This is a genomic window from Dactylosporangium sp. NPDC051541 (assembly GCF_044454505.1).
Lineage (GTDB): Bacteria > Actinomycetota > Actinomycetes > Mycobacteriales > Micromonosporaceae > Dactylosporangium.
On record NZ_JBITDU010000001.1, the window covers coordinates 1,666,896 to 1,780,722 of the forward strand.

Genomic DNA, 113,827 nt, shown 5'->3' on the forward strand with positions numbered 1-113,827 from the left:
CGCGGTGGAGGGTGCCCGCGTCCGCGCGCCCCGCGTCCGCGCGGTGGAGGGTGCCCGCGTCCGCGCGCCCCGCGTCCGCGCGGTGGAGGGTGCCCGCGTCCGCGCGCCCCGCGTCCGCGCGGTGGAGGGTGCCCGCGCCCGTGCGCCCCGCGTCCGCGCGGTGGAGGGTGCCCGTGCCCGTGCGCCGTACGGTGTCCGCGTCCGTGGACCGTGCCCGTGTGCCGTACGGGCCCGTGCGTGCGTCCAGGCGGCGGGTCGCGTCCGCGTGTAGGAAGCGGTACGGCGTATGGAGCGGGTGGGAGCGCGGTGGTGAAGGACGGAGGTGGCCGCGCCTGTGGTGGAAAGGGCTGCAGGGTTAGGGCTTGATGGGGGTGTCGTTGACCATGTATTCGCCCTTGACTTTGTAGGCCCAGATCAGGGGGTCTTGGGCGGAGAGGTTGCCGCTGCCGTCGAATTTGATCGTGCGGCCCGTCGCGGCGCCCTTGGCCTCGTAGGTTGTCATGTACTTCAGCATCGCGTCCCTTGTGCCCTGGCCCTTTTGGAAGCCGGCCAGGTAGACGCCCGCGGCGTCGTAGGCCTCCGGGCCGTAGTAGCTCGCCGAGGCGCCGAACGTGCCCTGGTACTTCGACGCGAAGTCGTTGCCGGCGTCCTTCGACGGGACGCACGGGCATGTTACCGTCACGCCCTCGGCCTTGCCTTCGGTCTTGGTCACGAAGTTTTGGGTGAAGAGCTTGTCCGAGCCCACGATCGGGACGTTGGCGTTCGCGCCGCGGAGGGCTTTCACGAAGCCGATGCCCGGGGTCGACTGGCCGGCGAAGTACACCGCGTCCGGCTTCGAGTCGTTGACCTGCTTCGCGGCCGAGGCGAAGTCGGTGTCGGCCTGCTTGATGGCCACCGTCAGGCCCGTCTGCGAGCCCAGGGCCCGGGAGACCTCGGTGCGGCCCGTCGTGCCGAAGTCGGAGTCGTCGTAGACGATCGCGGTCTTGTTGGCCTTCAGGGTGTTCTTGATGTAGGCCGCGCCCGCGCGGGCCTGGTCCACGTCGGAGCCGATGACGCGGTGGAAGGTGGCCCAGCCCTGCGTCGCCAGTTTGTCGTCGGGGGCGAACGGCGTGATCATCGGGAGGCCGGCCTTCTCCAGGATCGGGCCGGCGGCGAGGATCTCGTTGTCGTAGACCGGGCCGACCACGCCGATCACGTCGGTGTCGTCGACGGCCAGCTGGGCCTTGGCCTTGCTGCCCTCGTCGGTGCCGGTGGTGTCGAACTCCTTGAACTCCACCTTGCAGTTGGCGTGCGCGGCGTTGAAGTCGTCGATGGCCAAGCGGACGCTGTTGCGCATCATCACGCCGTCGTCGTCGTTGTCGCCGCTGGACATGCCCAGATAGGCGATCTTCTTCCCGCACACCGGGGGTGCGGCCGAGACGGCGCTGTCGGACGGGGCCGGCGTGGGGACGACCGGGTCGGGGCGGTTGATGGCCCAGATGACGCCCCCGATCAGCAGGAGCAGGACCAGGGTGCCGCCTCCGATGGCCGCGAGCCGTCCACCATTGCCTTTTTTCGGCGGGGGTACTGGTGCATAGCCGCCCTGCCACGGCGGAGCCGGACTGGCCGGGACGGCGGTGACCGGCTGCGGGACGGCCGGCGCCGGCTGCGCGTAGCCCATGGGCGGTGTCGCCGGCGGCGGCTGCATCGGGCGGTGCTGCATCGGCGGGCTCGACACCACCGGGCGGGGCTGCGGCGGGATGACCGGCGGGGGCGGGGTCACCGGCGACGGCGGGTTGTAGACCGGGAAGGAGCTGGTCTGCACCAGGGGCGGCAGGTGCGGGGTGTTCGACGGCATGCTGAAGCCCGGCGACACCGGCTGGCCGGAGACGGGCGCGGCCGACACCGGCGCGGCGGCCACGTCGCCGCTCAGCTCGGCGGCGCGACTGCCCGACGTCGGCGCGGCCGAGGTCGGCGGGCCCGAGATCGGTGCGGCGGAGATGGGGGAGGAGCTGCCGCCGGCGGCCCCGGCGACGTGGGCGCGCCCGGTCGGCGGGGCCAGGTGCAGGGCGCCCTCGGCGACGACCAGCTCCGGCTGCTCGATCGCGGTCGGGGCCAGGCCGAACGCGCGGTGCAGCAGGGTCGCGGCGAGCGGGATGCGGCTGGAACCGCCGACCAGAAAGACCGCGGAGACGGGGCGGTCGCCGAGCGCGGACGCGGTGACGGCGATCTGGGTAGCGGTGACGGTGCGGTCGAGGATCGGGCGGGCCAGCTGCTCCAGCTGCTCGCGGCCGATCGGGACGCTCTCGTCGAACAGCGGCACGTGGACGTAGGTCGTGGCGGCCCGGCTCAGCATCTCCTTGGCCAGCCGGGCGTCCTCCCACAGCTGCCAGGCGGCGCGGCGGTCGGACTCGCTCTCCGGGTTGGTCAGGCGGCGCCACTGCCCGCCCTCGCGGCTGGCGAAGTTGCGGCCGAGGTAGGCCACGACGGCCGCGTCGACGTCGAGGCCGCCCGCGTCCGGGAGGCCCTCGCTGGCCAGGACGTCGAAGCCGCCGCCCTGGTTGCGGCGCACGACGCTGGCGTCGAAGGTGCCGGCGCCGAAGTCGTAGACCACCGCGATGCCGCCGACCGGCACGTGGGTGCCGACGGTGCCGACGAAGTAGGAGGCGGCCGCGATCGGCTCGGCCGACAGCAGCGGGGCCGGGAGCCCGGCGGCGACCGCGGCCTGGGCGAGCGTCTGGCGGCGCTGCGGGGGCCAGGTGGCGGGGTGGGTCATCATCACGTGCGCGGGCTTGGCCCCGGCGACCCGCTCGGCCTCGACCGCGACCCGGCGCAGGACGCTGGAGACGAGCTCGGCGACGGGGACGTCACGCTCGCCGAGCCAGACGGTGCCCTCCTCGACGCGGCGCTTCGGGTAGGGCTCGAACCGGTGCGGCTGCAGTCGGGCGGAGTGCACGGCGTCGCGTCCGGTCAGGATGCTGCCGTCGGCGTTGACGTAGACGGCCGACGGGAGCAGCGGCGAGCCGTCGAAGAGCAGGGGCTTGGTGCGCCCGTCCGGCCAGCGCAGGACGCCGACGGTGTTCGAGGTGCCGAAGTCGATGCCCAACCGGAAGCCAGTGTCCGCCACTCGCGCAGCGTACGCATAGGGCGCAACGTTGCCAATCCGCTCAAAGAACCGGCCCGGCTCCCCTCAACGAGCCGGACCCGGCTCCCCTGAAAAGAGCCGGGTCCGCGCGAAGAAACTACAGAACCGCGCTGGAACCGGCGCCCGTGTCGGCGGGCAGCGGTACCGGAGCCGCCGTTTTTTTGGGCTTTTTGCCACCGATGAGGCGCTTCTGCAGCCAGAAGGCGAACGCCGACAGCAGGCCGCAGGTGCCGATGTAGATCGCCGCGACGATCAGGTAGCTGGGCACGTAGGGCAGGCCGAACGGCAGGCGGCCGCCGATCTGCTTGCCGACGTACAGCAGCTCGGGCAGCTGGATGATGAAGCCCAGCGCGGTGTCCTTGAGCAGCACCACGAGCTGGCTGACGATCGCCGGGAGCATGGCCCGGATCGCCTGCGGCAGCAGGATCGACATCATGACCTGGGTCTTGCGCATGCCCAGCGCGTAGGCGGCCTCGGACTGGCCCTTGGCCACCGACAGGACGCCGGCCCGGAAGATCTCGGCGAGCACAGCCCCGTTGTAGAGCGTGAGCCCGATCACCAGGGGCCAGAACGGGCCGACCTTGTAGCCGAGCTGGATCGGGCCGTAGTAGGCGAAGAAGATGAGGACCAGCAGCGGGATGGCCCGGAACAGCTCGACGATGAACGTCGTCGGGGCCGTGAAGTACCCGTGCTCGCTCAGCCGCCCGGCCGCCAGCACCGCACCGAAGATCAGCGCGAGCACGGCGGCGACTCCGGCCGCGCGCAACGTGGTGAGGTACCCGTCGAGCAGCTGCTGTTGAATCGCGGCGTACTGGAACTGCTGCCACTTGATCGACTCGAACTGCCCGGTGTCGTTGAAGCGCAGCACGATGTACACCAGCAGCGCCACGATCCCGATGGCGCTCACGACACCGAGGACGCGGTTGCGCAGCCGGGCCTTGGGCCCGGGCAGGTCGTAGAGGACGTTGCTCATCGCGAGACCCTCCAGCGCCGCTCCAGGTTCCGCTGCACGAGGATGAGCGGCACCACCAGGATCAGGAATCCGATCGTGACCCACAGCAGGGTGTAGATCTGGTTCTCGCCGCGCTCCGACAGGTAGGCCTGGATCGCGCCCGCCTCGGCGACGGAGAAGCCGGCCGCGATGGTCGTGTTCTTGAGCATCGCGTTGAGGACGCTGACCATCGGCGGTACCACGGTGCGGAACGCCTGCGGCAGCACGACCAGCGTGAGCACCTGACCGAACGACATGCCCAGCGCGCGGGCGGCCTCGGCCTGCCCGACGGGCACCGTGTTGATGCCGGAGCGCAGGGCCTCACAGACGAAGGCGCTGGTGTACGCGGTCAGCGCGACACAGGCGCTGGGAAAGTAGTCGAGGTTGACGTCGAGCTTCGGCACCGCGAACACCAGCAGCGCGAAGACGAGCGTGAGCGGGCAGTTTCGCAACAGCAGCACATAGGTGGTGCCGAAGCCGCGCAGGGCCGGCACCGGCGAGACGCGCATGGCGGTCAGCAGGGTGCCGAGGACCAGGGAGGCGACACCGGAGATCAGGAACAGCTGGATCGTCGTCCAGAAGTGGGACCCGATCACGTCCCAGTTGTCCGTGAGGACGTGAAGAAACTCGTTCATCCGCTGCCCATCGCCAGGGGGTAAAGGGCGGGACGCCGCCCCGCGGTGGGGGCGGCGTCCCGAGGGTCAGATCAGTACTTCTCGAGCGCCGGGATCGTCGCGGCGGAGCCGGACTTGCCGAGCGTGCCGTCGTAGATCTTCTGCCAGGTGCCGTCCTGCTCGGCCTTCTCCAGCGCGGCGTTGACGAAGTCGCGCAGCGCCTTGTCGTCGTGCGGGAGGCCGATGCCGTACTTCTCCGGGTAGGGCTTGCCGGTCGCCGGGTCGGTGAACGGCTTGCCGACCACCTTCAGCATGCTCGGGTTCTGCGCGGCGTAGCCCTTGAGGATCGCGTCGTCGGTGGTGACCGCGTCGACCTTCTTGTCGATCAGCTGCGACACGCACTCGGAGTAGGTCTTGAACTCGACGATCTTGTCGGTGAGCTTCTGGTCGCGCACCCGCTGGATCGGCGTGGAGCCGGTGGCGGAGCAGACCGTCTTGCCCTTGAGCGAGTCCGAGCCCGTGATCGACGTGTCGTCCTTGCGGACCAGCAGGTCCTGCGCGGCGACGAAGTAGGGGCCGGCGAAGGCGACGTCGGCCTTGCGCTTGTCGGTGATCGAGTAGGTGCCGACGTAGTAGTCGACCTCACCACCCTTGATCGACGTCTCGCGGTTCGCGGACGCGACCTCCTTGTACTCGATCTTCGCCGGGTCGATGCCCAGCTTCGACGCGATGAGCTGCGCGATCTCGATGTCGAAGCCGCAGCGCTTGCCCGCCGCGTCCTTGTAGCCGAGGTTGGGCTGGTCGAACTTCACACCGATGACGACCTTGCCGGCCGACTTGATCTTCGTGAAGGTCGGGCTGCCGGGGATGTCGACGCCGCTGGCGGCGGTCAGGGCCACACCCGACGACGTGCAGGCGTCACTCTGCGGGGCGGCGGCGCCGTTGGACCCGGCCGGGGTCTCCGGCGTGGGCGTGCCCTCCTTGCCGCAGGCGGCAAGGGCGAGTGAAAGCGTGGCGACGGCGGCCGCGGCCGCGATTCGCGTGATTCGCATGTGCTTGCGTGCTCCTTCCATTACCTCAGGTGACCGCCGGGTTCGCCGGACGGCCGGGGCGCCCCGGGGATGGTGCGCCCGATCTCCATGGGTCGAGGTGTGGGTGAAAGTCAGTGGGTGAGGATCTTCGACAGGAAGTCCTTGGCCCGGTCGGTGCGCGGGTTGGCGAAGAACTCCGCCGGCGTCGCCTCCTCGACCAGCTGGCCGTCGGCCATGAACACGACCCGGTTGGCCGCGTGCCGGGCGAAGCCCATCTCGTGGGTGACGACGACCATCGTCATGCCCTCGCCGGCCAGGGTCGTCATCACGTCGAGCACCTCGCCGACCATCTCCGGGTCGAGCGCGCTCGTCGGCTCGTCGAAGAGCATGGCCTTGGGCTGCATGGCCAGGGCGCGGGCGATCGCGGCCCGCTGCTGCTGGCCGCCGGAGAGCTGGGCCGGGTACTTCTGCGCCTGCGGCCCGATGCCGACCCGCTCCAGCAGGCCCATCGCCCGCTCGCGGACCGCGGCCGCCTTCTCCTTGCGCACCTTGACCGGCCCGAGCATCACGTTCTCGAGGATCGTCTTGTGCGCGAACAGGTTGAACGACTGGAAGACCATGCCGACCTCGCTGCGCAGCCGGGCGAGCGGCTTGCCCTCCTCGGGCAGGCGCGTGCCGTCGAACACGATCTCGCCGTCGTTGATCGGCTCCAGCCGGTTGATCGCCCGGCAGAGCGTCGACTTGCCCGACCCGGAGGGCCCGATCACGACGACCACTTCGCCACGGCCGATGGACAGGTTGACGTCCTTCAACACGTGCAGCTCGCCGAACCACTTGTTGACGCCACTGAGCACGATCAAAGGCTGGTCCGTCATCATCCGCCCCACTGCATAGCGATGCCCTGTCCCGTCGTCCGGTGCGTTGACGTTAGCGGGGCAAAGGCTTCCGATCCGCGACACAGTGGTCACGGGCCGATAACGACGCCCGTTTTGCGGTACGTGTCCCTGACGGGTTCACTACAGCCTCCGTTTGCTCACACTGAGCAACCCCGCTCCGGTTGATCACACTGGGCAACCCCGCGATGCTGGTGGTCATGCGCATCCTCGTGACCAATGACGACGGTATCGACAGTCCGGGCCTGCTCGCACTCGCCGAACGGGTGATCCGGGCCGGGCACGAGGTCGTGGTGGCCGCGCCGGCCGAGGAGTCCTCCGGGTCCAGCGCCGCGCTGCAGGCGATCGACGACGGCGGGCGCATCCAGATGGCCGAGCGGGCTCTGGGCAGTACCCCCGCCGCCACTGCTTTCGCGGTTTCGGCCACGCCGGCGTTCATCGTGCTGCTGGCCACCCGGGGTGCCTTCGGGCCCGAACCCGATGTCGTCCTGGCCGGCATCAACAAGGGCGCCAACACCGGCGCGGCCGTCCTGCACTCCGGCACCGTCGGCGCCGCCCTCACCGCGGTGGCCAACGGCTGCCCGGCCATCGCGGTCTCCCTCGACGTCGACCCCAACACCGTCGAGGCCAACTGGGACACCGCGGCCGAGGTCGCCGTCGACCTGCTGCCGATGCTCACCGGCGGGTTCGCGCTCAACGTGAACGTGCCCGACGTGGAGGCCGGCGACCTGCGTGGGGTGCGGCGGGCGCACCTGGCCGAGTTCGGGATGGTGCAGATGACGCTGCGCGAGCAGGGCGAGGGATTCGTGCGCATGTCGCTCGAGCAGGTCGGCGAGGTGGCCGAGCCGGGTAGCGACGACGGCTGGCTGCTGGACGGGTACGCGGCCGTGACCCCCCTGTTCCCGCCGGGCGAGGCGGCCGACGTGGAGCTGCCGGGGATCGTCGATACGGCCGGTGAGCACATCGGGGGATAGGATTTGGCTCGCTATGACTGAGACCCGAACGTTCCGCGTGATCACCTACGGCTGCCAGATGAACGCTCATGACTCCGAGCGCATCTCCGGGCTGCTGGAGGAGGCCGGCTACGTGCCGGCGGCCGGCGACGGCGACCCCGACGTGGTCGTGTTCAACACGTGCGCGGTGCGGGAGAACGCGGACAACCGGCTGTACGGCAACCTCGGGCACCTGCGGCCCACGAAGCTCGCGCACCCGGGCATGCAGATCGCCGTCGGCGGCTGCCTGGCCCAGAAGGACCGCGGCGACATCGTGAAGAAGGCGCCCTGGGTCGACGTCGTGTTCGGCACCCACAACATCGGCTCGCTGCCGGTGCTGCTGGAGCGGGCCCGGCACAACGCGGCCGCCGAGGTCGAGATCCTCGAGTCGCTCGAGGTGTTCCCCTCGACGCTGCCGACGCGCCGCGAGTCGACCTACGCCGGCTGGGTGTCGATCTCCGTGGGCTGCAACAACACGTGCACGTTCTGCATCGTGCCCGCGCTGCGCGGGCGGGAGAAGGACCGTCGCCCCGGCGAGATCCTGGCGGAGGTCCAGGCTCTGGCTGCGGAGGGGGTACTGGAGGTCACGCTGCTCGGCCAGAACGTGAACTCCTACGGCGTGGAGTTCGGCGACCGTTTCGCGTTCGGCAAGCTCCTGCGGGCCTGTGGCGACATCGACGGGCTGGAGCGGGTCCGGTTCACCAGCCCCCACCCGAAGGACTTCACCGACGACGTGATCGCGGCGATGGCCGAGACGCCGAACGTCTGCCACTCGCTGCACATGCCGCTGCAGTCCGGCTCGGACGCGGTGCTGCGCTCCATGCGCCGCTCCTACCGGGCCGAGAAGTACCTCGGGATCATCGACAAGGTCCGCGCGGCGATGCCGGACGCGGCCATCACGACCGACATCATCGTCGGCTTCCCGGGCGAGACGGAGGCCGACTTCGCCGCGACCCTGGACGTCGTCCGGGCGGCGCGCTATGCGAGTGCCTTCACGTTTCAGTACTCCAAGCGCCCGGGCACGCCCGCGGCGTCCATGGAGTCGCAGGTGCCGAAGGCCGTCGTCCAGGAGCGCTACGACCGCCTGATCTCGGTGCTGGAGGAGATCTCGTGGGCGGAGAACAAGCGGCTGGTCGGTTCGACGCTTGAAGTCCTGGTCGCCGTTGGCGAGGGGCGCAAGGACAACGCGACCGGGCGGCTGTCGGGGCGGGCGCGGGACGGGCGGCTGGTGCATTTCGCCGCCGATCCGGCCGCCGGGATTCGGCCCGGGGACATCGTGCACACCACTGTCACCTACGCGGCGCCGCATCACCTGAACTCGGACTCGCCGCTGGTCTCGCACCGCCGCACCCGCGCGGGCGACGCCTGGGAGGCCGGGCGCGTGACGAGGACTCCGGGCGTGTCGCTGGGCATGCCTTCGATCGGTGCGCCGCCGGTGCCGGCGGCCGCGACGCACTGCTGAGAGCCGGCCGCGTTGGTGCGGCCGTCGGGCTTGGCAGGGGTGCAGGGGGCGTGGAGCCCCTTGCCCGGGGCGGGAGCGAAGCGGCCCCGGAATCCGGATCCAGCTTTTGCGCTTTGGTCTTGGTTTTGGTTCGGCTTTCGTCTTCGTTTTGGGCTTTTTGGTTTGGTTTTTGGTTTTTGGCTTTGGTTTTTGGTTTTTGGCTTTTGGTTTTTGGTTTTGGCTTTTCGGCTCTTCGGCGTTTTGGGAAATGGGCCTGGAAACGACGTTGACCACTACACGCACGCTGGCGTGTAGTGGCCAACTTTCTATGTCGGACGGGGCTTGCCCGTCACCGGAGAAGTCGTTGGTCAGCCGGTGTGCTCGGCCATGGCCAGGAACTTGCGCTTGGACTCCAGGGCCTTCTCGGCCTCCTTGATGCGGCGCTGGTCGCCGGCGGCCTGGGCGCTGGCCAGCTGCTGTTCGGCCCGCGCCACCTGTTCGCGCATCTGGGCCAGCAGGGGGCTGGCCTCCGGCGGGGTGCGGCGCCACGCGGCGTCCATGGCCTGCTTGACCTTGTCCTCCACCGTGCGGAGGCGGCGGTCCAGGGTGGCCTGCGACTCGCGCGGGACCCGGCCGACCTCGTGCCAGGTGCCCTGGATCTCGCGCAGCCGGTTTTGGGCGCCCTTGGGGTCACCGTCGATGTCGAGGCCCTCGGCCTGGGCCAGGAGCTCCTGCTTGCGGTCCAGGTTGCCCTTGAACTCCGCGTCCCGAGCCGAGAATACCTCGCTCCGCCGCTTGAAGAAGGCGTCCTGAGCGGCCCGGAAGCGCTCCCAGAGCTTCTGCTCCGTGTCCTTGGCGGCGCGGGGGGCGGCCTTCCACTCGGTCATGAGCTCCTTGAGGCGGGCGGCGGTCGCGTTCCACTCGGTGGACTCGGACAGCTGCTCGGCCTCGACGACGAGCTCTTCCTTGCGGCCCTGGGCCTGCTTGCGGGAGGAGTCGAGGGTGGCGAAGTGGGCGCCGCGGCGGCGGGTGAAGGCGTCGCGGGCGGCGGCGTAGCGCTTCCAGAGCTCGCTCTCGGCCTTCTTCTCGACGCCGTGGATCGACTTCCACTCGTCGAGGATCTCCTTGAGCCGGTCGCCGGCGGCCTTCCAGCCGGTGGCCTCGGCGGCGATGCCCTCGGCCTCCTCGACCAGGGCGGTCTTGCGGGCGAGCGACTCGGCGCGGGCGGCGTCGCGGGCGGCCCGGGCGGCGCCGGCCTTCTCCTCGGCGATCGTCGTGAGCTTGTCGAGGCGGGCGGCGAGCCCGTCGATGTCGCCGACGACGTGGGCCTCGTCGAGGCCGCTGCGCAGGCGGCGGATCGTGGACAGCGACTGCCCGGCGTCGGCGGCGCCGCTGCCCAGCCGCGCCTCGATCAGGTCGACCTCGGTCACCAGGTCGGCGAACCGGCGGGCGAAGTGGGCCAGGCCCTCCTCGGGTGTCCCGGCCTGCCAGGACCCGATGGGGCGCTCACCGGCGGCCGTCTTCACGAAGACGTTGCCGTCGGCGTCGATCCGTCCAAACTCCGTAGGCTCGCTCATCTGCCCATCCTCAATCCCGGCGCCCGTAGGATCGGGTATCCCACCGTCACGCCGCCATCGCACAGCAAAGTTCCCCAGGGCATTCTCACAGGTGTGCCCCGGGGCCGGTCGAGGGCCTGCGGCCGAACCGTGACCATTCCGGTGCCATTCACAGGCCCGTGCGGCCTGTCCGGTGCCGGAGGCGCAGCCTCAGCGGAGCCGCAGCGACCGTCCCCGATAACGTTAAGCCGTGTCACTCGTCGCCGCCGCGGTCTGCCCACATCCGCCACTGCTCGTGCCGGAGCTGGCCGCCGGGGCGGCTTCCGAGCTCGACGACCTGCGGGCAGCCTGCCGCGCCGCGGTGGCGCGCCTGGCGAACGCCTCGGTCGACTCGCTCATCGTCGTCGGTTCCGATACCACGACGGTACGCCGTGAGCCGCCGTTCGGGGGGACCCTGTTGCCGTGGGGCGTCGATCTCCCGATCGGTGATCCAACCGGTGATCAGCTGCCCTTGAGCCTGCTGATCGGGGCCTGGTTGCGCCCCGGCGCTGGAAACTTCCAGACAGTCGCCGCCGACGCCGGGCCCGGCGAGTGCGCGCGCCTGGGCCGGAAGCTCGCCGGCGAGGCCGATCGGGTCGGGCTGCTCGTGATGGGCGACGGGTCGGCCTGCCGTACCGAGAAGGCGCCCGGCTTCTTCGACGCCCGCGCGGAATCCTTCGACGCCGCCGTCAGCGCCGCCCTGGCCAGGGCCGATGCCGATGCGCTGGCCGCGATCGATCCCGCCCTCGCGGCCGAGCTCCTCGCGGCCGGGCGCGCGCCGTGGCAGGTGCTGGCCGGGGCGAAGGACCGCGACCTGCGCGGGGAGGTCCTGTACGACTCCGCACCGTACGGGGTCGCTTACTTTGTGGCGACCTGGGCGTGAGCGGGCCGGAGCGCGGCATCGTGGCCGCTCACCACGGGCGCCGGATGGACCTCGCGCCGGCGCCGGAGCGCGCGGAGATGTCGGCGCAGGCGCGTGCGGAGAGGTCGGCGCCGGAGCTTGCTGGAGTGTCGGCGTGAGGGATGTCATCGCGATCGTCGGGCCGACGGCGGCGGGGAAGTCGGCGCTGAGCCTGCGGCTCGCGGAGGAGCTCGGCGGCGAGGTCGTCAATGCCGATTCGATGCAGTTGTACCGCGGCATGGACGTCGGCACCGCGAAGCTCACCGCGTCCGAGCGGGCCGGGGTGCCGCACCACGTGCTCGACATCTGGGACGTCACCGAGCCGGCCAGCGTCGCCGTCTATCAGCGCCTGGCCCGCGCGGCCATCGACGACATCGCCGCGCGCGGACGCGTACCACTGCTGGTCGGAGGCTCCGGTCTGTATGTGCGGGCCGTCCTCGAGGACTTCGACTTCCCGGGCACGGACCCCGACCTGCGGGCTGAGCTGGAACGGGAGCTGGACGAGGCCGGCCCGGCACCGCTGTACGCCCGGCTCCGGGCGGCCGATCCCGTCGCGGCCGCGCGCATCCTGCCCAGCAACGGCCGGCGGATCGTGCGGGCCCTCGAGGTGAACGCGCTGACCGGGACGACGTTCACGGCGGAACTGCCGGCGCCGCGGCCGGTGTACGACGCGCTGCAGCTCGGCGTCGACGTCGACACGGCCGTGCTCGACCCCCGCATCGACGCGCGGGTCGAGCTGATGTGGGCCAACGGCTTCGTCGACGAGGTACGCGGCCTGCTCGGCCGCGGCCTGCGGGAGGGGCGGACGGCGGCGGGCGCGCTGGGGTACCGCCAGATCATGAACATGCTCGACGGACTCTGCGACGCCGCGACCGCGCGCGCCGAGACCGCCCGCGCCACCCGCCGCTTCGTGCGCCGCCAGCGGTCGTGGTTCCGCCGCGACGAGCGGATCGTGTGGCTCGACGGCGCGGCGGCGGACGTTACGGAGGCGGCCCTGCGCGTGGTGCGCTCGGACTGACCCCCGGCCGGCCGCACGACGCGCGGCCACGCGGTGGGCGCCTGTTCGACGCGCGGTCGCCTGTTCGACGCGTGGTCGCGCGATGGACGCCTGCTCGACGCGCGGTCGCGACCGTTTCGTGTGGGCGGCGGACATCACGGAGGCGGGTCCGGGCGTCGTGCGGCAAGATTGACGCCATGCGCTTCGCGAAAGGCCACGGCACGGGCAACGACTTCGTCATCCTGCCCGATCCCGACGGCACCCTGCCCCTGACGCCGGCCCTTGTCGCCGCCCTGTGCGACCGCCGCCGCGGCATCGGTGCCGACGGGGTGCTGCGGGTGGTGCGGAGCGCGGCGCATCCGGACGCGGAGGCGTCTGCGGCCGGGGCCGAGTGGTTCATGGACTACTGGAACGCGGACGGGTCGCAGTCGGAGATGTGCGGCAATGGCGTGCGTGTGTACGCGCGCTACCTGGCTGAGGCCGGTCTGGTCGCGCCCGAAGGCACGTTCGACCTGGTGACGCGGGCTGGTGTCGTGCCGGTCACGATGGGTGAGGAGATCTCGGCGGGGATGCCCGTTCCGCGGGTGTATGTGCAGTCCACCGCTGGGAGTTTTACCGGTACAGCCGTTGATGTCGGCAACCCCCACCTGGTCTGCGCCGTGGACGAGCCGACGCTTGAGGGCCTCGATCTGACCCGCGCCCCCGTCGTCGACCCGCTGATCTTCCCGGCCGGGGTGAACGTCGAGTTCGCGGCGGTCGGGTCGGCTCCGGCGGGCGCCGACCTCTACCGGCGGATGCGCGTGTACGAGCGCGGCTCCGGCGAGACCCAGTCGTGCGGCTCGGGCGCGTGCGCGGTCGCGGCGGTCGCGGTGCACCACGCCGGGCTCGAGTCCGGGGTCGTGGTGGTCGATGTGCTCGGCGGGCGGCTCACGATCTCGATCACGCCGAACGAGTGCGTGCTCCAAGGGCCTGCGGTCATCGTCGCGCACGGCGACGTCGACGCGCAGGCCATCCGGCAGCTCGTGTTCTCGTAGGAGTCGGCTGGGGGTGTGGGGGGCGCGGAGCCCCCTGCCCGGGGCGGGAGCGAAGCGGCCCCGGAACCCTGAATTTCGGTTTGAGTTTTCGGCTTTTGAACTTTCGGCGTTTTTAGTTTTCGGGCTCGCCGTCCGGCATCGAGTCGAGTTGCGGGCCCTTCGCGGCCGCGCGCACGGCCGCGGCCACGGCGGGGGAGACCCGCGCGTCGAACACGCTCGGCACGATGACCGTCGGGTTGAGCTTGTCCTCGCCGACCGTGTCCGCGATCGCCCGCGCGGCCGCGAGCGCCATCGCGTCGGTGAACTCGCGGGCCTGCGCGTCGAGCATCCCCCGGAACACGCCCGGGAACGCGAGCACGTTGTTGATCTGGTTCGGCTGGTCGGAGCGGCCGGTGGCGACGATCGCGGCGTGCTCCCGAGCCTCCCGCGGGTCGACCTCGGGGTCGGGGTTGGCCAGCGCGAACACGATCGAGTCCTTGTTCATGGTGGCGATGTCGTCGCCGGTGAGCAGGTTGGGCGCGCTCACCCCGATGAACACGTCGGCCCCGCGGACGGCGCCGCGCAGGTCACCGGCGTAGTTGGCCTTGTTCGTGTTGTTGACCAGCCACTGCCACGCGGGCGACAGGCCGGTCATCCCGCGGTGCAGGGCACCGGGCCGGTCGGTGGCGATCACGTCGCCGACGCCCTGGCGGAGCAGGAGCTTCATGATGGCGGTACCGGCGGCACCCGCGCCGCTCACGACGACCTTGACCTGGCTGATCTGCTTGCCGACCACGCGCAGCGCGTTGGTCAGCGCGGCCAGCACGCAGATCGCCGTGCCGTGCTGGTCGTCGTGGAAGACCGGGATGTCGAGCTCGGCCCGCAGGCGCTCCTCGATCTCGAAGCAGCGCGGCGCGGCGATGTCCTCGAGGTTGATGCCGCCGTATGCGGGGGCGATCGCCTTCACGATCTGGATGATCTCTTCGGTGTCCTGGGTGTCGAGGACGACCGGCCAGGCGTCGACGCCGCCGAACCGTTTGAACAGCGCGGCCTTGCCCTCCATGACCGGCATGGCCGCATAGGGCCCGATGTTGCCGAGGCCGAGCACGGCCGAGCCGTCGCTGACCACGGCGACCGTGTTGCGCTTGATCGTCAGCCGGCGGGCGTCCTCGGGGTTCTCGGCGATCGCGAGGCACACGCGGGCGACGCCCGGCGTGTAGGCCCGGGAGAGCTCGTCACGGTTGCGGAGCGCGACCTTCGGCGCGACCTCGATCTTGCCACCGAGGTGGAGCAGGAACGTGCGGTCGGAAACCTTGCGCACATCGACGCCGTCGAGCTTCTCCAGGCAGGCCACGACCAGCTCGGCGTGGGAGGAGTCGGCGGTGTCGGTGGTGAGGTCGACGACCACGTTGGTGTTGTCGGAGTCGACGACGTCGACGGCGGTCACGATGCCGCCGGCCTCCCCGACCGCGGTGGTCAGGCGGCCGATGGCGGACGCGTCGGCGACGACGGAGACACGGATGGTGATACTGAACCCGGCGCTGGGCAGTCTGTGTGTGGCAGGACTCACCCGGCCATTCTCACACCCCGGCGATGAGCACCAGATATCAAGTGCCGTCCGCGCCGCTTGGTGTCACGATTGAGCAGTTGGTTGTTGCTTTGCAGAAGGAGAGATTGCTTTGCGCGCACGAACGAGCTTTTCCGCAGACGCCTACGACGCGGACGCTGAGGAGTTCGAGGACTTCGTTGACGACGGCGATCTCGAACTCGAAGAGCGGCACGCCCTGCGGCGCGTCGCCGGGCTGTCCACCGAGCTGGCCGACGTCACCGAGGTCGAATACCGCCAGCTCCGCCTCGAGCGGGTCGTGCTGGTCGGGGTGTGGACCGAGGGCAGCGTCACCGACGCCGAGAACTCCCTGACCGAGCTGGCCGCGCTCGCCGAGACGGCCGGCTCCGAGGTGCTCGAAGGCCTCATCCAGCGCCGCAGCCGCCCGGACTCGGCCACGTTCATCGGCCGGGGCAAGGTCGACGAGGTGCGCTCCGTGGTCCAGAGCAGCGGCGCCGACACCGTCATCTGCGACGGCGAACTGTCCCCGTCGCAGCTGCGCCAGCTGGAGTCGCGGGTCAACGTCAAGGTCATCGACCGCACGGCGCTGATCCTGGACATCTTCGCCCAGCACGCCAAGAGCAAGGAAGGCAAGGCCCAGGTCGAACTGGCCCAGCTGCAGTACTTCCTCCCGCGGCTGCGGGGCTGGGGTGAGGCCCTCAGCCGGCAGGCCGGTGGCTCGGCCAGCGGCAACGGCGGCGTGGGCCTGCGCGGCCCCGGTGAGACCAAGCTGGAGATCGACCGCCGGCGCATCCGGACCCGGATCTCCCGCCTCAAGCGCGAGATCGCCGCGATGTCCACCATCCGCGACACCAAGCGGGCCACCCGGCGCCGCAACCGGGTCCCGGCCGTGGCCATCGCCGGCTACACCAACGCCGGCAAGTCGAGCCTGCTCAACCGGTTGACCGGCGCGGGGGTACTGGTCGAGGACGCCCTGTTCGCAACCCTCGACACCACCACGCGCCGCTCCCGCGCGGCCGACGGTCGGATCTACACGCTCTCGGACACCGTCGGGTTCGTGCGGCACCTGCCCCACCAGCTCGTGGAGGCGTTCCGGTCCACGTTGGAAGAAGTCGCGGAAGCCGATCTGGTACTCCACGTCGTCGACGGTTCCCATCCCGACCCCGAGGCCCAGGTCCGCGCGGTGCGCGAGGTGCTGGCTGAAGTGGGCGCGGATGCGGTACCGGAGCTGTTGGTCATCAACAAGCTCGACGCCGCCGACGAGGAGACCCAGCTGCGGCTCAAGGGCCTGTGGCCGGAGGCGGTCTTCTGCTCGGCCCGCACCGGGGCCGGCCTCGCCGACGTCCGGGCGGCGGTGGAGCAGCACCTGCCGTGGCCGGCCATCGAGCTGACCGCGATCGTGCCCTACGAGCGCGGCGACCTGGTGGCCCGCGTGCACTCGATCGGTGAGGTCCTCGAGACCTCGCACCTGGCCGAGGGCACCCGCATCCGGGCGCGGGTGACGGAGGGGCTGGCGGCGGAGCTGGCGCCGTACGCGAACGTCGGCTGATGCCGCGTGTGGTGACTGAACGTTAGGTCGGTCGTATACCTGGAGTGACAGCCGGACCGGGCAATCCCAAAGCCGGTCCGGCTCTGCCAGACTTGCGGGATGCGACGACGGGTGGTGCTCAGTTCGGCTGCGTTGGTCTGTCTGTCGGGCGGCGTCTCAGCACCGGCCGTGGCCTACGCACCGTCCCCGACCGCGCAGGCCCAGGCCGGCGCCGGCACCCCCGTCTGCACGCCCAACTCGAAGGACGTCACCGAGATCTCCGGCCTGGTGGCCAAGCCCGACGGCGGCTACTACGCGATCCAGGACAGCCAGCCCCGCCCGGCCAAGCCCAAGATCTTCGTCCTCGGCGACGACTGCAAGCTCACCAAGACCATCAACTACGCCAATGGCGCCATCGACCCCGAGGACGCCGCCCTTGGCAAGGACGGCACCCTCTACGTCGCCGACATCGGTGACAACGACGAGTCCTCGGGCGGCTCGGCCAAGGCGCGCGAGACGGTGGCCATCTGGACCGTGGCCCCGGACGCGACGACTCCGGTGGTCAACCGCCTGACGTATCCCGACGGCAAGAAGCACGACGCCGAAGCCTTCCTGCTCGGCGGCGACGGCCTCGTCGTCATCATCACGAAGGTCGCCCCGGTCGAGGTCTACGTCGCCGAGGCCGCCCTCGTCCCCAATACGGCCAAGGGCGTGAAGCTCAAGAAGGCCGGCGACTTCAAGGCCCTGCAGGACACCAAGACGGCCAACCCGCTGGGTCTGCTCGGCTGGAAGATGGTGACCGGTGCCGCCGCCTCGCCGGACGGCTCCAAGGTCGTCGTGCGCACCTATTCCGACGCCTACGAGTTCGACGTGGCCGGCGGCGACGTGGCGAAGGCCCTCACCACCGGCAAGCCGCGGATCACCCCGCTGCCCAACGAGGCCCAGGGCGAGTCCATCACCTACACGCCCGACGGCAAGAACTACGTCACCGCCTCCGACGTCGACGCGTCGAAGAAGGCCCCCCTCCTCAAGTACGCCCCGACGGACATCGCGGTCAACGCCGGCAACAACGGCGGCAACGTCCCCACCCCGAAGGCCAAAGAGGTGTCGTTCCTGCAGTCCCTGACCCTCGAGGACATCACCTATGCGGTGGCCGCGATCGGCATCCTGGGCCTGGCCCTGGTCATCGCCGGCGTCGTGGGCATCCGCCGGTCCCGCGCCGCGAGGCGAGCGGCCGGCCTGACGACCGGCAACGTGCGCGCCGGCGGGGGCCCGGACGGGGACGACGAGTTCGCGGCGGTGGGCGCGCCGGGGGTTTACGGCTCCTCATCCGGTCCTGGTGGCCCCGGCGGTCCTGGTGGTCCGGGGGGTCCCGGTGGTCCGGCGGGTCCGGGCGGTGGGCCAGGTGGTCGCGGCGGTCCGGGCGGCAATGTGTACGGCGGCGGGCCTGGTCGTGATGGCGGCGGCGGTCGTGACGGCTCGGGTCGTGACGGCTCGGGTCGTGACGGCGGCGGGCGGGACGGCGGCGGCAACGTGTACGGCGGAGGCCCCGGTGGTTCTGGCGGCGGTCCGGGCGGTCCCGGCGGTGCTGGTGGTCCTGGTGGACCGGGGGGCGGCTCTGGCGGCCCGGGCGTTTATGGCGGTGGCGGCGACCGGCCGGGCAATCGTCAGGGCGGCGGCGTGTACGGCGGCGGCGGACCCGGGGGCCCAGGCGGTCCCCAGGGCGGCGGACCCAGCGGCGGTGGCGGCTATGGCGGGGGCCAGGGCGGCTCCGGTGGTCATGGTGGCCCCGGTGGCCAGGGCCGTTCGGGCGGCGGTCCCGGCGGCGGCGGTGGCGGCAACGTGTACGGCGGCGGCCCCGGCGACCAGCGCGGCGGCTACGGCGGCGGCGACCAGCAGGGCTTCGCGCAGGGCCCCCCGCCACGCTCCGGGCGCGGCGGCGGCTACGGCCCGGGCGACCAGGGCGGCTACGACCGCGGGTACGCCCCGCACCGCTGACCGCCCGCCGATCGTCCACCTCCACCGCGCAGCACAACTTGCGCACACCAACCGACGCCACCAAGTTCCGGTCCCAGTAGCATTTCCGGTCCCGATAGCGGTCTGCGCTGGCCGGTTCTTTGGCTAGCCGCCCGCCGATCGTCCGCTTCCACCGCGCCGCCCGACTTTGCGCAGACCAATCCGAGCGCAGGTCGCAGTCCTAGGAGCGGTCTGCGTTGCCGGTGCTGTAGCGGGCCGGTCAACAACGGTCCACGGTCGTCGCATCGCACGCGACGTCGCGCAGGCCGATTCGCGACGCCGCGTCGCGTGGTCGTGGTTGGGCTGGCTGCTGTAGCTGGCTTAGCGGCCGGCCAGTCGGCAACGGTCCACCATCGCTGCATTGCATGGGGTCGCGTAGGTCGGCTCGGTCGTGTGCGGCCCGGCGTTGAGCTCGGTGCCGGGGCCTGGGCGCTGATCGTGCGGCAGCTCGCCCGGCATTCGTCAGGACCGAGGCCTCCCCCGGTGCGCTGGGGTTCGGTGTGCGCACCGGGGGAGTGGGCTCGTCGGGTGGGCCGAGCGCTCGAGGGAGTGGCTCGAGGCCGAGGCCCTGTGCCACGCCCTGGTCGCCGAGGGCTGGCCGGGGGCGGGTCTGTGCGGATGGGTTGGGGTGGGCGGTCAGATGCGGCGGACCACGGTGACGACGCGGCCGAGGATGGTGGCGTGGTCGCCGGCGATGGGGTCGAAGGCGGCGTTCTGGGGCATGAGCCAGACGTGGCCGTCGCGGTTGCGGTAGGTCTTCACCGTGGCCTCGCCCTCCAGCATGGCGGCCACGATGTCGCCGTTGTTGGCGTTGGGCTGCTGGCGGACCACGACCCAGTCGCCGTCGCAGATGGCGGCGTCCAGCATCGAGTCGCCCTTGACCTGGAGCATGAAGAGGGTGCCCTCGCCGACCAGCTCGCGGGGGAGGGGGAAGACATCCTCCACGGCCTGCTCGGCCAGGATGGGGCCACCGGCGGCGATCCGGCCGAGGACGGGGACGTAGGCCGGGGCGGGGCGGGCCGCGCGGGCGGCCTCCTCGTCGACGGTCACCAGCTCGCTGGGCGGGCGTACGTCGACCGCGCGGGGGCGGTTGGGGTCGCGGCGCAGGTAGCCTTTGCGCTCCAGTTCCTTCAGCTGATAGGCCACGCTGGAGGGGGAGACCAGGCCCACGGCTTCGCCGATCTCGCGGACGCTCGGCGGGTAGCCGTTGCGCTCGACGGCGGCGCGGATGAACTCCAGGATGCGGCGCTGGCGGACGGTCAGGTCGGCCGCGAACAGGTCGGGGAAGGCGCTGACCACGGCGGTGACCGCGCGCATCTCCGGCTCGCCGCCGCGGCGGCGGGTGGCGCGCTTGGCGGCGGCGCGGCCGCCGATGGCGGTGACCTCGGCGCCGGGGCCGTCGATGAGCTCGTCCGGCTCGCTCGCGGGTGCGTCGGTACGGTCGTCGGCTGACACGTCGTCCTCCCTCGTGTTGGCAGTCGCGGGGCGCTCGCCGCGCCTGCTGACGGGCCGTGGGGTGGCCCGTCACCCGCCTCCCGCGCGGGTGCGGGAAGCGGTTGTCGCATTGGTGGCCCCTGCGGGTGCGGAGGCCGGGTCACGCCTGGATGTCACTTACGTCCGGTAATCCCGATCGAAACCTGATCGTGTGTGGATCACCGTAACGCCGAGGTACGACAGTTTCAAACATCTGTACTACGTGGCGCGCCGATTTTTCGGCGAGTCTTCTCGACACGGGTCTTCTGGCTCTGGTAGACCATCGTACGACTGTTCTATCGAACGGGTGTACGCAAAAGGGGGCCGACATGGGACGGCAGGGCGCAAACGGACATGAAAAGCCGCCGATCCGCCTCACGCGGCGGGGGCGGGTCGTGGTGTTCTGCTTCCTGCTCGCGCTCGCCGGTGGGCTCGTGGCGCTCACGTCGGCGCCGGGTCAGGCCGCCGACCCGCCGGGGCCCGCTCCGACCGTCATCGTGCAGCCGGGCGACACGCTGTGGGACATCGCCTCGCGCACCAAGGGCCGCGAGGGCCGCGACGCGACATTGGAGGAGATCCGCCGGCTCAACAACCTCGCCGGCTACAACATCGACGCCGGCCAGCGTCTCGTCCTCCCGCGCCGCCGCTGACCCGAACCGGCGACGTCGGGACGCTGCGGGCGGCAAGCGCACGGCAACGGCAGGGCTGCTGCGACAAAGACAAAGACAAAGACAAAGACAAGACAACGGCGCGGCGGCAACAGCCCAGGCAAGAGCAAGAGCAAGGTGGCAGCAGCAAGGACAAGGGCCAGGCCAGGGCTGGAACCAAGGCTGCGGCGGTGGCTGCGAACTTCAAAACGGACGGCAGACTCGTGACCTACGAATACCCGAAATTTCGCCCGTCGGGGTATAAGTCCGATAAGTCGCGGCGCGGAGCGCCCGACTTATCGCATAACTCCAGGTGGCAAGCGCTTTCGAGGCGGCGTGAACAATGCTCACCTTGAGACCCCCGACACAAAAGAGGCGGGATCCTCGTTTGACTTGCGTCGGCGTAGGCATCGGCATAGCGTCTACCCCAAGATGTAGTAGTTACAGAGGTGTAAGTCGTCCACAGGTTGTGGAATCGGCAACCTCTGATCACTGGTTGTAGTTGACCGGCGAGTAGCCCCACGAGGGTCGGCTCGCCCGGTTTGGCGTGCGCTTTTGCCGGGATTGTCCGGCGTACTCTGGAGAGAGGTCCATCGACATGCGGTGCCCGTACTGCCGGCACGCCGACTCGCGGGTGGTCGACTCCCGGGAGGCCGAGGATGGGCAGATCATCCGGCGGCGCCGGTCCTGCCCGGAGTGCGGGCGGCGATTCACCACCGTCGAGGAGGCGGTGCTGGCCGTGGTCAAGCGGAGCGGGGTGACGGAGCCCTTCAGCCGGACGAAGATCATCGCCGGGGTGCGCAAGGCCTGCCAGGGGCGGCCCGTGGACGAGGACTCCATCGCGCTGCTCGCGCAGAAGGTCGAGGAGACGGTGCGGGCCAAGGGCGCGGCCGAGCTGCCCAGCCACGAGGTGGGGCTGGCGATTCTCGCGCCGCTGCGGGAGCTCGACGAGGTGGCCTACCTGCGCTTCGCGTCCGTGTATCGGTCGTTCGACTCGCTCGGGGACTTCGAGCGGGAGATCGCGGCGCTGCGCGCGGGGGCGGCGGCGCCGGAGCTGCCGGGGGACGGCTCCGCGGTGCCCGCCGCACGAGTCGGCTAGCGCCGCATCAAGGAACCGCACACAGCGGGGCAATCGGCGCAAAGAACCCGACAAACCACCACAAAAAGACTAAGGCGGCAGTGGTACTGCACATGCAGTACCCCCGAAGCCAAAAATGCAGAACGAGGACACACACGCTGATGAGGGGGCCGCGGATGGCGGGGGAGACGAAGACCAAGGCATCGACACGCAAGGACCAGCGGGAGGGGCTGCGGGTCGAGCGGGTCTGGACGACTGAGGGTGTACACCCGTATGACGAGGTGACGTGGGAGCGTCGCGACATCGTCATGACCAACTGGCGCGACGGCTCGATCAACTTCGAGCAGCGGGGGGTCGAGTTCCCGACGACGTGGAGCGTCAACGCGGCCAACATCGTCACCACCAAGTACTTCCGCGGCGCCGTCGGCACCGCGCAGCGCGAGCAGTCGCTGCGGCAGCTGATCGACCGCGTCGTGAGCACGTACCGCAAGGCCGGGCAGCAGTACGGGTACTTCGCGACCGACCAGGACGCCGAGGTGTTCGCGCACGAGCTGACCTGGATGCTGCTGCACCAGGTGTTCAGCTTCAACTCGCCGGTCTGGTTCAACGTCGGGACCGCGTCGCCGCAGCAGGTCAGCGCGTGTTTCATCCTCTCCGTGGACGACTCGATGGACTCGATCCTCGACTGGTACAAGGAAGAGGGCCTGATCTTCAAGGGCGGCTCCGGCTCCGGGGTCAACCTGTCCCGCATCCGCTCCTCGCGGGAGCTGCTGACCAGCGGCGGCACCGCCAGCGGCCCGGTGTCGTTCATGCGCGGCGCGGACGCGTCGGCCGGGACGATCAAGAGCGGCGGGGCGACCCGGCGCGCGGCCAAGATGGTCATCCTCGACGTGGATCACCCGGACGTCGAGGAGTTCATTGAGACCAAGGCCCGCGAAGAGGACAAGATCCGGGCCCTGCGCGACGCCGGCTTCGACATGGACCTGGGCGGCAAGGACATCGTCAGCGTCCAGTACCAGAACGCCAACAACTCGATCCGGGTCAACGGCGAGTTCATGCGCGCGGTCGAGGACGACACCGAGTTCGCGCTCAAGGCCCGCCTCGACAACGCGCCCATCGCCACGGTCAAGGCCAAGGAGCTGTTCAACAAGCTCGCGCAGGCCGCGTGGGCGTGCGCCGACCCCGGCATCCAGTACGACGACACGATCAACGACTGGCACACCTGCCCCGAGACCGGGCGGATCACGGCGTCGAACCCGTGCAGCGAGTACATGCACCTGGACAACTCCAGCTGCAACCTGGCCTCGCTCAACCTGCTGAAGTACCTGCAGGCCGACGGCGCCTTCGACATCGCCAAGTTCGTCAAGTCGGTCGAGCTGGTCATCACCGCGATGGACATCTCGATCTCCTTCGCCGACTTCCCGACCGAGAAGATCGGTGAGACCAGCCGGGCGTACCGCCAGCTCGGCATCGGCTACGCGAACCTGGGCGCGCTGCTCATGGCCAGCGGCCTGGCCTACGACTCGGACGGCGGCCGCGCGGTCGCGGCGTCGATCAGCAGCCTCATGACGGGCACCGCGTACCGGCGCTCGGCCGAGCTGGCCGGGGTCGTCGGCGCCTACGACGGCTACGCCCGCAACGCGTCCGCGCACGCGAACGTGATGCGCAAGCATGCCGAGGCCAGCACCGCCATCGCGACCGTCGGCGCCGTCGACGTCGCCATCAAGGAGGCCGCCACCGCGCAGTGGCTGCTGGGCAACGAGATCGGCGCCAAGAACGGCTGGCGCAACTCGCAGGCCAGCGTCCTCGCCCCGACCGGCACCATCGGCCTGATGATGGACTGCGACACCACCGGCGTCGAGCCCGACCTGGCCCTGGTCAAGTTCAAGAAGCTCGTCGGCGGCGGCTCGATGCAGATCGTCAACCAGACCGTGCCGCGGGCGCTGCGCACGCTCGGCTACCAGGAGGAGCAGGTCGAGGCCATCGTCGAGCACATCTCGGCGCACGGCCACGTCATCGACGCCCCCGGCCTGAAGCTCGAGCACTACAGCGTCTTCGACTGCGCCATGGGCGAGCGGACCATCGCCCCGATGGGCCACGTGCGCATGATGGCGGCGATCCAGCCGTTCATCTCCGGCGCCATCTCCAAGACGGTCAACATGCCGGAGTCGGCGACCGTCGAGGACGTCGAGGAGATCTACTACCAGGGCTGGAAGCTCGGCCTGAAGGCCCTCGCGATCTACCGCGACAACTGCAAGGTCGGCCAGCCGCTCTCCGCGGTCTCCTCGTCCACCGCGGCCAAGACGGTCGAAGCCGAGAAGCCGGCCGAGGTCGTGGTGAAGACTGAGAAGGTGATCGAGTACCGCCCGGTCCGCAAGCGGCTGCCGAAGAAGCGGCCGAGCTCGACCGTGTCGTTCTCCGTCGCCGGGGCCGAGGGCTACCTGACCGCCTCGTCGTACCCCGACGACGGCCTCGGCGAGGTCTTCCTCAAGATGTCGAAGCAGGGCTCCACCCTGGCCGGCGTCATGGACGCGTTCTCGGTGGCGATCTCCATCGGCCTGCAGTACGGCGTCCCGCTGGAGACCTACGTCTCGAAGTTCGTCAACATGCGCTTCGAGCCGGCCGGCATGACCGACGACCCGGACATCCGCCTCGCCTCCTCGGTGATGGACTACATCTTCCGCCGCCTGGCCCTGGACTTCCTGGACTTCGACACCCGCTCGGAGCTGGGCATCCTGACCTCGGCGGAGCGCGCGGCCCAGCTGCGCGCCGAGGCCGCGGGCACCGCCGGCGAGTCGGCCGAGGTCGTCGACCTCACCGAGATGCGCAACTCGGCCCCGGTCGTCAAGCCCACCGCGGCGGAGAAGCCGGCCGCCACCGACAAGCCGGCCGCCGTGAAGCCGACCGACATCGAATCCCCGCGCCGCATCGGCTCCTCGACCGAGCTCCTGGAGCTCGTCCAGGGCAAGGCCGCCGACGCGCCGCTGTGCTTCACCTGCGGCACCAAGATGCGCCCCGCGGGCAGCTGCTACGTCTGTGAGGGCTGCGGCTCCACCAGCGGCTGCAGCTGACGCGATCCACAGTGAACGGCCCGGCCACCACGGCCGGGCCGTTCGCCGTTTGCGCTACGACCAGGCGGTCGCGAGGCGCGTGAGGTTTGCCCGGTACTCGATCCGCTCGTACCAGCCCGAAGGCCAGGCGGACTCGCCGGCGGCCGCGCCCGCGAAGGCGCCGGCCAGACAGGCGATCGAGTCCGAGTCGCCCGAGGAGGCGGCCGCGCGGGCCACGACGTCGACCGGGGCGTCCGGGAAGAGCAGCAGGCAGTACAGGGCGGTCGCGAGGGCCTCCTCGGCGATCCAGCCCGCGCCCCCGGCCGCGCACGGGTCGGCGTCCGGGCCCAGGTGGCGCACCTGGTCCTCGAGGCCGGTCAGGGCGGCCAGGCATTCGTCCCAGCCGCGGGCGATGAACGTCTCCGGGGTGTCGGTCATCGGCTGGCGCCAGAGGTGGTCGCCGAGCCAGTCGCCGCGGTACACGGCGCGCTGGGACCCGCAGCGGGCGCGCAGGGCCGGGAGGAGTTCCTGGACGGGGAGGCCGTCCAGGAGCCAGCGGACGGTCAGTGCGGTCAGCTCGGAGGCGGCCAGGCCCGTCGGGTGGCCGTGGGTGATGGCGGCCTGCAGCTGGGCCGCGCCCGCGCGGTCGTCCTCGGTGAGGCCGGGGACCAGCGCGATCGGGGCCACCCGCATGTTGGCGCCGCAGCCCTTCGAGCCGGCCACGGTCGCCTGCCACCACGGGACGCCGCGGGCGAGGGCGTCGCAGGCGGCCATGCAGGTGTTGCCCGGCGCGCGGTCGTTCTCGGGGCTGCGGGACCACTCGACGAACAGGCGGGACAGGTGGGGTTCCAGGGTCGCGGCCGAGACGCGCCCGGCCGCCCGGGCCAGCTCCAGGGCGTCGCCCACGGCCAGGGTCATCTGGGTGTCGTCGCTGACCAGCGGGCGTTGGGGCAGGTCGTGAGGGCCGCGGGTCCCGTGGATGGCGACGATCTCCTCGTAGGTGCGGAACTCGATGGGGTAGCCGAGCGCGTCGCCGAACGCCAGACCGAAGAGGGACGCCTTCACCTTGGACATGCCGCAGTTATACCCGGACCACCTCGACCCGGGTGGGGCATGCCCGCGCGACCGCGCGGGCGCGGGCCTCGGCCTGGTCGGAGAGGGCCAGGAGGCGGACGCGTCCGGGCGTCGAGGCGACCGAGGCGCCCAGGCGGTCGGGGGCGGTCACGGGGAGGTGGTTGTAGATGGCGCCCGCGGTCGCGCCCGACGTGCGCTGCATGGTGGAGAGGAAGAGCGTGAGGCGGTACGACTCGTAGCCGGAGTCGTCGCCGACGACCAGGACGGGCGCGTCGCCCGGGAGCGCGGCGTACGCGCGCAGCAGCAGGCCCGCCTGGGCCGTGCGGGCCGCGTCCGGGCCGACGAGCCAGGAGCGGCCCCAGGAACCGCCCAGATGCGGCTGGTACGGCGTGTCACCCCGCCCCGCCCCCGTGAGCGCGACGATGGCAATGAGCGCCGGCACCGCGGCCGGCAGCGAGCGGTGGCGCCGGACCCGGGCCGGGGCGGGCAGGTGCAGCGCGACCGCGCCCGCGCCGACCAGGAGCAGGGCGAAGACCAGGTACAGGGCCTTGTTCGCGTAGTACCCGCTGCCGACCCCGAACAGCCGCTGGCCGATGAGCAGGATGCCGGCGAACGCCGCGACGGGCACGAACGACAGGGAGTACCGCCGCCAGATCCTGCTCTTGCGCCCGCGCCTCGTCAGCAGGCCGGTGGCGACCAGCGCGGCCAGGGCGGCGAGGGCGTCGCGGCTCAGCACCAGGTAGCCGATCGTGAACAGGGCACTGGCCTGGTCGGCGAAGAGCAGGCCGTAGGCCATGGGCGCGGCCGCCGCGACCCCGCACGTCGCGGCCAGGATCAGCGCGACCGGGCGGCGGGCCAGGCGGCGCCACTGGGTGCCGAGCCAGATGAGCGCGGCCAGGCCGACCGGCGGCAGGTACAGGTAGTAGGTGAAGCCGACCGCGGTCAGCAGCGCGGCGACGAGCAGGAGCTGGTCCCGCGTCCGCGCGACCGGGCGGGCCAGCAGCGCCAGCAGCAGCACCGCCGCGGCCAGGCCGGCCACCTGGCTCGGGTAGCCGAAGCTCAGCAGTTCCAGCATCTCCCCGGCCGCGCACACGGCGGTGATGAGCGCGGCGAGCGGCAGGTATCGGGCCGGCGTCAGCGCACCCGCCGCGATCCACTGCGCTGCCCAGACGAGCGTCAGCGCCAGGAGGGTGTACCCCGCGATCGCGCACCAGAGGTAGTGCGTCAACATCGCCGTCCCGCTGCCGAAGTCCGCGGCCGAGGACCGGACGAACCCGTCGAGCAGGCCGGCCAGCAGGTGCGACCCCTGCGGATAGTCGATCATCCCGCCGTAGACGTAGCGCTCGGCCCGGGCGTGGTCGGCGAACAGGTAGCCGCCGGTGCGGCGGATGGCGTCGAAGACCGCGGCGTGCCGGGCCAGGTCCTCGCCGTCGAGCATGATCGCCAGGCGCCGGTCCGCGTCCGCGCGCCACACCGGCCAGGCCGCGACCGCGCCGACGACCGCGGCCCCGGCGACGGCGATCGCGTCGGTCCAGCGCGGGCGCGGCAGCTGGAGGCGGCGGCCGGTGCGGGAGGCGAGGAGGATCAGCGCGGTCGCGGCGGTGCCGGCCACCGGGACCGGGTGCAGGCCCCAGGGCCAGAACGTGAAGAGCAGGCCGGCCGCGCACGTGGCGCCGAGGAGCAGGCCGGTCGCGAGCATCAGGCGGTCGAGCAGGCTGCGGCCGCCGCGCAGCAGGGCCGCGGTCGCGACCAGCAGCAGGGGCGGGACGACGAGGGCGGCGTGGGCCAGATACAGGGCGGTGACCAGCAGCCACGCGGCCGCGACCAGTCCTGGGATGCGTAGTTGTACACGCCGGGGGGAGGGGATCGGCACGTACGAGTAACGATTTGACCGGAAACTTCGTGTCTGTCCGAGTCGTTAGTCTTCATGTGATTACGCTGCGTGATCGGTACGACCCTCAAGCCAACGGGCTCGGGCTGCTCCGGCTCGGCCTCGCCCTGTCGGTGCTGGTGGCGCACGCGTGGCCGCTCGGCCTCGGACGGCCCAACCCCGGCGAGTCGCTGACCCGCGGGCAGGCCGACCTCGGCTCCCTCGCCGTCGACGGGTTCTTCGTGCTGTCCGGGTTCCTGGTCGCCGCGTCCGCGCGCCGGGGCAACGCGGCGCGGTTCGTGTGGCACCGCTTCCTGCGGATCTTCCCCGGGCTGTGGGTGTGCCTGCTGGGCACGGCCCTCGCCGCCACCGCGACCGGGCACGCCGGCGGGGCCGGGTTCGTGCGGGAGAACCTCGCCGGTGCGGTACACCAGTGGGGCATCGGCACGCTGTTCACCGACACGCCCTACGGTCGGCTCGTGCAGGGCAGCGTGGCCAACGGGTCGCTGTGGAGCCTCGTCTACGAGCTGCTGTGCTACTGCGGGCTCACCGTCCTGATCGTGGCCGGGCTCCCGCGCCGCGCGCCGTGGACCGTGCCGGTGCTGGCGGCCGCGGCCTATGTGGTCATCGCCGCCGACGCGGTGCGGGATCCGACGTCGCCGAAGTACCGTGGCGGGCTCGGGCCTTTGCCGATCTGGGGCTATGTCGACTTCCAGCTCGCCTGCTACCTGGGATTTCTGTTCCTGCTCGGCGCATCGATACAGCTCTACGCGCATCGCATCCCCGCGCACCCGGGAATCGCCGTCGTCTGCGCGCTGGTCCTGGTCGCGAGCCTGGTCTACGGGGGCTTCTTCGCGTTCGGATATCCGGCATTCGCGTTTCTTCTGGTGTACTGCGCCGGCGTCGTCCCGCCCCGCCTGCACAGCGTCGGCCGGGAACACGACTACTCCTACGGCATCTACATCTACGCGTTTCCGGTGCAGCAGACCGTCGCCCATTTCGGCGGGGCGTCCTGGGGGCTGCTGCCGTACATCGCGCTGTGCCTGCCCTTCGTGCTCCTTGTCGCCGCGGCGTCCTGGCACCTCGTGGAGCGGCCCGCATTGGCGCTGAAATACCGGCCGCTAATGTTTGCGCGGTGGCGATCGCATATGTCTGGCGCGGGGAGTTCGCTGCGCAGGAGCTGGCCGCGCTGCATGCGGAGGCGTTCGGCGCCGATGGTGGAGGACAAACGCCCGACTGGTGGGCCAAGGTCAACGCCCACAGCCTCGGCTGGGTCGTTGGTCGCGACGGGGCGGCGCTCGCCGGGTTCGTGAACGTCGCCTGGGACGGCGGCGAGCACGCGTTCATCCTCGACACCATGGTCGCCGCCCCCTACCGCCGCGCGGGCGCGGGCGCACGGCTGGTGGCCCGGGCCGCCGAAGCGACCAGGGCCGCCGGATGCCGCTGGCTCCACGTGGACTTCGAGCCCCACCTCGAGCGGTTCTACCTGGAGGCCTGCGGCTTCACCCCCACCCCGGCCGGGGTCATCTCACTTCTTGGTCTTCCGTAGCGCCTTCAGGTCGGTGTGCGCCTGCTTCGCGGCCGCGCGGACCGGCGTCACCGCCGCCTTGATCGCCTCCGCGTCCGGCCCCGGCTTGACCGCGAGCAGCTTGTCGGCCTGGCCGTTCAGGGACTGCTTGACCGCGTCCGCGCCCGCGCCCAGCTTGCCGGCCACGGCCAGCTCGGTGTCGATGGCGGCGGTCAGCCGCACCTTCGGCCCGGTCAGCATGAAGACCCGGTAGTCGTCGACCATGCTCCGCGCGTCCGCCTTGAGCGCCGCGGCCGTCGTCTCGCCCTGCACCTTGGTCTTCAGCGCGGTCAGGCCGCCGCGCTGGTCGGCCACGAGCTTGGTGAGCGTGTCCTTGTGGGCCGCGGTGAGCTGCCCGGCGCGGCCGATGGTGCTGTCGAACTGCTCGAGCGCGGCCAGCCGCTTGTCGATCCGCGCGCTCACGGCCTGCTTGGCCGAGTCGAGCGTGGGCGCGGCGTGCGCGGGCGCGGCCAGCGTGAGGGCGGCGGCGCCGGCAATGGCGACGGCCAGCACGGTGCTGGTGATGCGGTTCATCAGTCTTCGTCCTCCGGGGTCTGGGCGTCCTTCTGCAGCTGCTGATCAACCTGGTCGAGCAGGTCGTCGATGTCGGTGTTCGCCGTTGTGGCGGTCTGTGCCGGCGCGGACCCGGCCGCGGGCGGGGGCGCGGGCGCGGATTGGCGCGCGGACGCGGGTTGGGGCGCGGGCGCGGACGCGGGTTGATGGCGCGGCCGCGCGCAGCCGCCCAGCACGAGCACGCCGACGGCCAGCGCGATGGCGAGCGTTCGTCTCATGCCCGACATGGTGCGGGCCGCGGGTAAGCACCACCTGCGGCCCGATGTAAGGGTTTCGTCAGCTCCCCGCGCGGATCGGCACGGCCGCGGTCACCTCGACCTCCAGCAGCGCGCCCGCGCGGAACAGCTTCGACACCTCGACCGTCGTGCTCGCCGGCGCCGGCTCGGGGAACAGCTCCCGCCGGACCTTCCCGTACTCCGGCAGCCGGCCCAGGTCGGTGACGAACGTGCGGATGTGCGCCACGTGCTCGAAGCCGCCCCCGTGCGCGGCCAGGATGCCGTGAACGACGCGGAAGATGTACCGCGCCTGCCCCTCCATGTCGCCCGCGTGCACGACCTCACCGTCGTCGCCGGCCGCGATCTGCCCGGCGAGGAACAGCAGGGCCACGCCGCCGAGGTCGACCCGCGCCACGTGCGAATAGGGCCCGGCCGGCCGTACCACCCCCGCCGGACTGTCCAGAATCACCATGATCCAGACGCTAGGCCGCCATCCCGGTATGCCACCAGCGAATGTCTGGCATGGCCACCATGCATTGTGCGAATGTCAGTGGATGCAGACGGAGATGCTCGAGGTCTTCTGCGAGGTGGCGCGGCAGCGCTCGATCACCGGCGCGGCCGCGACGCTGCGATACACCCAGTCCGCCGTGTCCCGCCAGATGGCCGCGTTGGAGGCCGAGTTCGGCGCGCCCCTCTTCGACCGCCTCCCGCGCGGCGTGGCCCTGACCGCGGAGGGCCGCTGTCTGCTGGAGCACGCGACCGCCGTCCTGGCCCGCCTGACCACCGCCCGCCGCGAGGTCACCGCGGTCCGCGACGCCTTGACCGGCCGCCTGCGCGTCGGCGCTTTCGCAACGGCGGACGCGGCACTGGTACCGCGAGCGCTGGCCCGCTTCCGCGCCTCCCACCCGGGCGTGGAGATCGCCCTGATCGAAGGCCTGACGACCCGGCTGCTCACGTCCCTGCTGGTAGGTGACGCGGACGTGGTGCTCGTGAACGCCGGCGCGGACCGCCCCTTCGCCGACGATCGCTTCCACCTGCACGCCGTAGCGAACGAGCCCCTGTTGCTGGCCGTAGCCGCCACCCATCCGCTGGCCGTTGCCGCCACCCATCGGCGGGCCGCGCGGGTGCATCCGGGCGCTCCCGCCGCGGTCGGACCCGAAACCGTTGACGCACCCGGATCAACGACAATCGCCGATATGTCGGAAATATCACCCATGCACGGCTGCATCTGGCGCGACGAGCTGGCCGACGAGGCATGGGTAGCCGGCTCGGCGCGACCCGAGGAGACGCTGCTGGCGGCGAGCGCTCGCCTGGGTTTCCGCCCGCGGATCGAGTTCGTTGTCCAGGAGTGGACGGCCAAGTTCGGCTTCGTGGCCGCCGGTCTGGGCATAACCTTGGTGCCCGCCCTGGCCGCCAGAACCGTCCCGTCCGACGTAGTCCTACTCCCGCTCAACCCGGCCCATTTCCCACCCCGCCGCGTCCAGGCCGCCACCTTGGCCGCCCGAACCGTCCCATCGGTGGTCACGGCCTTCCTCGACCTCATCCGCGAGGAAGCGTCAGCCGTCTGCGACACCCAACCCGCCTGAACCGCCCGCCCGCCTTCGTCGTGCGTCCGCGCCGTTTTCGTCGTGCGTCCGCGCCGTTTTCGCTGTGCGTCCGCGCCGTTTTCGCTGTGCGTCGGCGCCGTTTTCGCCCTGCGCCCTCAACGCTCGGATGCGCGCGGACGCGTCAGGCCGGCAGTCGTAGCGCGCGCAGGAGAGGAGGGCACAGGGCGCGCGGAGGCGTCAGGTGCCGCAGAGGCGCCAGGCTGCGCGCGGCGCCGTCAGGATGCGCGCGGACGCGTGAGGGGGCGCGCGGAGGCGTCAGGATGCGCGCGGAGGCGTCAGGATGCGCGCGGAGGCGTCAGGGTGCCGCGGGGGTGTCGGACGGCTGTGCGTGGCGGATCCGGCGGAGGCCCACAGCGGCCGAGACCCCGGCCGCGGCCACGTCGGCGAGGGTGAACAGCAGCCGCGAGACGAGCGTCAGAGCCCAAGCGGTCGGCCACGGCACGCCCAAGCCGGCCAGCCCGATCGCCATCAGGAACTCGCGAGCGCCCAGCCCGGACGGCGCGACGATGACGAACGTGCTGATGCTCATCGCGAGCGCCATGGCGAAGACCGACCCGACGACGCCGTGCAGGCCCGGCAGGTGCGAGCGGACCAGGAACCAGATGTGCAGCCCGGCCGCCAGGTAGCCCACCGCGCACCAGGCGCTGCTGACCAGGACCGGCTTCCACGTGATGGGGCGGTCGAGGGCGGGCCGGCGCAGGATGCGCATCGCGCGGCCCACGAGGTACGTCAGCAGCGGCGGGTAGCAGCAGGCCAGGCCGAACGGCAGCAGGACGACCGCGCACCACACGGCGATCGCGGCGAAGGTCCGGTGCTCGGACGCGTCCGCGCCGTCGAAGGCCACGCTGAAGCCGGGGGCCGTGAGCACCAGGCCGACGGTCACGCCCAGGCCCGTGACGACGGCCGAGCCGATGAACACCTTGGCCCGGGACACGCCGACGCGGCGGCCGAGCTCCATCTGCACGACGTAGGCCCAGACGGTCCCCGGCAGGTACTTCCCGAGGGCGCCAATGAGCTGGATCGGCGCGGCGTCGCGTATGCGCAGCGGGTGGTCGAGGTTGCCGACCATCGCCCGCCAGGCCATCATCGTGGCCCACAGGCACGCGACCGCGCAGGCCAGGGAGGCGCCCAGGGAGGGCCAAGACAGCCGCCGGAACGTCTCCGACACCGACGACCACTGCTGGACCGTGGTCGCGACGATGAAGTAGGCGATGGCGAGCGCCGCGAGGATGCGGACCGCCAGCACCAGCCGGGCGCGCCAGGGGCGGGCCGGTTTCGCCGGTGTCGCCGGGGCCACCGTCCCGTCGTCCATTGCCACCCCACTCACGGTCGGTCACGCTAGCACGCCATGTGCAGACCCTAGGATGGCGCGATAAACCTGAGGGAGTGAGCGTGCGCTACGTCGTCATCGGTGGGGGCATCGTCGGTCTGGCCGTCGCGCATCGGCTGGTCCAGGACCGGCCGGAGGCCCGGGTCACGGTCGTGGAGAAGGAGAGCGGGTGGGGCGCGCACCAGACCGGGCACAACTCGGGGGTGATCCACGCGGGGGTGTACTACAAGCCCGGTAGCCTCAAAGCCACGCTCTGCAAGGCCGGTAGCGCCTCGATGGTCGAGTTCTGCGAGCGGCACGACATCGCGCACAAGGTCACCGGCAAGCTCATCGTCGCCACCGACCCGGCCGAGCTACCGCGACTGCACGCCCTGTTCGAGCGCTCGGTCGCCAACGGGCTGCCGGTGCGGAAGGTGAGCCAGGGCGAGGCGCGGGAGCACGAGCCGCACGTCGCCTGCGTCGAGGGCATCCACGTGGCCTCCACCGGGATCGTGGACTACAAGGCCGTGTGCGTGAAGCTGGCCGAGCTGGCGGCGGAGGCCGGGGCGGTCATGCGGCTCAACACCGCCGTGGTCGGCATCCGCGCGGGCGCGCGCGAGGTCGTGGTCCGGACGACGACCGGCGACATCACCGCGGACGTGCTCGTGAACTGCGCGGGCCTGCACGCCGACCGGGTCGCGCGGATGGCCGGGATCCAGCCGCCGGCCCGCATCATCCCGTTCCGCGGCGAGTACTTCGAGCTCCGCCCCGACCGCCGGCACCTCGTGCACGGCCTGATCTATCCGGTGCCGGACCCACAGTTCCCGTTCCTGGGGGTACACCTGACGAAAATGGTCGATGGCAGCGTCCACGCGGGACCGAACGCGGTGCTGGCCATGGCCCGGGAGGGCTACACGTGGGGCCGCATCCGCCCGCGGGACGTGGCCGAGGTCGCCGCCTACCGGGGGCTGTGGCAGCTGGCCCGCAAGCACCTGCGATACGGGGTCACCGAGGTCCGCCGGTCGCTGTCGAAGCGACGCTTCGCCGAGAGCCTGGCCCGGCTGGTGCCCGACGTGACGGCGGACGACCTGGTGCCGGCGGCGGCGGGGGTACGCGCACAGGCCATCACTCCCGCCGGTGATCTGGTCGACGACTTCCTCATCGTCGCCGAGGGCCCTCAGGTCCACGTGCTCAACGCCCCGTCCCCGGCCGCGACGAGCTCCTTGGAGATAGCCAAGTACATCACTGCCCGCCTGCCGTTGTAGGGTGCGCTGTGCGCAGGGTGCTGCTCGCCGTCGTTGCCCTCTCGGCCATGCTCGTCGCCGCGTGCGACGACGCCGGCGCGAGTCCGTCCGCCCCGGCCTCGACCGCTCCGGCCGCCGCCGCGGGCGGGGCCTGTCAGCTCCTGGACTTCGCGGCGGTCAACGCGAAGCTGGGCCTGCAGCTCTCGGTCGCCATGGGCGCCTCGATGGGCAACTCGTTCAGCTGCGCCCTCGAGCCCGCCGGCGGCGGTTACCCCGACCTGGTGCTGTCGGTGACGAGCACCACCATCGACGCCGACGTCTACAGCGCCAGCATTGCGCCCCAGGGCGCCCAGGCCGTCCCCGACCTGGGGCTGGTGGCCTATCAGCGCCCGCTGCCGCCCGCCGACAAGGCCGGCCCCGGTGCCGAGGTCGGCTGGCTGACGGGCAACAAGCGGATCATCAAGCTCGCGCTGCGGCTGGCGTCGGGCACCCCGGACGACAAGGCCGCGGAGGCGGCACCCAAGCTGGTCGAGCTGGCCAAGCTGATCGATCTCAGCAGCCTGTAGGACGTCGTCGCGCAACCGGCGCTAGAGCCCGGCGGCGGTGCGGGCGGTGGCGAACTGGTCGCCGGGGTCGCCGAAGTAGCGCCACGGCCAGGTCGCCGCGTGCTCGCCGGACAGTTCCAGGTGGGTGCGGGCGCGCCCGGTGTCGCCGGCCTGGTGGTAGAGGGCGGCGAAGGCCTGGTGGGCGGTCATCGTCCACGGGTGGGTGGCGTATTCGTCGTGGCCGCTCAGGAGCAGGTCGGCGGCGGTGTCGGTCTCGCGGCGGACCTTCGAGTCGGCGAAGTAGCGCCAGGCCCGCCAGAACCGGCCGACGACGGTGCCGCGCAGCAGGCCGGCCACGTAGCCCTCGATGTGGGCGAGGGCGATCAGGGCGTGCAGGGGGTGGCCGGCGGGGCGGTCGGCGGTGCGGGTGCGGGCGAACGCGAAGACCTTGTCCTGGCTGCCGTACCAGCGGCGGGTCAGGCCGGTCAGGTGGCGGGTGTGGGCCGCGTACAGGTCGGGGGCGAGGACGCGGGCGCGTTTGAAGACGTCGGCCGGTTCGGTGCGGTGCTGCGGGGCGCAGATCACGGCGCCGGTCAGTTCGCTCCACGGGACCGGGTCGTCGCGGGACAGGGCGGCGGCCTGGCGCAGGGCCGTCCTCGCCTCGGCGACGAGGGCCTGCTGCTGCTGGACGAGGCGTTCGGTGACGACCGGGGTGGCGTGGTTGTCCTCGCGGACGGCCCACGCGGCGGCGGACAGGGCGGCGCCGAGCAGGAGCCAGCGCTCCGGGCGGTACGCCTGCCGGGTCGCGAGCTCGCGCAGCTGCTCGATCCGGGCGACGCCACCGGGGCCGAGGACGGCCACGGCGTGTTCGCGGCGGTCGGCGTCGTCGGTGCCGGCGATCAGGTCGAGGGCGGGGGTCGGGTCGCCGTCGTCGGCCAGGGCCGACAGGGCTTTCTCGAGGTACTCGTCGCGGAAAGCCCGGTCAAAAGCCACCAACTCAGACTAAGCACCGAAATAACCGCTATCCCCGCCCGCCGCCGAAAAACCCGCGAATCACCCGGGGGTGCGGTATCGCCGCCGACTTCAGCGCTCGTCGTAGCGCGCCCGGGCGGCGGCGATGTCGGCCTGGTGGCGCTCGGCCCACGTGGTCAGGGTGAGCAGCGCGCTCTGCAGCTCCACGGCCATCGGCGTGATGGAGTATTCGACCCGCGGCGGGACGGTCGGGTAACTGGTCCGCAGCAGCAGGCCGTCGCGCTCCAGGTTGCGCAGGGTCAGGGTCAGCATCCGGCGGCTGATGCCGGGGATGGCCCGCTCGAGGGCGGAGAAGCGGATCGGCCCGGGCGCGGCGGCGACCAGGATGCTCACGCTCCACTTGTTGCCGATCCGGTCCAGCACGTCCTGGACGGAGCACGCACCGGCGGGCGCCGACCCGCAGGAGGCGCCCGCCGAAAGGAAATCCATGGTGCTATGCCGCGGCGACGAAGACCCGGGATGCGACCTCGCGCGGCAGCCGGATGCGCTCGCCCTCGCGGTCGATGGAGACGCCGTCGCGCTCCTGTGCGACCGTCACCGTGGCGCCGGGGTCGATGCCGGCGGTGTGGAGCTGGCGCAGGACGTCGGCGTCGGTCTGGACGGACTCGCAGATCCGGCTGACGACGACCGAGCCGGCCAGGCCCGGGAACGCGAGGTTGCGCTCCGGGTCGGCGACCTCGTCGGGCTCGCCGCCCTGCAGGGTCTCCAGGCCGGGGATCGGGTTGCCGTATGGCGAGCGCGTCGGGCGGCCCAGCAGCTCGTAGACCCGCTGCTCCACTGAGTCGCTCATCACGTGCTCCCAGCGGCAGGCCTCCTCGTGGGCCTCCTCGTAGGGCAGCCCGATGACGTTGACCAGGAGCAGCTCGGCCAGGCGGTGCTTGCGCATCACCGCGACGGCGTGCTCACGGCCCAGGTCGGTCAGGGCCAGGTGCCGGTCGCCCTCCACGATGAGCAGGCCGTCGCGCTCCATGCGGGCGACGGTCTGGCTGACGGTGGGGCCGCTCTGGTGCAGCCGCTCGGCGATCCGGGCACGCTTGGGGACGACGCCCTCCTCTTCGAGCTCGAGGATCGTCTTCAAGTACATCTCGGTAGTGTCGACCAGGTCATTCACTGCCCATGCCCTCCCGGTACGCGATAGTACTCGCTGCGTACGACAAGATTGGGACGTGACAGCCAACCAGGCGATCTTGAACGTAGCCACTCTCGCCGGACTGGTGCGGTCCGCCCAACCGCCGACTCGCGTCGATGTGCGCCGGATGGTGGACGACGCAGGCGGCACCAATCCTACCGGGGCCGCGTCCGAGGCCTCCGGGACGCTTCGACGGGCGGGAATCGATGCTGACGAAGCGTCGCCGTCCGGCCATCGACCAGTGACGGGAGCGGCATGAACACGCTGGTGGTGTGGGACGAACGGCTCCTGCGGTACAACATGGGCGATCATCCCTTGGACCCGGTGCGCGTCGAGCTGACCATGGATCTCGCGGGCCGCCTCGGCGTCCTCGACCGGCCCGGGGTCGCCATCGAGCCCGCGGAGCCGGCCACCGACGCCATGCTCGAGACCGTCCACGACCCCGACTACATCGCGGTCGTCAAGGCGGCCTCGACCGGCCGGCGGGTCGGCATCATGGGCCTCGGCACCACCGACAACCCCACCTTCACCGGGATGCACGACGCCGGCGCGCTGATCACCGGCGCGACCCGGCGGGCCGCGGAGGCGGTCTGGACCGGCGCGGCCGCGCGGGCGGTCAGCATCTCCGGCGGCCTGCACCACGCGATGCCGGACCGCGCGTCGGGCTTCTGCGTCTACAACGACCCCGCCGTCGCGATCAAGCGCGTCCTCGAGCTCGGGGCGGAGCGGGTGGCGTACGTCGACATCGACGTGCACCACGGCGACGGCGTGCAGGCCGTGTTCTACGACGACCCGCGGGTGCTCACCGTCAGCCTCCACGAGTCGCCGCGCACGCTGTTCCCCGGCACCGGCTTCCCGGACGAGACCGGCGGCGCGGGCGCGCCCGGCTCGGCGGTCAATGTGGCGCTGCCGCCAGGCACCGACGACAGCGGCTGGCTGCGGGCGTTCCACGCGGTGGTGCCGGGCGTGCTGCGAGCCTTCCAGCCGCAGTTCCTCTTCACCCAGTGCGGCGCGGACACGTACCGCCACGACCCCCTCGCCAACCTCCGGCTCACGGTCGACGGGCAGCGCGCGGCCTACCTCGCCCTGCGCGACCTGGCGCAGGAGGTCGCGGGCGGCAAGTGGGTCGCGAGCGGGGGCGGCGGCTACGCGCTGGTCGAGTGCGTGCCGCGGGCCTGGACCCACCTCCTCGCGGTGATGACCGGCGACGAGCTCGACCCGGCCACCGCGACCCCGGCCGAGTGGCGGGACCTGGCCGCGCGCCGGCGCCCGGGCGCGCCGGTGCCGGCGACGATGACCGACGGCGGCGACACCGGCTACATGCCGTGGGTGCCGGGGGAGTCCCCGGACGCGGTCGACCGCACGATCATGGCGACCCGTCGGGCCGTATATCCATTTTTTGGCCTGGACCCCCACGACCCGCGTGACTGAAGAACAGGTTCGACGCCTCCAGCCGCGACAGCCGCTGCTTGATCCGGTCGAGCTCGGCGAGCATCTCCGACTCGGCCGCGGGCGAGGTGCCGTAGGCGGCGTCCGGCGCGGCCCGCAGGGCGGCGATCTCGTCCTGCAGCGCGATCAGCGTCTGCGCGACCACGTCGAGGAACTGGTCGACCTCGTCCTCGTCATACCCGCGCTTGCCGAACGGTGCCTTGGCGAACCGCAGCGCCTGCACCTCCGCCGGGGTGAGCATCATGGCAGACACCGTAACCCAGACGGGTGGAAACTATGACGGTGAACGACGTTTCGGCCACGCGGGCCGCCGATGTGCTGCTCGCGGACGGCACCACCGTCCACTTGCGACCCATCCGGCCCGACGACGCGGCGCGGATCGTGGCGCTGCACTCGCGGTTCTCGGAGCGCACGCGCTACCTGCGCTACTTCTCCGCGTACCCCCGCATCCCGCAGCGCGACCTCGACCGCTTCGTCAACGTCGACCACCACGACCGCGAGGCCTTCGTCGTCGAGCACTCCGGCGAGCTGATCGCCGTGGGCCGCTTCGACCGCCTCGGGCAGGGCTCCCACCAGGCCGAGGTCGCGTTCGTCGTCGAGGACGCGCACCAGGGCCGCGGCATCGGCTCGGTCCTCATCGAGCACCTGGCGGCGGCCGCGAGCACCGAGGGCATCACCGAGTTCGAGGCCGACGTCCTGCCGGTCAACCAGGCCATGCTCCGCGTGTTCATGGCGGCCGGCTTCCACATCGAGCGCGAGTTCGCCGACGGCGTCGTGCACCTGTGGTTCCCGATCAAGGCCACCCCCGACTCGCTGCGCGTCCAGCAGGCGCGGGAGCAGCGCGCGGAGGCCCGCTCGATCGCCCGGCTGCTCAACCCCAAGGTGGTGGCCGTCTACGGCGCGCGGGCGCGGGGCACGGGCGTCGGCGCGGCCATCCTCGCCCATCTCAAAGGCGCCGGCTTTGCCGGAGACCTGATCCCGGTCCATCCGTCCGCCCCGACCGTGGCCGGGCTGCCGGCATTTCCAAGCCTCGGGGGTACTGCCGGTGCCGATCTCGCGGTCATCGCCGTACCCGCCGAATCAGTGCCTGACGTCGTCGCCGACTGCGCCGCGGCGGGCGTGCACGGCCTGGTGATCGTCTCGGCCGGCTTCGCGGAGTCCGGCCCCGCGGGCGCGGACGCACAGGCCGCCCTGCTCCGCGCGGTCCGCGATCATGGGATGCGGCTCGTCGGCCCCAACTGCCTCGGCGTGGCGAACACCGACCCCGGGGTACGCCTCAACGCCACCCTGGCCCCCCTGCTGCCCCGGGCCGGCCGGGTCGGGTTCTTCTCGCAGTCGGCCGCCCTCGGCACGGCGCTGCTGGCCGAGGCCGACCGCCGCGGGCTGGGCCTGTCGACGTTCATCTCGGCCGGCAACCGGGCCGACGTGTCCGGCAACGACGCGCTGCAGTACTGGCGGGAGGACCCGCACACCGACGCCGTCCTGCTCTACCTGGAGACGTTCGGCAACCCGCGGAAGTTCGCCCGGATCGCGCGGGAGCTGGCCCGCCGCAAGCCGGTGGCCGCCGTGGCCAGCCCGGTCCGCCCGCCGGCCCTCGACGCGGTCACCGTGGGCCCGGACGCGCGCGGGGTGGCGGCGCTGTTCGCCAGCTCCGGCGTCATCCGGGTCGACACCGTGGCCGAGCTGTTCGACGTCGGGCTGCTGATCGCCGGGCGCCCGCTGCCGACGGGGGACCGCGTGGCCGTCGTCACGAACGCGGCCGCGCTGGGGGTGCTGACCGTGGCGAAGGCGCCCGCCGCGGGACTGCGGATCGCGGACGGGTACCCCCGCGACCTCGGTCCTGCAGTGAATGACGTCGACTTCGTGCGGGCCGTGCACGCGGCGCTGGACGACGATGCGGTGGACGCGGTCGTCGCGGCGTACGCGCCCGCGCTGGCCGAGGAGGACCAGCTCGGCGTGGCCGAGCTCCTGCGGGTGTCGACGGCCGGCGCCCCGCGCCCCCTCGCGGTCGTCATGCCGGCCGACCCGTCGTTCACCGTCGCCCCGGCCTACAGCGACGACGACCCGGCCGCCCTGCCGATGTTCCCGGCGATCGAGGAGGCCGTCCGCGCGCTCGGACGCGTGGCCCGCTACGCCGCCTGGCGCCGCTCGCCCGTCGGCACGCTGCCCGACCTGCCCGACGTCGACACCGCCCGGGGCCTGGACGTCGCGGCCCGCCTTGCCGGCGCGGGCGCGGGGGACCGCGGGCAGGCCGACGAACTCCTGGCGGCGTACGGAGTTCCGGTCGTGCCGAGTCAGTGGGCGTCGGGGGGCCGGGTCGTGGAGGTGGCCACGCTGGTGGGCCTGCCGGTCGCGCTGAAGGTCGCGACGAAGCCGTGGCGGCACCGCATCGACCTGGGCGCGGTCCGCCTCAACCTGACCACGCCGGCCGCGGTGGCCGAGGCGTACCAGGAGCTGGAGCGCCTGTTCGGCCGCGGCGTCGAGGTCGTCGTCCAGACGATGGTGGCGCCGGGCGTCGCGTGCGTCGTCGAGGTCGTGGACGACCCGTCGTTCGGCCCCGTCGTCGGCTTCGGCCTGGGTGGCGAGGCGGCCGATCTGCTGGGCGACCGCGCGTGGCGCCCCGTGCCGCTGACCGACCGCGACGCGGCCGCGCTCGTGCGGGCACCACGGGCCGCGCCGCTGCTGACCGGCTACCGCGGTGCCGACCCGGTCGACCTGGACGCGCTCGCCGACCTGCTGCTGCGGGTCGGGCGCCTCGTCGACGAGCAGCCGCTGCTGTCGTCGCTCACCCTCAACCCGGTCCTGGCCCGCCCGTCGGGCCTGGCCGTCCTGCACGCGAGCGCCGAGTTCGCTCCCCACCAGCCCCGGCCGGACAGCGGCCCGAGGCGGCTCTGAAGCCATCGGCCGGAGCCACGGATTTTGTCGTACCGCACGACTACGCTTTGGGGCAGATGAGGCGGGAGGTGACATGGCGACGTTCGAGCGACCCCGCATCGAACAACTGACCCCGGAGGACCTGGTTCGTGAGGTCCTGCGTGGTGTGGTGCGGATTCCTCAGTTCCAGCGCGGATTCAAATGGGAGGCCGGCGACGTCGTCAAGCTGTTCGACAGCATCCTGCGCGGCTTCCCGATCGGCAACCTCCTGCTGTGGCGGCGCCCCGCGCCCGCGCAGACGCTCGAAGTCGGTCCACTCATCGTCCAGGCGCCGAACCTCGACTCGGCGTTGTGGGTGGTGGACGGCCAGCAGCGCATCACGTCGATCGTCGGTGCCCTGGTCGCCGCGCCCACCGCAACGGACGTGCGCTTCCGGGTCCACCTGGACCTCGAGTCCGGCGAGTTCCACACTGCGGGCATCCGGCAGCAGCCGCCGGACAGCTGGATCCCAGTGAGCTTCCTGCTCGACACCGCGACCCTGCCGCGGCGGATGCGGCAGAACGGCCAGAACCTCTCGGACGAGCAGATCGAGCGGGTGGATCAGGCGGCGGCAGCCATTCGGGAGTCCCGGATCCCCGCTTACGTGGTGACCACCGACGACGAGAAGACGTTGCTGGAGATCTTCACCCGGTCCAATACCGCTGGGAAGCGGCTCACGAGGTCCGAGATCTTCCAGGCCCTGCATTCGCGGATCGCCGGTGACGCCCCAGCGACCCTGGCGGCGCTCGGCCGCGGGCCGGCCGAGCTCGGCTTCGGCGCGTTCGACGACCGGCTCGTGCTGCGCTGCGTGCTGGCCTACCGCGGGAGCGACGTTTTCGGCACCGATGTCGCGGCCGAGTTCACGTCGGCCGAGGACCGGGCCGAGACGTTCGGCGCGGTCGCCGGCAGTTTGCGTGACGTGGTGACGTTCCTACGGGATGTCGCCGAGATCCCACACGTAAAGCTGATGCCCTATCCCGACGTGATCCCGGTGCTCATCCGTTTCGTCCGGTTGCACGGCGCGCCGGAGGGCCGGGCGGCGACGCTGCTGCGGCGATGGGTCTGGCGCGGAGCCGTGGCGGGCGCCCAGGCGCGGGGCCGTGCCGACACCGACCTGCGCGGGCAGATCGCAGCCGTGGAGCAGGCGGACCCGGTAGCTGCGGCCGCCGCGTTGCTCGCGCGGGCTCCCGCGAACGGCGGCTTCACCGCCGAGCTCGACAAGGCGGACCCGAACCTGGCGATGGCCAAGATCAATATTCTCTGCCTCTGGGCCGCCGAGCCTCGCGAGCCGGCGACCGGCTTGCCGGTCGACATTGCCCGGCTGCTGGACCAGGGCAGCCCGGTACAACCGATCGTCGGCGGGGTCGGCATGATCACCGACCGCGTCATCGCCTCCGGCCCCAGATTTCTCCTGCGGACCCAACTGGCCCAGGCCCCGCCCGAGGTGGCGGAGAGTCACCTGATCGACAGGACGGCCCAACGCCTGCTGGCCGGGTCGTCACCGGTCGCGTTTCTCGATCGGCGTGCCGAAAGGCTGAACGCCGCGATCAAGTGGCACGTCGACCGCATGGCGGAGTGGGGGGCCCGCGACGGCCGGTCGATCGCCGACATGCTGAGGACGGGCTGAGTGACGACGACCGCCGAGGTCCGGCTGCACGGGCGGCGCGTCGGGCTTTTGCACTACAACAAGGGGCGCACCGAGTTCGTCTACGAGGACGACCTCGACACTCCGGAGCACCGGACACTCGGGCAGATCTTCGAGGAGGCCCCGCGGGCGCCGCGCCGCGCGAGGACCGGTGTTCCGGACTGGTTCGCGAACCTCCTGCCGGAGGGCGCGCTCCGCCGCCAGATCGTCCGTGAGCTGGGCGGTGGCAACATCGGAGACTTCACGCTGCTGCTGCTGCGGCTGGGTGGCGACCTGCCCGGCGCGGTCACGGTCCATGCGGGCTCGATGCCCGAGGACGACGTCCGGCCGGAGGCCCGGCACGACGTGCCGGACCAGCCATTGCGACACTCCCTGGCGGGGGTGCAGCTCAAGTAGTTCTCGGTCGCCACCGAGCGGCTGACGTCGCGGGTGAGTGGGGCCGGTGGCTGGTCGATCGTCAAGCTGCCCGACCGGACGTTCCGGGACCTGCCCGCGAACGAGTACCTGACGAGGATTTCGCACAGGTCGCGGACGTCGGGCCCATGTTCAAGTACGGCGAACCGGGTCAGTCCTACGACGGCCTGGGCGCGGTCATCGCCCGACTGTGCGGATCGGCGGGATTCATCGACTTCGTCCGGCGGCTGACCGCGATGGTTGTCATCGGCAACACCGACGCCCACCTCAAGAACTGGGCCCTGCGCTACGCCGACGGGCAGACCCCGGGACTTGCTCCGGTGTACGACTTTCACTCACTGACGATCTACAGCCAGTACCGCTACCAGCCGCTCTCGCTCAGCATCAATGGTCAGAAGGTGCCTGGCGCTGTCACGGTGGACGACTTCCGCCGTATGGCCGAGCGGATCGGGGAAGATCCCGACGCGACCGCCGGCGCTGTCGGCGAGACCGTCGAGCGGATGCGGGTTACCTGGGCCGGTGACCTGTTGGATGAGGCGCGAGGCCGGTTCGCGGCGCTGGCCGGGCACTACGAGGAGCGGCTGCGGTCGTTGCCCATCGGCGGGTGAGATGCCGAAGGGCCGCCCCTGCGGACGGCCCTTCGGTTGCGGCTGCGGTTACGAGGCGTACGCCTCGAGGCGCTTCGCGCGTGACGGGTGGCGCAGCTTCAGCAGCGTCACCTTCTCGATCTGGCGGATGCGCTCGCGGGACAGGCCGAACTCGCGGCCGACCTCGTCGAGGGTGCGCTGGCGGCCGTCGTCCAGGCCGAAGCGGAGGCGGATGACCGCCTGCTCGCGCTGGGACAGCGTGGACAGGACGATCTCGACCTCGGAGCGGAGCATGCCCGCCGAGACGCTGTCGGCCGGCTCCTCGCGCGGGTCGATGCGGGCCACGAAGTCGCCCAGGGCGCTCTCGCCGTCCTCGCCGACGGCCTGGTCCAGGCTGACCGGCTCCCGGTCGTACGAGATAAGCTCGATGACCTGGTACTCCTCGACGCCCAGGGCGGCCGCGATCTCGGCCACCACCGGCTCGCGGCCCAGGGCGGCCGAGAGGTCGCGGCGGGCCCGGACCATGCGGTTGACCTGCTCGACCATGTGCACCGGGATGCGGATGGTGCGGGCCTGGTCGGCCATGGCGCGGGTGATGGCCTGGCGGATCCACCAGGTGGCGTAGGTGGAGAACTTGTAGCCCTTGGTGTAGTCGAACTTCTCGACGGCCCGGATGAGGCCCAGGTTGCCTTCCTGGATGAGGTCCAGGAACGCCATGCCACGGCCCGTGTAGCGCTTCGCGATGCTCACGACCAGGCGCAGGTTGGCCTCGAGGAGGTGGGCCTTCGCGGCCCGGCCCTCGCGGACCACGACCTCGTAGGTGTTCATCCACGCGGGGTGGACCATGCCGGTGGCGAGCTTCTCCTCCGCGTACAGGCCGGCCTCGATCTTCTTGGAGAGGTCGACCTCCTGCTCGGCGGTGAGGAGCTTGGTGCGGCCGATCGTGTTGAGGTAGGCGCGAACCAGATCCGCTGAGACGCCCGTGTTGTCGAGCGCGTGCTCCTGCTCGTGCTGCTCGTCGGCCTCAACGTCGACGGCACTGAATTCCGTGTTCTCACTCAGCGGCTGGGCCACTTCGCTCGCCTCCCGTGTGGATTGACAAGTGGCGCGATCATCCTTGCGAGAAGTAGCTTCGCTGAGCGGGCGTGAAGTGACGGTGAGGCGGCGGAGCCGTGGCACGAATCCGTGAGTCTCAGACCTCCAGCAATACGGTCCGCGGTCCCACGTTCACGCTCTCGACCAGCATGTGCGTGCGGAATCGCCCGGTTTCCACGGTTGCGCCCCGGTTTCGCAGGGCGGAGCAAAAGTGCTCGATCAGCGGCTCCGCCGCCTCCGGGCGGGCCGCCGCGATCCAGGTGGGGCGCCGGCCCTTGCGGGCGTCGCCGTAGAGGGTGAACTGCGAGACAACGAGGAGTGGCGCCCCGATGTCGGCCGCCGACTTCTCGTCGTCGAGGATCCGCAGCTCGTACACCTTCCGGGCCAGCGTTTCGGCAATTTCGGGATTGTCGGAATGGGTCACGCCGACGAGCACCAGCAGGCCGTGCTCCACCGCCCCGACCACGGTGTCATCCACGGTCACCGAAGCCCGCGACACGGTCTGGACTAGGGCTCGCACGGCAGCAGGACCCCGCGCTCGACCAGGTGCGACACCAGCGGGACGGCGACCTCCGCGAGCACGGGCGCCGGGACCTCATGGGCGACGGCCAGCAGATCCACCTGGTCGGCCAGGGTCACCGACCCGTCACAGGCACCCACGAGCGTCAGCGCGACCGGGTCCACCTCCTCCACCCACCGCAGCCCGTCGGGCAGTGCGAGCAGCTGCTGGCCGACCTCCCAGCCCTCCTCGCCCATGGTGGCCTCCTGGCGCAGCGTCAGCCCGGGCGCGGCCCGGAACCGGGTGCGCAGGAGATCGGCGCCGCGCAGGAAGTCCTGCCGGGCGAACCAGTCCGAGATCAGCGGGCCGAGGTCGCCGCCGACGGTGTGCCGGAGGTCCTCGATGCGCACCGTCGGGTCGTCGTGCCCGGCCGCGCGGAGCGTGATCAGCCCGAACCCGACCGCGTCGACCTTCTGCGCGTCGAACCAGTCGAGCCAGGCCGCGGCCAGCTGCGGCTGGTGCGCGGCGTCCTCGGAGGCGTCGGCCAGCCACAGGTTGACGTACGCGAGGGGGTCGGACACCTCCCGCTGGATCACCCACGCGTCGAGGCCGGTGCCGGCCAGCCAGTCGTTGACCCGCTCCCGCCAGTCCCCGCCCGAGACGTGCAGCCAGTTGGCCAGGAACTGCATGTGCCCGCCGTCGGCCAGCAGCGCGGGCGCGGCCGCGACGAGCTCGGCGCAGACGGCGTCGCCGGGGCGGCCGGAGTCGCGGTAGGTGTGCGCGGTGGTGCCGGGGCCGGCCACGAACGGCGGGTTGCTCACGACGAGGTCGAACCGCCGCCCCGCGACCGGGCGGGTGAGGTCGCCCTCGAGCAGCTCCCAGTCGAGGCCGTTGAGCGCGGCGGTGGTGGCGGCGAAGCGCAGGGCCCGGGGCAGGACGTCGGTGGCGGTGGTCCGCCGGGCGTGGGTCGACAGGTGCAGGGCCTGCACGCCGCAGCCGGTGCCGAGGTCGAGCGCGGTCCCGACCGGGTGGCGCACGGTCGCGGCGGCCAGGGTGCTGGAGGCGCCGCCGATGCCGAGCACGTGGTCGCCGGGGAGCGGCCGCCCGGGGCGCATCCCGGCGGAGAGGTCGGCGACGACCCACCAGTCCCCGTAGGGCTCCAGCTCGATCGCCGCGCGGACGCCGTCGCCGTCGGCTTCGAGCAACGGCGAGGCCGACTCCAGGGGCAGTGGGGCGAGCGCGGCCGCGACCCGGTCCAGCGGCTCGGTCTGCCCGCAGATGAAGAGCCGGATCAGGGTGTCGAGCCGACCCCCACCGGCCTGCGTGATCCGCAGCGCGGCCCGGAAGTCGTTGCGCGCGGCGGCGGCCGCGGCGTCCTCGCCGAGATGGTTCTGAATACCGGCGGAGGTGTACTCCGCTGTGCCGAGCGCTTCCCGAAGGCGCGCCAGGGCGGTGCTGTCCAGCAGTGCGTCCACACCGCCCATCCTGGTATGTCAGCGTTGATCGATGCCTATGCAGGCCACCACCCGGGTCGCGTCCGCGGTCAGGAACAGCTGGAAGTGGGTGGGCGGGTTCTCGATCTTCGCCTCGCCGACGCGCAGCGGCCGGTCACCGGAGGTCTGCAGCACGTCGATCGCCTCGGCCGAGCCGAGCATCGGGTTGCCGATCCGGGCCATGTGCTGAGCGCGGCGTAAATAGCTGCGGGCGAGCTGGTCGGCGGGCAGGGTGTGGTCCCACACGACATACTCGGCGCCGGCGCGGATCGCGGCCCGGCACGCTTCGAAGGCCGCTCCCGGCTCCTCAGCGAGGAGCCGGAGCAGTGCTTCACGCTCCATGAGCAATATCACCACAAAGCACGGATTTTGACCAGGTTCCTACGCGCAGTTCTTGAGCTGTTTGCGGACGTCGGGGGGCACGGGGTCGCAGCCGTTCCTGGCCGCGCCGGACACCGCGACCCACATCTTCTTGGCGCCGTCGTAGTGGAACAGGACGGTGGCCCGGTCGCCTTCGGTGCGCGCGGTCGCGTAGCCGACGGCGCAGCTGATGTCGGTGAGACCCTTGCCCAGCTGGACGGCCGCGGTGATCGCGGGGTCGGCGGCGAGGGCCTTTTCGAGGGTGGCGTTGTCGACCGGGCAGCCGGCCTGGGGGCTGGCCCCGGGCTTCAGCGGCGCCTCGCCGGTCTGCGGCAGGAGGGTGGTCTGGTCGGGGGTGGGGACGTACGGGGCCTGGGCCTGGGGTGACCCGCCGGAGCAGGCCGCGAGGGTGGCGGCCGCTCCGGCGAAGACAGCGAGGAGTGTGTATCTCACCCCGGCAATTTACGACACTCGATCGGGTTAGTTCTGGCAACCCTTGAGGTGTGTCGCGACGGCCTCCGGCACGCGGTCCCGGCAGACGCCGTCGGTCCCGCCGATGACGGCGGCCCACGTCTTCTTCGCGGCGTCGTACTTGAACAGCACGACCGCCTGATCCATGTTCTCCGGCGTCGCGGTGGCGGTGGCCCAGCCCCCGTAGCAGCTGACGTCCTTCAGCCCCTTGCCCAGGAGGATGTTGTCGGCGATCTCCTTGTTGGCCTTGAACGCCTTCTCCAGCACGGCCGCCGTCACCGGGCAGCCCGCGGCCGCGCCGCTGGCCACCCCGCCCGACGGGGCCTTGCCGCTCGCCTTCGCGGCCGGACTCGCCGCCTCGCTCACCGGCACGACCGCGGTCGCGGTGGAGGCGGGCGGGGCGGCGGTGCCCGGGTCGTCCTTGTCGGCACAGCCGGCCAATGCGGTCGCGGCGAGCAGCACGCTCGGTAACGCGATCGGGAGTGCGAATCGAATGTTCACACGCGGCATCGTGGGGCCGCCCCCGGCCGCTGTCGACGTCGGTTTCACGACACTGCTATTGCCTCCCGGCAAGGAACCGCTCGAGCACCTCCACGACCAGCGCATGATCGTCGGCCTGGGGCAGACCTGACACTGTTACGACACCGACGACCCCCACATTGCGCACCCGGATCGGGAACGCGCCCCCGTGCGTCGCGTAGTCGGCCGGGTCGACCCCGTAGGACTCGTCGAACACCTTGTCCCGGTCCGCCAGCCGCCGCCCCACCAGGTATGACGAGTTGTGCAGCCGCTCCACCACCCGGACTTTGCGCTCGATCCAGCGGTCGTTGTCCGGCGCCGTGCCCGGCAGCGCGGCGTGGAAGAGCTGCTGCCCGCCCCGGCGGATGTCGATCGTGATGCCGAGCGAGCGCTCCTTGGCCGTCTCCACCAGCAGACTGCCCAGCGCCCAGGCGTCGTCGTTGTCGAACCGGTCGAACAGCAGCCGGGCCTCCTGGGCCTCCAGCTCCTTGATCAGATCTTCCACGCGCGGTCTCCCTCGAAAACCCGACTGTCGGGTACCAACTCACTCGCAGGTCACCGGCAAGTCCGGCCCGGAGGAATTGTCCAGCATGAGAACTCGGACCTTCACCCTGCTCACCGGCGTCGGCCCGGAGCCCGCGGCGCACTGCCGGCTCACCTGGGAGATCGCCCAGGTCGAGCCCTCCCTCACCCGGGCCGCGCTGACCTGCGACGACCTCGACGCCCGCCCCGACCGCGAGCGCGACGAGGCCTGGTCACGCATCGTGAGCGGCCTGAAGACCGTCCTGGAGACCGGCGCCCCGCTGATCTCCTGAAAGGCTGGAAGTCGGTGTGGCCGGCCACGACCGCGCCGTCGGCGGCCAGCGCGAGCTAGCCGACCCAGCCGACGAAGGTGCCCTTGGAGCCGGTCTTCGGTGCGGCCGGCGTCGGCGCCGGGCCGGCGGCCAGGGCGGTGTTCAGGGTGCGGGTCAGCCAGGCGTTGACCGACAGGCCGTCGCGGGCCGCGGCCTCTTCGATGCGCTGTTTGAGCTGCTCCGGCGGGCGGAAGTTGATCCGGCCGACGGGGCCCTCCGGCGGCAGTTCGGGCTCCTGGACGCGCGGGGCGGCGGGCTCCCGGTCCGGCGTGGTGACCACGAAGTAGGGGTTGCGGTCGCGGACGCGGACCTCGACGGAGCCGGGGGCCAGGTCGCGGGTGATCTCGTCGGCGGCGTCGGTCAGCGCGTCCAGCATCGCCAGGCGGGTGGCCGCGGCGACGGCGGCGGCCAGGCGGTCGGCCAGGGCGGCCTCCTCGGGACCGGCGGCCGCGAGGAGCTCGGCGCGCAGGCCCTCCACGTAGCTGGTCAGGTCCATGCCGGTAAGTATGGCAAATTGCATGGCGCCGATGGCGCCATTGATCCGCGGGCGCAGGCAGGATGATGGAGCAGAAGGCGAACCCCAGGAGAGAAGCATCATGATCCAGCTGCTCGCGCCGGACGGGACGCTGCGCGCTGACGGTGAGGCGCCGCTCGAGGTCACCCCGGAGCTGTGCCGGGGGCTGCTGCGCGACATGGTGCTCGCGCGGCGGTTCGACGAGGAGGCCCTGGCCCTGCAGCGGCAGGGGGAGCTGGGGCTGTGGCTGCAGTCGCTGGGCCAGGAGGCGGCCCAGGTCGGCTCGATGCGGGCGCTGCGCGACAGCGACTACGTGTTCCCCAGCTACCGGGAGCAGGCGGCCGCGCGCTGCCGCGGCATCACCCCCGCCGAGCTGATGGCGCAGTGGCGCGGGGTGGTCCACTCGGGCTGGGACCCGGCGCGGTACCGCTTCCACATCTACAGCCTGGTCCTGGGCACGCAGGCGCTGCACGCGACCGGGTATGCGGTCGGCGTGCGGCTCGACGGCGCCGACGACGTCGTGCTCACCTACTTCGGCGACGGCGCCAGCAGTCAGGGCGACGTCAACGAGGCCTTGAACTGGGCCGCGGTCGCCGACGCGCCGGTCGTGTTCTTCTGCCAGAACAACCAGTGGGCGATCTCGACGAGCACGAGCCGGCAGATGGCGGCCCCGCTGCACCGGCGCGCGGTCGGGTTCGGCCTCGAGTCCTACCACGTCGACGGCAACGACGTGCTCGCCGTGCACGCGGTCACGGCCCGGGCCGCCGCGTCCGTGCGCCGGGGCGGGCCGCCGGTGCTGATCGAGGCGATGACCTACCGGATGGCCGGCCACAGCACGTCCGACGACCCGCGTCGCTACCGCGCGGACGCGGAGGTCGAGGCGTGGCGCCAACGTGACCCCATCGCCCGCCTGGAGACGCTGATCCGGGCCCGGGGCTGGGCGGCGGAGGAGTTCTTCGAAGCGCTGGCGGCCGAGTCGGACCGGGTCGCGGCGGCGACCCGGGAGGCGTGCCTGTCGATGCCGGAGCCACACGCGACGGCGATCTTCGAACACGTGACGAACGACGAGAACCCGCTGGTCCGAGCCCAGAAAGAGTGGATGGAGGCCTATCAGAAGACCCTTGCGTAGGATTCCGGAGCCGCTTCGCTCCCGCCCCGGGCAAGGGGCTCCACGCCCCCTGCACCCCCGGCCAAGTTGGATGGCGCCATAAAGCGGTTGAATGGCGCCACGCATGGTGCCATAGTGTTGCCATGACTGAGTCGGGCATCACGGTCTCCGGGCTGCGCAAGTCCTACGGCGATCAGGTCGTCCTCGACGGCATCGACCTCGACGTCCCGGCCGGGGCGATCGTCTCGCTCCTCGGCCCCAACGGCGCCGGCAAGACCACGATGGTGCACATCCTGGCCACGCTGATCCCGCCCGACGCCGGCCGGATCACCGTCGCCGGTCACGATCTGGCCACCGAGCCGGCCAAGGTCCGCGCCGCGATCGGCCTCACCGGCCAGTTCTCGGCCGTCGACAACCTCCTCACCGGCGAGGAGAACCTCCTGCTGATGGCCGACCTGCAGCACCTGCCGAGCCGCGCCGGCCGCGCCCGCGCGACCGAGCTGCTGGAGCGCTTCGACCTGGCCGACGCCGCCCGGCGCACCCCGGCGACCTACTCGGGCGGCATGAAACGCCGCCTCGACCTGGCCATGACCCTCCTCGGCGAGCCGCGGGTCATCTTCCTCGACGAGCCCACCACGGGCCTCGACCCGAGGAGCCGCCGTACCGTGTGGGAGATCGTCCGCACCCTGGCGAAGGCCGGCGTGACGATCTTCCTGACGACGCAGTACCTCGACGAGGCCGACCAGCTGGCCGACCGGGTCGCGGTCCTGGACCGGGGCCGGATCGTCGCCGAGGGCACCCCGGACGAGCTCAAGCGCCGGGTGCCGGGCGCGCACGTGCGCCTGGTGTTCGCCACGCCCGACACGCTCGCCATCGCATCGACGGCGCTGCCCGCGGCGGCCCGGGACGAGGACGCATTGGCGCTGCGGGTGCCGACCGACGGTACCCCCGCCGAAATCCGCTCTTTGCTCGTCCGCCTGGAAACCGCCGGAGTCGATCCCGAAACATTGACCGTCCACACGCCTGATCTGGACGACGTGTTCTTCGCCCTGACCGGCCACGCCACGAAGGAGCCCGTGTCATGAGAGACGCCCTGACCATGCTCCGCCGCGACCTGCGGCACAACCGCCGCAACCCGTCGACAATGTTCGGCGCATTGATCGCCCCGATTCTGATGCTTCTCATGTTCGTGTACATCTTCGGCGCCGCCACCAGCCTCGGCACCGCCAACTACCTGGCCTATGTGGTCCCGGGCATTCTGGTCCTCTGCATCGGCTACTCCGTCGGCCAGACCGCGGTGGCCGTGGCCACGGACATGAACGAAGGCATCATCAACCGTTTCCGCACCATGGGCATCTCCCGCGCCGCCGTACTGACCGGCCGCGTCCTGGGCACCGTCCTGCGCACATTGCTCTGCGTTTTCCTGATTCTGCTGCTGACCCTCACAATGGGGTACCGCCCGCACGCCACCTTCACCGGCTGGCTCATTGTCACCGGCGTGGTCGCATTGTCAGCATTCGCCGCCGCCTGGCTCACGACGGCCATGGGTTTGTCCGTCCGCACCGTGGTAGCAGCGAGCTACGCGGCGCTGCCGATCACCTTGCTGCCGATCCTGAGCAGCGCCTTCGCCCCCACCGACCACATGTCGTCGGGCGTGCGCGCGTTCACGGAGCACCAGCCATACACGCCGATCATCGAATCACTGCGCGAAGCCTTGAACGGCGCCCCCGCCGGCCCCCACCTGTGGTGGGCACTGGCCTGGTCCGCCGCGATGGCCGCCGCCGGCTACCTGTGGGCCAGAGCCCGCTTCACCCGCCCCCCGACCCCCCACTGACGGCGGGGCCACATCGAGTGGCTCGCGGAGCGCTACGACCGTCCGGTGGTCACGCCCGCACCGTCATCAGATGCGGGTCTCGGACGTGAACTGCGTGACCCAACGCTCGACCTCGTCGAGCGTCGCCGCGCGCACCGCGCCGAGCGGCCGGCCGGTCAGGCGTTGCTGCGAGATCGCCCGCACGTATTCAGGCATCACGAAGCTCGGTTCCGTGCGCAGTCCGGCCTCGCGGCCGATCGGGATGTGGTGACGGAGCCGACGGTCGGTAGAGGTGATCGGCGCGATGACCGCCATCTCGATCGGCCACGCATTGTAGGCCGCCGGTGACAGCACCAGGACGGGCCGGCGGCCGCCCTGCTCGCGACCGACAATCGGGCTCAGATCAGCGAGCATCACGTCGCCGCGACTGATCACCGGTTGTACTCCGGGAACTCGGCGCGCGCGTCACCGAGGCCATCGCCGGAGGTCATGTCCCAGCTGCGCCCCTCAGCGAGATATTCGCTGAACCCGTCCGGGTCTTCCGTCGCGAGCCGCTCGTAGTCGAGTGTCGCCTGCCGCATCGCCTCTTCGCGCTCGAGACGGCGCGCCGTCTCTTCGAGCAAGGCGAACATCGTCGTGTCGCGACTCGCGGCGACAGCGGCGAACACATCTCTCGCCTCGGTCGACACGCTGACCGTTGTCTTCGCCATAGTAAGCACTATAGCTTCTCCCATAAATAGGGCCATATGGCCGATCATAAGGCCCCTGCCGTGGCCGGGTCAACCCGAGTCCAGAGCCTTCGGGCGGGCCGGTGGTGTCGCGAGTGGGATCGCCGGCCGAGCGCAAGCACATCGCCCGGCAGGTGGGGCAGGATGTGCGCATGGCCATCACGCTGCCTATTGACGAAGCTGCCAACGAGTACCTCACCCGGAGTCCGCTCGCGCTGCTCATCGGGATGACGCTGGACCAGCAGATTCCGCTCGAGAAGGCGTTCTCGTCGCCCTGGGTGCTGGTGCAGCGGCTCGGGCATGAGCCGACCGCGCACGAGCTGGCCGAGTACGACCCTGAACGGCTGATCCAGATCTTCGCCACGCCGCCGGCCCTGCACCGGTTCCCCAAGGCCATGGCCGGGCGGGTGCAGGAGGTCTGCCGCGTGCTCGCCGATCGGTACGACGGGGAGCCGGCCGGGCTGTGGGACGGGGTCGCGGACGGCGGTGAGCTGCTGCGGCGGGTGCAGGGGCTGCCGGGGTTCGGCAAGCAGAAGGCGCAGATCTTCGTGGCGCTGCTCGGCAAGCAGTACGGCGTCCAGCCCGAAGGGTGGCGGGCCGCGGCCGGCGGCTACGGCGAGGACGGGTCGCACCGGTCGGTCGCCGACATCGTCGACCCGGCGTCGCTGGCGAAGGTGCGGGAGTACAAGAAGCAGGTCAAGGCCGACGCCAAGGCGGCCAAGGGCCAGGCCGGCTCCTAGGCCTGCGGACACCGCCACGGCGGCCGCCGGTATGACGGCGGCCTGGGGTGGCGAGGGGTCCGTGCCTTTCGCTATGCGCGGGAGCAGGTCTTCGCCCGGGAAGTAGGCGTAATCGGCGTCGGCGCGCGGGACCGGGCGCACGTGCTGCGACGGCACGCCGGGTCGCGCTGCGATCGCCTCCGGAGTCCGTCCGCGGGTGTCGGGACTCCCGCCGCGCGCGGGCGCGGGGCGACAACGGATGCGGGGGCGGGCCGCCGGGAATAAGGTGCCTCTGTGCTGAAGGGATTCCGGGATTTCATCTCGCGGGGCAATGTCATCGAACTTGCCGTAGCAGTGGTCATCGGCGCCGCGTTCAACGGCGTCGTCACCGCGTTCACCGACGGCTTTCTCAAGCCGTTGATCAATCTGACCGGCGGGATCGGGGTCGACGACAAGGATCAGGGCCTGAAGATCGGCGAGCAGGTGCTCAACTGGCCCGCGTTCGTCAACGCCGTGATCACGTTCATCCTGACCGCGGCCACCGTGTACTTCCTCGTCGTCCTGCCGATGAACAAGCTCGCCGAGCGCCGCAAGCGGGGCATCGAACCCGAGCCCGAGGCGCCCAGTGACGAGATCCGCCTGCTGACGGAGATCCGCGACCTGTTGGCGACCGGCACCACCCAGCGTGAGCAGGGCGGCCCGGTCACCGGCCCCGGCGGCGTCGCCCCCGGCGCGCCGGTCAAGCCGACCGACACCCGCTGACATCCGTCCCTGATCGCGGTTCCCCGCGGGTTCGTGGCAGACTCGTTCCAATGGCCCGCAGGGATCGCCCACAGCTGATCACCGATGCGGCGCGGAGCCCCGAGCAGGAGCTCCGCGCCCGCGAGATCCGCTATGTGCTGATGATGCTCCTGCGCGCCGCGTGCGTGGTGGTCGCCGCCATCCTGGTGGCGACCCGCCCGCCGCTCTTCTGGCTCTGGATCTCCATCTGCGTGGCCGGCGGGGTGTTCCTGCCCATGATCGCGGTCATGCTGGCCAACGACGCGCCCGTGCGCGAGGAGAACCGCTTCCGCAACAAGTTCCGCCGCAAGCCGCCCACGTCCCACCCGGACCCGGGCCACGCGATCACCGAGCGCGAGCACAAGGTCATCGACGTCGACTAGGCACGACACCGACACCGACACCGACACCGGCGCCGATCCCGGTCATGGCCGCGCGCGGATCCCAGTCCCGACCGCGCGCCGATGCTGATCCCGGCCGCGCGCCGATCGCCGTCACGGCCGGGCGCCGATTCTGGTCACCGCCTGCGCACCAAGCTCGTTGCCCCTGCTGAGCGCCGCCTGCGGGCCGGCCCCCGCCAGCCAGGCCGTGAGGAAGCCGGCCGCGAACGCGTCGCCCGCCCCGGTCGGGTCCGCGATGCTGTCGACGGTGCGCGCGGACGCGCTGGCGACGTGCTGCCCGTCGGCGTACGCCGCACCCGCCGCGCCCGACTTCACGACCACCGCCTCGGCGTGTCGACGCAGGTCGGCGGGGTCGGTCGAGCCCAGGACCCGGGCCTCGTCGAGGTTTGCGAAGAGCAGATCCGCACGCGGTACCCCCGCCAAGAAGTTTGCTCCTCCTCGTTCTCGCAGCGGAGCCGCCGATGCCGCGTCCAGGCTGGTGGTGAGGCCCCGGCGGTGCGCCTCCGCGAGGGCGAAGCGGCCGGCCGGGGCACAGTCGTCGTCGAACAGCACGTAGGCCGACAGGTGCAGGTGCCGCAGGCCGGGCAGCTCCATGGCGCGCTCCACGTCCGCGCGGGCCAGGAGGCGGTTGGCGCCGCGGTCGGTGAACATCGTGCGCTCCGCGTCCGACGTCAGCACCACCACCGTGCCCGTCGCCAGCCCCGGCACCCGGCGGACGCTGGTGGTGACGCCGGCGTCGCGGAGTTCGGCGATCCGGGCGTCGCCGGGCTCGTCGTCGCCCGCGACCCCGGCGAACGCGACCGGCGAACCGGCGGCTGCGAGCCAGACCGCGGTGTTCGCGGCCGACCCGCCGCCGGCGATCCGCACCCGCGCGATGGTGTCCGAGCCGATCGCGAGCGGGCCCGTGTGGACGGTGAGGATGTCGGTGACGACGTCGCCGATGACCAGGACGGTCACTCAGAGGGCCGCGGCGATGCGGGCGGCCAGGTCCGCGTTGCGCAGGATGATCCGCACGTTCACGTCCAGGCTCTTGCCCTCGGTGGCGCTGTGGAAGTGCGCCAGGAGGTACGGCGTGACGTCCTTGCCGGTGACGCCCTCCCGCTCCAGGCCGGCCAGGCCCTCGGCGAGGACGCGGTCGTGCAGGGCCGGGTCGAGCTGCTCGCCGACGGGCAGCGGGTTGGCCACGACCAGCGCGCCCTGGTGCACGTCGTGGGCGCGGGCGGCGCGGATGATCGCGGCGACCGCGGCCGGGTCGTCGGCCGACCAGTCGAGGTCGAAGCCGGCGTCCGTCAGATAGAAGCCCGGGAATCGGCGGGTACCGTAACCGACGACCCCGACCCCCAGCGTCTCCAGCCGTTCGAGGGTGGCGTGCACGTCCAGGATCGACTTGACGCCCGCGCAGACGATCGTGATGGGCAGGCGGGACAGGGCCGTGAGGTCGGCCGACTCGTCGAAGGTCGAGGCGGCGTCGCGGTGGACCCCACCCAGCCCTCCGGTCGCGAAGACCCCGATCCCGGCCCGCACCGCGATGGCCGAGGTGGCCGCGACCGTCGTGGCACCGTCGGCGCCGGCGGCCGCGGCCGGGGCGAGGTCCCGGACCGACAGCTTGATCACGCCGTCCCGCTCGGCCAGGTGCCGGACCTCGTCCTCGCTGAGGCCGACCACGATCTCCCCGGCGATCATGCCGATGGTGGCGGGGACGGCCCCGGCCCGGCGCACCGTCGCCTCGATCTCCTTGGCCACGGTGAAGTTGGCCGGCCGCGGCAGGCCGTGCGAAATGATGGTGCTCTCCAGGGCCACGACGGGCGCGCCGGACTGCAGCGCGGCCTCGACGTCGGCCCCGAGCCGGATGGCGTGGTTGATCACCAGGTCACGATAGCCCGGTGGGTTTGTCCACAGGCGGGGCCGGAGTTATCCACAGGGGGAGGTTGGTGCGGGCCAATTCGGGGCGGGCCTGGCAGACTGGGGGTGTGACGACCTCTCCCGAGAACGGTGGCGGGACGCTCACCGACCAGCGCGTCGATGAGCAGACCAGCACCGACTACCGCTACGACGCCGGTGACCATGAGCGCTTCTCGCATTACACCGAGAAGGACAAGCTCATGCAGGCCATGATCGAGGGCACGCCGGTGCGCGCGCTCTGCGGGAAGCTCTGGGTGCCCTCGCGCGACCCGAGCCGGTTCCCGGTCTGCCCGGTGTGCAAGGACATCTACGAGAACGTCGTGCAGAACGACGACCCGACACCCCCGAGCTCGTGACGTTCGGCTCGGTTCGGCGCATCGCCGGCCGATGCCCGCTAGGCTGTCAACGCCTTCGCGGTCCGCGCTGACGCGAGGGCGTTTTCGTGCGGCCGCCCGCCCGCCTGCCGGGCGTGTCGGCGGCGTTTTCGCAGTGCCCGGCCGGCCTTTCGCGGCCCGGGGCCGTTGCCGCGGCCGCGGGCTTCATCGCCGTGCGGGCCGTGCGGTCGGCTTGTTCCGTCGCGCCGGGGGAGTGGCGCGGGACGGGTGACACCGGTGGGTCGTGTGGTGCGGTCCGGCGGGTGCAGTTGGACGTGAGGGACATTTCGGGGAGGGGTGCCGCATGCCGCCGCGTCCGGTGGGGGTGTTGGAAGGTCAGTCGCTCCGGGTGTGGCAGCGCAAGGCCCTGATGGAGTATCTGCGCGGCAAGCGTGAGGACTTCCTCGCGGTCGCCACGCCGGGCGCCGGGAAGACCACGTTCGCGCTGCGGGTGGCCACGGAACTGTTCGCCGACGGCACCATCGACAACCTCACCGTGGTCACGCCCACCGAGCACCTCAAGACGCAGTGGGCGCAGGCGGCCGCGCGGGTCGGGATCGACCTGGACGCCGGGTTCCGCAACTCCGACGTCCACGCCGCCGCCGACTTCCACGGCACCGTGGTCACATATGCGCAGGTCGGGATCGCGCCGGCGGTGCACAAGCGGCGCACCCTGACCCGGCGGACCCTGGTCGTGCTCGACGAGATCCACCACGCCGGCGACTCGAAGTCCTGGGGCGACGGGGTGAAGGCGGCGTTCGAGCCGGCCGTGCGGCGGCTGATGCTCACAGGGACGCCGTTCCGGTCGGACGAGAACCCGATCCCGTTCGTGGAGTACGAGCGCGGCTCCGACGGCATCCAGCGGTCGCGGTCGGACACCGTCTACGGATACTCCGAGGCGCTGCGGGACGGGGTCGTGCGGCCCGTCATCTTCCTCGCCTACTCCGGCGAGACCCGCTGGCGCACCTCGGCCGGCGACGAGCTGTCGGCCCGGCTCGGGGAGCCGATGACGCAGGACCTCGTCGCACAGGCGTGGCGTACCGCCCTGGACCCCAAGGGCGACTGGATGCCCCAGGTCCTCAAGGCCGCCGACGCCCGCCTCGACCGGCTGCGCTCCGGCGGCATGCCCGACGCGGCCGGCCTGGTCATCGCCAGCGACCAGCAGAACGCCCGGGCCTACGCGAAGGCGATCGGCGAGATCACCGGCGAGAAGGCCGTCGTGGTCCTGTCCGACGACGTCGGCGCCTCCGGCCGCATCGCCGCGTTCTCCGCGTCGACGGACAAGTGGATGGTCGCGGTCCGGATGGTGTCCGAGGGCGTCGACATCCCCCGCCTGGCCGTCGGCGTCTACGCCACCAGCGCCTCCACCCCCCTGTTCTTCGCACAGGCCATCGGCCGCTTCGTGCGCGCCCGCCGCACCGGCGAGACCGCCACCGTCTTCGTCCCCAGCGTCCCCCACCTGCTGGAACTGGCCGCCGAACTCGAAGCCCAGCGCAACCACGTCCTCGGCGAGCCCAAGACCAAGGACGGCTACGACGACGAGGAGATCGAGCGGGCCAACCGCGAGGAGAAGGCCAGCGGCGAGCTCGAAGGCAGCTTCGAGGCCCTGGGCGCGACCGCCGAACTGGACCAGGTCATCTTCGACGGCGCCACGTTCGGCATGCCCGCGCAGACCGGCTCGGACGAGGAGGAGGAGTACCTGGGCCTCCCGGGCCTCCTCACCCCGGACCAGGTGACCGCCCTGCTCACCAAGCGCCAGTCCGACCAGATGGCCGCCGAACGCCGCCGCGGCAGTACCGCCCCGGCCGCCGACCAGCCACCCCCGGAGATCCCGCCCCAGCCCCGCACCGCCGGCGAACGCCGCATCGTCCTGCGCCGCCAGCTCAACACCCTGGTCGCCGCCCACCACCACCGCACCGGCCTGCCCCACGGCAAGATCCACGCGGAACTCCGCCGCCTGTGCGGCGGCCCACCAAGCGCCCAGGCGACGATCGAACAGCTCGAGGAGCGCATCGCCACCATCCAGACGCTGTAGCTCCGCCCGCCGATGTCGGTGGCTGGCTGGGGTTGTTCGCTTTGGCCGGCCGGTTCCGCACCTCGCGCCGCAGCCGATTCGAGCGGCCGGCCCGCTCATCCGCGGTTCGCCGCCGCCCTCGGATCAGCTGGTACCGGCCGCGTGGCCGGCCGGTTCTGCACCCTGCACACCTGCACCCTGCACCCTGCGCCGCAAGCCCTTGCGGGCGGGTAGCCGCTGGCCGGCCTCATTGTCCGCGGTAGCCGGCCGATCTTCGCACGTTAAGTCGGGCGCTCCGCGCCACGACTTAACGGATTTATACCCCGACAGGCGACATATCCGATATGTCGAGCGAAGCGGGGCGCGAAGCGTCCGACATATCGCGTAAACGGACCGCGAACATAGAGCCCCAGCTGAGTGGGCGAGTGTCGCGCCTGATCGCGGCGGTGATTGCCGGCGCAGTTACGACCTGACGGCACGCAACAACACGAGACCGGCATCGGCTCGCCCAGCGCCAGGGCGTGAGTGGCTGGGAGTCGGTTCGGGGTGCTCCAGGACTGCCGCCTCGCGTGGCGTCAGGCGGGCTCAGAAGCGGTTACAAACCGTCAGATCGGGCTCATGGCGGTGACGCAGGTGCCTCACGGCGTCCACGTCGGCGTTGGCTCAAGTCGGAGTGGCCGGGTCCTGGTCCCTCTGGTGCCCACATCGCATCGCCTTGAGCCGGCGGAAAAGGCCACTCAGATGCCGCCGCGCGGGGCCAGAGAGCAAGCTGGAGGGCCGGCGGGGGCAATAAGAGACCGCAGGGGACCCCAAGAGGTCCGCCTGCGGTCGGCGTATGGGTTCAGCTGGTCGGGAGCTCAGTGCCGCGCCACGTGAAGTCCGGGGCCACGGAGTACTCGACTGCGATCTTGACCAGGTGGTCTGCGTACTTGTTGGCGTGATGTCCACAGAAGATCAGGTCGCCGCCTTCGGCGAGCCTGACCCGGAGTTTCCCTGCCGCGTTACAGCGGTCGCACCGTTCCTCGGCGGCGGGGGGCGCTGCCGTTTCCGGCGGCGGCGTGAGGGTCGGGGTCATCGCCTTCCTCCTCTGATCGTCACCGACGAACGCTTCCTTGCGTCGTTCACAGATGGTTCAACACCGTGTTGCCCGACATCGTTCCCACCAAAAGCGCGGGACCCATGTCACATTCCAGTCTTGCTCACGAGCGCCAGTCCACAAGTAACCGCATACCCGCTACGTGTTTCCTATCGCGCCGAGCTTGCGATCACAAGTGGGTTGGGCGCGGCGCCACGGCTCTGTAATGCCCTTGGTGAGCGGAAACACACCCGGGCCGCCCTTTGGGGACGGCCCGGGTTCGCGCAGAGCGAAAAAACGCAGAGCGAAAAACGATCGTTCAGTCGAGGTAGTCGCGCAGCACCTGCGAGCGGGACGGGTGCCGGAGCTTCGACATCGTCTTGGACTCGATCTGGCGGATGCGCTCGCGGGTCACGCCGTAGACCTGACCGATCTCGTCCAGCGTGCGCGGCTGGCCGTCGGTGAGGCCGAAGCGGAGCCGGACCACGCCCGCCTCGCGCTCCGAGAGCGTCTGCAGCACCTGCTGGAGCTGGTCCTGCAGGAGCGAGAACGAGACCGCGTCGACGGCCACGACCGCCTCGGAGTCCTCGATGAAGTCGCCCAGCTGGCTGTCGCCCTCGTCGCCGATGGTCTGGTCGAGGGAGATCGGCTCGCGGGCGTACTGCTGGATCTCCAGCACCTTCTCCGGCGTGATGTCCATCTCCTTGGCCAGCTCCTCCGGGGTGGGCTCGCGGCCCAGGTCCTGGAGCAGCTCCCGCTGGATGCGCCCGAGCTTGTTGATGACCTCGACCATGTGCACCGGGATGCGGATGGTGCGGGCCTGGTCGGCCATGGCGCGGGTGATGGCCTGGCGGATCCACCAGGTGGCGTAGGTGGAGAACTTGTAGCCCTTGGTGTAGTCGAGCTTCTCGACGGCCCGGATGAGGCCCAGGTTGCCTTCCTGGATGAGGTCCAGGAACGCCATGCCACGGCCCGTGTAGCGCTTGGCCAGCGAGACCACCAGGCGGAGGTTGGCCTCCAGCAGGTGGTTCTTGGCCCGCTCGCCGTCGCGGGAGATCCACAGGAAGTCGCGGCGGCCCGGCATCTGCATCGGCTCGCCGGCGTCCTCGGCCGCGCGGAGGCGCTCGGCCGCGTAGAGCCCGGCCTCGATCCGCTTGGCCAGCTCGACCTCCTGCTCGGCGTTGAGCAGGGGAACCTTGCCGATCTGCTTCAGATAGGCCCGGACCGAGTCGGCCGAGGCGGTGAGCTCGGCGTCGCGCCGGGCCTGCTTGAGCGCCTCGGACTCGTCGTCGTCCCACGCGAAGTCGTCGTCGGTGGCCGTGGCCTCCGCGTCGGCCTCGGCCGCCTGGGTCGCCTCGACCGGCTCGTCGACGACGACGTCCTCGATCTCGGCGGCCAGGGCGGCGTCGTCGATCTCCTCGAGCTCCGGCTCCTCGCCCGGCGCGGCCGGGTTGGCCGGGTCGGCGGCGCCGGCCGGGGACGCCTTCTTGGCGCCTTCCGGTGCGGCCTTCGCCGGCGCGGCCTTCTTCGCCGCCTTCTTGGCCGGCGCGGCCTTCTTCGCCGGTGCCCCGGCCGGAGCCGCGGCGGGTGCCGCGGCAGCCGCGGCGGATGCGGTTGGCGCCGTAGGCGCGGCCTTCTTCAACGGGACCTTCTTCGCCGCCGCCGGGTCCGGAACGGACTCGACGGCTGTCAGCGGCTTGGCAGCGGGTGCCTTGCGGGCCGGTGGCGCGGCCTTCGCGGTGGCCGCCTTGGATGCGGGAGTCGCCGAACGAGCCGCCGCTACCCGGCGCCGGCTGTTGGCGGAGTCGTCGACCACGACGGTGACGCCCGCCTCGGCCAGGCTCCGCAGCAGCTTCTTGGCGTGCGCTGGGGTCACGTCGGCGGTGTCGACCGCCTGCGCGACCTCCGCCGACGTCACGTGCCCGCCGTTGTTGGCGGCACGCGCGATCAGCGTGTCGGCGAGGGAACGTACGTCAACGCTGGGCTGGTGAGCTGCTGTCACGAACGACCTTCCGGTGCGATGAGCGAGCGACGGCCGGTGCGGCCGGGTTCGCGCACGGCGCGGCCGTGCTGAAGTGGCCGGGTTGCTTGTGTGGTGGCGCCCGTGTGGGCCGTGAGTCCGGGCGGATTCACGAACGACAGCGGGCAGCGCGTGAATTGTAACGCTCTCTCGCCCCAACATCCCCTCTTGAGGGTGCGGGACGCGCGTCTTGTGACCGAACGGATGGGCTCGGCGGGTCGCGAAGGGGCTTTGTAAGGATGGTGACCATGGAACAACCGGCCGATCTGCTGGCCCTCGCCGTCTCCGTCGCCCGAGCCGCCGGCGACCTGGCCAACCGCATGCGGGCCGACGGCGTGGACGCCGTCGCGACCAAGTCGACCGCGACCGACGTGGTCACCGCGGCCGACCGCGCGGTCGAACGACTTGTCCGCGACAAGCTCAAGGAGGCCCGGCCCGGCGATGTCGTGTTCGGGGAGGAGTTCGGCGGCGGGCAGGAGCGCGCGGCCGTGCGCTGGATCCTCGACCCGATCGACGGGACCGTGAACTACCTCTACAACATTCCGGTATACGCCGTCTCCCTGGCCGCCGAGGTCGACGGTCAGGTGGTGGCCGGGGTCGTGCTCAACGCCGCCACCGGGCGCGAGTGGACCGCGACCCGGGGCGGGGGCGCCTTCTGCGGCGGGCGCCGGCTGCGGGTCACCGGCGAGACCGACCTGGGCCAGGCGCTGGTCGGCACCGGGTTCGGCTACGCGGCCGAGCGGCGGCTGCACCAGGCCAGGGTGCTGCTCGGCCTCATCGGGCACGTCCGCGACGTCCGGCGGATCGGCGCGGCGTCGATCGACCTGTGCCTGGTCGCCGAGGGTGCCCTGGACGCGTACTACGAGAAGGGCCTCAACCCCTGGGACCACGCGGCCGGCGGGCTCGTCGCGGCCGAGGCGGGCGCCCTGGTGACCGGCCTGGACGGCAACCCGCCCGGCGCCGACATGGTGATCGCCGCCCCGCCCGCCCTGCACCCGCACCTGCACGACCTCCTCAGCAAACTCGACGCGTCCGGCGGCCCGTAGCCGATTCTGCAAGCCGAAACCTTGCGAAAAACGAATAACCGCAAAGCTGAAGAGCTGGACTCGGGTCCGCGGTGGGGCGCGCCGTCGCTCCCGCCAGACACCGGGAGGCCCTGGGGGGCCTCCCTGCCAGGTCCGCGATTGCGGACCTCAGAGAACCAGATCCGCTAATGCGGACCCGAAAAGCTAGATCCGCTAATGCGGACCTGAAAAACCAGATCCGCTGCTGCGGACCTCAACAACGTTCAAGAGCCCGCCTCCGCGGGCTCCAGAGCGAAGTCACGCGGAAAGCGGCTCAGCTGTCGTCTTTCGCGCAGGTGCCGGTCGGCAGTTGCGGGTTGCCGAGCGCGGCGATGGCCTGGTTGACCTCGGTCGTGGTCGGCAGCTGCTTGAACTTGCCGCCGAGGATGATCTCCACCTTGTCGTCGAGGCGGGCCTTGTCGAACTGGTCGTCGGCCCGGTCCAGGAAGTACGCGCGTACGAGCCAGGCCGCGCCGACGGTCGCGGGGCCGAAGCGGATGACCGCAACCTGGTTCTCCACCTTGTTCACCGGCGGGTTGGGGGCCGCGGTGACCACCTTGGCCTCCTTGAACTGGCGGCTGAGCAGGTCGCTGGCCACGTCCGAGGCGGTGCCCTGCCGGCTGGTGGCGTTGAACAGGGTGACCTTGACGTCCTGCTGCCGGGGCAGCTTCGCGTCGACCAGCACCGAGCCCTCGGGGCATTTGCCACCGTCCGCGGCCGGACCGCCCTGGTGGTCCTTCACCACCGCGACGATCACGAAGATCGCCGCGGCCACTATGAGGACGCCCACCACCGCGAGTGCCCTCACCCGCGCAAAACTCATGGCCCGCTCCCCGCGCCCACGCCGGGCGGCGCCATCCTGCGCCCGCCGGCATCAAAGTCCGTCACCAGAGAAGACGCTCTGGCTGCCGGAGAGGTTAGCGCCTGACCGGGAGAACCGCTGAAGTCCCCACCGGAGGTACCGCAAAGTTCCCACTCCCCGTTGCGTGACGACTGCCCACGGAAATCGGTCCGGGCGGGTATGGTCGCATCGCCGTGCGGCTGGCCGGCGAGCCCGAGTGACCCGGATGGTGCAAGATCGTTGTGTCGCCTCGGTCACAGTGGGAACAACTTTCCGCGAGCGGGCGTACAACAAACGCACAAGGGCGGTAAGGTACGCCGCCTTTGGACGTTGAAGACGACGTTGCTTCGGGCGCCCCAACCGACCCGGCGACACGAAAATGGGAGTGTGAACACCGATGGCCACCGACTACGACGCGCCGCGTCGCGACGAGGTCGACCTCGGGGAGGACAGCCTCGAGGAGCTCAAGTCCCGGCGGACCGACGCGCAGTCTGCGACCGTCGACGTCGATGACACCGATCTCGGCGAGAACTTCGAACTCCCGGGCGCCGACCTGGCCGACGAGGAAATGACGGTCAAGGTCCTGCCGATGCAGGTGGACGAGTTCCGCTGCTCGCGCTGCTTCCTGGTCCACCACCGCAGCCAGCTGGCGGCCGAGCGCAACGGGGAGCTGATCTGCCGCGAGTGCGCGTGAGCCCCGCCAGTTATCACGCGTGAGTGGCATCACGCCCGCGACCGGTGCGCAAGTGGCCGGTGCGCACAAGCCGGGCGTGTATGAGCCGGTGCGCACGGGGCCGACGTGCACAAGCCGGGCGTGTACGAGCCGGTGCGCACGGGGGCCGACGTGCACAAGCCGTGCACAAGCCGAGCGTGCATGAGGCCAGACGTGCATGACGCCGGTGTCATGCGGCAGGAAGCCGTGTCAGGCCCCGAGGGTGCCGGTGTGCATAAGCCGGGCGGGCACGAGGCGTGGCGGGCATGAGGCAGGCGTGCGTGCGGCCGGTGTCATGCGGCGGGGGAGCCGAGTCAGGCCCCGAAGGTGCCGGTGTGCACAAACCGGCGTGCATGGGGACGACGTGAAACGGGCATGAAAACGGCGGCTCCGCGCGGGTGATTTCGCGGGCGGAGTTGATCACGCGGAACTGGCGTCGGCGTGCTTCAGTTACTGAAGCGGCGATCGACTACCTGCGGAGGTTCACGATGGTCGAGCCGGTGCCTGCCGACGAGGCGGCCGAAAACGCACCCGTCCAGCCGGAAGGGCAGGTCGGACCAGGTTCACTGGCCGGCCCGGCGGACGATGCGGAACTTTCGCGGGCCGTGGTCGCGCTGACCGGTGACGACGTCCCGGTCAAGGAGCGCCGCCGCCTGCTGGGCCGCCTGGTCCGGCTGGAGGTCGGCGAGCGCGGCGTGCGGGACCTGTTCCGGCCCAAGAAGGCGCTGGGCTGGATCACCGACTCGGTGACCCGGGTCGCGCCGCACATCCCACTGCGGGACCTGGAGACGCTGCGGGCGCACTACAACGGCCTGGAGGGCGACGCCCTGGCCGACCGGCTCATCCGCAACGCGGCCCGGGTCACGGCCGGCATCGGCGCCGCCGGTGGCGGGGTGGCCGCGGTCGAGTGGGTCGCGACCCCGACCCTGCTCTCGGCGCCGGTCCTGCTGGCCGCCGAGACGGTCGCCGTGGTCGCGGTGGAGATGAAGCTGATCGGGGAGCTGCACGCGGTCTACGGCCGCCCGATCCCGGGCTCGGGGTCGCAGCGGGCGATCGCGCTGATCCAGGCCTGGGCCGAGCGCCGGGGCATCAACCCGCTGCGGGTCGGCGGCAGCGTCGCGGCCGCCATGGGCACCGCGCTGCGCAAAGAGCTACGCGACCGGCTGCTGAAGCGCTTCGGCCGCAACCTGAGCACCATGGGCCCCTTCCTGACCGGCGCGGCCGTAGGCGGCTTCCTGAACCGCCGGGCCACCCAGTCACTGGGCGCCGAGATCAGCAAGGACCTCAAAGGCCAGGGCCACCGGGTCATCGAGTCCTGAACCGGCCCGGCCCTCGGACCGCCACCCCCGAAGCCGGCCCGCGATCGATCGGACCGGCGCCAGACTTCGGAGCGGCGCCAGACCTGGGAGCGGCGCCAGACCTGGGAGCGACGCCAGACCTCGGACCGCCGAAACCGGAAGCAGGTCCAGATCCGCCTGAACCGGAGCCGTACGCCGCTCAAGCCCTCAGGCCGGTGCCGAACCACCTCAACCGGAACCGGACGCCGTCCAAGGCCTTCCGGCCGCTAGGAACGCCGTCCAGAGCCTTCCGGCGGCCTAGGTCTGTGCCGGGCCTCCGGCGCCTCCGGAAGCGACGCCCTGGGCCTGCCGGATCGCGGTCGCGAGGGCGTCCGGGCGGCGGGTGCTGATCAGCCAGTACGGGGTCGGGTCGGCGGCGTCGCGCACGTCCACCCGCAGGGCCGGGCCGATCCAGGGGCGCTGGATGACGAAGGCCTCCGGGTCGGCGTAGGGGCCGAGCAGGTCCTGCTTGTCCGTCGGGGCCAGCGGCGTCACCTCACCGACGTACCGCAGCGGGATGTGCGCGTCGTCGACCCGCAGCTCCCCGTTGGACACCTCGATGCGGATGCGGCCCAGCCACCACAGCCCGGCCACCGTCAGCGGCAGCAGCACCAGGTAGGCGACCCAGGTCGCCGCGCCCGGGGCGCCCAGCTTGACCTCGGCGGCCAGTGCGCCGGCGACGGCCACCGCGGGGAGCCAGAGCCACCACGACAGGCTGAGTCGCTCGCGGTACGGGTTGGGCTCGTGCATGCAGGCGAGGGTACGTGTAGGCGAGGGTACGTGTTCGCACCGGCATCGGACGGGGCAGGATGGCAGGCGAAGGAAAGGGGTTCATGGGATATGGACGTACTCGTGCGGCAGCTGGACCCGGATCTGCCGGTGCCCGCCTACTCGCACCCGGGCGACGCCGGTGCCGACCTGTACGCGGCGCAGGACGTGGAGCTGGGGCCGGGCGAGCGGGCGCTGGTGCGGACCGGGATCGCGATCGCGCTGCCGGAGGGGTATGTCGGCCTGGTGCACCCGCGCTCCGGGCTCGCCGCGAAGCTGGGCGTGTCGATCGTCAACGCCCCCGGGACGGTCGACTCCGGGTATCGGGGCGAAATCCTGGTGAACCTCATCAATCACGATCGAGTGATATCGGCGAAGATATCCCGGGGTGACCGAATTGCCCAGCTTGTGATCCAGCGCGTGGAGCGGGCACACTTCCACGTCGTCGACGACCTTCCCGATACTGTGCGCGGGGCCGGTGGCCACGGGTCCACCGGCGGGCATGCCGGGCTGGTCCCGGCAGCGCGGACTGCGGCCCCGGCCGCGAATTTGGAGGCAGAGCAGTGATCTTCTCGCGCAATCGCGGGAGCGGCCGGCACGCCAAGTCGGGCCCGCAGGGCGGCGACACCTTCGACCGTGACCTGGACCGCGACCTGGACGACGACCTCGACGCGGTCGAGGACGGCGAGCCGCGGGCCGGCAAGTCGGACCGGGTGGACGGCCCCTACGACGTCACCGAGGCCCCCGAAGGGATCGCCCAGCTCGACCTCGGCTCCCTGAAGGTGCCCGCGGTCGAGAACGTCGAGGTGCGGGTCCAGGCCGACAACGACGGCAAGATCCAGCAGATCGTCCTGGTCTTCGAGGAGAGCGCGCTCCAGCTGGGCGTGTTCGCCGCGCCGCGCAGCGAGGGCATCTGGGACGAGGTCCGGGCCGAGATCCGCAAGCAGCTGTTCAACGACGGCGTCGCGGCCGAGGAGGCCCAGGGCGACTACGGCACCGAGCTGCGGGCCCGGGTGCGGACCCCGGACGGCCTGACCGACATCCGCTTCGTCGGCGTCGACGGGCCCCGCTGGCTCGTGCGGGCCGTGTTCCAGGGCCCGGCCGCGATCGACCCGGAGGCCGCCCCGCCGCTGCTGGAGTGCCTGCGCAACCTCGTCGTCGACCGCGGCAACGAGGCCATGCCGGTGCGCGAGCCGCTGCCGCTGCACCTGCCCAAGGAGGTCACCGACGGCGAGGCCGGGGCCGCCGCCGGGGAGAACGCCGAGCCCAACGCCGGGTCCGCCGCCGACGGCGCGGATGGTAGCGGGTCGAGCCGCCGCAAGCCGTCACCAAGGCCACGTCGCAAGTAGGGAAAAAGCGCGTACCGTCGTAATGAGGGTGTCATGGCGGCCGAGGAAGGGTGGCACCGTCATCATGGCCACGGACAGTGAGAACGCGGTCGGGGAACGGGGCCTGCGGAAGTTCTTCCGCCGGCTGACCGCGAGCGACAGCGAGCTCGACGCGGAAGAACTGCAGCGCGACGCGCAGCAGTGCGGCAGCATGCCGGCGCTCACGTGCCGGCGCGGGCAGATCGTGAGTCTCAAGGGGCGGCTGCGCACGGTTGTTTACACGCCGCGCACCAATCTGCCGACCCTCGAGGCCGAGCTCTTCGACGGCAGCGACCTGGTCACACTGGTGTGGCTGGGCCGGCGGCACATCGCCGGCATCGAGCCCGGTCGAGCGATCACGGCGAAGGGGCGCATCGCGGTCCGCGATGGCCGTAAGGTGCTCTACAACCCGTATTACGAGCTCGACACACCCCGATGAACAGACCGCGATGCTGAACAGACCGTGATTGTGCAAAGACCGTGATTGTGCAATGACCGTGATGAGGACGGATGCAGCCAGGTAACCCAGGAAGCCCGACCAAACCCGCGGCCGAGGCGGACGAGGAGGAGCCGCTCCCGCCGTTCTCGGTGCAGATGGCGCAGCAGCTGGGCGGTGTGCGCGGACTCGTGGAGTCCAGCATCCCGATCACGCTGTTCATCGTGGTCAACTTCCTGGGCGACCACTTCAAGTGGTGGTCGCTGCAGACGTCGCTCATCATCGCGGTCGGCGCGGCCCTGTCCCTCGCCGTCTACCGCCTGGCCCGCCGCGAGCCGATCCGGCACGCGCTCAACGGCGTGTTCGGCATCGCGATCGGGGCCTACATCGCCTGGAAGAGCGGCGATGCCAAGGACGTCTACCTGCCCGGCATGCTGCTCACCGTCGGCTACGTCATCGGCATGCTCGGCTCGATCGCCCTCCGCCGGCCGCTGGTCGGCTGGCTGTGGTCGGTGACCCTGGACGGCGGCGCGACCCGCTGGTACGACAACACCCGCCTGCGCCGGGCCTTCATGTGGCTGACCGGCCTGTGGGCCCTCGTCTACGCGCTGAAGCTCGGCGTGCAGATCCTGATCTACCGGGACACCAGCGCCGACTCCGACGACCTGCTCGGCATCGCCCGCCTGGCCCTCGGCTGGCCTCCCTACGCCCTGCTGGCCGCCCTGACCGTCTGGCAGGCCCGCCGCATCCTCCGCGAAGAACCGGCCGAGCCGGCAGCCGAAGAGCCCGCCGAAGCGGACTCCTAAAGCTCCGCAGAGCTTTCGAGGCTTTCCGGGTCTTTTGGAAAGGTCCGCAATCGCGGATCTTGCTCTTTGCGGTCCGCGGATGCGGACTTGGCTTGTAGGTCCGCAATCGCGCGGACCTGGCAGGGAGGCCCCCAGGGCCGACCGCTGTCTGGCGGGAGCGGCGGTCGCGCCCACCGCGGACCCGAGTCAGGCCCTCGCTCTTTCCCCTGAAGCCGTTGGCCTTTACGAGGTTTGCCCCTTCTTGGAAATGCTGTCCTCGCCGAGAATCACCGCTCGCACGGTGTCTTCCATTTCGGAGGTCACGACGAAGACGAGTTCGTCGCCGGACTCCAGCGGGTCGTCCGGGGTCGGGACGAGGACGCGGCGGCCGCGCAGGATCGCGACCAGGGCCGCGTCGTGGGGGAGCGGCACGTCGCGGACCGGGTGGCCGACGTAGGGCGCGGTCTCCGGGAGCGTGATCTCGACCAGGTTGGCCTCGGACTGGCGGAACGTCATCAGCCGGACCAGGTCGCCGACCGACACCGCCTCCTCGACCAGGGCCGCCATGAGCCGCGGCTTGCTGACCGAGACGTCGACGCCCCACTGCTCGTTGAACAGCCACTCGTTCTCGGCCCGGTTGATCCGGGCGACGACCCGCGGCACCGCGAACTCGGTCTTCGCCAGCAGTGACACGACGAGGTTGACCTTGTCGTCGCCGGTCGCCGCGACCACCACGTCGCACGAGGACAGGTCGGCCTCCTGGAGGCTGGCCAGCTCGCAGGCGTCGGCCAGGATCCATTCCGCCGCCGGTACCCGCTCCGGGCGCACCATCTTCGGCACGCGCTCGATGAGCATGACCTGGTGGCCGTTGTCGACGAGCTCCTTGGCGATGGACCGGCCCACGTTGCCGGCCCCCGCGATCGCGATGCGCATGGTCAGTTGCCCCCTTCGGGCGCCGAGCCGGTGACCTTCGCCACAGCCGCCGACAGTTCGTCGGTCAGCAGCATGAAGGCCAGGTCACCGTCCTGCATCACGGTCGATTCGGTGGGCAGCATCGCCAGGCCGAAGCGCATGAGATAGGCCACTCGGGCGCCGCTGCGAGCCTCGAGCTGCTCGACGGTGTGCCCGATCCAGTCGGGGTGGAGCGGCACCTCGACGATCGACACGGTGCTCGTCGGGTCGCGCCAGACCTCGACGTTGCCCTCGGGGACCAGGTGGCGCAGCATCCGGTCGGCGGTCCAGCGCACGGTGGCGACGGTCGGGATGCCGAGGCGCTCGTAGACCTCGGCCCGCTTCGGGTCGTAGATGCGGGCCACGACCCGCTCCACGCCGAACGTCTCGCGGGCCACCCGGGCCGAGATGATGTTGGAGTTGTCGCCGGACGAGACGGCGGCGAAGGCGTCGGCCCGCTCGATGCCGGCCTGCAGCAGGACGTCGCGGTCGAAGCCGACCCCGGTGACGGTCGTGCCGTGGAACTCCCCGCCGAGGCGGCGGAAGGCGTCGGCGTCGACGTCGATCACCGCGATCGAATGTCCGCGCTGCTCGAGACTCTGCGCCAGCGTGGATCCCACGCGGCCACAGCCCATGATCACGACGTGCACGTCGGCGCCTCCGGTCCCCTGAAGCAGTCAGAGTCGAGGATGTCATGCGGGAAGGCGACCGGTGCAACGGGAGGCGGCGGTGCCCGTACGCTTAGGCGTCGTGGCCAGTCCCACCTCCCTCGCAAAGCGGCTGCTCCTGGGCCGACCGTTCCGTTCGGACCGGCTGAAACACACGCTGCTGCCCAAGCGCATCGCGCTACCGGTGTTCGCCTCCGACGCGCTGTCGTCGGTCGCCTACGCCCCGGATGAGATCCTGCTGACACTGTCGATCGCGGGCGCCACGGCGCTGACGATCTCGCCGTGGATTGGGCTCGCGGTCGCAGTGGTGATGCTCACAGTCGTCGCGAGCTACCGGCAGAACGTGCACGCGTATCCGTCCGGCGGCGGCGACTACGAGGTGGCCACGGTCAATCTCGGTCCGCGCTTCGGCGTGGCCGTGGCCAGCGCGCTGCTCGTGGACTACATCCTCACCGTGGCCGTCTCCACCGCCTCCGGCGTGGCCAACCTGGGCTCGGTCGTGCCGTGGGTGGCGACGCACAAGGTGGCGATCTCCATCATCGCCATCGCGATCCTCACGGCGCTGAACCTGCGCGGCATCCGGGAGTCGGGGGCGGCGTTCGCGATCCCGACCTACGGGTTCATGATCGTCATGATCGGCATGGTGATCACCGGGTTCTTCAAGATCTTCGTCCTCGGCGACGACCTGCGGGCGCCCAGCGCCGACCTGGTCATCCACGCCGAGCACACGAACATGAGCCAGCTGGCCATGGGTTTCCTGCTGCTGCGGACGTTCTCCTCGGGGTGTGCGGCGCTGACCGGCGTCGAGGCCATCTCCAACGGCGTGCCGGCGTTCAAGGAGCCCAAGAGCAAGAACGCGGCGACCACGCTGCTGCTGCTCGGGGCGATCTCGATCACCATGCTGCTGGGCATCATCCTGCTGGCCAACCGGACCGGGCTGAAGTTCGTCGAGGACCCGAGCCAGATCGAGAGCGGCCCGGCCAACTACGTGCAGAAGACGGTCACCACCCAGCTCGGGCAGACGGTCTTCGGGTCCGGGTCGATCCTGCTCTACGTCGTCGGCGTCATCACCGCGCTGATCCTGTTCCTGGCGGCCAACACCGCGTTCAACGGCTTCCCGGTGCTCGGCTCGATCCTGGCCCAGGACCGCTACCTGCCCCGGCAGCTGCACACCCGCGGCGACCGGCTGGCGTTCTCCAACGGCATCATCTTGCTCGCCCTGGCCGCGATGATCCTGATCATCGGGTTCAACGGCGAAGTGACAAGGCTCATTCAGCTGTACATCGTCGGCGTCTTCGTCTCCTTCACGCTCTCCCAGGCCGGCATGATCCGGCACTGGAACCGGCTGCTGCGCACGGTCCGCGACAAGCAGGCCCGCAACCGGATGATCCGGTCCCGGACGATCAACATGATCGGCCTCACGCTCACCGGCGCCGTGCTCATCGTCGTGCTGATCACGAAGTTCCTGCTCGGCGCCTACATCGCGATCATCGCCATGATCGTCATCTACTTCCTGATGGTCGGGATCAAGAAGCACTACGACACGGTCGCCCGGGAGCTGGAGCCCTCCGAGGTCCGGCCCGTGCTGCCGGCCCGCAACCACGCGATCGTGCTGGTCTCCAAGGTCCACCGCCCGACGCTGCGGGCCGTCGCCTACGCCCAGGCCACCCGGCCCGACTCGCTGACCGCGCTCACCGTCAACGTCGACGACCACGACACCCGGGCGCTGCAGGAGGAGTGGGAGCAGCGGGGCATCCCGGTCCCGCTGACCGTCGTCGACTCGCCCTACCGCGAGATCAACCGCCCGATCCTCGACTTCGTGCGCAACAAGCGCCAGCGCGCGCCGCGGGATGTCGTGACCGTGTTCATCCCCGAGTACGTCGTCGGCAAGTGGTGGGAGCACCTGCTGCACAACCAGAGCGCGCTGCGGCTCAAGGGCCGGCTGCTGTTCGAGCCGGGCGTGATGGTCACCAGCGTGCCGTGGCAGCTCAGCTCCATCGAGGGCGTCGACATCGACCGGATGGACGCCACGCTGAGCCGGGGCCCGAAGCGGGGGCCGCGCTCGTCGGCCACGCCCGAGTCGTGACGCAGAGCCACGCCCGGGCCGGGGCCGGGCTGCTCGAGGTCGAGGTCGGTGCGGTCGCGCACGGCGGGTTCTGCGTCGCCCGGCACGCCGGCCAGGTCGTGTTCGTCCGCCACGCGCTGCCGGGGGAGCGGGTCCTGGCCCGGGTCACCGAGGAGCGCAAGGGGTTCCTGCGGGCCGACGCGGTGGAGATCCTGCTGCCCTCGCCGGACCGGGTCATCCCGCCCTGCCCGTTCGCCGGCCCGGGCGCGTGCGGCGGGTGCGACTGGCAGCACGCGTCGTGGGAGGCGCAGCGCCGGCTGAAGGGGCAGGTGCTCGTCGAGCAGTTGCGGCGGCTCGGCGGGCTGAGCGATATTTCCGACATATCCGTTATGCCGCTGCCGGGCGGGCCGCTGTCCTGGCGGACCCGCGTGCAGTACGCCGTCGACGGCGAAGGCCGGGCCGGGTTCCACCCCCACCGCAGCTCCGACGTCATCCCGATCGACCGCTGCCGGATCGCCCACCCGGCCGTCCAGGCCCTGCCGATCACGGACCGCGAATGGCCACCGGGCTCGACCGTCGAGGCGGCCGCGTCGTCGGCCGGGGACACCGCGATCCTGCCCCGGGCCAACCGCACCGGGCCGCCGTCCGGCCCCGTCCCGCAGATCCGGGAGCGCGCGGCCGGGCACGAGTGGCGCCTCGCCGCGGGCGGGTTCTGGCAGGTGCACCCGCACGCCGTCGAGGCGTTCACGGCCACGGTGCTCGAGCAGCTCGCACCCGAGGCGGCCGAGCGGGCCTGGGACCTCTACGGCGGCGCGGGCGTGTTCGCCGCCGCCCTGGCCCCGCACTGCGGCCCGGTCACGGTCGTCGAGGCCGACGCGCGCGCGGTCGCGGCCGGCCGCCGGGCCCTGCGCGACCTCACCAACGTGACGTTCGCCCGCGGCGACGTGGCCCAGGTCCTGGCCAACCCGCGCTGGCGGCGGGTCGACCTGGTCGTCCTGGACCCGCCGCGCTCGGGCGCGGGCCGCGCCGTGGTGGAGGCGATCGCCGCCCGGTCGCCGCGGGCCGTGTCGTACGTGGCCTGCGACCCGGCCGCCTTCGCCCGCGACGTGCGCACGTTCGGCGAGCTCGGCTACGACCTGACCGCCGTCCGCGCGTACGACAGCTTCCCGATGACCATGCACTTCGAGACCATCGGCCTGCTCACCCCGCGCTAGGACGGCCCCCGGACAGTCCTAGGACCGCCGCTGCAGCGTCCGCGCGTAGTCCTGGAACCGGGCCTTGGCGATAACCTTGCGGTCCGGGGTGCGGAACACGATGCCCTCCGCGCGCCCGCGCGTGCCGTCCAGACCGACCAGCGTCTCCGGCAGGCGCGACGTGAGCAGCTCCCGCATCCCCTCGATCGACGTCGGCAGCGCGTCCGCGCGGAACAGCCGCGGTGTCAGCTCCAGCCGCGCGGTCGCGGCCAGGTCCTGGAGCCGCTCCTCGTCCGCGTACGGCTGGCCGCCCGCCTCCCGCCAGGCCGAGATCTGCGCCTGGGGCCAGGTCAGCGCGGTCGCCCAATTCTCGAGCAGGACCACGTCGAACAGGCGCCAGCCGAAGCGGGCCGAGTCCTTCGTGTACTGCTTGGCCGCGCCGCCGACCTTGCCGCCGTACAGCTCCAGGCAGTAGACGTGGATGCCGCCGTCGTGGACCGCGATGAGCCGGTCCGCGACCGCGCGCAGCTGCTCGACGATGCCCAGCGCCGGATTGCCGATCAGGTCACCGCGCGCGTAGAGCAGCTCCTCCCGCGAGCCGATCAGATAGTTGCCGTCGGGCAACAGCACCAGGCGACTATTGGTGCCGTCCACCTTCTCGGTCGCGATGACGTCGCCGGGGAACGCGGTCGCGGACTCGAGCAGGCCGCCGTTACGGGGGTCGAGTTCGTGGTAGGTCGGGATCGACGGGTACTTCGTCGGCGAGTTCAACGCCCGGAGATCCGCCGCCCGCAGGTCGAAGCGAGTCATCCGGCCAGGATGGGCGAAAGAAAAACAAACAACGAGCCATTTTTCCGGGGGTACGGTCGCCGCCTACACAAACGCGAAGGCGGGTGAAACCAATCATGGCGAAGCTCAATGTGCGCAAGATGCGCGCGGCGGTCGGGCGCGGCCCGGTCGCGGGGCCGGCGCGGGTGGCCGGTCCGACCTACGAGGGCGGCGCCGGGTATGCCCGCGACCTCAAGTCGGAGCTGTTCCTGCTGGCCGTGACCAACATGGTCGGCGAGCAGACGTTCTACGAGCGGGCCGGCGAGCGCGACGAGCGGTACTCCCGCCTGGTCCGCGCGGCCGCGGTCGCGGACCCGGACTGGACCGGGCGCTTCCTGGCGTGGCTGCGCGGGGGCGCGAACCTGCGCACCGCCGCCGTTGTCGGAGCGGCCGAGTTCGTCCAGGGGCGGCTCGCGGCCGCTGCGCCGGCGAACGGCGAGAACCGCAAGGTGGTCGCGGACGTCCTGCAGCGCGCCGACGAGCCGGGGGAGCTGCTGGCGTACTGGATGTCGCGGTACGGCCGGGCCGTCCCGAAGCCCGTCAAGCGCGGCATCGCCGACGCCGTACAGCGCCTCTACACCGAGCGCAACCTGCTGAAGTACGACACCGCGAGCCACGCGTTCCGGTTCGGCGACGTCATCGACCTCACGCACCCGGGCCCGGCCGCGCCGTGGCAGGGCGACCTGTTCGCCTACGCGCTCGGGCGCCGGCACGGCCGCGAGGACCTGCCGGTGCCGGAGTCCCTGGCCGTCATCGCCGCGAACGAGCGGCTGCGCGCGGACGCGGCGGGCGACCCGGCGGTCCTGCTGGACGCCGACCGGCTCCGCGCGGCCGGTATGACCTGGGAGGACGCGCTGTCCATGAGTGGCGGGACGACGCTGGACAAGGCGGCCCTGTGGACCGCGCTGCTGCCGTCGATGGGCTACATGGCGCGGCTGCGTAACCTGCGCAACTTCGACCAGGCCGGGGTGGCCGACGGCGCGGCGGCCCCGGTCGCGGCCGAGCTGGCCGACCCGGAGCGGGTCGCGCGGTCGCGGCAGCTGCCGATGCGGTTCCTGTCGGCCTACCGGGCGGCGCCGTCGCTGCGCTGGAGCTGGGCGCTGGACCAGGCGCTGACGGCGAGCCTGGCCAACGTGCCGGCGCTGCCGGGGCGGACGCTGGTGCTCATCGACACGTCGGGCTCGATGCACTCCACGTTCTCCCGCGACGGCACGCTGATGCGCTGGGACGCGGCGGTGGTCTTCGGCGTGGCCCTGGGCACCCGGTGCGCGGGCGCGGACGTGGTGTCGTTCTCGACCGGCTCGACGGTGTTCAAGCTGCGCAAGGGCGAGTCGGTGCTGAAGGCGATCGAGCGGTTCCGGGCCGAGGGGCACTTCCACGGCCAGGGCACCAACACGGCCACGGCGGTGCGCAAGCACTTCAAGGGCCACGACCGGGTGGTGATCCTGACCGACGAGCAGGCGTCCTACGACGGGTCGGTGTCGGACGCGGTACCGGCGACGGTCCCGATCTTCACCTGGAACCTGGCCGGCTACCGGCTCGGGCACACGCCCGCGACGGCGAACCGCTGGACGTTCGGCGGCCTGTCCGACGCCGGCTTCGGGATGATCCCGCTGCTGGAGGCCGGGCGTCACGGCGACTGGCCCTTCTGACCGGCGTGCGGCACCGGCGAAGCGCGGCACCGTAGACTCCCCCTGTCTTGATGGGCAGGGGGAGTCTCTGGTGGCAACGCAGACGCTGCGGGCGCGGCTTTCCGGCGGTGCGCCGCTGGTCGCGGTCAGCTTCGGCGACGAGGACGCCGCGGGCCACGCCGCGCGGGCCCGGGATCTCGGGGTCGACCTGGCCGAGCTGCGCATCGACTGGCATCGCAGCGTCGAGCCGGCCGACGTGCTGGCCGCGATCGCGCCGTTCCGGGCGGCGGGCCTGCCGACCCTGGCCACGATCAGGTCGAAGGCCGAGGGTGGATACTGGCCCGGCGACGACGCGGCCCGCCTGCGCCTGTTCGAGGCCGTCGTGCCCGCGGTCGACGCGGTCGACGTCGAGCTCTCCTCCGATGCCGTCCTGCCCGGGGTGGTCGCGGCCGCGCGGGCCGCTGATGTGCCGGTGATCGTGTCGTTCCACGACTTCGACGAGACGCCGGACGCGGACGTCCTGCGGGCGAAGGTGGCGAGCGCGCAGGCCGCCGGGGCCGACGTCGTGAAGATCAGCACGATGACGCACGGGTCCGAGGACCTCAGGGTGCTCGCCGGGCTGCTGCTGCAGTACCCCCGGATGATTGTCATTGGTATGGGCGCCGAGGGGGCCGGGTCCCGCGTCCTGTTCCCGCTGCTCGGGTCGCGCGTCACGTATTCGGCCATCGGTGGTCGTCCGGCCCCGGGGCAGCTGCCGTTCGAGGAGACGAAGCGGCTGCTGACGCTGTTCTCGCCGGAGTACGGGGCGCAGGCATGAGCGGTACGCAGCGGAGCGGAGTGGCCGCGAATCATAGGCACAGGGTGGAGCTCGGGCCGGCGCCGGAGCCTGCGGAGGCGACGGCATGAGCTATCCGTATGACCCGGCGGAGGAGGAGCGGCCGCGGCGGGACCCGTGGCGGGCGCTGCGCAAGACGGTCGCGCAGATCGTCGTCGTGTTCACGATTCCGTTCGTGTTCGCGATCGGCCGGGCCGTGCTCGGGCTCACCAAGCTCAAGGTCGACCGCGGCCCGGCCGACTGGACGGTCTGGGGCATCGGGGTGGCGCTGATGGTGGCCGCGGCCGCGCTGGCGATCCAGGCGCTGCGCGGCAAGGCGCCGGCCGCGCTCGGTGAGCGGGCGGCGTGGGTGGCCGGCGGCGTGTGGCTGCTCGGACTGGTGTGCACCGTCGTCTACTCGCAGATGGTGCCGGCCCCGACCCGCTGAGCGGGGACCGGTCAGCGGGATTGGCGGGGGACCTCTATCTTCTTGAGGCGAGCGGCAGCGCGCGGATCGCGAAGACGGAGGAGTCATGACCCAGCCCCCGACCACGCCCGGACCGGACGAGCCGGTGGTCCCGCCGCAGGAGCCTCCGGCCGGGCCGCCCGGGCCACCTCCGGCCGGACCGCCGCCGCCCCCGGCCGAGCTGCGGCCCGCGGCCTATGACCCGTCCCAGGCCTACGTCGTGTATCAGGCGCCGACGCCCGAGTATCAGTACGGCGTCCCGGCCGGCGGCTACGGCATCCCGCTGTCCACCGCCCAGGCCGGGTTCGACCCCATGATCAGCCCGGACTACAGCGGCTGGTGGCAGCGCAGCATCACGATCTTCAAGGGTGCCTGGAAGCAGCTCGCGATCCTGCAGCTCATCGGGTTTGTGCTGACCCTCGCGGTGGTCATCCCGGAGGCCATCTGGAGCCTGCGGGTGACCGCCGACTTCATCGACACCGCCAACTCGTCCGAGAGCGCACCGTCGCTGACGCCGCTGCTCGCCCCGTTCCTCCTGCTGTTCCTCGGCGCGGTGGTGGCGGGGATGGTCGGCAGCCTGATCACGGTGGCCGGCAACCAGATCGCGGTCACTGTCGCGGCCGGGCAGCCGCCGCGTCTCGGGCCCGCGTTCGCCCTGGCCGTGCGCCGGTTCCTGCCGCTGTGGGGCTGGAGCCTGCTGGCCGCGCTCATGATGCTGGTCGGGTTCTGCCTGTGCGTCCTGCCCGGCATCTACCTCTACGCGGTGTTCGTGATCCTGCCCGCGGTCGTCACGTTCGAGCGCGGCTCGGGGGCGATCTCCCGCTGCTTCCAGCTGTTCCACCGCGACTTCGGCAGCGCGATCGCCCGGATCGCGACCATCATCGGCCTGTCCCTGCTGGTCGGCGTCATCTCCTACCTGGTCGGGCAGATCATCGAGACGGCCATGGGCGGCACCGAGTCGGCGTCGTTCGGGACCGGGCCGGCGTCGAACGTCGCGCTCACCTCGACCGTGATCACCGCGATCGTCGTGAGCCGGCTCGTCACGACCCTGCTGGAGGCGGCGGTGAAGCTGTTCACCGACGTCCTCACCGTGACCGCCTACGCGGATCTGCGGGCCGGGACCGACCCCGGGCTGACCACCGCGCACCTGGCCGCCGAGGCCGGCGTCCCGGTCGCTCCGGTGTCGCAGTGGTTGGCGCCACCGCCCACCGCGATCTGAGCGCTCCGGAAAACCGAAGGCGTTTTGGCGGTACTGCATCAAAGGCCCGATTTGTCGGAGAATACTGCTAGGCATGGGAGTCAGCCGGAGGGGTCTGCTCGCCGCCGGGATCGCGGCGCTGGCCCTGCCCGGCTGCGGCGGCGGTGGGTCCACCGGGGCGGAGCCGGACCGCAAGGTCGAGGTGTTCTCGTGGTGGGCCGGACCGGGGGAGAAGGAGGGCCTGGAAGCCCTCGTCGCCGACTTCGCCCGCAACAACCCCGGCGTCGCCTTCGACAACGCGGCCGTGGCCGGCGGGGCCGGCACCATCGCCAAGACCGTGCTCGCCACCCGCCTGCAGAACGACGACCCGCCCGACTCCTACCAGGCGCACGCCGGGCGGGAGCTCACCGAGGACATCAAGGCCGGCTACGTCGAGGACCTGCGTGACCTGTACGAGGAGCAGGGCTGGCTGGACAAGCTGCCCGGCGGCCTCGTCCAGGCGATCACCGTGAACGGGGCCATCTACTGCGTGCCCGTCAACATCCACCGGTCCAACCTGCTCTGGTACAGCCCCAAGACGCTGGCCACGCTCGGTCTCACACCCCCGGCGACCTGGGCCGACTTCCTGACCCAGGCCGACGCGATCGCGAAGAAGGGCCTGACGCCGCTGTCGATCGGGCCGGGCTGGACGCAGAAGCACCTGCTGGAGAACGTCCTGCTCGGGACCCTGGGCGCGCAGACCTACGCCGAGCTGTGGACGGGCGGCACCGACTGGTCGAGCCCGGCCGTGCTGACCGCGCTGCGGCTGTTCACCGACGTGCTCGCCCGCTCCGACATCGCCACGCCGGCCGGGGACTGGCAGCCCGCGCTGGACAAGGTGATCGGCGGGGGCGCCGCGTACAACCTCATGGGCGACTGGGCCGACGCCTACCTGCGGACGAAAAGCCTGGTGTTCACGGAGGGTTACGGCGTCGTGGCGAGCCCGGGGACGGACGGGATCTACAACTTCCTGTCCGACTCCTTCACGCTCCCGCGCGGCGCCCCGCACGCCGGCGCGGCCCGGAAATGGCTGGTCGAGTGCGGTTCGGTGGGCGGGCAGGACGCGTTCAACCCGCAGAAGGGCTCCGTGCCCGCGCGGACCGACACCGACCGGGCGAAGTACACGGGCTATCTGGCGGCCGCGGTGGCCGAATGGGCCGACGCCGCCACCCGGGTGGTGGGCTCGCTCACCCACGGGGTGGTCGCGGACACCGCCTGGAACGCGACGATCGACACCGCTTTGACGGCATTCGTGCAGGATCGGGACGCGGCCAAGTTCGCGCAGGCCGTGGCGGCCGGCCGGACTGTTTCCTGACTGAGGCCGGGATGTGTGGAACCTGTCAAGATTCGTTCGGCCAACGTGCGTGGCTGCACGGCCGCACTAGACTCGGCGGGCATGAGCACAGAAGAGAACGAGGCCGAGCCGATGCTGAGCCAGGTCCGCGCCCCGGGTGATCTTCGTAATCTGACCGCCGAGCAGCTCGATGTGCTCGCCGCGGAGATCCGCGACTTCCTGATCGCGAAGGTCTCGCGGACCGGCGGTCATTTGGGTCCGAACCTCGGCGTGGTCGAGCTGACCCTCGCTCTGCACCGCGTCTTCGACTCCCCGAAGGACCGCATCCTCTTCGATACCGGCCACCAGGCCTACGTGCACAAGATCGTCACCGGCCGCCAGGACGGCTTCGACCTCCTGCGCCGCCGCGGCGGGCTCACGGGCTACCCGAGCCGGGCCGAGAGCGAGCACGACATCATCGAGAACTCGCACGCCTCGACCGCGCTGTCCTACGCCGACGGCCTGTCGAAGGCGTTCGCGCTGCGCGGCGAGCCGCGGCACGTGGTCGCCCTGGTCGGCGACGGTGCCCTGACCGGCGGCATGTGCTGGGAGGCCCTCAACAACATCGCCGCGGCCAAGAACCCGGTGGTGATCGTCGTCAACGACAACGGCCGCTCCTACTCGCCGACCATCGGCGGGCTCGCCGACCACCTGTCCAACTTGCGCCTCAACCCCGGCTACGAGAAGGTCCTCGACCTGGTCAAGGACTCCCTCGGCCGCACGCCGCTGGTCGGGCCGCCGCTCTTCGAGGTGCTGCACGCGGTCAAGAAGGGCATCAAGGACGCCGTCGCGCCGCAGGCCATGTTCGAGGACCTGGGCATCAAGTACGTCGGCCCGGTCGACGGCCACGACCGGGAAGCGGTCGAGTCGGCGCTGCGCAAGGCCAAGAACTTCGGCGCCCCGGTGATCGTCCACGCGGTGACCCGCAAGGGCTTCGGCTACCGCCCCGCGATGGAGGACGAGGCCGACTGCCTGCACGGCCCGAGCAGCGCCTTCGACATCGAGACCGGCAAGCTGCTGGCCCCGGCCTCGGTGAAGTGGACCGGCGTCTTCGCCGACGAGCTCGTCGCGATCGCCGACGAGCGGGCCGACATCGTCGGCATCACCGCGGCCATGGCCGAGCCGACCGGCATCGCGAAGCTCATGCGGAAGTACCCGGAGCGGGCCTACGACGTCGGCATCGCCGAGCAGCACGCGATCACGTCGGCCGCGGGCCTGGCCATCGGTGGCCTGCACCCGGTCGTGGCCGTCTACGCCACGTTCCTCAACCGCGCCTTCGACCAGGTCCTGCTCGACGTGGCCATGCACAACCTCCCGGTCACGATCGTGCTCGACCGCGCCGGCGTCACCGGCCCGGACGGCCCGTCGCACTACGGCATCTGGGACATGTCGGTCTTCGGGGTGGTACCGGGGCTGCGGCTGGCCGCGCCCCGCGACGCCCAGACGGTCCGGGAGGAGCTCCGCGAGGCCGTCTCCATCGAGGACGGCCCGACGGTCGTGCGCTTCCCGACCGGCTCCGTCCCGGCCGACCTGCCGGCCCTGCGCCGGGTCGGCGGCGTCGACGGCTTCGGCGGTGTCGACGTCCTGGCCGAGGGCGACCGCAAGGACGTGCTGCTGGTCAGCGTCGGCGCGTTCGCGCACATGGGGGTCGAGGTGGCGGCCCGCCTGGCCGAGCAGGGCTACGGCGTCACCGTGGTCGACCCGCGCTGGGTCCGCCCGGTCCCGGTCGAGCTGGTCGCCCTGGCCCGCGAGCACCGCCTCGTGGTCACCCTCGAGGACGGCGTCCGCACCGGCGGTGTCGGCGACGCGGTGGCGAAGTCGCTGCGCGACGCCGACGTCTGGGTGCCGCTGCGCGACCTGGGCGTCCCGCAGGGCTGGCACCCGCACGGCTCCCGCAACGAGATCCTGGCCGACCTGGGCCTGACCGCCCAGGACGTGGCCCGGCAGGTCACCGAGTGGGTGAGCGGCATGGACGAGCCGGCCCCGCTGCCGGTCAGCCCGGCGGCCGCCCGGACCCGGGCCCCGCGCCGCTGACGCTTCGCAACCGGCGGACGGACATGGGACTCTCTCTCCAGTGAGGAGAGGGAGTCCGTGCCCGACGCGATTATCGAGCTCGATGTCAGTGCCCCGTGGGAGCCGCCCGAGCAGCCCGGGTCCGTCACCGCGCGCCGGCAGCGCAGGTGGCGGCGGGCGGCGCTGGCCATCGCGGTGTTCGCCGCGGCCGCGCTGCTGCCCGGCGGGGCCGCGGACGGCCACGGGTACGACCCGCTCTACACGGCCGAGTTCCAGGTCCTCGCGGTCGACGCGGTCGCCGGGCGGATCGTCGTGCACCGCTACGCCGCGGTCGGGTCCGACCCCGTCGCCGAGGCCCTCGACGCGGCGACCGGCCGGGTGCTGTGGTCGCGGCCGGGGCGCAGCGACGAGTCCTACACGGGGCTGACCGAGCGGGTCGCGCTGGTGCAGACCGAGCGCACCGACACCAGCGGCGTCTACACCGGGTTCCTGCTGGGCGTCGACGCCGCCACCGGGCGGGACCGCTGGCGGCGGGACAACGTGCGGCTGGTCGGGTTGGCCGCCGGCGCCACCGTCGTGGTGCAGGAGCCGGCCTGGCCGGACGAGGACGACGGGTACGACCAGTCCTACGGCAACCCCGACGACGCCTCGGTCGCCCTGCCGCCGCTGCCCCACCACGAGCGGTACCTCGGCCTCGACGAGAGCACCGGCGCGCCGAAGTGGTCGATCGACCTGCCGCCGGGCACGCTGCCGCGCTTCGACTACCGGGACTACCCGCGGATCTCCGGCTTCGCCGAGCTGGCCCCCGACGGGTCGCTGCGGGTCCGGGACCTGGCCACCGGAGCCGTCACCGAGGAGCACCGGCTGGCCCTCGGCGGTGTCGTCGCGCAGCACTACGCGGGACTGCCCGGGCAGGAGGTCGTCCTCGCCGCCGGGCGGGACGGGGCCTCCGTCTACGACTGGGCCACGGGGCGGCGGCTGTGGCGGTGGACCGGGGCGCTGCCCGCGTACAACGGGCCGGTGCCATGCCTGCGCGAGCGCTACTGCGTCTTCGGCGACGACGACACCGCCGTCCTCGACGGGGCGTCCGGGTCGGTGCTGTGGCGGGTGCGCGGCTACACCGCCCTGCTGCGCGACCTCGGCGACCGGCTGCTGATGTTCCGCCAGGTCGCCAACGAGTTCCACCCCGACGACGTGGCCGCGTTCGACGGCGCGACCGGTGACGTCCTGTGGCACCGCCAGGGATGGTTCCTGGCCAGCGGGTACTTCTTCCCCCGGGCGCTTGGCTCCTACGTCTGGAAGCCGACCAGCAACACCGACGCCGTCGTCGGGGAGCTGGACGTCGCCGACGGCTCGATCCGGGTGATCGGGCGGGCCCCCGACTTCTACGGCACGCCGCAGTGCACGGCCACCGCGACCCGGGTCGCCTGCCTCGCCGTCGGCGTCCTCTACGTGTGGCGGCGCCCGTGACCACGATGATCGAGCTCGGCGACACCACCGCACCGTGGGCGCCGCCGCCCCGGCCGGTGCCGGCCCGCCGGGTCGTCGCGTTCGTCGTCGCCGCCCTCACCGCCGTCGCCGCCCTGGCCCTCGCGGCCGACCGGCCCGGCCTGCCCGCGCCGGTGTTCACCCTGCCCGACCGGGTCGTCGACGCCCGGGTCAGCGAGGGGCGGCTGTTCGTCACCCGGTACGAGTCCGACACGCCCGGCCGGTTCGAGGCCCGGACCGTCGACGGCCGCCCGCTGTGGACGCGCCCGCGGGCCCAGGAGTCGGAGCGGCTGCTGTTCTCCCACGCCGGGGTGGTGGTCGTCGTCGCGTTCGGCGGCAGCGCGTCCGGCGCGCCCTACTCGGTGACGGCCCTCGACGCCGGCAGCGGCGCCGAGCTGTGGCACCGCGACACCGCGATCCTCAACGGCTACGCGGGGGGCCGGTTCGTGCTCCGCGACGTCGGCACCGAGGACGGCTGGCGGGGCGACCAGCCGGTCCACCTCGAGGCGGTCGAGGCCCGGACCGGGCGGCCGGCCTGGCAGGCGACCCTGGCCGCCGGTTCGATGCTCGGCTGGCCCGGCGACGGCTACGCGATCGACTCCATCGACGAGCTCACCCTCGACGGGACCGTCCAGCGCCGCGATCCGGTGTCCGGGGCGGTGACGTTCCGGCAGCGGCTGGCCGGCTTCGACGCCGAGGCGGCGACCGACTTCACGATCTACGGCGGGGAGGCGGTCGTCGGCCGGCCCGGGTCCCGCTCCGCCGACGTCTACGACCTGGGCACCGGGCGGCTGGTCTGGCAGTACGAGACGGCCCTCGACTGGGGTCTGTTCGCGTGCGGCGCGGCCCGCTGGTGCACGGCGAGCGGGGCGGGGATCCGGGCGTTCGACGCGACGACCGGGGCGGCGGCGTGGGGCATCGAGGAGTACAACGACGTCTTCGGGCTGGCCGGGGACCGGCTCGTCCTGGGCAGCCTCGGCAACACGGCGTCGAAGGCCCACCGGACGGTGATCGTCACCGTCGACGCCCGCACCGGCGCCGTCCTCGACCGGCTCGACGACTGGGTCGGCACGTTCGGCGGCATCGGCGACGAGTTCCTCGTCTCGCACACCGACGCCGGGCAGTGGCAGGGGGTCGTCGGCCTCTACAACGCGCGGACGGGCGGGATGCGCGTCGTCGGGCGCGGCGCGATCGGCCCGGCGCCGCAGTGCGCCCGCAGCGAGGGCACCGTCGTGTGCGTCGGCAACGGGCTGACGGTCTGGCGGCTCCCGTGACCGGGCCGGTGACCAGTGCCGTGACCGGGCCGGCAACCAGTGCCGTGACCGGGCCGGCAACCGGCGTCGGGGCCGAGCTGGTGATCGACCTCGGGGACGCGGCCGCGCCCTGGACCCCGCCCGAGCCGCCGCGCCCGGTGCTGCGGCGGCGGGCCGTCGCGGCCCGGTTCGTGGCCGTCCTGCTGGCCGCGGCCGCGCTGCTGGTCGCGGCCGGGCCCGGGGTCCCCGAGCCGCTGTTCCGGCTGCCGGGTGAGCTGATGGGGCTCGAGCTGGCCGGCGGGCGGCTCTACCTCACGCGGGCCGGTGGCTTCGAGGCCCGCACGACCGGGGGCCGGCTGCTGTGGACGCGGCCTCGGGACACCGCCGCCCAGCGGCTGGTGACCGTCCGGGCCGGGGTGGCGCTGCTGAGCACGCAGTACGCCGGCAGCCTGACCCCGGGCACGGCCGCCGTCGCCGCCGTCGACGCGGACACGGGGGCGGAGCTGTGGCGGCGCGCGGGCGCGAAGGTCGACGGGCACACCGGCGACCGGGTCGTGCTCGAGGACCTGGCCGAGCCGCACCGCCTGGTCGGCGTGGACCCGCGCACGGGCGCGCCCGCGTGGACCGCGGAGCTGGCGGACGGCACGGTGCTGCTCATGGGCGGGTTCGAGCCGGCCTCGGTCGACCTGCTCACCGCCGACGGCACCCTGATCCGCCGCGACCCGGCGTCCGGTGCGGTGACGACCCGGCAACCCCTGCAGCAGTGGCCGGGCCGGCGGGTCCTCGGCTTCGAGGTCAGCGGCGAGCAGATCACCGTCTCCCGGGCCGACCGCCCCGGCGCCGACGTCTACGACCTGGCCACCGGCCGGTTCGTGCGGCACACCGCCGACGTCGGCCCGGCCCGGTTCGCATGCGGCCCCGGTCGCCTGTGCTCGGTCGGCGGGGACGGCGTGCACGCCTACGACGCGGCGACCGGGCGGATGCTGTGGATGATCATGGAGTACAACGAGATCTTCGGGATGGACGGGGACCGGATGCTGCTCGGCGGCTACGGCACCTCGGTCGCGGCCAACCACGAGCCGGTCGTGTTCACCGTCGACCTGCGCACCGGCGCCCGGCTCGGCCGCCTCGACGGCTGGGTCCCCGCCTACGCCGGCGCGGGCGCCCCGTTCGTCGTGTTCCGCCCCGGCCCGGACCGCCGCGACGGGCTCCTCGGCCTCTACGACCGGCGGAGCGGCGGCGTGCGGGTCTTCGGCCGCGCGGCGTTCCCGGGCCGCCCGTCCTGCGACATCGGCTTCGGCGTCATCGCCTGCGTCGGCGATGGCCTGACGGTCTGGAGGCGGCCGTGATGATCGACCTCGGCCGGGCCGAGCAGTGGTCGCCGCCGGAGACCGCGCGCCCGCGCCGCCGCCTCACCGCGCCCGGGCGCCTGGCCCTCGCCCTGCTGGTGCTGGCCGGGGTGGCCGCCGTGCCGGTCCGCTCCGCCCCCGCGCCCGCGCCGGTCCTGCACATCGGCACCGGCGGCGCCGCCGTGATGCTCGGCGGTGGCCGGATCTACGTCGTCCGCGCGCAACAGCGGCTCGAGGTGTACTCCGCGCACGGCGCCCCGTTCTGGAGCCGGACCATGGGCGACACGCAGCAGCTCGACTACGCCGACACCGACGTCGCCGTGTTCAGCAGCCGGGGCGAGGGGGTCTCGGCGCTCGACACGGTCAACGCCCTCGACCCCGGGACCGGGGTGGAGCGTTGGGCGCGCGGCGGCGGTGCGGTCGCCGGCCGGGCCGGGCGGCTGGTCATCCTGATCGACACCAGCCAGTGGCAACCGGATCGGCCGCCACCACCGCTGCACGTCATCGCCGTGCACGCGCGGACCGGCGCGACCGTGTGGGACCTGGCCGTCCCGGCCGACTCGGTGGGCGACTTCGGCCGGCCCGGGGACGACACGTGGGACCTGGTGTCGTTCAGCGTCCTGGATCCCGACGGCACCCTGCGCGACTACGACCTGGCCACCGGCGCGGTCGCGCGGACCGGTCACCTGCCGCGGACCGGCCCGGCCGGCTCGTTCACGCTGGGCCCGGCCGGGCGGCAGGTCGCGGTGGCCGCGGGCGGTGAGGAGTCGGGTGACGACGTGTACGACCGCGCGACCGGCCAGTTCCTCTGGCACGCCGGCGCCGCCGGCAGCCGCCTGGACCCCTGCGCGCCGCAGTTGTGGTGCCGCCCGGCCGACGGGGGACTGCTCGCCTTCGACGCCGCCACCGGCCGCCCGGCCTGGCGGGCCGACGGCTTCGACGCCGTCCTGGCCGCCGAGGGCCCGGCGGTGGTGCTGGGCCACCTCGGCCAGTCCACCGACGCCGCCGCCGCGGTCGTCGTCGTGGTCGACGCGCGGACCGGGGCGCAGCGGGTCCGGCTCGACGGCTGGCATCCGGTGCGGGCGCTGGGCGGCCGGCTCGTCGTGTGGCACCGCCCGGAGGGGGCCCGGCTGACGACGGTGGGGCTGTTCGATCCGGTGACCGGGCGGGTGGCCGTGGTCGGCACCGGCGACGCGTGGGGCGGCTGGCCGGTCTGCACGGCCGACGTGACGCTCGTGGCCTGCGGTGTCGTCGGCGACCTGACCGTCTGGCCCCTGCCGGCCGCGGCCCGCCGTTAGGGAAGGGGGAGGTGCCGCACGTCGGCCGCGCCCGCTCCGCACGGCCGGCGTGACGCTCGTGGCCCGCGGTGTCGTCGGCGACCTGACCGTCCGGCCACTCCCGGCCGCGGCCCGCCGTCAGCAGAATGGGAGCGTGCCGCCGCGCACGCTGCCCGCCGCCGAGGGCGCCCTGATCGACCTCGGCGACGCCGCCGCGCCGTGGACGGCCGACGCCGACGCGGGCCCGGCCGGGCTGCCCCGCGGCTGGGGGCTGCTGCTCGCGCTCGGGCTGGTGCTGTCGCTCGTGTCGGCGGTACCGCTGCGGGAGACGCTGAGCGAGGTGGGCCGGCAGCCGCTGCGCAACGGGGCCTACCAGCTCGCCGGGGACGTGCTGCTGGTCCTGGAGAGCGACCGGACCCCGACCCCCGTCGAGGCGTTCGACGCCGCCGGTGGGCAGCCGCGGTGGACGTTCACCCCCGACGGGCTCTCGACCCTCGCCTACGCCGCGTCCGCGCCCGGTGCCGGGGACGTCGTCGTGCTCTGGCCCGACCTGTGCCGGTCCGGGGTGACGGGGACGACCGTGGCCGTCGACCGGCGCACCGGCCGGGCCTTGTGGCAGACGCCGGGGGTGCCGGTGCGGACCGCGGCCGCCGTCCCCGGCACCGTGGTCATGCGCAGCCTCTGGTCCGACGGGTGCGGCGCCCTCGCGGCCGGCGCGCCGATCGGGGGCGGGCTGCGCTGGCAGGCCCTCGGGCCCGGCGGGGAGGTCCGCTGGGAGCTGCCCGTCGACGCCGGCACCCGGGTCGCCGTGGACGGCGCGGAGGCGGGCGCGGCCTGGGCGGCCCTCACCGACAAGCAGGGCGCGATCAGCGTCGCCGACTTCGTCACCGGGCGGCGGGAGCCGGCCGGGGCGCTGCGCGCGGACGCCGGGGAGCTCGTCGCGGCGGCCGGAGACCTGCTGGTGATCGCCGATGTCGACGGGCGGGCGGACTCGTCGGGGCTCAGGGCGTACAAACGCGGCGTCTGGAATGTTCCGGCCTGGCAGGTCAGTGTGCCCACCGGTGCCGCGTCCGGGCGGACCGACCGGCTCGCCGTGCGCCCGTGCGGGCCGGTCCTGTGCGTGGCCGGGCAGCGGACGCTGGTCCTCGACCCGGCGACCGGGGTGACGCGCTGGTCGCCGCAGGTCCGCACCGAACTGGTCGCGGCACCGGACGGGCGGCTGATGGCGGCCGGGGTGCCGGCCCCGGCCCTGCTCGACCCGGTGACCGGCCTGAGCACCGGGGACCTGCCGGGGTGGACGCCCCTGGCCACGGACGCGACCCGGATGCTCCTCGGGGCCGCGACGGGCGACGACCGGACCGTGCTCGGCCGGCGCGACGGTGACCGGGTGACCCCTCTCGGCGTCGTCGACGGCCGCCTCGTCTCCTGCGAGCTCGACGGCGCCCGGGCGGCCTGCGCGACCGACGGCGACGAGGTCGTCATCCTTCGATTGGTGACCTAGGCCACCAGCGGGGACATTGAATACGTGGGTGAACTGATCGATCTGGGCGAGGCGCACGGGGCCGTCGACTCGGGCGAGCTGCTCGAGTGGCCACCACCGCGGTCGGCGGGGCGGCGGCAGTGGCCGATCGTCCTCGCGCTGACGCTGGTCGTGCTGTTCGCGACCGCCTCCCGGCCCGGCTCCGCGATCGAGGAGGCCGGCACCCTCGTCGAGCACACGTCCGCGCTCGTCGCCGACCGCAACGCGGTCTACGCGATGCGGGACGAGCCGGCGCTCACCGCGTTCGACTGGACCACCGGCCAGGCCAAGTGGACCCGGTCCCTCGCCGGTGACGCCGGCGGGCAGGCCTACCTGACCGCCGACCGCGCCTACGTGCGGCACCGGCCCTGCACCGCGACCGTCGGGTGGAGCCTGGAGCGGCTCGACCCGCGGACCGGCCGGCAGCTGTGGTCGCGCGGGGGCGCGCCGATCGCCGCCGTCGCCGGACCGGCCGGCGGGGCACCGGGGCTGCTCACCGTCGACGACCGGACCGCCGTCTGCCCGCCGGTCGTCCCCGGCCGCAACGCCGTGCCGGCCCCCGTGCACCTGTCCGGGATCGACGCCGAGAACGGCGACATCCGGTGGGCGTTCGACCTGACCGCCGGGGCCCGGGTCGTCGTGCCCGACGTGCCCGGCAGCGGCTGGTTCGCGGCCTGGTACCCGGGCGGGCGGACCGAGGTGCGCAGCACCGTCACCGGCGGCGTGACGGCCGTGGCCCAGGTGCCGGAGCTGGCCGACACCCCGCCCACCAGTGTCCGGATCGTCGGCGGCCTGCTGGTCATCGTCGCCGTCCGCGGGGACGGGGCGCTGATCACCGCGTACCGCCGCGACGACCTGCAGTATCAGTGGCACCTGCTGTTCTCCTCGTCGGACCAGGCCCCGATCGCCGAGCTCGCCTACGGCCCGGTCGTCGTCGCCTGCGGCCCGATGGTGTGCGTCCCCAACTGGCGCGACCTGGCCGTCCTCGACCCGGCGACGGGGGCCGAGGCCTGGCGCCGCCCGGTCCAGCTCGACGCGGCCGGCCCCGGCGCCCTCGTCGCCCGCGACCGCGACGACTTCACCCACGTGCGGATCATCGACTGGCGCACCGGCGAGGACCGGGCCGACCTGGCCGGCTGGGCCGTCGTCCCGGCCGCCAGCGACGGCTCCGACGACGACGACATCGGCTTCGCGCCGGTCGGCACCGCCCTCGTCCAGCACCCCGAGGGCGACGGCTCCCGGGTGGCCCGCATCGACCTGCGCACCGGCGCGATCACGCCGCTCGGACTGGTCAGCCCGATCCCGTCGCGGTGCGCGGTCCGCCACCACCGCCTCGTCTGCGTGGCCGGCGGCGACGCGGTCAAGCTGTGGCGGTTGCCGGGGTAGCTACCCTGGCTCCCAGGGCCTTTCACGGGGACTTCACGTCCCCGGCCCCAGACTGTCCGGATCGGCTGGGGGTGAGCAGGGCGTGCGCGTGCTGGTGATCGAGGACGAGACGAATCTCGCCGACGCGATCGTCCGGGGACTGCGGCGGCAGGGGATGGCCGTCGACGTCGCCTACGACGGGACCAGCGGCCACGAGATGGCGATGGTCACCCGCTATGACGTCGTGGTGCTCGACCGGGACCTGCCCGGCGTGCACGGCGACGACATCTGCGCCGACCTGGTCGCCTCGGGGGCGCTGACCCGGGTGCTGATGCTGACCGCCAGCGGCAGCGTCGCCGACCGGGTCGAGGGCCTGCAGATCGGGGCCGACGACTACCTGCCCAAGCCGTTCGCGTTCGACGAGCTCGTCGCCCGGGTGCAGGCGCTGGGCCGGCGGGCCACGCCGGCCGCGCCGCCGGTGCTGACGATCGGCGACCTGGTGCTGGACCCGGCCAAGCGGGTCGCGACCCGGGCCGGGCAGCCCCTCGACCTGACCCGCAAGGAGTTCGGGCTGCTCGAGGAGCTGCTCAAGGCCCGCGGCGCTGTCGTGTCCAGCGAGGAACTGCTGGAACGGGTCTGGGACGCCAACGCCGACCCGTTCACGACGACCGTGCGGGTGACGATGATGACGCTGCGCAAGAAGCTCGGCGAGCCGGCGCTCATCGAGACCGTCGTCGGGGCCGGGTATCGGACACGGCCACCGCAATGACCATCTACGACGCCCGCCGCACCGCGATCTTCCGCCCCACCCTGCGCCTGCGGCTCACGCTGCTCAACGGCATCCTGCTCGTCGGGGCCGGCCTGGTCCTGGTCGTGCTCGCCTACATCCTCGTGGACGGCGCCCTGAAACCGGCCGACCAGCTGCAACACGGCACGACGGTGGTACTGCAGGACGGCCGGGAGGTCGACGCGCACACCTGGCAGCAGGAGCTCGTCGACTCGGCCGAGTGGGAGCTGCTGACCCGGGGCAGCCTGGCCCTGCTGCTCATCGGGGCGGTCGGGGTGGCCGGGGCCTATGTGGTGGCCGGGCGCTCGCTGCGGCCGCTGCAGCGGGTCACGACCACGGCCCGGCGCCTGTCGGTCGAGTCGATGGACGCCCGGATCAGCTATGACGGCGCCGATGACGAGGTCGCGGAGCTGGCCAAGACGTTCGACGCGATGCTGGACCGGATAGCGGCGGCGTTCGAGACCCAGAAACGGTTCGTCGCCAACGCCTCGCACGAGCTGCGCACCCCCCTCGCGGTGATGCGGACCGAGGTCGACGTGACGATCGACGACCCGGACGCCGACGTCGCCGAGTTTCGCCGCATGGCCACGGTCGTGCGCGACGCCTCGATGCGGGCCAACGCCCTCGTCGAGTCGCTGCTGCTGCTCGCCCGCACGGAGGCGCAGGCCGGGCGGCGGCTCGGCCGGAAGGTCGACACCGACCTGGCCACCGGGGTCACGATGGCGCTGTCGGCGATGGGCCGGGAGATCCAGCGGATCAAGCTCGACGTGTCCACCGAGCTCGCCCCGGCCAGCGTCGTCGGCGACCCGGCCCTGCTGGAGCGCCTGGCCGGCAACCTGATCGAGAACGCGGTCCGCTACAACCACCTCGGCGGCCGGATCTGGGCGCGGACCGGCACCGACGAGACCCTGGCCTGGCTCGTCGTGGCCAACACCGGCTTCGAGGTCGAGCCGGCCGACCTGCCGGCGCTGTTCGAGCCGTTCCGCCGGGGCGGGCGGGAGCGCACCGGCGCCCGCGGCACCGGCCTGGGCCTGTCGATCGTCCGCGCCATCTGCGAGGCCCACGGCGGCGGCGTGTCCGCGGTCGCCCTCGACGGCGGGGGCCTGGAGGTTACCGTCTCGCTGCCGGCCGCGGCCGTCACTCCGGTACTTTCCGGGACCGCCGCGGTTGTGACGGGCGGCACACCCACTCAGCCTGCCCCCGCTCCGCGCCGATGAGGTCAGCGTTGCACCAACGGCGCTGATGACGGGATGGGGGCGGGGCGAATGCGCCTGCGCAGCTGGCTCGTCGTCGGCATCAGCACGGCCCTGCTGCTGGCCATCGGGGCCGTCGGCATCTCCGTCAACCGGTCCGCGCTGAAGGCCGCCGAGACCGTCCACCGGGCCGACTCCCTCGCGCTGGCCACCAACAACGGCGGCCTGGCGGCGCAGGTCCTGCTGGTCTCCGCGAAGGACCTCAACGACTTCGTCACCAACCACCCGCTGTCGATGACGCCCGGGGACACCGGCGACACCGCGGCGCTGCAGGAGTATGCGAAGAAGTCCTCGTACTTCAACTACGGCCTGGTCATGACCGACCTGACCGGCAACCCGCTGAACGCGACCGGCCCGGCCAACATGTTCCCGGACACGCTGTCGGCCGCCTTCAAGCCGCTCATCTCGGCCCTGGCGCTGGGCCGGCCGGGGTTCTCGTCGATCATGACGGTGCGGGAGACCCTGGTGCAGGCCGTGGCCGTCCCCATCGTCGTCGGCAGCGCGCCCACCGCCATCCTGTACGGGTTCATCCCGCTGGTGCGCAGCCAGCTGCAGGAGTACCTCGTGAAACTCCAGGACGACTCGCACGTCTCGATGCTCGTCGACGCGGCCGGGGTCGTCGGCGCGGCCAGCGACCCGGCGCTGCTCGGCACCCGCGTCGACCCGGCCATCCGGGCGCAGGTCGGCACCACCGAGTCGGTGTTCGTCACCTACGCCGAGCACGGCCACGCGATGATCGCCACCGTCAACGGCGGCCTGCCCGGCGGCTGGGCCTACGTGCGCACCCAGTCGACGGCCACCTTCGACGGCCCCGTGCGCAACCGCAGCCTCACGATCAACCTGGCCCTCCTGACGATGCTGCTCGTCGGGGCGGCCGGACTGGCGATTCTGGGGTACCGCAGCCAGCTCGTGCGCCGCCGCGCCGAGGAACGCTTCTCGGCGCTGGTCGAGCACGCCCCCGACGTCGTCACCGTCCTCGACGCCGACGGCCGGGTCGTCTACACGAGCCCCAGCGGCCGGCGCATCCTCGGCGTCAGCGCTGTCGGCTCGTCCGTGTTCGACCTCATCCACCCGGAGGAGCGCCAGCTGGTCCGGGACCGTTTCGCGGCGCTCCTGCACGACAAGGGCGGCCTGGAGCGGATGCAGGTCCGGGTCCGCCAGGCCGGCGGCGACCACCGCTGGTTCGACTTCACCGCCTCCAACCAGCTGCACAACCCGGCCCTGGACGGGGTCGTCATCAACGCCCGGGACATCACCGACAGCCGGGAGATGCACGACCGCCTCGCCCACGACGCCCACCACGACCCGCTCACGGGCCTGCCCAACCGCCGCCGCCTCCAGCAGAGCCTGGCCGCCTCGCTGCAGTCGGCCCCGGTCGCGGTGCTCTTCGTCGACCTCGACGGGTTCAAGCCGGTCAACGACGAGCTCGGCCACGAGGCCGGCGACGAGCTGCTGCGCCAGATCGGGGCCCGGCTCAGCGGCTGCCTGCGCCCGTTCGACGTGCTGGCCCGGGTCGGCGGGGACGAGTTCGTGATCCTGCTGCCGGGCGTGGGGACGGCGGCCGAGACGTCGGCGGTGACGGACCGGCTGAAGGCGTGCGCGGACGCGCCGTTCGACCTGGCCGGGCACGAGGTGCGGATCGGGGCGAGCATCGGGGTGCACGTGGCCGCGCCGGGGGAACACCCGGACGCCGTGCTGCGCAACGCGGACGAGGCCATGTACGCGGTCAAGCACCGCCCGGACCGCGCCGGCCGGCACCGCGCCTGACTCCCGGCCGCGCGCGGGTTGCTCCGCCGGGCCGGGCTGCCGGCGGTGATTCGCTCTGCCGCGCCGGGGGCCGCCGCGCCTGGGCTGCTGGTCGCGCGGGCGGCTCTAGCGGGTGGCGAGCACCGCTTCCTTCTTGGGCGCGGCGGCGCTGACGCTCAGTGTGCCGCGGACTTCGCCGCGCTGCACGATCTCGATCGTCAGCGCCGTGACGCGTATGGGTGTCACGTGATCCCCTTCGGCTCCGGACCCGCCGCCGTTCACCTGTCTACCGCTCCCGTCGTGCGTGCGCACCGTAGTTGCCCAAGTCGTACGAACCCGTACGGTTCCATTACTGGGCGTAGAGTGATCCAACCTCTACGGACGGTGTAATACGCTCGGAAGCGCCCGTCACGCTATGGTCTATATCACAGAGCGTCACGAAGTCTCAGATACGTCGTGTTACCGACCGTCACGAACGCAAGAGGGTATGGGCGGTTTTCGCGCATATGGCGAAAACCCGTTTTCCGGCTACCACCGTCGCGGGCGCACCTCCTAGGTTCTCGGGACATGGCCGTCAGCGACGACGTTGCGCCCGACGAGTGGGAGTGCCGCGTCTTCCTCGCCGTGGCCGAGCACCGCCAGCACACCAAAGCGGCGGAGGCGCTCTCCCCGACCCGCCCCGCCCACCTGCGCGACCGCCCCTACGCGCGGCAGTTGGTCGGCAAGACCATCGCCCGCATCGAACGCTGGTGCGGTGAACCGCTCTTCGAGGGCAACCGCGGGCAGTTGCGCCTCACCGAACGCGGCCGCGAGTTCGAGAAGGCGGCCCGCAGCGTCGTCGGCGAATACGAGCTCATGCGCCGGGCCGCCCCCAGCGACGGCCTGCCGCGCCTGGCCTGCCTGCCGCACCACGCCGCGTTCGTCGCGCCCGCGCAGGCCCGCCTCCTGGAGCGCTTCGGACGGGCCCGGGTCGCCGTCGAATACCTCGAACCGCACCGGCACGCGGTCTCCGAACTGCACCGGCACTCCCTGCTCATCGGCTCCCCGCCGGTGCCGGGCGGCCGCTCGGTCCGCCTCTACACGGCCCGCCTGGAGGCCATGGTCCCCGCGGCCCACTTCCCGGGCGTGCGGCTCGCATTGACCGAACTGCTGCGGCGGTACCGTCCGATCGCGCACCTGACCGGCGTCCCCGACGACCGCCGGGCCGCCTGGGGCCTGGACCGGACCCCGGGGGCGAACAGCGCCCGGTCGACGGGGGACACCGCGGCCGCGGTGCTGCGCCTGCGCCACGAGACCGCCGCCCGCTGGGACGGCCGCGTGCTCGTCGCCCCGTCCGACGTGGCGCTGCCGTTCAAGGCCGGAATGGAGTTCGGCGGCCGCTACGCCGACCGGTTCAAGTGGGTCCCGATCGTCGCCGACGCGCCGCTGACCTTCGAGGTGCACCTGACCGTCCGCCCGGGCGCCGCCGACGACGCCGTCGAGGCCGCCGCGGCGGCCGTCCAGACCGCGGCCCGCGCCCTGCCGCACCTCGGCGGGAGCTGAGCGCCGCTTCTCGTCCACGCCTGCGGACCGGGTTCGCCCGTGCGTGGGCGGGAGCCGGAGCGGCCGCCGACTCGGCCCCGGCCGCTGGTCGCCCGCCGTGGCCCGCCGGTGCGCATCCGTGCCGCGCGATGAGGCGTGCGTCCGCGCGGTGTGTGGGCGTGCGTGTGTGCGGTGCGTGGGTGTGTGCGGTGCGTGCGCGCGTGCGGTGCGTGCGGTGCGTGTGTGCGGTGCGTGCGTGCGTGCGGTGCGTGCGTGCGGTGCGTGCGTGCGGTGCGTGCCCGGTAACCCAGCCATCCAAATCGGGCGATCTTGCGCACACCCAGCGCTACATTCCGGCAACACAGCGTTGCTGCTCGACTCTATAACCCCTCTGGGGGTACAACTGAGCCGTGCCGAAAATCAACGTCTACCTGCCCGAAGAGCTCGCCGAAGCCGTCAAGGCCACCGGTGTGCCGGTATCCGCCATCTGCCAGCGGGCTCTCGAGCAGGCGGTCCGGCGGGTGACGGCGATCCGGGAGACCGTGCTCGGCGAGCTCGACGACCATGCCCTCGCCGCCCGATTGCCGCACCTGACCGGGCGCGTCCGGACCGTCCTGCGACTAGCCGCCGAAAAAGCGTCCGGCAAAGCAGCGACCAACGCAACCACCAAAGAACCCACTGAAGCCGCCCGCAAGGCAGCCACCAAAGACAACAGCAGCGAAGAGACCGGCACCGCGACCGCCGTCGGGACCGGGCATCTGCTCACCGGCATGCTCGACGAGGGCGGCAACCTGGCCCTGCACGTCCTGCGCGCGATCGACATCGACCCGGCCCGCATCCCGAGCGTCCTCAAAGCCGGCCCCGAAGCGGGGCCGGCCGGCCAGTTCAGCGCACCGGCGGCGGCCGCCCTGGAGCTCGCCGTGACGGAGGCGACCGCCCTCGGCCACAACTACGTCGGCTGTGAGCATCTGCTGCTCGGCCTCGTCGCCGAACCCGACGGCGCCGCCGGTCAGGCCCTCCGGTCGCTCGGCGCCGAGCTGCGCCTGACCCGCCGCGCGGTCACCGCCGCCCTCGCCGGCTACGTGCATCTCCAGGCCCAGGCCCCGTCCCTCGACGCCCTCCTGGCCCGGATCGAACGTCTCGAGTCGCGCCTCCAATGACCCGGATACTCCTGCTCACCAACAATCACATCAATGCGACAAACGCAGAAGCCCAAGTCGAGGGGGTACTGTCAGAGATCAGCTGGGACACCACGCAGCAGACGATGGCCGCCACCGCCCGCCGGGTCCGCAAAGCGCTGGGTGAGGACGGTTTCGGCGGTGTGGTCGTGGCGCACGGCCCCGACACGCTGGAGGAGTCCGCGTTCCTGACCGACCTGGTCGCGGGCCAGGCCGCGAACCGCGGCGCCATTGTTTTCGCACCGGCCGAGCGGGACCTGGAAGCGGCGGTACGAGCGGCCAGGGACCCCGCGCTGCACAGACAAGGCGCCATGGCGTGCATCAACAATGAGCTCCACGCCGCCCGCTGGGTCCGCCAGTGCACGGAAGACGAGTTCACCTCGAGCCCGCACCCGAAACTGGGCGACATCACCGAAGCCGGTGCCAGGTTCACCGCGAAACCGCCCCCGCGCCCACCATTCCCGGAGGGTCATCCGGACACCAATATCGGATTCCTGAAGGTGTACCCGGGGATCGACGCGAATCTCCTCACGACGCTCGCCGACACCGGCGCCACGGGCATCGTCCTCGAGGGCACCGGAGCCGGCAACGTCCCGGTGCAGCTGCTGTCCACGATCGCCGACCTGGTCAGCTGGAACATTCCCGTGGTCATCGCCTCGAGAGCCCACGTGACGAAGCCGCCGCAGCCCCCGGACGGCCTGGCCGAGCGGGTCGGCGCGATCACGGCCAGGGGACCTGTCGCCGGGCAAGGCCCTCGTCGCGCTCATGGTCGCCGTCAACCACGGGCCGGGCGTCAAGGACTACTTCGACCGCCTGGCCGCCCCGTAGGCCGCGAGCGCGTGGAAGGCGGCCTTCGGCGTCCACGACCCGTCGTCCAGCACCCGCACGATCCCGCGCGCGGCGAGGTCGAACTCGCCGGGCAGGTGCCGGTTGGCGAACGTGTACACGAACGCCGCCGCGACTCCCCCGGCCTCCAGGTCCCGCAGCAGCGACACGATGTACCGCGCCTGCCCCTCCTCGTCCCGGGACAGCTCCCGGGTCAGGGCGACCGCCCGCCCGTCGGGGCCGTAGGTGACCGGCTCCCCCTGCCCGGCGACGTCCCCGGCGCCAAGGAAGGTGCAGCACCCGAACTCGGTCGCGGCGTACGGCTTGCCCTGCCCGACCGCCGCCGCGAGGGTCTGCGGGAAGGCGTCGGCGTTCGAGGCGTCCCGGTAGCCGGCGTCGCTGGCGATGATGTCGAACGGCGCCCAGTCGACGCCCTCCAGGGGTACCGACGCGTAGGACACCGGCCCCGCGAAGCGCTCCCGCACCGCCGGCACGGCCGCGGTCAGGAACTCGTGGACGGCCGCCCGGGCCGCGGGGATCGCCGCCCGCATCCGCACCGGGTCGCCGAACAGCTCGAGGCGTTCGGTCAGGTCCCGGCCGGGCAGGAACCCGTCGGTGAACATGCTGATCTCCGACCCGGTGAGGTACACGACCGACGCCCCGGTCCGCCGCAGCCGCTCCGCCCGCTCGGCCCCGTCGAGGACGAACGCCATGAGCTCGTCGCGGTCCAGGTCGTTCGTGAAGGGGCAGTACCAGACCTCGAGTCCGGCCGCGGCGGCCAGCCCGGCGGCGAGCTCGAGCCGGTCCTGGACGCCGCCGCTGATCCGGACGGCGTCGCAGTGCAGCTCCTCCCGGATGACCCGCATGTCCCGGGCCACGACCGCCGGGTCGAACGGCTCGTGGGTGGTCGATCCGCCGCTGACGAACCCGGTGTCGTAGTTGATGCCGTAGACGAACACAGTCCAGCCTCCCCAGATAAGGTACGGGCAGTACCCTATAAGGTACGTGGCGTACCCTGCAACCCATGAGCACGAGGCGCCGGGGCGAGGAGCTGGAGGAGGCGATCCTGCGCGCGGCCGCGGACGAGCTCCGCGAGTCCGGGTACGCGGGGATGACCATGGACCGGGTCGCCGCCCGCGCGGGCACGAACAAGAACGCGATCTACCGCCGCTGGCCGAACCGGGCGGCGCTGGGCATCGCGGCGTACCGCCGGCTCTCCGACGACGCCATGCCCAACCCGGACACGGGCTCGCTGCGCGGCGATGCCCTGGAGCTGCTGCGCCGGGCCAACGAGACCTGGTCGTCCCCGCACGGCGCGATCCTGCGCGGCCTCCTGGCGGCCGCCGCCGACGACCCGGACCTGCTGACCCGCATGCGCGAACGCTCAGGCGCCGACACCATGGACCGCACCTGGCTGTCGATGCTCGAGCGCGCGGCCGCCCGCGGCGAGACCCCCGCCGCCGCCGTGCACCCGCGCGTCGCCACCACCCCGATGATGCTGCTCCGCGCCGAGTACGCCATGCGCGGCCACCCCACCGTCCCCGACGAAGTCCTGGTCGAGATCGTCGACGAGGTCTTCATCCCCCTCACCAAAGGCCGCACCCACCCACCCGCACCCAACCCCGACCAGCAGTAGCCGCACGAACGCCCATCGCACGCACCGCACGAGTGCAGGCACCACACGAACGCACAGACCGCGCGGACGCACGCACACCGCGCAACTCGAACTCCTCGACTCGAAGGAGTGGACCAGTCGCGCGATCGGGCTGGTGGCGGCGATTCGGGTTGGTCGCCGCGCGGTGGGGTTGCCAGCGCGGCTGTTGTGGCCGGCTCTCGCGGCAGTGAGCCGCCTGTGCGCGCTGCTCCGTCGGCCGGTGTTGGCCTTGGATTGCGGCGGCCGGTCCGGCGGCGGCGCGTAGCGGTCGAGTAGGTCCCGGCTGTCGGGCTGCGCCAGCTGTGCGAGGAGCCGCCGGCCGCGTCGGGTCAGGGTCATGGGCCGGTGACGGTCGTTGGTGCGGTGGATCGAGAACCTACAGCAGGCGCTATCCGATCGCGGCGTTGTGGGAGCGCATGAAGAGGAGCGGGTCGATCGCGTTGCCGGGGGAGGTGGGGGGTGTGCTCACGTGGACCTCGAAGTGCAGGTGGGGGGCGGAGGAGTTGCCGGAGCTGCCGACGTAGCCGATGACCTGGCCGGCGGCGACCTTCTGGCCGGGTTGCACGACGCCTCGGCGGACCATGTGGCAGTACAGGGTTGAGACGCCGGCGGTGTGCTGGATCTTGACGTACCAGCCGCAGCCGCCGATCGTGGCGCTGCCCGTCTGGTCGCAGCTGTGGCCGGCCTCGATGTTGCACACCACCTCGACCACGGTGCCGGCCGAGGCGGCGTGGATGGGGGTGCCTACGAACGACATGATGTCGACGCCGACGTGGTTGGGGTTGGTCGGGGTGCGGAAACCCGGGCGGGCTGAGAAGCCTGGCAGTGGGTTGACCCAACGGGTTTTGCCGGCCTCGGCTGGAGCTTGAGACTGGGGCTGGGTGGCGGTCGCGGCGGCGGGGGCCGGCGGGGCGGGTGTAGCGGCCGGTGGGGCGATGGCTGTGCAGGACGGTGGGGTGGCGGCGCGGTTGACGTACGCGTCGGAGACGTAGGCGCCGGTGTCCAGGCGGTCCCACTGGTCGGTGATGCGCATCGTGCCGGTGATGCGCTCGCCCTGGAGTTGGCAGGTGATGTTGAGCGGGGTGCCGTTCGGCAGGGCGCTGTACTGCAGCGCTGCCCTCGCCGGGCCGCTGCGGGTTTTCAGCGGGATCGCGGCTGACGCCACGTTGCCGGGGGTGGTCTGGCCGGCGGCGGCAGTGATTGGGGCGGCGGTCTGCTGGGCCTGGGTGCACGGCGGGACCGGTTGGGCGTGGCGGACCCAGGCGTCGCTGACGAAGGAGCCGTCGGTCAGGCGGTCCCACTGGTCGGTGACGCGGACCGGGCCCTGGTTGATCAGCTGGCCCTTGACGCCGCACTCGATGCTGACCGCGGTGCCGTTCGGGAGGGTGCGCAGGATTCTCGTCCACACCGCGGCACCCTCGCGGACGTTCAGGGGGCGTTTCGGGGAGACGACCGTGGCGGTGGTGGTGGCGGCCTGCGCGGACGCGGGTGGGAGCAGAGCGGCGGCGATGGCTGCGGCCGCAGCGGCTCCGGTGAAGATCGTTTTGCGCATGGTGCACCCCCGGGGACGAGATGATTCCGCGCTCGGGCCGGGGGGACCGCGAACCTCGACAACGCTAAACTGCCGAAATCGGAAAAATGCGAAATATCCGGATTTAGTCACCCATTCGAGTGAGGTGACTGCGGCGGCGCACAAAGCTCGGCGCGCGAAACTGCCCGCATCGCACAGGACCCAGCGCACGAAGCTGCCCGCGTCGCATAGCCCTCAGTGCGAAGTTGCCCGCATCGCACAGCAATCAGCGCCCGAAGTTGCGCGCGTCTGCACAGGACTCGCTGTGCGAAGTTGCACGCGTCGCACACTGAACGCAGATGCGCGAACCTGCGCGCGTCGCCATACGACTGAGTGCGCGACACCTGCGCGCTTCGCTACAGGACTGAGTGCATGAAGTTGCGTGCGTCGACGCACGAACTCGGCGCGCGGAAAAGGAGCAAGCGGAGCGCTTACGCAACCCCGCTTGCTCCTTGCGACGGTGAGACCAGACGGTGAGACCTGGACGGTGAGACCCAGACGGTGAGATCTCGACGGTGAGGCCTACGCGAAGGACCTACCTCGGGGCGTTCGCCACGCCCTCCGGGAGGAACCGAGCGCCCGTGACCTTCTCCGAGACGCCCTCACGGTCCAGGTACGGTGTCACGCCGCCCAGGTGGAACGGCCAGCCCGCGCCGAGGATCATGCACAGGTCGATGTCGCGGGCGTCCGCGACGACGCCCTCGTCCAGCATCAGGCGGATCTCCCGCGCCAGCGCCTCCGTGGCCTCGGTGCGGAGCTGTTCGGCCGTCGACGGGGTGGTGCCGACCTCGAGCAGGGCCAGTACCTCCGGATCGGGGGTGCCGTCCTTGTCCGTGAAGCCGCGCTTGCCGGCCTCGACCACCCGGGCCAGGTTGGCGGAGACGCCGAAGCGGTCCGGGTAGGCGTGGTGCAGGGTCTCCGCGACGTGGTGCGCGACCGCCGGGCCGACCATCGTGAGCAGGGCCATCGGGCGCATCGGCAGGCCGAGCGGGTCCAGGGCCGAGTCGGCGACGTCGATCGGGGTGCCGTTGTCGACCGCGGCCGTGACCACGCCGAGGAAGCGGGTGAGGAGGCGGTTGACGACGAAGGCCGGCGCGTCCTTGACGAGGACCGACGACTTCTTCAGGGCCTTGCCGACGGCGAACGCGGTGGCCAGGGTCGCGTCGTCGGTCTGGGCGGCCCGGACGATCTCCAGCAGCGGCATCATCGCGACGGGGTTGAAGAAGTGCAGGCCGACGACGCGTTGCGGGTGGGTCAGGTCGGCGGCCATGTCGGTGACCGACAGGGACGAGGTGTTGGTGGCCAGGACGCAATCCTCGCGCACGATGGCCTCGACCTCGGCCCAGACCTGCTTCTTGACCTTCAGGTCCTCGAACACCGCCTCGAGGACGAGGTCGGCGTCGGCGAACGCGGCCTTGTCGACGGAGCCGCCGATGAGGCCCTTGTACTTCGCGGCGCGGCCCGGGTCGAGGCGGCCCTTGGCGACCAGCTTCTCGATCTCGCCGTGGACGTAGCCGACGCCCTTGTCGACGCGCTCCTGGTCGAGGTCGGTCAGCACGACCGGTACCTCCAAGCGTCGCACGAACAACAGCGCCAGCTGTGAGGCCATGAGGCCCGCGCCGACGATGCCGACCTTCGTGACGTCGCGGGCCAGGTTGCGGTCGGGTGCGCCCGCGGGCCGCTTGGCCCGCCGCTGGACCAGGTCGAACGCGTAGAGGCTGGCCCGCGCCTGGTCGCCGAGGATCAGGTCGGCGAGGGCTTCGTCCTCGAGGGACGTCCCCTCCTCGAACGTGGAGGATTTGGCCGCCGCCATCAACTCCAAGGCCCGGTTCGCCGAATGCACCGCGCCGTGCAGGCGCTCGTCCAGCTGGTGCTTGGCGAAGTACAGCACCCCGTCCCACATGTCCCGGTCGACCTCGGGCCGCGTGACGGTGATCGATCCGTCGACGACGCCCTCGGCCCAGGCCAGGGACCGCTCCAGGTAGTCGGCCGGCTCGAAGATGGCGTCGGCGATGCCCAGCTCGTGCGCCTGGGCCGGCTTGAGCTGTTTCTGCGTGAGCGGGTTCTGCAGGATGACCTGGGCGGCGCCGGCGATGCCGATGAGGTTGGGCAGCAACTGGGTGCCGCCCCAGCCGGGGACGAGGCCGATCGCGACCTCGGGCAGGGCGAGCGCGGCCGCGCCGGAGGACACGGTGCGGTAGTGGCAGTGCAGCGCCACCTCGAGGCCGCCGCCCATGGCCGCGCCGTTGATGAAGGCGAAGGTCGGGACGGGGGAGTCCTTGAACTTCTTGAAGACCCGGTGGCCGTACCGCCCCAGCTCCAGCGCCTGCGCCCGCTCGGTGAGCAGCGGCATGGCGGTGATGTCGGCGCCGACGCAGAAGATGTACGGCTTGCCGGTCAGGGCGATGAACTTCGGGCCGGCCGCGATCGCCTCGTCGATCGCCGCCTCCAGGCTGGCCAGGCCGCCCGGGCCGAACGAGTTGGGCTTCGTGTGGTCGAACCCGTTGTCGAGGGTGATGAGCGCGGCCCGTTCGCGGCTCGGCAGGGTGATGAAGCGCAGCAGCGCCTTCGTCACGACCTCGTTGGGGTTGCTCAGCGCGGCGGTCACTTGTCGCCCTTCCAGTTCGGGTTCTCCCAGATCACGGACGCGCCCATGCCAATGCCGACGCACATGGCGGTCAGCCCGTAGCGCACGTCGGGCCGCTCCGCGAACTGCCGCGACAGCTGCGTCATGAGCCGCACGCCCGACGACGCCAGGGGGTGACCGACGGCGATCGCACCGCCCCACTGGTTGACCCGCGGATCGTCATCGGCGATCCCGAAATGATCGAGAAATGCCAGCACTTGTACGGCAAATGCTTCGTTGAGCTCAAAGAGTCCGATGTCGTCGATGGTGAGCCCGGCCAGGCGCAGCGCCTTCTCGGTGGAGGGGACCGGACCGAAGCCCATGACCTCGGGCTCGACGCCGACGAAGCCGTAGGAGACGAGGCGCATCCCGATCGGCAGGCCGAGCTCGCGGGCGACGTCCTCGGCGGCCAGGATCGACGCCGTCGCCCCGTCGTTGAGGCCGGCCGCGTTGCCCGCGGTGACCCGGCCGTGCGGGCGGAACGGGGTCTTGAGGGTGGCCAGCTTCTCGAGGCTGGTCTCCCGCGGCGCCTCGTCGACGGTGGCCAGGCCCCAGCCCGTCTCGGGGTCGCGGGTGGCCACGCTGACCAGGTCGCCCTGCAGCTTCCCGGCGGCGTAGGCGGCGGCCGTCTTCACCTGCGAGGCGTAGCCGAACCGGTCGGCCCGCTCCTTGGTGATGCCGGGCAGCCGGTCGTGCAGGTTCTCCGCGGTGGAGCCCATGACGAGCGCGGACGGGTCGACGAGCTTCTCGGCGAGGATGCGCGGGTTGGGGTCGACGCCCTCGCCCATCGGGTGGCGGCCCATGTGCTCGACGCCGCCGGCGATGGCCACGTCGTAGGCGCCGAACGCGATGCCGCCGGCGACGGTGGTGACGGCGGTCAGGGCGCCCGCGCACATGCGGTCGATGGCGTAGCCGGGCACGGTCTTGGGCAGCCCGGACAGCAGCGCCGCGGTCCGCCCGATGGTCAGGCCCTGGTCACCGGTCTGTGTGGTGGCGGCGATGGCGACCTCGTCGACCCGCTCCGGCGGCAGCTGCGGGTTGCGCCGCAGCAGCTCCCGGATACAACGGATGACCAGGTCATCGGCGCGGGTGTTGGCATACATCCCACCGGCCTTGCCGAACGGGGTACGCACGCCGTCGACGAAGACGACGTCGCGGACAGCACGGGGCACGGGTGTCCTCCTAGTGGCGAATTAGGAGCCATGTTACTCGCCAGTAGGTGGGCCCGTGCTGTGAACCCTTTCACCCGCCGGAAGGCTGACAAAGGACACGAATACCTCGTCGGGCGATAAATCCGATATGTCGCGGCGCGGAGCGCCCGATATATCGTCGCCGGCCACGGGGCCGGGCCGGGGCCCGCGCGCGCTGGGGCGCGCGGGATCACTCGGCCGGTTTGAGTGCCTCCGTGAGGCCGGGGGAGACGAGGGCGACCTGCCACGGGCGGGCGCCGTAGCCGGCGAGGACGGCGCCGACCGCCTCGGTGGCGAGCTCTTCCGGTGGGGACCAGGCCAGGCGCCGTACCGAATCCGGGGTTATCAGGTTTTCCGGGGGCAGGTGGTTGGCCGTGGCCAGGCCGGTCACCACCTCCCGGCAGCGGGCCAGGCGGGCGGCCGCGACCGGGTCGCGCTCGGCCCAGCGGTGCGGCGGGGGCGGACCCTCCGACGGCGGGGTGGTCGGCAGCTCCTTGTCCGACAGGGCGCGGGCGTCCGACAGGGCCGTCAGCCAGGTCGGGGCCAGGCGGCGCACGGAGCGGCCGCCGAAGCCGGCCAGGGCCAGGAGGCTCCGCTCGTCCTTCGGGTCGGCCTCGGCCGCGGCGATGATCGCGGCGTCGGCCAGGACCCGGCCGGGGCTGGCGTCGCGGCGCTGGGCGATCTCGTCGCGGGCCGTCCACAGCGCGCGGACGCGGGACAGGGCGCGGGCGCCGCGGACCCGGTGGATGCCCGACGTGCGGCGCCACGGGTCGGCGCGGACGCGGGGCGGGTCGCCGGCCGATGCGACGAGGGCGGCGAACTCCTGGGCCGCCCACTCGGTCTTGCCCTGCTTGGCGAGTTCCTCGACCAGGATCTCGCGCAGCTGCAGCAGCAGTTCCACGTCGAGGGCGGCATAGGTCAGCCAGGACGCCGGCAGGGGACGGGTCGACCAGTCCGCCGCCGAATGGTGCTTTTCCAGGGTGTACCCGAGCAGGCTCTCGGTCAGCGCGGCCAGTCCGACCCGTTCGAAGCCGCACAGCCGGGCGGCGAGCTCGGTGTCGAACAGTCGGGTCGGTCGCAGGCCCAGCTCGGTCAGGCACGGGAGATCCTGACTGGCGGCGTGCAGGATCCACTCGGTCGGCGAGATCACCTCGTCGAGCTCTGGCAGCTGCCCGAACGGCAGCGGATCGATCAGGACCGTGCCCGCGCCGGCCCGGCGGAGCTGCACCAGGTAGGCGCGATGGGTGTACCGGTAGCCGGACGCACGCTCGGCGTCCACGGCCACCGGGCCGGTGCCTTGGGCGAACCGCTCCACGGCGCGGGCCAGCTCGGCCCGGTCCGCGATCGGCTCAGGGGTCCCGTCTCGGGGGGCGGTCAGCAGGACGGGCTCGGTCTTTGGGTCCGGAATGCCCGGACTGTCTGCCTCTTCGTCCCGACGCCGCATGGGGGGTTCGTCGGTCACGTCGACAACCGTACGTTGCGGCACAGGTCGCCGTGTGCAGCCGGTCCGGCGCGTCGGCGTTCTTGAGTGTGTAGAGACACGGTGAAAGGGACAGACAGCCCGCTCTTGTAGCCGGTACGGTTCGCGAGCGCGGGCGGTCCGGTTATGTACAGAGCCTGCATCGGTGGTCGCGGCACTTGTGCGGGCCGTCTAGGGTGAGGGCCGACCGCGGTGTTGCCGATTGCATTGCTGCAATTACGGCGAAACGGGCCTTGCAGGCAGCGAGACCGAAACGGGGCGGAACCGTGACAGGAAGGAACGAGAAGTCATGACGGCCGGGTATGACCCCTCCAACCCGGTGGCTTCCGGCAGCTCGGAATACGACGACCGGCCCCGCCACGCGGCTCCCGGCGACGATTCCGAGCGACTCGGTCCACTTCCTCCCCGGATCACCCAGACCGGCTCGTTCCCGGCCACCGGACCCCTGCCGGCCCAGCCGACCAGTGCGAGCCCGCTGCCGCCGCAGCCGACGAGCTCCTGGCCGGTCTCCGCGCCCGCCGGGCCGGTCTCCGGGCCGCCCCCGCACAGCGTCCCCCCGGTCAGCGCCGCCCCCCGCCGCAGCCCGTTGGCCGCGATCTCCCTGGTCCTGGCGGTCCTGCTGCTGATCGTGGTCGGCATCCAGGCGGCGTTCATCGTCGACCTGGAGAAGAAGGTCGACAAGGCCGACGCCGCCGCCAAGGCGGCCACGACCGCCGACGCGCCGCGGCTCAAGTCCCTCGAGGACCGGGCCGACAAGCTCGAGCAGAAGACCGGCGGGAGCCTGGACGCGGCCGAGGTCGCCGCGACGGTCCGGCCGAGCGTATTCCGCGTCACCACGAAGTATGCGATCGGCACCGGCTTCGCCATCGGCAAGGCGCCCTCCGGCGGTGGCACGAACCTGATCACCAACTACCACGTGGTCGCGGACGCCTACGAGAAGGGCGAGAAGGACGTCAGCCTGGAGCGGACCGACCAGCGGTTCCCGGGCAAGATCATTGAGGTACACCCGGACAAGGATCTTGCGGTTCTCCACACGGAGGAAGAGTTCTCCAAGCTCGCCGCCGCGTCCGCCGCCCCGAAGGTCGGTGAGCCCGTCCTCGTCATCGGCTCCCCGATGGGCCTGGAGGACACCGTCACCACCGGCGTCGTGAGCGCGTTCCGCACCCTTCAGGGCGAGCAGCTCATGCAGTTCGACGCGGCCATCAACCCCGGTAACTCCGGCGGCCCCGTGTTCAACGCCAAGAAGGAGGTGGTGGGCGTCGCGACGCTGAAGGCCCAGCAGGCCGAGGGCATCGGTCTGGCCATCCCGATCTCCGTGGTCTGCGACACCGTCCCGTCCGTCTGCTGAGACCCGCTGTACTCCGATGCAGCTTCCCCGGCGACAACCCGCCGGGACCGCACCAACCCGGCGGCGCTTCCCGGCCGCGTCGCCGGTCTGTACGACTCCCACCGGCGCGCTGACCGGGGGGACGATCAGGAGGTTACGACCATGACATACCCCCCGCAGGGCAACCCGAACGACGGCTACGGCTACCCCGACCCCAACGCCCCGAGCGGCGCCTACCCGCCGCCGCCCGGGCAGGCCCCGGCCTCCGGCCCGCCCGGCTACCCGGCCGCGGCGCCCGTGTCGCCCTACGGTGAGCAGCCCCAGCCCCAGCAGTACGCGCCGCCGCAGTACGGCCAGCCCGTGCCGCCGCAGCCGCAGCCCGTCCACGACCAGGGCACCTCCCAGCTGCCCGCGTACGGCAACGAGGCCTCCTACAGCCTCGACCCGTCGGTCTCGGCCCCGCCGACCACCGCGATGCAGCAGCCGGCCCCGCCGATGTCCGCGCCCCCGATGTCGGGCCCCCCGATGTCCGGCCCGCCGATCGGCTACGGCCCGGTCTCCGGCCCGCCGACCACCGGCTTCCCCGGCCAGCCGCTGGCCTACCCGCCGGCCGAGCCGCCGAAGAAGCGCGGCCTCGCCGTCCCGCTCCTGGCCGGCCTCCTGGCCCTGGCGGTCATCGCCGCGGGCGTGTTCGTCGGCCTGTACGTCCAGAAGTCGGGCCAGCTCGACAAGGCCAACCAGCAGTCGGCGCAGCGCCAGGCCTCCCTGGACCAGTCGAACAAGGACCTCGACCAGACCCGCAAGGACCTCACGGCCAAGGCCGACGAGCTGACCAAGGCCCAGCAGGACCTGCGCGGCACCCAGGCCGACAGCACCGAGGCGAAGCGCCAGCGCGACGTCATCGGCACCTGCCTGAAGCTGCTGTTCGATGCGCTCGACGCGTCGGCGGCCGGCGACAAGACGACCACCCAGAACAAGATCAATGAGATGGACAAGCCCTGCAACGAGGCTGAGGTCCTGCTCGGAATCTGATCGGTGTCATGAGAGAAGCGCCCTCCTCGACGGGGGCGCTTCTCTATGCGTGCAGGGCGGTCACACCCGGCGGCGGCAGGCCGGCCGTGGAGGCCAGCAGCCCGCACCAGGCGTGCACGTGGGCCTGCATGTCCTCCGTCGTCGGCGTCCACGAGGCCCGGATCTCCAGGTCGGCGGCGGCCGGCGGGCCCGCCAGGTCACCGAACCGGGTCGACATCGTCTGCGTGACCGTCCCGCCGATCGCGGTGTAAGCGGCGCTGTAGCCCTCCAGGGCATCCACCAGCCAGCTCCAGCCGACCCCGGGCAGCAGCGGATCCGTGGCCATGTCCGCCTCGAGCTCCGCCGTCACGTAGGTCACCAGGCGCATCGTGCCGTCCCAGGCGTCATGGCCGGCCGGGTCGTGCAGCAGGATGAGCCGCCCGGTCGCCACCTCGTCGCCGTGGCGCAGGACCGTGCCGCTGATCGCGTGCGCGTAAGGGGCCAGCCGCTGCGGCGCCGGGACCTCCTCCAGCGTAATCTCCGGCCGGGTGGTCACGGCGCGCAGCTCCTCCACCGCCCGGGTGAACGTGGGCGGAGTCGCGGTCGATGGCGCCATAACGGAAGACTAAGACCGAAACGCGCGCAGGGGGTGCCGCCGCGCCGCCCGCGTACACACAGTGAAACGATGGGCGGCACCATGAAGCTTCTTCTGCGCGCCGCCCGCGGCGAGGCCGTGCCCCGTCCACCCGTCTGGTTCATGCGTCAGGCGGGCCGCTCCCTGCCCGAGTATCGAGCGCTGCGGGCCGACGTCGGCATGCTGGAGTCCTGCCGCCGCCCCGACCTGGTGTGCGAGATCACCCTGCAGCCGGTACGCCGGCACAAGGTGGACGCCGCGATCCTGTTCAGCGACATCGTGGTACCGCTGCGGGCCGCCGGTATCGACCTGGACATCGTCGCGGGCACCGGCCCGGTGGTCGCGTCGCCGGTGCGCACCGCCGACGACGTGGCCGCCATCCGGCCCCTGGAGCCGGGCGACGTCGCGTTCGTGGCCGAGGCCATCCGCCTGCTGCTGGCCGAGCTGGGGGAGACGGCCCTGATCGGCTTCGCGGGCGCGCCGTTCACCCTGGCCAGCTACCTCGTCGAGGGCGGACCGTCCCGGCACCACGCGAAGACGAAGGCCCTGATGTACGGCGCCCCCGACGTGTGGCACGCCCTGTGCGCGCGGCTCGCCTCGATCACCCGCGTCTTCCTCGAGGTCCAGATCGCCGCCGGCGTCGACGCCGTGCAGCTCTTCGACTCCTGGGCCGGCTCCCTGTCCGAGGCCGACTACCGCCGCTACGTCCTGCCGCACTCCCGGGCCGTCCTCGACGGCCTGACCGTCCCCCGCATCCACTTCGGCGTCGGCACCGGCGAGCTCCTGCCGGCCATGGCGGAGGCCGGCGCGGACGTGGTCGGCGTCGACTGGCGCACGCCGCTCGACGTGGCCGCTTCGCGGGTGCCGGGCAAGGTGCTGCAGGGCAACCTGGACCCGTGCGTGCTGACCGCCCCGTGGCCGGTGGTGGCCGCCGAGACCCGCCGCGTGGTGGCCGAGGGCAAGAAGGCACCCGGCCACATCTTCAACCTCGGCCACGGCGTGCTGCCGGAGACCGACCCCGACGTCCTCACCCGCCTGGTCGAAGTGGTCCAGAGTTCCTGATCAGCCGGTCGGGCGCCAGCGGGGCCAGCCGTGGTCGCCGGCCAGCTGGGACAGGCGGGAGGCCAGCATCAGGGACGTGGCGGGCTCGGCCGACTGCAGGCGGTAGTGGACCAGTTCGGCGATCTCGGGGGCCCGATACTCGGCGTGCTCCAGGAGCTGGAGGGTCACCGACCACCAGTATCGGTCCTCGTCCGTCGCGTGCGGTGCGCCCGCGCGGAACCAGTCGGCCAGGCCGTCGATCAGGTCGTCGCCCACGCCGTCGGGGTCGGTCAGGCGCAGCGCGGCGCAGACCCGCGGGACCACGTCGTCGTCCCAGCCGGAGAGGTGGCCGCGGACCAGCGTGTGCAGCGAGGCGTGGCCGAGGGCGCCGGCGGCGTCGATCTCCAGCGAGTAGACGTTGTCGCGGGCCAGACGTTCGTGCAGGACGGGCAGGACGCGGGTGTCGCGCCGCCGGGCCAGGCCCAGCAGGGCCTCGCACCGGGTGTCGTCGTGCGGGTCCTCGAGCCTCGCGGCCAGGGTGTCGCGGATCGACTTCGTGTCCACTTCGGACAGTTGGGTGCCGAGGGCGAAGCAGGCCCAGTCGCGCACGTCGTCGTCGGGGTCGGCGCTCAGGCGGATCAAGGCGTGGACGGTGTCGTCCGGTGCAGTCTCGCCCAGGACGCTGGGGAGGGCCTGGGCGACGGCCCGGCGGACGGCGGCGTCGGTGTGGCGGGCCAGGGGCAGCAGCAGCGGCAGGGCGGCGTCGTCGTAGCACCAGGCGACCGCGTCGGCCAGCTCGGCGGCCGACGTCAGCGGGGAGTTGAGCAGGGCGGCGATGCTGCGGGCGGTCGGCTCGGCGTCGTCGGGGTGCGGCTGGTCGGGCTGCGGTGCGGCCGGCGGGGGCGGGAACAGCAGGTCCGGGTCGTCGCAGTTCGGGGAGCCGCCCAGGGCGGCCTCGTCGTCGGCGGCGGTCCAGGTGCCCTCGGGGGACCAGTGGTCGGCCGGGGTCCAGCCGTTCGCGGCCGGCCACGGTGGTGGGGGCTGGCGGTCGTTCGGCGGGGTGCGGGGCTCCGGTGTGGGCCAGGACTCGGCGGGGACCTGCGCGTTCGTCGACTGCCTGTGGTCCTGGGCGGGAGCGGAGGCCGGTTGGGGGTCGGAGTCGGGGGCCGAGCGGGCGTCGGGGATGGTGTAGTTGCCGCCCGACAAATCGCCGTAGTTCGGGACAAATCCCGATATGTCGGTGTTCGGGTTGGCGTAACCCCCCGAGCCGCCCGTCGAGCCGGCGAAATGCGGGATGTCGTTGCGGAGCGGACCCACCTCGTTCGCCGCCGGCCGGCTCTCGTGATCGAAGCCGGCAAAACGGTCAGACCGATCCAACGCGTCCGGGGTGGGGGCCGGGTCGGGAGCGCGCAGGTCGGCCAGGTCGGCGATCACCTCGGCCAACGGGCTCAGCGCCAGCTCGTCCAGGTCGGACTCGGCGCCCAGCGGGTCGTCGGACGGTCCCCGGGCGGCCGGAACGAAGAGTTCCTTGCTGCTCGGGAACAGGCCGGACACGTCGGTAGGGCCGCCGGGACGGGGGTCCGGTGGCTCGTCGGGCGCGGGGCGGGAGGACGCGAGGTCGCTCATCCACGAGAGTGTGCGCGCCTTACGGCGGATCTTCCAGAGGGGTTCGCCCCTCAGATGGACAAGGTGGGGTGGACGATCACCCTACTCGATGACATATCGGCCGGGCGCGGGCGCGGGGAGCTCGCCTCGGAGCGTGATCAGCGGTGGCGGGTCTCGAGGCGCAGCGACTGCCACGAACCGTCCGCGGCCCAGCCGCCGTCCACCGACAGGGCAGTACCATTGATGAAGCCGCTTTTGGTGGGGTCCGCCAGAAATGCCACGGCTCGTGCGATGTCGTCGGGCTGGGCAAACCTGGCCATCGGGACCTGGTCGGTGATGTCGCCGTCCACGTAGGCGCCGCTCGACTGGGACTCCACGTCCATCTCGGTCTTGACCCAGCCCGGGCAGACCGCGTTCACCCGGACGCCGCGGCCGCCCCATTCGGCGGCCAGGGTGCGGGTCAGCCCGATCAGGCCGTGCTTGCTGGCGTTGTACGCGACCCGGTCGGCCACGCCCAGCAGACCGGCCACCGAGGCGATGTTGACGATCGAGCCGGCCCGGCCGGCCAGCATCCCGCGGCCGAAGGCCTGGCACAGCAGGAACGGGCCCGTGAGGTTGACGTCGAGGACCCGGCGCCACTGGGTGGCGGTCGTCGCCTCGGCCGGGGCGATCGACGCGATGCCGGCGTTGTTGACCAGCACGTCGACGCGGCCGTAGCGGGCCTCGACCGCGGCCGCGAAGCGGGTCACGTCCCGC

General features: G+C 72.0%; 103 protein-coding genes and 2 pseudogenes (1 of these 105 running past the window's edge). 60 read left to right on the forward strand and 45 right to left on the reverse strand.

The features are described from left to right. Nucleotides 1-355: 355 nt before the first annotated feature. The 5 genes from ACIA8L_RS07515 to ACIA8L_RS07535 all read right to left on the reverse strand — a co-directional run bounded on the left by ACIA8L_RS07515 (nt 356) and on the right by ACIA8L_RS07535 (nt 6,638). Nucleotides 356-3,106: an ABC transporter substrate-binding protein gene (locus ACIA8L_RS07515; protein ID WP_395901434.1), complete on the reverse strand. Its 2,751-nt coding sequence runs from the start codon at nt 3,104-3,106 to the stop codon at nt 356-358. A gap of 115 nt (nt 3,107-3,221) precedes the next feature. Next, nucleotides 3,222-4,097, reverse strand: a complete 876-nt coding sequence (locus ACIA8L_RS07520) for an amino acid ABC transporter permease (protein WP_395901436.1) — start codon at nt 4,095-4,097, stop codon at nt 3,222-3,224. Then, nucleotides 4,094-4,750 carry an amino acid ABC transporter permease gene (locus tag ACIA8L_RS07525; protein WP_395901438.1) on the reverse strand — a complete coding sequence of 219 codons (657 nt, stop codon included), beginning with the start codon at nt 4,748-4,750 and terminating at the stop codon, nt 4,094-4,096. The genes ACIA8L_RS07520 and ACIA8L_RS07525 overlap by 4 nt, the downstream gene beginning before the upstream one ends. Before the next feature lie 71 nt (nt 4,751-4,821). Beyond that, a complete protein-coding gene (locus ACIA8L_RS07530; RefSeq protein ID WP_395901440.1) occupies nt 4,822-5,781 on the reverse strand; it encodes a glutamate ABC transporter substrate-binding protein in 960 nt (319 codons plus the stop codon). A 110-nt stretch (nt 5,782-5,891) separates the two neighbouring features. After that, nucleotides 5,892-6,638: an amino acid ABC transporter ATP-binding protein gene (locus ACIA8L_RS07535; protein WP_395901442.1), complete on the reverse strand. Its 747-nt coding sequence runs from the start codon at nt 6,636-6,638 to the stop codon at nt 5,892-5,894. A 215-nt stretch (nt 6,639-6,853) separates the two neighbouring features. Here ACIA8L_RS07535 and surE point away from each other — a divergent pair, with 215 nt between their 5' ends. Both surE and miaB read left to right on the forward strand, forming a co-directional pair. Further along, a complete protein-coding gene (gene surE / locus ACIA8L_RS07540) occupies nt 6,854-7,627 on the forward strand; it encodes a 5'/3'-nucleotidase SurE (RefSeq protein ID WP_395901444.1) in 774 nt (257 codons plus the stop codon). 13 nt (nt 7,628-7,640) lie between these two features. Beyond that, complete coding sequence (gene miaB, locus ACIA8L_RS07545; protein ID WP_395901445.1) at nt 7,641-9,107, forward strand: tRNA (N6-isopentenyl adenosine(37)-C2)-methylthiotransferase MiaB; 1,467 nt, start codon at nt 7,641-7,643, stop codon at nt 9,105-9,107. A gap of 347 nt (nt 9,108-9,454) precedes the next feature. On the opposite strand, the gene ACIA8L_RS07550 is transcribed toward miaB, so the two are convergent. Further along, nucleotides 9,455-10,663 (reverse strand): DUF349 domain-containing protein, encoded by a 1,209-nt coding sequence (locus ACIA8L_RS07550; RefSeq protein ID WP_395901447.1) that lies wholly within the window; start codon nt 10,661-10,663, stop codon nt 9,455-9,457. A gap of 229 nt (nt 10,664-10,892) precedes the next feature. On the opposite strand from ACIA8L_RS07550, the gene ACIA8L_RS07555 reads away from it, so the two are divergent. The 3 genes from ACIA8L_RS07555 (at nt 10,893) to dapF (ending at nt 13,613) form a co-directional block, all read left to right on the forward strand. Then, the gene (locus ACIA8L_RS07555; protein ID WP_395901449.1) at nt 10,893-11,564 is read left to right on the forward strand and encodes a hypothetical protein; all 672 of its coding nucleotides are present in this window, start codon (nt 10,893-10,895) and stop codon (nt 11,562-11,564) included. Continuing rightward, nucleotides 11,545-12,600, forward strand: a complete 1,056-nt coding sequence (miaA, locus tag ACIA8L_RS07560; protein ID WP_395901451.1) for a tRNA (adenosine(37)-N6)-dimethylallyltransferase MiaA — start codon at nt 11,545-11,547, stop codon at nt 12,598-12,600. The genes ACIA8L_RS07555 and miaA overlap by 20 nt, the downstream gene beginning before the upstream one ends. A gap of 176 nt (nt 12,601-12,776) precedes the next feature. Continuing rightward, a complete protein-coding gene (gene dapF, locus ACIA8L_RS07565; protein WP_395901453.1) occupies nt 12,777-13,613 on the forward strand; it encodes a diaminopimelate epimerase in 837 nt (278 codons plus the stop codon). 112 nt (nt 13,614-13,725) lie between these two features. On the opposite strand, the gene ACIA8L_RS07570 is transcribed toward dapF, so the two are convergent. Next, a complete protein-coding gene (locus tag ACIA8L_RS07570) occupies nt 13,726-15,162 on the reverse strand; it encodes an NAD-dependent malic enzyme (protein WP_395901455.1) in 1,437 nt (478 codons plus the stop codon). A 214-nt stretch (nt 15,163-15,376) separates the two neighbouring features. Here ACIA8L_RS07570 and hflX point away from each other — a divergent pair, with 214 nt between their 5' ends. Both hflX and ACIA8L_RS07580 read left to right on the forward strand, forming a co-directional pair. Beyond that, entirely contained in the window at nt 15,377-16,708 is a 1,332-nt protein-coding gene (gene hflX, locus ACIA8L_RS07575) for a GTPase HflX (protein WP_395901783.1), read from the forward strand. A 99-nt stretch (nt 16,709-16,807) separates the two neighbouring features. Next, nucleotides 16,808-18,685, forward strand: a complete 1,878-nt coding sequence (locus ACIA8L_RS07580; RefSeq protein ID WP_395901457.1) for a hypothetical protein — start codon at nt 16,808-16,810, stop codon at nt 18,683-18,685. A gap of 654 nt (nt 18,686-19,339) precedes the next feature. Here ACIA8L_RS07580 and lexA read toward each other — a convergent pair. Next, nucleotides 19,340-20,020 (reverse strand): transcriptional repressor LexA, encoded by a 681-nt coding sequence (lexA, locus tag ACIA8L_RS07585; protein ID WP_223105416.1) that lies wholly within the window; start codon nt 20,018-20,020, stop codon nt 19,340-19,342. A gap of 485 nt (nt 20,021-20,505) precedes the next feature. Between lexA and ACIA8L_RS07590 the strand changes: the two genes are divergently transcribed. The 3 genes from ACIA8L_RS07590 (at nt 20,506) to ACIA8L_RS07600 (ending at nt 24,972) form a co-directional block, all read left to right on the forward strand. Continuing rightward, nucleotides 20,506-20,826, forward strand: coding sequence for a LysM peptidoglycan-binding domain-containing protein (locus ACIA8L_RS07590; protein WP_395901458.1), 321 nt, complete (start codon nt 20,506-20,508; stop codon nt 20,824-20,826). 595 nt (nt 20,827-21,421) lie between these two features. Then, on the forward strand, nt 21,422-21,922 hold the full coding sequence (gene nrdR / locus ACIA8L_RS07595; protein ID WP_395901460.1) for a transcriptional regulator NrdR: 501 nt from the start codon (nt 21,422-21,424) through the stop codon (nt 21,920-21,922). Nucleotides 21,923-22,077: 155 nt separating this feature from the next. Further along, nucleotides 22,078-24,972, forward strand: coding sequence for a vitamin B12-dependent ribonucleotide reductase (locus ACIA8L_RS07600; protein ID WP_395901462.1), 2,895 nt, complete (start codon nt 22,078-22,080; stop codon nt 24,970-24,972). Between the two features lie 54 nt (nt 24,973-25,026). On the opposite strand, the gene ACIA8L_RS07605 is transcribed toward ACIA8L_RS07600, so the two are convergent. Together ACIA8L_RS07605 and ACIA8L_RS07610 are read right to left on the reverse strand one after the other, a co-directional pair. Continuing rightward, entirely contained in the window at nt 25,027-26,025 is a 999-nt protein-coding gene (locus ACIA8L_RS07605) for an ADP-ribosylglycohydrolase family protein (RefSeq protein ID WP_395901464.1), read from the reverse strand. 7 nt (nt 26,026-26,032) lie between these two features. Further along, on the reverse strand, nt 26,033-27,898 hold the full coding sequence (locus tag ACIA8L_RS07610) for a hypothetical protein (RefSeq protein WP_395901465.1): 1,866 nt from the start codon (nt 27,896-27,898) through the stop codon (nt 26,033-26,035). Between the two features lie 56 nt (nt 27,899-27,954). Here ACIA8L_RS07610 and ACIA8L_RS07615 point away from each other — a divergent pair. Further along, a pseudogene (locus ACIA8L_RS07615) lies at nt 27,955-28,956 on the forward strand (acyltransferase family protein); the annotation flags it as partial. A 74-nt stretch (nt 28,957-29,030) separates the two neighbouring features. Further along, complete coding sequence (locus ACIA8L_RS07620) at nt 29,031-29,444, forward strand: GNAT family N-acetyltransferase (protein ID WP_395901467.1); 414 nt, start codon at nt 29,031-29,033, stop codon at nt 29,442-29,444. Here ACIA8L_RS07620 and ACIA8L_RS07625 read toward each other — a convergent pair. The 3 genes from ACIA8L_RS07625 to ACIA8L_RS07635 are packed head-to-tail and all read right to left on the reverse strand — an operon-like array spanning nt 29,424 to nt 30,722. After that, a complete protein-coding gene (locus ACIA8L_RS07625; protein WP_395901469.1) occupies nt 29,424-29,996 on the reverse strand; it encodes a hypothetical protein in 573 nt (190 codons plus the stop codon). The two genes, ACIA8L_RS07620 and ACIA8L_RS07625, sit on opposite strands and share 21 nt — an antisense overlap. Then, the gene (locus ACIA8L_RS07630; protein WP_395901471.1) at nt 29,996-30,253 is read right to left on the reverse strand and encodes a hypothetical protein; all 258 of its coding nucleotides are present in this window, start codon (nt 30,251-30,253) and stop codon (nt 29,996-29,998) included. Before ACIA8L_RS07630 ends, ACIA8L_RS07625 begins: the two co-directional genes overlap by 1 nt. 58 nt (nt 30,254-30,311) lie before the next feature. Beyond that, the gene (locus ACIA8L_RS07635) at nt 30,312-30,722 is read right to left on the reverse strand and encodes a RidA family protein (protein WP_395901473.1); all 411 of its coding nucleotides are present in this window, start codon (nt 30,720-30,722) and stop codon (nt 30,312-30,314) included. 82 nt (nt 30,723-30,804) lie between these two features. Between ACIA8L_RS07635 and ACIA8L_RS07640 the strand changes: the two genes are divergently transcribed. Next, nucleotides 30,805-31,836 (forward strand): LysR family transcriptional regulator, encoded by a 1,032-nt coding sequence (locus ACIA8L_RS07640; RefSeq protein ID WP_395901475.1) that lies wholly within the window; start codon nt 30,805-30,807, stop codon nt 31,834-31,836. A gap of 316 nt (nt 31,837-32,152) precedes the next feature. Here the strand turns inward: ACIA8L_RS07640 and ACIA8L_RS07645 are convergent, their stop codons facing one another. After that, on the reverse strand, nt 32,153-33,184 hold the full coding sequence (locus ACIA8L_RS07645; RefSeq protein ID WP_395901477.1) for a YbhN family protein: 1,032 nt from the start codon (nt 33,182-33,184) through the stop codon (nt 32,153-32,155). Nucleotides 33,185-33,249: 65 nt separating this feature from the next. Here ACIA8L_RS07645 and lhgO point away from each other — a divergent pair, with 65 nt between their 5' ends. Beyond that, nucleotides 33,250-34,431 (forward strand): L-2-hydroxyglutarate oxidase, encoded by a 1,182-nt coding sequence (gene lhgO / locus ACIA8L_RS07650; RefSeq protein ID WP_395901479.1) that lies wholly within the window; start codon nt 33,250-33,252, stop codon nt 34,429-34,431. 8 nt (nt 34,432-34,439) lie between these two features. Continuing rightward, nucleotides 34,440-34,976 carry a hypothetical protein gene (locus ACIA8L_RS07655; protein ID WP_395901481.1) on the forward strand — a complete coding sequence of 179 codons (537 nt, stop codon included), beginning with the start codon at nt 34,440-34,442 and terminating at the stop codon, nt 34,974-34,976. A gap of 21 nt (nt 34,977-34,997) precedes the next feature. On the opposite strand, the gene ACIA8L_RS07660 is transcribed toward ACIA8L_RS07655, so the two are convergent. The 3 genes from ACIA8L_RS07660 to ACIA8L_RS07670 all read right to left on the reverse strand — a co-directional run bounded on the left by ACIA8L_RS07660 (nt 34,998) and on the right by ACIA8L_RS07670 (nt 37,098). Next, a complete protein-coding gene (locus ACIA8L_RS07660) occupies nt 34,998-35,948 on the reverse strand; it encodes a hypothetical protein (protein WP_395901483.1) in 951 nt (316 codons plus the stop codon). 90 nt (nt 35,949-36,038) lie between these two features. Continuing rightward, nucleotides 36,039-36,416, reverse strand: a complete 378-nt coding sequence (locus ACIA8L_RS07665) for a winged helix-turn-helix transcriptional regulator (protein WP_395901484.1) — start codon at nt 36,414-36,416, stop codon at nt 36,039-36,041. 4 nt (nt 36,417-36,420) lie between these two features. Beyond that, on the reverse strand, nt 36,421-37,098 hold the full coding sequence (locus ACIA8L_RS07670; protein ID WP_395901486.1) for a metal-dependent transcriptional regulator: 678 nt from the start codon (nt 37,096-37,098) through the stop codon (nt 36,421-36,423). 273 nt (nt 37,099-37,371) lie between these two features. Between ACIA8L_RS07670 and ACIA8L_RS07675 the strand changes: the two genes are divergently transcribed. Next, nucleotides 37,372-38,547: an acetoin utilization protein AcuC gene (locus tag ACIA8L_RS07675; RefSeq protein ID WP_395901488.1), complete on the forward strand. Its 1,176-nt coding sequence runs from the start codon at nt 37,372-37,374 to the stop codon at nt 38,545-38,547. Here ACIA8L_RS07675 and ACIA8L_RS07680 read toward each other — a convergent pair. Further along, complete coding sequence (locus ACIA8L_RS07680; RefSeq protein WP_395901490.1) at nt 38,483-38,809, reverse strand: DivIVA domain-containing protein; 327 nt, start codon at nt 38,807-38,809, stop codon at nt 38,483-38,485. The genes ACIA8L_RS07675 and ACIA8L_RS07680 overlap by 65 nt on opposite strands. Before the next feature lie 32 nt (nt 38,810-38,841). Between ACIA8L_RS07680 and ACIA8L_RS07685 the strand changes: the two genes are divergently transcribed. The 4 genes from ACIA8L_RS07685 (at nt 38,842) to ACIA8L_RS07700 (ending at nt 44,145) form a co-directional block, all read left to right on the forward strand. Beyond that, nucleotides 38,842-41,460, forward strand: a complete 2,619-nt coding sequence (locus ACIA8L_RS07685) for a GNAT family N-acetyltransferase (protein WP_395901492.1) — start codon at nt 38,842-38,844, stop codon at nt 41,458-41,460. Nucleotides 41,461-41,533: 73 nt separating this feature from the next. After that, nucleotides 41,534-43,105, forward strand: coding sequence for a DUF262 domain-containing protein (locus ACIA8L_RS07690; protein ID WP_395901494.1), 1,572 nt, complete (start codon nt 41,534-41,536; stop codon nt 43,103-43,105). After that, nucleotides 43,106-43,519: a HipA N-terminal domain-containing protein gene (locus tag ACIA8L_RS07695; RefSeq protein ID WP_395901496.1), complete on the forward strand. Its 414-nt coding sequence runs from the start codon at nt 43,106-43,108 to the stop codon at nt 43,517-43,519. Between the two features lie 50 nt (nt 43,520-43,569). After that, entirely contained in the window at nt 43,570-44,145 is a 576-nt protein-coding gene (locus tag ACIA8L_RS07700; RefSeq protein WP_395901786.1) for a HipA domain-containing protein, read from the forward strand. A gap of 48 nt (nt 44,146-44,193) precedes the next feature. Here the strand turns inward: ACIA8L_RS07700 and sigB are convergent, their stop codons facing one another. The 7 genes from sigB to ACIA8L_RS07735 form a co-directional block, all read right to left on the reverse strand. Beyond that, nucleotides 44,194-45,198 (reverse strand): RNA polymerase sigma factor SigB, encoded by a 1,005-nt coding sequence (gene sigB / locus ACIA8L_RS07705; RefSeq protein WP_395901497.1) that lies wholly within the window; start codon nt 45,196-45,198, stop codon nt 44,194-44,196. 118 nt (nt 45,199-45,316) lie between these two features. After that, nucleotides 45,317-45,739 carry a D-aminoacyl-tRNA deacylase gene (gene dtd / locus ACIA8L_RS07710; RefSeq protein WP_395901499.1) on the reverse strand — a complete coding sequence of 141 codons (423 nt, stop codon included), beginning with the start codon at nt 45,737-45,739 and terminating at the stop codon, nt 45,317-45,319. After that, nucleotides 45,727-47,202, reverse strand: coding sequence for a methyltransferase (locus ACIA8L_RS07715; protein ID WP_395901501.1), 1,476 nt, complete (start codon nt 47,200-47,202; stop codon nt 45,727-45,729). Before ACIA8L_RS07715 ends, dtd begins: the two co-directional genes overlap by 13 nt. A gap of 9 nt (nt 47,203-47,211) precedes the next feature. After that, entirely contained in the window at nt 47,212-47,553 is a 342-nt protein-coding gene (locus ACIA8L_RS07720) for a hypothetical protein (protein ID WP_395901503.1), read from the reverse strand. Between the two features lie 39 nt (nt 47,554-47,592). Continuing rightward, complete coding sequence (locus ACIA8L_RS07725; RefSeq protein ID WP_395901505.1) at nt 47,593-48,024, reverse strand: hypothetical protein; 432 nt, start codon at nt 48,022-48,024, stop codon at nt 47,593-47,595. A 27-nt stretch (nt 48,025-48,051) separates the two neighbouring features. Next, the gene (locus tag ACIA8L_RS07730; RefSeq protein ID WP_395901507.1) at nt 48,052-48,543 is read right to left on the reverse strand and encodes a hypothetical protein; all 492 of its coding nucleotides are present in this window, start codon (nt 48,541-48,543) and stop codon (nt 48,052-48,054) included. 55 nt (nt 48,544-48,598) lie between these two features. Continuing rightward, nucleotides 48,599-49,066 (reverse strand): heme-degrading domain-containing protein, encoded by a 468-nt coding sequence (locus tag ACIA8L_RS07735; RefSeq protein ID WP_395901509.1) that lies wholly within the window; start codon nt 49,064-49,066, stop codon nt 48,599-48,601. Nucleotides 49,067-49,151: 85 nt separating this feature from the next. On the opposite strand from ACIA8L_RS07735, the gene ACIA8L_RS07740 reads away from it, so the two are divergent. After that, on the forward strand, nt 49,152-49,376 hold the full coding sequence (locus tag ACIA8L_RS07740; protein WP_395901511.1) for a hypothetical protein: 225 nt from the start codon (nt 49,152-49,154) through the stop codon (nt 49,374-49,376). Between the two features lie 55 nt (nt 49,377-49,431). Here the strand turns inward: ACIA8L_RS07740 and ACIA8L_RS07745 are convergent, their stop codons facing one another. Further along, nucleotides 49,432-49,911 carry a toxin-antitoxin system HicB family antitoxin gene (locus ACIA8L_RS07745; RefSeq protein WP_395901513.1) on the reverse strand — a complete coding sequence of 160 codons (480 nt, stop codon included), beginning with the start codon at nt 49,909-49,911 and terminating at the stop codon, nt 49,432-49,434. A gap of 100 nt (nt 49,912-50,011) precedes the next feature. On the opposite strand from ACIA8L_RS07745, the gene ACIA8L_RS07750 reads away from it, so the two are divergent. The 3 genes from ACIA8L_RS07750 (at nt 50,012) to ACIA8L_RS07760 (ending at nt 52,871) form a co-directional block, all read left to right on the forward strand. Continuing rightward, nucleotides 50,012-51,058, forward strand: a complete 1,047-nt coding sequence (locus tag ACIA8L_RS07750) for a thiamine pyrophosphate-dependent dehydrogenase E1 component subunit alpha (protein ID WP_395901515.1) — start codon at nt 50,012-50,014, stop codon at nt 51,056-51,058. 122 nt (nt 51,059-51,180) lie between these two features. Then, nucleotides 51,181-52,122 (forward strand): ATP-binding cassette domain-containing protein, encoded by a 942-nt coding sequence (locus ACIA8L_RS07755; RefSeq protein WP_395901517.1) that lies wholly within the window; start codon nt 51,181-51,183, stop codon nt 52,120-52,122. After that, nucleotides 52,119-52,871 (forward strand): ABC transporter permease, encoded by a 753-nt coding sequence (locus tag ACIA8L_RS07760; RefSeq protein WP_395901519.1) that lies wholly within the window; start codon nt 52,119-52,121, stop codon nt 52,869-52,871. Before ACIA8L_RS07755 ends, ACIA8L_RS07760 begins: the two co-directional genes overlap by 4 nt. A gap of 66 nt (nt 52,872-52,937) precedes the next feature. On the opposite strand, the gene ACIA8L_RS07765 is transcribed toward ACIA8L_RS07760, so the two are convergent. Both ACIA8L_RS07765 and ACIA8L_RS07770 read right to left on the reverse strand, forming a co-directional pair. Continuing rightward, nucleotides 52,938-53,264, reverse strand: coding sequence for a type II toxin-antitoxin system PemK/MazF family toxin (locus ACIA8L_RS07765; RefSeq protein ID WP_395901788.1), 327 nt, complete (start codon nt 53,262-53,264; stop codon nt 52,938-52,940). Between the two features lie 17 nt (nt 53,265-53,281). Beyond that, entirely contained in the window at nt 53,282-53,560 is a 279-nt protein-coding gene (locus tag ACIA8L_RS07770) for a hypothetical protein (protein WP_395901521.1), read from the reverse strand. A 170-nt stretch (nt 53,561-53,730) separates the two neighbouring features. On the opposite strand from ACIA8L_RS07770, the gene ACIA8L_RS07775 reads away from it, so the two are divergent. The 3 genes from ACIA8L_RS07775 to ACIA8L_RS07785 all read left to right on the forward strand — a co-directional run bounded on the left by ACIA8L_RS07775 (nt 53,731) and on the right by ACIA8L_RS07785 (nt 55,460). After that, nucleotides 53,731-54,318, forward strand: a complete 588-nt coding sequence (locus ACIA8L_RS07775) for an HhH-GPD-type base excision DNA repair protein (protein WP_395901523.1) — start codon at nt 53,731-53,733, stop codon at nt 54,316-54,318. 273 nt (nt 54,319-54,591) lie between these two features. Next, a complete protein-coding gene (gene mscL / locus ACIA8L_RS07780) occupies nt 54,592-55,059 on the forward strand; it encodes a large conductance mechanosensitive channel protein MscL (RefSeq protein ID WP_395901525.1) in 468 nt (155 codons plus the stop codon). Between the two features lie 50 nt (nt 55,060-55,109). Then, nucleotides 55,110-55,460 carry a DUF3099 domain-containing protein gene (locus ACIA8L_RS07785; protein ID WP_395901527.1) on the forward strand — a complete coding sequence of 117 codons (351 nt, stop codon included), beginning with the start codon at nt 55,110-55,112 and terminating at the stop codon, nt 55,458-55,460. A gap of 111 nt (nt 55,461-55,571) precedes the next feature. Here the strand turns inward: ACIA8L_RS07785 and ACIA8L_RS07790 are convergent, their stop codons facing one another. Continuing rightward, entirely contained in the window at nt 55,572-56,435 is an 864-nt protein-coding gene (locus tag ACIA8L_RS07790; RefSeq protein ID WP_395901529.1) for a carbohydrate kinase family protein, read from the reverse strand. Continuing rightward, nucleotides 56,436-57,344 carry a pseudouridine-5'-phosphate glycosidase gene (locus ACIA8L_RS07795; protein ID WP_395901531.1) on the reverse strand — a complete coding sequence of 303 codons (909 nt, stop codon included), beginning with the start codon at nt 57,342-57,344 and terminating at the stop codon, nt 56,436-56,438. 104 nt (nt 57,345-57,448) lie between these two features. On the opposite strand from ACIA8L_RS07795, the gene ACIA8L_RS07800 reads away from it, so the two are divergent. Together ACIA8L_RS07800 and ACIA8L_RS07805 are read left to right on the forward strand one after the other, a co-directional pair. Further along, nucleotides 57,449-57,736, forward strand: a complete 288-nt coding sequence (locus tag ACIA8L_RS07800; RefSeq protein ID WP_395901533.1) for a DUF3039 domain-containing protein — start codon at nt 57,449-57,451, stop codon at nt 57,734-57,736. 322 nt (nt 57,737-58,058) lie between these two features. Beyond that, nucleotides 58,059-59,789, forward strand: a complete 1,731-nt coding sequence (locus ACIA8L_RS07805) for a DEAD/DEAH box helicase (protein ID WP_395901534.1) — start codon at nt 58,059-58,061, stop codon at nt 59,787-59,789. Nucleotides 59,790-60,609: 820 nt separating this feature from the next. Here the strand turns inward: ACIA8L_RS07805 and ACIA8L_RS07810 are convergent. Together ACIA8L_RS07810 and ACIA8L_RS07815 are read right to left on the reverse strand one after the other, a co-directional pair. Beyond that, nucleotides 60,610-60,843, reverse strand: coding sequence for a hypothetical protein (locus ACIA8L_RS07810; RefSeq protein WP_395901536.1), 234 nt, complete (start codon nt 60,841-60,843; stop codon nt 60,610-60,612). A 319-nt stretch (nt 60,844-61,162) separates the two neighbouring features. Beyond that, the gene (locus ACIA8L_RS07815) at nt 61,163-62,845 is read right to left on the reverse strand and encodes an RNA polymerase sigma factor (RefSeq protein ID WP_395901538.1); all 1,683 of its coding nucleotides are present in this window, start codon (nt 62,843-62,845) and stop codon (nt 61,163-61,165) included. A gap of 266 nt (nt 62,846-63,111) precedes the next feature. Here ACIA8L_RS07815 and ACIA8L_RS07820 point away from each other — a divergent pair, with 266 nt between their 5' ends. Then, nucleotides 63,112-63,909, forward strand: coding sequence for an inositol monophosphatase family protein (locus ACIA8L_RS07820; protein ID WP_395901540.1), 798 nt, complete (start codon nt 63,112-63,114; stop codon nt 63,907-63,909). A 292-nt stretch (nt 63,910-64,201) separates the two neighbouring features. Here the strand turns inward: ACIA8L_RS07820 and ACIA8L_RS07825 are convergent, their stop codons facing one another. Continuing rightward, a complete protein-coding gene (locus ACIA8L_RS07825; RefSeq protein ID WP_395901542.1) occupies nt 64,202-64,750 on the reverse strand; it encodes a LytR C-terminal domain-containing protein in 549 nt (182 codons plus the stop codon). Nucleotides 64,751-65,165: 415 nt separating this feature from the next. Here ACIA8L_RS07825 and ACIA8L_RS07830 point away from each other — a divergent pair, with 415 nt between their 5' ends. Next, a complete protein-coding gene (locus ACIA8L_RS07830; RefSeq protein WP_395901544.1) occupies nt 65,166-65,462 on the forward strand; it encodes a DUF4193 domain-containing protein in 297 nt (98 codons plus the stop codon). 506 nt (nt 65,463-65,968) lie between these two features. Beyond that, complete coding sequence (locus ACIA8L_RS07835) at nt 65,969-66,799, forward strand: hypothetical protein (protein ID WP_395901546.1); 831 nt, start codon at nt 65,969-65,971, stop codon at nt 66,797-66,799. Nucleotides 66,800-67,075: 276 nt separating this feature from the next. Here ACIA8L_RS07835 and ACIA8L_RS07840 read toward each other — a convergent pair whose 3' ends face one another. Then, a complete protein-coding gene (locus ACIA8L_RS07840; RefSeq protein WP_395901548.1) occupies nt 67,076-67,567 on the reverse strand; it encodes a DUF3093 domain-containing protein in 492 nt (163 codons plus the stop codon). A 90-nt stretch (nt 67,568-67,657) separates the two neighbouring features. Between ACIA8L_RS07840 and dut the strand changes: the two genes are divergently transcribed. The 4 genes from dut to ACIA8L_RS07860 all read left to right on the forward strand — a co-directional run bounded on the left by dut (nt 67,658) and on the right by ACIA8L_RS07860 (nt 70,194). Beyond that, entirely contained in the window at nt 67,658-68,152 is a 495-nt protein-coding gene (gene dut / locus ACIA8L_RS07845; protein WP_395901549.1) for a dUTP diphosphatase, read from the forward strand. Next, nucleotides 68,149-68,934, forward strand: a complete 786-nt coding sequence (locus ACIA8L_RS07850; RefSeq protein ID WP_395901551.1) for a DUF3710 domain-containing protein — start codon at nt 68,149-68,151, stop codon at nt 68,932-68,934. Before dut ends, ACIA8L_RS07850 begins: the two co-directional genes overlap by 4 nt. A 64-nt stretch (nt 68,935-68,998) precedes the next feature. Continuing rightward, nucleotides 68,999-69,391, forward strand: coding sequence for an OB-fold nucleic acid binding domain-containing protein (locus ACIA8L_RS07855; RefSeq protein ID WP_395901553.1), 393 nt, complete (start codon nt 68,999-69,001; stop codon nt 69,389-69,391). 71 nt (nt 69,392-69,462) lie between these two features. After that, a complete protein-coding gene (locus tag ACIA8L_RS07860) occupies nt 69,463-70,194 on the forward strand; it encodes a DUF3159 domain-containing protein (RefSeq protein WP_395901555.1) in 732 nt (243 codons plus the stop codon). A gap of 222 nt (nt 70,195-70,416) precedes the next feature. Here ACIA8L_RS07860 and ACIA8L_RS07865 read toward each other — a convergent pair whose 3' ends face one another. Together ACIA8L_RS07865 and ACIA8L_RS07870 are read right to left on the reverse strand one after the other, a co-directional pair. After that, a complete protein-coding gene (locus ACIA8L_RS07865; RefSeq protein WP_395901790.1) occupies nt 70,417-71,112 on the reverse strand; it encodes a potassium channel family protein in 696 nt (231 codons plus the stop codon). After that, nucleotides 71,109-71,774, reverse strand: a complete 666-nt coding sequence (locus ACIA8L_RS07870; protein ID WP_395901557.1) for a potassium channel family protein — start codon at nt 71,772-71,774, stop codon at nt 71,109-71,111. The genes ACIA8L_RS07865 and ACIA8L_RS07870 overlap by 4 nt, the downstream gene beginning before the upstream one ends. Before the next feature lie 100 nt (nt 71,775-71,874). On the opposite strand from ACIA8L_RS07870, the gene ACIA8L_RS07875 reads away from it, so the two are divergent. After that, nucleotides 71,875-73,878 (forward strand): APC family permease, encoded by a 2,004-nt coding sequence (locus ACIA8L_RS07875; RefSeq protein WP_395901559.1) that lies wholly within the window; start codon nt 71,875-71,877, stop codon nt 73,876-73,878. Further along, nucleotides 73,875-75,071: a class I SAM-dependent RNA methyltransferase gene (locus ACIA8L_RS07880; protein WP_395901561.1), complete on the forward strand. Its 1,197-nt coding sequence runs from the start codon at nt 73,875-73,877 to the stop codon at nt 75,069-75,071. Before ACIA8L_RS07875 ends, ACIA8L_RS07880 begins: the two co-directional genes overlap by 4 nt. An 18-nt stretch (nt 75,072-75,089) precedes the next feature. On the opposite strand, the gene ACIA8L_RS07885 is transcribed toward ACIA8L_RS07880, so the two are convergent. Further along, on the reverse strand, nt 75,090-75,860 hold the full coding sequence (locus ACIA8L_RS07885; RefSeq protein WP_395901563.1) for an RNA ligase family protein: 771 nt from the start codon (nt 75,858-75,860) through the stop codon (nt 75,090-75,092). A 95-nt stretch (nt 75,861-75,955) separates the two neighbouring features. Here ACIA8L_RS07885 and ACIA8L_RS07890 point away from each other — a divergent pair, with 95 nt between their 5' ends. The 18 genes and pseudogenes from ACIA8L_RS07890 to ACIA8L_RS07975 all read left to right on the forward strand — a co-directional run. Then, entirely contained in the window at nt 75,956-77,530 is a 1,575-nt protein-coding gene (locus tag ACIA8L_RS07890; protein ID WP_395901565.1) for a TROVE domain-containing protein, read from the forward strand. 70 nt (nt 77,531-77,600) lie between these two features. Next, entirely contained in the window at nt 77,601-78,326 is a 726-nt protein-coding gene (locus ACIA8L_RS07895) for a type I 3-dehydroquinate dehydratase (protein WP_395901567.1), read from the forward strand. An 85-nt stretch (nt 78,327-78,411) separates the two neighbouring features. Beyond that, nucleotides 78,412-78,771: a hypothetical protein gene (locus ACIA8L_RS07900; RefSeq protein WP_395901569.1), complete on the forward strand. Its 360-nt coding sequence runs from the start codon at nt 78,412-78,414 to the stop codon at nt 78,769-78,771. A gap of 85 nt (nt 78,772-78,856) precedes the next feature. Further along, nucleotides 78,857-80,008, forward strand: coding sequence for a hypothetical protein (locus ACIA8L_RS07905; RefSeq protein WP_395901571.1), 1,152 nt, complete (start codon nt 78,857-78,859; stop codon nt 80,006-80,008). Between the two features lie 73 nt (nt 80,009-80,081). Further along, on the forward strand, nt 80,082-81,341 hold the full coding sequence (locus ACIA8L_RS07910; RefSeq protein ID WP_395901573.1) for an ABC transporter substrate-binding protein: 1,260 nt from the start codon (nt 80,082-80,084) through the stop codon (nt 81,339-81,341). Between the two features lie 81 nt (nt 81,342-81,422). Beyond that, nucleotides 81,423-83,393, forward strand: coding sequence for a 1-deoxy-D-xylulose-5-phosphate synthase (gene dxs, locus ACIA8L_RS07915; RefSeq protein ID WP_395901575.1), 1,971 nt, complete (start codon nt 81,423-81,425; stop codon nt 83,391-83,393). Nucleotides 83,394-83,450: 57 nt separating this feature from the next. Further along, nucleotides 83,451-84,842, forward strand: coding sequence for a PQQ-binding-like beta-propeller repeat protein (locus ACIA8L_RS07920; RefSeq protein WP_395901577.1), 1,392 nt, complete (start codon nt 83,451-83,453; stop codon nt 84,840-84,842). A 5-nt stretch (nt 84,843-84,847) separates the two neighbouring features. Beyond that, nucleotides 84,848-86,134: a PQQ-binding-like beta-propeller repeat protein gene (locus tag ACIA8L_RS07925; RefSeq protein ID WP_395901792.1), complete on the forward strand. Its 1,287-nt coding sequence runs from the start codon at nt 84,848-84,850 to the stop codon at nt 86,132-86,134. After that, nucleotides 86,131-87,462: a PQQ-binding-like beta-propeller repeat protein gene (locus ACIA8L_RS07930; protein ID WP_395901579.1), complete on the forward strand. Its 1,332-nt coding sequence runs from the start codon at nt 86,131-86,133 to the stop codon at nt 87,460-87,462. The genes ACIA8L_RS07925 and ACIA8L_RS07930 overlap by 4 nt, the downstream gene beginning before the upstream one ends. After that, a complete protein-coding gene (locus ACIA8L_RS07935; protein ID WP_395901581.1) occupies nt 87,459-88,760 on the forward strand; it encodes a PQQ-binding-like beta-propeller repeat protein in 1,302 nt (433 codons plus the stop codon). The genes ACIA8L_RS07930 and ACIA8L_RS07935 overlap by 4 nt, the downstream gene beginning before the upstream one ends. A 58-nt stretch (nt 88,761-88,818) precedes the next feature. After that, on the forward strand, nt 88,819-90,240 hold the full coding sequence (locus tag ACIA8L_RS07940; RefSeq protein WP_395901582.1) for a hypothetical protein: 1,422 nt from the start codon (nt 88,819-88,821) through the stop codon (nt 90,238-90,240). A gap of 24 nt (nt 90,241-90,264) precedes the next feature. Beyond that, nucleotides 90,265-91,644 (forward strand): PQQ-binding-like beta-propeller repeat protein, encoded by a 1,380-nt coding sequence (locus ACIA8L_RS07945; protein ID WP_395901584.1) that lies wholly within the window; start codon nt 90,265-90,267, stop codon nt 91,642-91,644. An 82-nt stretch (nt 91,645-91,726) separates the two neighbouring features. Next, a complete protein-coding gene (locus ACIA8L_RS07950; RefSeq protein ID WP_395901586.1) occupies nt 91,727-92,392 on the forward strand; it encodes a response regulator transcription factor in 666 nt (221 codons plus the stop codon). Next, a complete protein-coding gene (locus ACIA8L_RS07955) occupies nt 92,389-93,627 on the forward strand; it encodes a sensor histidine kinase (RefSeq protein ID WP_395901588.1) in 1,239 nt (412 codons plus the stop codon). Before ACIA8L_RS07950 ends, ACIA8L_RS07955 begins: the two co-directional genes overlap by 4 nt. Nucleotides 93,628-93,660: 33 nt before the next feature. Further along, entirely contained in the window at nt 93,661-95,430 is a 1,770-nt protein-coding gene (locus ACIA8L_RS07960) for a diguanylate cyclase domain-containing protein (RefSeq protein WP_395901590.1), read from the forward strand. Between the two features lie 546 nt (nt 95,431-95,976). Beyond that, nucleotides 95,977-96,951, forward strand: a complete 975-nt coding sequence (locus tag ACIA8L_RS07965) for a hypothetical protein (protein ID WP_395901592.1) — start codon at nt 95,977-95,979, stop codon at nt 96,949-96,951. A 389-nt stretch (nt 96,952-97,340) separates the two neighbouring features. Then, complete coding sequence (locus ACIA8L_RS07970) at nt 97,341-98,090, forward strand: Clp protease N-terminal domain-containing protein (RefSeq protein WP_395901594.1); 750 nt, start codon at nt 97,341-97,343, stop codon at nt 98,088-98,090. Next, nucleotides 98,087-98,716: pseudogene (locus ACIA8L_RS07975) on the forward strand (asparaginase domain-containing protein); the annotation flags it as partial. The gene ACIA8L_RS07970 and the pseudogene ACIA8L_RS07975, both read left to right, overlap by 4 nt. A gap of 192 nt (nt 98,717-98,908) precedes the next feature. Here ACIA8L_RS07975 and ACIA8L_RS07980 read toward each other — a convergent pair. Next, entirely contained in the window at nt 98,909-99,892 is a 984-nt protein-coding gene (locus ACIA8L_RS07980) for a hypothetical protein (protein WP_395901596.1), read from the reverse strand. A gap of 65 nt (nt 99,893-99,957) precedes the next feature. Between ACIA8L_RS07980 and ACIA8L_RS07985 the strand changes: the two genes are divergently transcribed. Beyond that, entirely contained in the window at nt 99,958-100,569 is a 612-nt protein-coding gene (locus tag ACIA8L_RS07985; RefSeq protein ID WP_395901597.1) for a TetR/AcrR family transcriptional regulator, read from the forward strand. Between the two features lie 406 nt (nt 100,570-100,975). Here ACIA8L_RS07985 and ACIA8L_RS07990 read toward each other — a convergent pair whose 3' ends face one another. The 4 genes from ACIA8L_RS07990 to ACIA8L_RS08005 form a co-directional block, all read right to left on the reverse strand. Next, complete coding sequence (locus tag ACIA8L_RS07990) at nt 100,976-102,139, reverse strand: peptidoglycan DD-metalloendopeptidase family protein (protein ID WP_395901599.1); 1,164 nt, start codon at nt 102,137-102,139, stop codon at nt 100,976-100,978. 553 nt (nt 102,140-102,692) lie between these two features. Further along, nucleotides 102,693-104,765, reverse strand: coding sequence for a 3-hydroxyacyl-CoA dehydrogenase NAD-binding domain-containing protein (locus ACIA8L_RS07995; RefSeq protein WP_395901601.1), 2,073 nt, complete (start codon nt 104,763-104,765; stop codon nt 102,693-102,695). Then, nucleotides 104,762-105,955, reverse strand: coding sequence for a thiolase family protein (locus ACIA8L_RS08000; RefSeq protein ID WP_395901603.1), 1,194 nt, complete (start codon nt 105,953-105,955; stop codon nt 104,762-104,764). The genes ACIA8L_RS07995 and ACIA8L_RS08000 overlap by 4 nt, the downstream gene beginning before the upstream one ends. A 208-nt stretch (nt 105,956-106,163) precedes the next feature. After that, nucleotides 106,164-107,435 carry an HRDC domain-containing protein gene (locus ACIA8L_RS08005; RefSeq protein WP_395901605.1) on the reverse strand — a complete coding sequence of 424 codons (1,272 nt, stop codon included), beginning with the start codon at nt 107,433-107,435 and terminating at the stop codon, nt 106,164-106,166. 307 nt (nt 107,436-107,742) lie between these two features. Between ACIA8L_RS08005 and ACIA8L_RS08010 the strand changes: the two genes are divergently transcribed. Together ACIA8L_RS08010 and ACIA8L_RS08015 are read left to right on the forward strand one after the other, a co-directional pair. Further along, nucleotides 107,743-108,801 (forward strand): S1C family serine protease, encoded by a 1,059-nt coding sequence (locus ACIA8L_RS08010; protein WP_395901607.1) that lies wholly within the window; start codon nt 107,743-107,745, stop codon nt 108,799-108,801. A 141-nt stretch (nt 108,802-108,942) separates the two neighbouring features. Continuing rightward, on the forward strand, nt 108,943-109,812 hold the full coding sequence (locus ACIA8L_RS08015) for a hypothetical protein (RefSeq protein ID WP_395901609.1): 870 nt from the start codon (nt 108,943-108,945) through the stop codon (nt 109,810-109,812). Between the two features lie 43 nt (nt 109,813-109,855). On the opposite strand, the gene ACIA8L_RS08020 is transcribed toward ACIA8L_RS08015, so the two are convergent. Next, complete coding sequence (locus ACIA8L_RS08020; RefSeq protein ID WP_395901611.1) at nt 109,856-110,407, reverse strand: DUF3000 domain-containing protein; 552 nt, start codon at nt 110,405-110,407, stop codon at nt 109,856-109,858. 69 nt (nt 110,408-110,476) lie between these two features. Here ACIA8L_RS08020 and hemE point away from each other — a divergent pair, with 69 nt between their 5' ends. Then, the gene (hemE, locus tag ACIA8L_RS08025) at nt 110,477-111,487 is read left to right on the forward strand and encodes a uroporphyrinogen decarboxylase (RefSeq protein WP_395901612.1); all 1,011 of its coding nucleotides are present in this window, start codon (nt 110,477-110,479) and stop codon (nt 111,485-111,487) included. Here hemE and ACIA8L_RS08030 read toward each other — a convergent pair whose 3' ends face one another. Together ACIA8L_RS08030 and ACIA8L_RS08035 are read right to left on the reverse strand one after the other, a co-directional pair. Next, on the reverse strand, nt 111,488-113,092 hold the full coding sequence (locus tag ACIA8L_RS08030; RefSeq protein WP_395901614.1) for a HEAT repeat domain-containing protein: 1,605 nt from the start codon (nt 113,090-113,092) through the stop codon (nt 111,488-111,490). A 137-nt stretch (nt 113,093-113,229) separates the two neighbouring features. Beyond that, nucleotides 113,230-113,827, reverse strand: partial view of an SDR family NAD(P)-dependent oxidoreductase gene (locus ACIA8L_RS08035; protein WP_395901616.1) — the 3' portion only. Its footprint extends 158 nt past the window's final position; the window shows 598 of its 756 coding nt (coding positions 159-756); the start codon falls outside the window, past its right edge; the stop codon is at nt 113,230-113,232.

Coding starts and splice junctions, on each gene's coding strand:
- ACIA8L_RS07520 (WP_395901436.1), bottom strand. CDS start 4,097: ATGAGCAACGTCCTCTACGACCTGCCCGGGCCCAAGGCCCGGCTGCGC.
- ACIA8L_RS07525 (WP_395901438.1), bottom strand. CDS start 4,750: ATGAACGAGTTTCTTCACGTCCTCACGGACAACTGGGACGTGATCGGG.
- ACIA8L_RS07530 (WP_395901440.1), bottom strand. CDS start 5,781: ATGCGAATCACGCGAATCGCGGCCGCGGCCGCCGTCGCCACGCTTTCA.
- ACIA8L_RS07535 (WP_395901442.1), bottom strand. CDS start 6,638: ATGATGACGGACCAGCCTTTGATCGTGCTCAGTGGCGTCAACAAGTGG.
- surE (WP_395901444.1), top strand. CDS start 6,854: ATGCGCATCCTCGTGACCAATGACGACGGTATCGACAGTCCGGGCCTG.
- miaB (WP_395901445.1), top strand. CDS start 7,641: ATGACTGAGACCCGAACGTTCCGCGTGATCACCTACGGCTGCCAGATG.
- ACIA8L_RS07550 (WP_395901447.1), bottom strand. CDS start 10,663: ATGAGCGAGCCTACGGAGTTTGGACGGATCGACGCCGACGGCAACGTC.
- dapF (WP_395901453.1), top strand. CDS start 12,777: ATGCGCTTCGCGAAAGGCCACGGCACGGGCAACGACTTCGTCATCCTG.
- ACIA8L_RS07580 (WP_395901457.1), top strand. CDS start 16,808: ATGCGACGACGGGTGGTGCTCAGTTCGGCTGCGTTGGTCTGTCTGTCG.
- lexA (WP_223105416.1), bottom strand. CDS start 20,020: ATGCGCGCGGTCACCGCCGTGGTCAGCGCCTTCCCCGACCTGTTCGCG.
- ACIA8L_RS07590 (WP_395901458.1), top strand. CDS start 20,506: ATGGGACGGCAGGGCGCAAACGGACATGAAAAGCCGCCGATCCGCCTC.
- nrdR (WP_395901460.1), top strand. CDS start 21,422: ATGCGGTGCCCGTACTGCCGGCACGCCGACTCGCGGGTGGTCGACTCC.
- ACIA8L_RS07600 (WP_395901462.1), top strand. CDS start 22,078: ATGGCGGGGGAGACGAAGACCAAGGCATCGACACGCAAGGACCAGCGG.
- ACIA8L_RS07605 (WP_395901464.1), bottom strand. CDS start 26,025: ATGTCCAAGGTGAAGGCGTCCCTCTTCGGTCTGGCGTTCGGCGACGCG.
- ACIA8L_RS07625 (WP_395901469.1), bottom strand. CDS start 29,996: ATGAACCGCATCACCAGCACCGTGCTGGCCGTCGCCATTGCCGGCGCC.
- ACIA8L_RS07630 (WP_395901471.1), bottom strand. CDS start 30,253: ATGAGACGAACGCTCGCCATCGCGCTGGCCGTCGGCGTGCTCGTGCTG.
- ACIA8L_RS07635 (WP_395901473.1), bottom strand. CDS start 30,722: ATGGTGATTCTGGACAGTCCGGCGGGGGTGGTACGGCCGGCCGGGCCC.
- ACIA8L_RS07640 (WP_395901475.1), top strand. CDS start 30,805: ATGCAGACGGAGATGCTCGAGGTCTTCTGCGAGGTGGCGCGGCAGCGC.
- ACIA8L_RS07665 (WP_395901484.1), bottom strand. CDS start 36,416: ATGGATTTCCTTTCGGCGGGCGCCTCCTGCGGGTCGGCGCCCGCCGGT.
- ACIA8L_RS07675 (WP_395901488.1), top strand. CDS start 37,372: ATGAACACGCTGGTGGTGTGGGACGAACGGCTCCTGCGGTACAACATG.
- ACIA8L_RS07680 (WP_395901490.1), bottom strand. CDS start 38,809: ATGATGCTCACCCCGGCGGAGGTGCAGGCGCTGCGGTTCGCCAAGGCA.
- ACIA8L_RS07685 (WP_395901492.1), top strand. CDS start 38,842: ATGACGGTGAACGACGTTTCGGCCACGCGGGCCGCCGATGTGCTGCTC.
- ACIA8L_RS07690 (WP_395901494.1), top strand. CDS start 41,534: ATGGCGACGTTCGAGCGACCCCGCATCGAACAACTGACCCCGGAGGAC.
- ACIA8L_RS07715 (WP_395901501.1), bottom strand. CDS start 47,202: ATGGGCGGTGTGGACGCACTGCTGGACAGCACCGCCCTGGCGCGCCTT.
- ACIA8L_RS07720 (WP_395901503.1), bottom strand. CDS start 47,553: ATGGAGCGTGAAGCACTGCTCCGGCTCCTCGCTGAGGAGCCGGGAGCG.
- ACIA8L_RS07740 (WP_395901511.1), top strand. CDS start 49,152: ATGAGAACTCGGACCTTCACCCTGCTCACCGGCGTCGGCCCGGAGCCC.
- ACIA8L_RS07745 (WP_395901513.1), bottom strand. CDS start 49,911: ATGGACCTGACCAGCTACGTGGAGGGCCTGCGCGCCGAGCTCCTCGCG.
- ACIA8L_RS07750 (WP_395901515.1), top strand. CDS start 50,012: ATGATCCAGCTGCTCGCGCCGGACGGGACGCTGCGCGCTGACGGTGAG.
- ACIA8L_RS07755 (WP_395901517.1), top strand. CDS start 51,181: ATGACTGAGTCGGGCATCACGGTCTCCGGGCTGCGCAAGTCCTACGGC.
- ACIA8L_RS07760 (WP_395901519.1), top strand. CDS start 52,119: ATGAGAGACGCCCTGACCATGCTCCGCCGCGACCTGCGGCACAACCGC.
- ACIA8L_RS07765 (WP_395901788.1), bottom strand. CDS start 53,264: ATGCTCGCTGATCTGAGCCCGATTGTCGGTCGCGAGCAGGGCGGCCGC.
- ACIA8L_RS07770 (WP_395901521.1), bottom strand. CDS start 53,560: ATGGCGAAGACAACGGTCAGCGTGTCGACCGAGGCGAGAGATGTGTTC.
- ACIA8L_RS07775 (WP_395901523.1), top strand. CDS start 53,731: ATGGCCATCACGCTGCCTATTGACGAAGCTGCCAACGAGTACCTCACC.
- ACIA8L_RS07785 (WP_395901527.1), top strand. CDS start 55,110: ATGGCCCGCAGGGATCGCCCACAGCTGATCACCGATGCGGCGCGGAGC.
- ACIA8L_RS07805 (WP_395901534.1), top strand. CDS start 58,059: ATGCCGCCGCGTCCGGTGGGGGTGTTGGAAGGTCAGTCGCTCCGGGTG.
- ACIA8L_RS07810 (WP_395901536.1), bottom strand. CDS start 60,843: ATGACCCCGACCCTCACGCCGCCGCCGGAAACGGCAGCGCCCCCCGCC.
- ACIA8L_RS07820 (WP_395901540.1), top strand. CDS start 63,112: ATGGAACAACCGGCCGATCTGCTGGCCCTCGCCGTCTCCGTCGCCCGA.
- ACIA8L_RS07825 (WP_395901542.1), bottom strand. CDS start 64,750: ATGAGTTTTGCGCGGGTGAGGGCACTCGCGGTGGTGGGCGTCCTCATA.
- ACIA8L_RS07830 (WP_395901544.1), top strand. CDS start 65,166: ATGGCCACCGACTACGACGCGCCGCGTCGCGACGAGGTCGACCTCGGG.
- ACIA8L_RS07835 (WP_395901546.1), top strand. CDS start 65,969: ATGGTCGAGCCGGTGCCTGCCGACGAGGCGGCCGAAAACGCACCCGTC.
- ACIA8L_RS07840 (WP_395901548.1), bottom strand. CDS start 67,567: ATGCACGAGCCCAACCCGTACCGCGAGCGACTCAGCCTGTCGTGGTGG.
- dut (WP_395901549.1), top strand. CDS start 67,658: ATGGACGTACTCGTGCGGCAGCTGGACCCGGATCTGCCGGTGCCCGCC.
- ACIA8L_RS07855 (WP_395901553.1), top strand. CDS start 68,999: ATGGCCACGGACAGTGAGAACGCGGTCGGGGAACGGGGCCTGCGGAAG.
- ACIA8L_RS07860 (WP_395901555.1), top strand. CDS start 69,463: ATGCAGCCAGGTAACCCAGGAAGCCCGACCAAACCCGCGGCCGAGGCG.
- ACIA8L_RS07885 (WP_395901563.1), bottom strand. CDS start 75,860: ATGACTCGCTTCGACCTGCGGGCGGCGGATCTCCGGGCGTTGAACTCG.
- ACIA8L_RS07890 (WP_395901565.1), top strand. CDS start 75,956: ATGGCGAAGCTCAATGTGCGCAAGATGCGCGCGGCGGTCGGGCGCGGC.
- ACIA8L_RS07900 (WP_395901569.1), top strand. CDS start 78,412: ATGAGCTATCCGTATGACCCGGCGGAGGAGGAGCGGCCGCGGCGGGAC.
- ACIA8L_RS07905 (WP_395901571.1), top strand. CDS start 78,857: ATGACCCAGCCCCCGACCACGCCCGGACCGGACGAGCCGGTGGTCCCG.
- ACIA8L_RS07910 (WP_395901573.1), top strand. CDS start 80,082: ATGGGAGTCAGCCGGAGGGGTCTGCTCGCCGCCGGGATCGCGGCGCTG.
- dxs (WP_395901575.1), top strand. CDS start 81,423: ATGAGCACAGAAGAGAACGAGGCCGAGCCGATGCTGAGCCAGGTCCGC.
- ACIA8L_RS07925 (WP_395901792.1), top strand. CDS start 84,848: ATGATCGAGCTCGGCGACACCACCGCACCGTGGGCGCCGCCGCCCCGG.
- ACIA8L_RS07955 (WP_395901588.1), top strand. CDS start 92,389: ATGACCATCTACGACGCCCGCCGCACCGCGATCTTCCGCCCCACCCTG.
- ACIA8L_RS07960 (WP_395901590.1), top strand. CDS start 93,661: ATGGGGGCGGGGCGAATGCGCCTGCGCAGCTGGCTCGTCGTCGGCATC.
- ACIA8L_RS07965 (WP_395901592.1), top strand. CDS start 95,977: ATGGCCGTCAGCGACGACGTTGCGCCCGACGAGTGGGAGTGCCGCGTC.
- ACIA8L_RS07985 (WP_395901597.1), top strand. CDS start 99,958: ATGAGCACGAGGCGCCGGGGCGAGGAGCTGGAGGAGGCGATCCTGCGC.
- ACIA8L_RS07990 (WP_395901599.1), bottom strand. CDS start 102,139: ATGCGCAAAACGATCTTCACCGGAGCCGCTGCGGCCGCAGCCATCGCC.
- ACIA8L_RS08010 (WP_395901607.1), top strand. CDS start 107,743: ATGACGGCCGGGTATGACCCCTCCAACCCGGTGGCTTCCGGCAGCTCG.
- ACIA8L_RS08015 (WP_395901609.1), top strand. CDS start 108,943: ATGACATACCCCCCGCAGGGCAACCCGAACGACGGCTACGGCTACCCC.
- ACIA8L_RS08020 (WP_395901611.1), bottom strand. CDS start 110,407: ATGGCGCCATCGACCGCGACTCCGCCCACGTTCACCCGGGCGGTGGAG.
- hemE (WP_395901612.1), top strand. CDS start 110,477: ATGGGCGGCACCATGAAGCTTCTTCTGCGCGCCGCCCGCGGCGAGGCC.
- ACIA8L_RS08030 (WP_395901614.1), bottom strand. CDS start 113,092: ATGAGCGACCTCGCGTCCTCCCGCCCCGCGCCCGACGAGCCACCGGAC.